The organism is Alteromonas sp. H02 (assembly GCF_059682525.1).
Genome location: NZ_CM185021.1, coordinates 806,128 through 921,470 on the forward strand (window position 1 = coordinate 806,128; position 115,343 = coordinate 921,470).

The 115,343-nt window shown below is 49.8% G+C and carries 102 protein-coding genes, 1 tRNA gene and 5 pseudogenes (2 of these 108 only partly in view); 64 read left to right on the forward strand and 44 right to left on the reverse strand.

Going from position 1 to position 115,343, the window contains the following annotated elements; genetic code table 11:
• Positions 1–87: the 3' end of a DUF4097 family beta strand repeat-containing protein gene (locus tag AC566Q_RS03640; RefSeq protein ID WP_499613814.1), read on the forward strand. It extends 882 nt beyond the left edge of the window; the window shows 87 of its 969 coding nt (coding positions 883–969); the start codon falls outside the window, past its left edge; it ends in the stop codon at positions 85–87.
• Positions 88–387: 300 nt separating this feature from the next.
• Here AC566Q_RS03640 and AC566Q_RS03645 read toward each other — a convergent pair whose 3' ends face one another.
• Positions 388–1,431: an IS110 family RNA-guided transposase gene (locus AC566Q_RS03645; RefSeq protein WP_499613817.1), complete on the reverse strand. Its 1,044-nt coding sequence runs from the start codon at positions 1,429–1,431 to the stop codon at positions 388–390.
• 327 nt (positions 1,432–1,758) lie between these two features.
• On the opposite strand from AC566Q_RS03645, the gene AC566Q_RS03650 reads away from it, so the two are divergent.
• Both AC566Q_RS03650 and AC566Q_RS03655 read left to right on the forward strand, forming a co-directional pair.
• Positions 1,759–2,904 (forward strand): hypothetical protein, encoded by a 1,146-nt coding sequence (locus AC566Q_RS03650; protein ID WP_483309842.1) that lies wholly within the window; start codon positions 1,759–1,761, stop codon positions 2,902–2,904.
• A 245-nt stretch (positions 2,905–3,149) separates the two neighbouring features.
• Positions 3,150–3,401: a hypothetical protein gene (locus tag AC566Q_RS03655; RefSeq protein ID WP_499613820.1), complete on the forward strand. Its 252-nt coding sequence runs from the start codon at positions 3,150–3,152 to the stop codon at positions 3,399–3,401.
• A gap of 22 nt (positions 3,402–3,423) precedes the next feature.
• Here the strand turns inward: AC566Q_RS03655 and AC566Q_RS03660 are convergent, their stop codons facing one another.
• Positions 3,424–4,548: a P1 family peptidase gene (locus AC566Q_RS03660; protein WP_483309841.1), complete on the reverse strand. Its 1,125-nt coding sequence runs from the start codon at positions 4,546–4,548 to the stop codon at positions 3,424–3,426.
• Positions 4,549–4,712: 164 nt separating this feature from the next.
• The gene (locus tag AC566Q_RS03665; RefSeq protein ID WP_499613823.1) at positions 4,713–5,894 is read right to left on the reverse strand and encodes an NHL repeat-containing protein; all 1,182 of its coding nucleotides are present in this window, start codon (positions 5,892–5,894) and stop codon (positions 4,713–4,715) included.
• A gap of 87 nt (positions 5,895–5,981) precedes the next feature.
• Between AC566Q_RS03665 and dnaB the strand changes: the two genes are divergently transcribed.
• A complete protein-coding gene (gene dnaB, locus AC566Q_RS03670; protein WP_499613826.1) occupies positions 5,982–8,921 on the forward strand; it encodes a replicative DNA helicase in 2,940 nt (979 codons plus the stop codon).
• A gap of 21 nt (positions 8,922–8,942) precedes the next feature.
• Here dnaB and AC566Q_RS03675 read toward each other — a convergent pair whose 3' ends face one another.
• Together AC566Q_RS03675 and AC566Q_RS03680 are read right to left on the reverse strand one after the other, a co-directional pair.
• Positions 8,943–9,260, reverse strand: a complete 318-nt coding sequence (locus AC566Q_RS03675; RefSeq protein ID WP_499613828.1) for a helix-turn-helix domain-containing protein — start codon at positions 9,258–9,260, stop codon at positions 8,943–8,945.
• 11 nt (positions 9,261–9,271) lie between these two features.
• Positions 9,272–9,703, reverse strand: a complete 432-nt coding sequence (locus AC566Q_RS03680; protein WP_499613830.1) for a hypothetical protein — start codon at positions 9,701–9,703, stop codon at positions 9,272–9,274.
• A gap of 337 nt (positions 9,704–10,040) precedes the next feature.
• On the opposite strand from AC566Q_RS03680, the gene AC566Q_RS03685 reads away from it, so the two are divergent.
• Both AC566Q_RS03685 and kynU read left to right on the forward strand, forming a co-directional pair.
• Positions 10,041–10,874 (forward strand): alpha/beta hydrolase family protein, encoded by an 834-nt coding sequence (locus AC566Q_RS03685; protein ID WP_499613832.1) that lies wholly within the window; start codon positions 10,041–10,043, stop codon positions 10,872–10,874.
• Positions 10,874–12,106 (forward strand): kynureninase, encoded by a 1,233-nt coding sequence (gene kynU, locus AC566Q_RS03690; protein ID WP_499613834.1) that lies wholly within the window; start codon positions 10,874–10,876, stop codon positions 12,104–12,106. Before AC566Q_RS03685 ends, kynU begins: the two co-directional genes overlap by 1 nt.
• A 20-nt stretch (positions 12,107–12,126) precedes the next feature.
• Here kynU and AC566Q_RS03695 read toward each other — a convergent pair whose 3' ends face one another.
• Together AC566Q_RS03695 and AC566Q_RS03700 are read right to left on the reverse strand one after the other, a co-directional pair.
• Complete coding sequence (locus tag AC566Q_RS03695; protein ID WP_499613837.1) at positions 12,127–13,071, reverse strand: glycosyltransferase; 945 nt, start codon at positions 13,069–13,071, stop codon at positions 12,127–12,129.
• 220 nt (positions 13,072–13,291) lie between these two features.
• Positions 13,292–13,618 (reverse strand): winged helix-turn-helix transcriptional regulator, encoded by a 327-nt coding sequence (locus AC566Q_RS03700; RefSeq protein ID WP_499613840.1) that lies wholly within the window; start codon positions 13,616–13,618, stop codon positions 13,292–13,294.
• Between the two features lie 87 nt (positions 13,619–13,705).
• Here AC566Q_RS03700 and AC566Q_RS03705 point away from each other — a divergent pair, with 87 nt between their 5' ends.
• The gene (locus tag AC566Q_RS03705; protein WP_499613843.1) at positions 13,706–13,951 is read left to right on the forward strand and encodes a hypothetical protein; all 246 of its coding nucleotides are present in this window, start codon (positions 13,706–13,708) and stop codon (positions 13,949–13,951) included.
• Here AC566Q_RS03705 and AC566Q_RS03710 read toward each other — a convergent pair.
• The 5 genes from AC566Q_RS03710 to rsd all read right to left on the reverse strand — a co-directional run bounded on the left by AC566Q_RS03710 (position 13,945) and on the right by rsd (position 17,141).
• Positions 13,945–15,159 carry an OmpA family protein gene (locus tag AC566Q_RS03710; RefSeq protein ID WP_499613845.1) on the reverse strand — a complete coding sequence of 405 codons (1,215 nt, stop codon included), beginning with the start codon at positions 15,157–15,159 and terminating at the stop codon, positions 13,945–13,947. The genes AC566Q_RS03705 and AC566Q_RS03710 overlap by 7 nt on opposite strands.
• Before the next feature lie 81 nt (positions 15,160–15,240).
• Positions 15,241–15,681 carry a secondary thiamine-phosphate synthase enzyme YjbQ gene (locus tag AC566Q_RS03715; protein WP_105935145.1) on the reverse strand — a complete coding sequence of 147 codons (441 nt, stop codon included), beginning with the start codon at positions 15,679–15,681 and terminating at the stop codon, positions 15,241–15,243.
• Positions 15,671–16,135, reverse strand: a complete 465-nt coding sequence (locus tag AC566Q_RS03720; protein WP_105935146.1) for a chemotaxis protein CheX — start codon at positions 16,133–16,135, stop codon at positions 15,671–15,673. The genes AC566Q_RS03715 and AC566Q_RS03720 overlap by 11 nt, the downstream gene beginning before the upstream one ends.
• Complete coding sequence (locus AC566Q_RS03725) at positions 16,125–16,598, reverse strand: transcriptional repressor (RefSeq protein ID WP_499613851.1); 474 nt, start codon at positions 16,596–16,598, stop codon at positions 16,125–16,127. The genes AC566Q_RS03720 and AC566Q_RS03725 overlap by 11 nt, the downstream gene beginning before the upstream one ends.
• Positions 16,599–16,676: 78 nt before the next feature.
• On the reverse strand, positions 16,677–17,141 hold the full coding sequence (rsd, locus tag AC566Q_RS03730) for a sigma D regulator (RefSeq protein WP_499613854.1): 465 nt from the start codon (positions 17,139–17,141) through the stop codon (positions 16,677–16,679).
• Between the two features lie 205 nt (positions 17,142–17,346).
• On the opposite strand from rsd, the gene nudC reads away from it, so the two are divergent.
• A complete protein-coding gene (nudC, locus tag AC566Q_RS03735; RefSeq protein ID WP_499613857.1) occupies positions 17,347–18,171 on the forward strand; it encodes an NAD(+) diphosphatase in 825 nt (274 codons plus the stop codon).
• 243 nt (positions 18,172–18,414) lie between these two features.
• Positions 18,415–19,506 carry a uroporphyrinogen decarboxylase gene (gene hemE / locus AC566Q_RS03740; protein ID WP_105935149.1) on the forward strand — a complete coding sequence of 364 codons (1,092 nt, stop codon included), beginning with the start codon at positions 18,415–18,417 and terminating at the stop codon, positions 19,504–19,506.
• Positions 19,507–19,530: 24 nt separating this feature from the next.
• On the opposite strand, the gene queG is transcribed toward hemE, so the two are convergent.
• Positions 19,531–20,673, reverse strand: a complete 1,143-nt coding sequence (gene queG, locus AC566Q_RS03745) for a tRNA epoxyqueuosine(34) reductase QueG (protein WP_499613860.1) — start codon at positions 20,671–20,673, stop codon at positions 19,531–19,533.
• A 6-nt stretch (positions 20,674–20,679) separates the two neighbouring features.
• Here queG and AC566Q_RS03750 point away from each other — a divergent pair, with 6 nt between their 5' ends.
• The 18 genes from AC566Q_RS03750 (at position 20,680) to AC566Q_RS03835 (ending at position 40,794) form a co-directional block, all read left to right on the forward strand.
• The gene (locus AC566Q_RS03750; RefSeq protein WP_499613862.1) at positions 20,680–22,179 is read left to right on the forward strand and encodes an NAD(P)H-hydrate dehydratase; all 1,500 of its coding nucleotides are present in this window, start codon (positions 20,680–20,682) and stop codon (positions 22,177–22,179) included.
• A 22-nt stretch (positions 22,180–22,201) separates the two neighbouring features.
• Positions 22,202–22,684, forward strand: a complete 483-nt coding sequence (gene tsaE, locus AC566Q_RS03755; RefSeq protein WP_105935152.1) for a tRNA (adenosine(37)-N6)-threonylcarbamoyltransferase complex ATPase subunit type 1 TsaE — start codon at positions 22,202–22,204, stop codon at positions 22,682–22,684.
• Positions 22,685–22,757: 73 nt separating this feature from the next.
• Positions 22,758–24,077 carry an N-acetylmuramoyl-L-alanine amidase gene (locus AC566Q_RS03760; protein WP_499613865.1) on the forward strand — a complete coding sequence of 440 codons (1,320 nt, stop codon included), beginning with the start codon at positions 22,758–22,760 and terminating at the stop codon, positions 24,075–24,077.
• Positions 24,078–24,100: 23 nt separating this feature from the next.
• Entirely contained in the window at positions 24,101–25,849 is a 1,749-nt protein-coding gene (gene mutL / locus AC566Q_RS03765; protein ID WP_499613868.1) for a DNA mismatch repair endonuclease MutL, read from the forward strand.
• Positions 25,842–26,768 carry a tRNA (adenosine(37)-N6)-dimethylallyltransferase MiaA gene (gene miaA / locus AC566Q_RS03770; RefSeq protein WP_105935155.1) on the forward strand — a complete coding sequence of 309 codons (927 nt, stop codon included), beginning with the start codon at positions 25,842–25,844 and terminating at the stop codon, positions 26,766–26,768. The genes mutL and miaA overlap by 8 nt, the downstream gene beginning before the upstream one ends.
• An 84-nt stretch (positions 26,769–26,852) precedes the next feature.
• On the forward strand, positions 26,853–27,101 hold the full coding sequence (gene hfq / locus AC566Q_RS03775; RefSeq protein WP_105935156.1) for an RNA chaperone Hfq: 249 nt from the start codon (positions 26,853–26,855) through the stop codon (positions 27,099–27,101).
• 17 nt (positions 27,102–27,118) lie between these two features.
• Complete coding sequence (hflX, locus tag AC566Q_RS03780) at positions 27,119–28,408, forward strand: ribosome rescue GTPase HflX (protein ID WP_499613871.1); 1,290 nt, start codon at positions 27,119–27,121, stop codon at positions 28,406–28,408.
• 77 nt (positions 28,409–28,485) lie between these two features.
• Positions 28,486–29,655, forward strand: coding sequence for an FtsH protease activity modulator HflK (hflK, locus tag AC566Q_RS03785; RefSeq protein ID WP_499613874.1), 1,170 nt, complete (start codon positions 28,486–28,488; stop codon positions 29,653–29,655).
• 6 nt (positions 29,656–29,661) lie between these two features.
• A complete protein-coding gene (gene hflC, locus AC566Q_RS03790; RefSeq protein WP_105935159.1) occupies positions 29,662–30,546 on the forward strand; it encodes a protease modulator HflC in 885 nt (294 codons plus the stop codon).
• A gap of 234 nt (positions 30,547–30,780) precedes the next feature.
• A complete protein-coding gene (locus AC566Q_RS03795) occupies positions 30,781–32,361 on the forward strand; it encodes an AbgT family transporter (RefSeq protein ID WP_105935160.1) in 1,581 nt (526 codons plus the stop codon).
• Positions 32,362–32,428: 67 nt separating this feature from the next.
• Positions 32,429–33,508, forward strand: a complete 1,080-nt coding sequence (hemH, locus tag AC566Q_RS03800) for a ferrochelatase (RefSeq protein WP_105935161.1) — start codon at positions 32,429–32,431, stop codon at positions 33,506–33,508.
• Positions 33,505–33,918, forward strand: coding sequence for a DUF4112 domain-containing protein (locus AC566Q_RS03805; protein WP_105935162.1), 414 nt, complete (start codon positions 33,505–33,507; stop codon positions 33,916–33,918). Before hemH ends, AC566Q_RS03805 begins: the two co-directional genes overlap by 4 nt.
• Before the next feature lie 83 nt (positions 33,919–34,001).
• Entirely contained in the window at positions 34,002–35,642 is a 1,641-nt protein-coding gene (locus AC566Q_RS03810) for an acetolactate synthase large subunit (RefSeq protein ID WP_105935163.1), read from the forward strand.
• Between the two features lie 13 nt (positions 35,643–35,655).
• The gene (ubiG, locus tag AC566Q_RS03815) at positions 35,656–36,417 is read left to right on the forward strand and encodes a bifunctional 2-polyprenyl-6-hydroxyphenol methylase/3-demethylubiquinol 3-O-methyltransferase UbiG (protein ID WP_105935164.1); all 762 of its coding nucleotides are present in this window, start codon (positions 35,656–35,658) and stop codon (positions 36,415–36,417) included.
• 178 nt (positions 36,418–36,595) lie between these two features.
• Complete coding sequence (locus tag AC566Q_RS03820; protein ID WP_105935165.1) at positions 36,596–37,225, forward strand: biliverdin-producing heme oxygenase; 630 nt, start codon at positions 36,596–36,598, stop codon at positions 37,223–37,225.
• Entirely contained in the window at positions 37,218–39,542 is a 2,325-nt protein-coding gene (locus AC566Q_RS03825) for an ATP-binding protein (RefSeq protein ID WP_499613880.1), read from the forward strand. Before AC566Q_RS03820 ends, AC566Q_RS03825 begins: the two co-directional genes overlap by 8 nt.
• Positions 39,543–39,587: 45 nt before the next feature.
• Complete coding sequence (locus AC566Q_RS03830) at positions 39,588–40,040, forward strand: response regulator (protein WP_499613883.1); 453 nt, start codon at positions 39,588–39,590, stop codon at positions 40,038–40,040.
• A 145-nt stretch (positions 40,041–40,185) separates the two neighbouring features.
• On the forward strand, positions 40,186–40,794 hold the full coding sequence (locus AC566Q_RS03835) for a glutathione S-transferase family protein (RefSeq protein ID WP_499613884.1): 609 nt from the start codon (positions 40,186–40,188) through the stop codon (positions 40,792–40,794).
• A 43-nt stretch (positions 40,795–40,837) separates the two neighbouring features.
• Here the strand turns inward: AC566Q_RS03835 and AC566Q_RS03840 are convergent, their stop codons facing one another.
• The 3 genes from AC566Q_RS03840 to AC566Q_RS03850 are packed head-to-tail and all read right to left on the reverse strand — an operon-like array spanning position 40,838 to position 43,818.
• On the reverse strand, positions 40,838–42,409 hold the full coding sequence (locus tag AC566Q_RS03840) for a cisplatin damage response ATP-dependent DNA ligase (protein ID WP_499613887.1): 1,572 nt from the start codon (positions 42,407–42,409) through the stop codon (positions 40,838–40,840).
• Positions 42,409–43,431 (reverse strand): ligase-associated DNA damage response exonuclease, encoded by a 1,023-nt coding sequence (locus AC566Q_RS03845; protein ID WP_499613889.1) that lies wholly within the window; start codon positions 43,429–43,431, stop codon positions 42,409–42,411. Before AC566Q_RS03845 ends, AC566Q_RS03840 begins: the two co-directional genes overlap by 1 nt.
• Before the next feature lie 57 nt (positions 43,432–43,488).
• On the reverse strand, positions 43,489–43,818 hold the full coding sequence (locus AC566Q_RS03850) for a hypothetical protein (RefSeq protein ID WP_123323962.1): 330 nt from the start codon (positions 43,816–43,818) through the stop codon (positions 43,489–43,491).
• Between the two features lie 121 nt (positions 43,819–43,939).
• On the opposite strand from AC566Q_RS03850, the gene AC566Q_RS03855 reads away from it, so the two are divergent.
• Together AC566Q_RS03855 and pdeM are read left to right on the forward strand one after the other, a co-directional pair.
• Positions 43,940–46,393 (forward strand): ligase-associated DNA damage response DEXH box helicase, encoded by a 2,454-nt coding sequence (locus tag AC566Q_RS03855; RefSeq protein ID WP_499613892.1) that lies wholly within the window; start codon positions 43,940–43,942, stop codon positions 46,391–46,393.
• A 2-nt stretch (positions 46,394–46,395) separates the two neighbouring features.
• Positions 46,396–47,121, forward strand: coding sequence for a ligase-associated DNA damage response endonuclease PdeM (gene pdeM, locus AC566Q_RS03860; RefSeq protein ID WP_499613895.1), 726 nt, complete (start codon positions 46,396–46,398; stop codon positions 47,119–47,121).
• Position 47,122: 1 nt separating this feature from the next.
• Here pdeM and AC566Q_RS03865 read toward each other — a convergent pair whose 3' ends face one another.
• The 3 genes from AC566Q_RS03865 to folM all read right to left on the reverse strand — a co-directional run bounded on the left by AC566Q_RS03865 (position 47,123) and on the right by folM (position 49,851).
• Positions 47,123–48,016 carry a carbon-nitrogen hydrolase gene (locus AC566Q_RS03865; RefSeq protein WP_499613898.1) on the reverse strand — a complete coding sequence of 298 codons (894 nt, stop codon included), beginning with the start codon at positions 48,014–48,016 and terminating at the stop codon, positions 47,123–47,125.
• Complete coding sequence (locus AC566Q_RS03870; protein ID WP_499613901.1) at positions 48,009–49,058, reverse strand: agmatine deiminase family protein; 1,050 nt, start codon at positions 49,056–49,058, stop codon at positions 48,009–48,011. The genes AC566Q_RS03865 and AC566Q_RS03870 overlap by 8 nt, the downstream gene beginning before the upstream one ends.
• An 82-nt stretch (positions 49,059–49,140) precedes the next feature.
• Positions 49,141–49,851: a dihydromonapterin reductase gene (gene folM / locus AC566Q_RS03875; protein WP_499613904.1), complete on the reverse strand. Its 711-nt coding sequence runs from the start codon at positions 49,849–49,851 to the stop codon at positions 49,141–49,143.
• Positions 49,852–49,995: 144 nt separating this feature from the next.
• Between folM and folE the strand changes: the two genes are divergently transcribed.
• On the forward strand, positions 49,996–50,682 hold the full coding sequence (folE, locus tag AC566Q_RS03880) for a GTP cyclohydrolase I FolE (RefSeq protein ID WP_499613907.1): 687 nt from the start codon (positions 49,996–49,998) through the stop codon (positions 50,680–50,682).
• Positions 50,683–50,751: 69 nt separating this feature from the next.
• On the opposite strand, the gene AC566Q_RS03885 is transcribed toward folE, so the two are convergent.
• Both AC566Q_RS03885 and AC566Q_RS03890 read right to left on the reverse strand, forming a co-directional pair.
• A complete protein-coding gene (locus tag AC566Q_RS03885) occupies positions 50,752–50,955 on the reverse strand; it encodes a hypothetical protein (protein WP_499613909.1) in 204 nt (67 codons plus the stop codon).
• A gap of 300 nt (positions 50,956–51,255) precedes the next feature.
• Positions 51,256–53,205, reverse strand: coding sequence for an alpha-amylase family protein (locus AC566Q_RS03890; protein WP_499613912.1), 1,950 nt, complete (start codon positions 53,203–53,205; stop codon positions 51,256–51,258).
• A gap of 397 nt (positions 53,206–53,602) precedes the next feature.
• Here AC566Q_RS03890 and AC566Q_RS03895 point away from each other — a divergent pair, with 397 nt between their 5' ends.
• Positions 53,603–54,487, forward strand: a complete 885-nt coding sequence (locus AC566Q_RS03895) for an ROK family protein (RefSeq protein ID WP_499613915.1) — start codon at positions 53,603–53,605, stop codon at positions 54,485–54,487.
• On the opposite strand, the gene gloA2 is transcribed toward AC566Q_RS03895, so the two are convergent.
• Both gloA2 and AC566Q_RS03905 read right to left on the reverse strand, forming a co-directional pair.
• The gene (gene gloA2, locus AC566Q_RS03900; RefSeq protein ID WP_499613918.1) at positions 54,484–54,867 is read right to left on the reverse strand and encodes an SMU1112c/YaeR family gloxylase I-like metalloprotein; all 384 of its coding nucleotides are present in this window, start codon (positions 54,865–54,867) and stop codon (positions 54,484–54,486) included. The two genes, AC566Q_RS03895 and gloA2, sit on opposite strands and share 4 nt — an antisense overlap.
• A 1-nt stretch (position 54,868) precedes the next feature.
• Positions 54,869–55,813, reverse strand: coding sequence for an aldo/keto reductase (locus AC566Q_RS03905; RefSeq protein ID WP_499613921.1), 945 nt, complete (start codon positions 55,811–55,813; stop codon positions 54,869–54,871).
• 114 nt (positions 55,814–55,927) lie between these two features.
• Between AC566Q_RS03905 and AC566Q_RS03910 the strand changes: the two genes are divergently transcribed.
• The 3 genes from AC566Q_RS03910 (at position 55,928) to AC566Q_RS03920 (ending at position 59,485) form a co-directional block, all read left to right on the forward strand.
• On the forward strand, positions 55,928–56,458 hold the full coding sequence (locus tag AC566Q_RS03910; protein ID WP_499613924.1) for a lipocalin family protein: 531 nt from the start codon (positions 55,928–55,930) through the stop codon (positions 56,456–56,458).
• Between the two features lie 73 nt (positions 56,459–56,531).
• Positions 56,532–57,089 (forward strand): PhnA domain-containing protein, encoded by a 558-nt coding sequence (locus AC566Q_RS03915; RefSeq protein ID WP_499613926.1) that lies wholly within the window; start codon positions 56,532–56,534, stop codon positions 57,087–57,089.
• A 386-nt stretch (positions 57,090–57,475) separates the two neighbouring features.
• Positions 57,476–59,485 (forward strand): GAF domain-containing hybrid sensor histidine kinase/response regulator, encoded by a 2,010-nt coding sequence (locus tag AC566Q_RS03920; protein WP_499613929.1) that lies wholly within the window; start codon positions 57,476–57,478, stop codon positions 59,483–59,485.
• 15 nt (positions 59,486–59,500) lie between these two features.
• On the opposite strand, the gene AC566Q_RS03925 is transcribed toward AC566Q_RS03920, so the two are convergent.
• Positions 59,501–60,670: a sialidase family protein gene (locus AC566Q_RS03925; protein ID WP_499613932.1), complete on the reverse strand. Its 1,170-nt coding sequence runs from the start codon at positions 60,668–60,670 to the stop codon at positions 59,501–59,503.
• Between the two features lie 246 nt (positions 60,671–60,916).
• Here AC566Q_RS03925 and AC566Q_RS03930 point away from each other — a divergent pair, with 246 nt between their 5' ends.
• The 4 genes from AC566Q_RS03930 (at position 60,917) to AC566Q_RS03945 (ending at position 64,497) form a co-directional block, all read left to right on the forward strand.
• Complete coding sequence (locus AC566Q_RS03930) at positions 60,917–61,477, forward strand: DUF7010 family protein (protein ID WP_499613935.1); 561 nt, start codon at positions 60,917–60,919, stop codon at positions 61,475–61,477.
• A 190-nt stretch (positions 61,478–61,667) separates the two neighbouring features.
• Positions 61,668–62,699 carry a dihydroorotase gene (pyrC, locus tag AC566Q_RS03935; protein WP_499613939.1) on the forward strand — a complete coding sequence of 344 codons (1,032 nt, stop codon included), beginning with the start codon at positions 61,668–61,670 and terminating at the stop codon, positions 62,697–62,699.
• A gap of 7 nt (positions 62,700–62,706) precedes the next feature.
• On the forward strand, positions 62,707–64,080 hold the full coding sequence (dbpA, locus tag AC566Q_RS03940) for an ATP-dependent RNA helicase DbpA (protein ID WP_499613942.1): 1,374 nt from the start codon (positions 62,707–62,709) through the stop codon (positions 64,078–64,080).
• Positions 64,081–64,089: 9 nt separating this feature from the next.
• Positions 64,090–64,497: an ACT domain-containing protein gene (locus tag AC566Q_RS03945; protein ID WP_499613944.1), complete on the forward strand. Its 408-nt coding sequence runs from the start codon at positions 64,090–64,092 to the stop codon at positions 64,495–64,497.
• A 2-nt stretch (positions 64,498–64,499) separates the two neighbouring features.
• Here the strand turns inward: AC566Q_RS03945 and AC566Q_RS03950 are convergent, their stop codons facing one another.
• The gene (locus AC566Q_RS03950) at positions 64,500–65,399 is read right to left on the reverse strand and encodes an alpha/beta hydrolase family protein (protein WP_499613946.1); all 900 of its coding nucleotides are present in this window, start codon (positions 65,397–65,399) and stop codon (positions 64,500–64,502) included.
• A gap of 548 nt (positions 65,400–65,947) precedes the next feature.
• Here AC566Q_RS03950 and AC566Q_RS03955 point away from each other — a divergent pair.
• The 3 genes and pseudogenes from AC566Q_RS03955 to AC566Q_RS03965 all read left to right on the forward strand — a co-directional run bounded on the left by AC566Q_RS03955 (position 65,948) and on the right by AC566Q_RS03965 (position 68,416).
• Positions 65,948–67,450, forward strand: a pseudogene (locus AC566Q_RS03955) (flavin monoamine oxidase family protein).
• A gap of 18 nt (positions 67,451–67,468) precedes the next feature.
• Complete coding sequence (locus tag AC566Q_RS03960) at positions 67,469–67,867, forward strand: c-type cytochrome (protein WP_499613948.1); 399 nt, start codon at positions 67,469–67,471, stop codon at positions 67,865–67,867.
• Between the two features lie 27 nt (positions 67,868–67,894).
• Complete coding sequence (locus tag AC566Q_RS03965) at positions 67,895–68,416, forward strand: RidA family protein (RefSeq protein WP_499613951.1); 522 nt, start codon at positions 67,895–67,897, stop codon at positions 68,414–68,416.
• A 13-nt stretch (positions 68,417–68,429) separates the two neighbouring features.
• Here the strand turns inward: AC566Q_RS03965 and AC566Q_RS03970 are convergent, their stop codons facing one another.
• Positions 68,430–69,350, reverse strand: a complete 921-nt coding sequence (locus AC566Q_RS03970) for a CPBP family intramembrane glutamic endopeptidase (protein ID WP_499613954.1) — start codon at positions 69,348–69,350, stop codon at positions 68,430–68,432.
• A gap of 76 nt (positions 69,351–69,426) precedes the next feature.
• Here AC566Q_RS03970 and AC566Q_RS03975 point away from each other — a divergent pair, with 76 nt between their 5' ends.
• Positions 69,427–70,044: an RraA family protein gene (locus AC566Q_RS03975; RefSeq protein WP_105935328.1), complete on the forward strand. Its 618-nt coding sequence runs from the start codon at positions 69,427–69,429 to the stop codon at positions 70,042–70,044.
• A gap of 18 nt (positions 70,045–70,062) precedes the next feature.
• Positions 70,063–71,904 (forward strand): ABC transporter ATP-binding protein, encoded by a 1,842-nt coding sequence (locus AC566Q_RS03980; RefSeq protein ID WP_499613956.1) that lies wholly within the window; start codon positions 70,063–70,065, stop codon positions 71,902–71,904.
• A gap of 857 nt (positions 71,905–72,761) precedes the next feature.
• On the opposite strand, the gene AC566Q_RS03985 is transcribed toward AC566Q_RS03980, so the two are convergent.
• Positions 72,762–73,454, reverse strand: coding sequence for a DUF6174 domain-containing protein (locus AC566Q_RS03985; RefSeq protein WP_499617352.1), 693 nt, complete (start codon positions 73,452–73,454; stop codon positions 72,762–72,764).
• 523 nt (positions 73,455–73,977) lie between these two features.
• Between AC566Q_RS03985 and AC566Q_RS03990 the strand changes: the two genes are divergently transcribed.
• From AC566Q_RS03990 to AC566Q_RS04060, 15 genes are all read left to right on the forward strand, one after another.
• Entirely contained in the window at positions 73,978–75,024 is a 1,047-nt protein-coding gene (locus AC566Q_RS03990; RefSeq protein WP_499613959.1) for an acyl-CoA dehydrogenase family protein, read from the forward strand.
• Positions 75,025–75,199: 175 nt separating this feature from the next.
• A tRNA-Trp gene (locus AC566Q_RS03995) sits at positions 75,200–75,276 on the forward strand.
• 64 nt (positions 75,277–75,340) lie between these two features.
• Positions 75,341–75,718 (forward strand): preprotein translocase subunit SecE, encoded by a 378-nt coding sequence (gene secE, locus AC566Q_RS04000; protein ID WP_499613960.1) that lies wholly within the window; start codon positions 75,341–75,343, stop codon positions 75,716–75,718.
• 3 nt (positions 75,719–75,721) lie between these two features.
• A complete protein-coding gene (nusG, locus tag AC566Q_RS04005) occupies positions 75,722–76,276 on the forward strand; it encodes a transcription termination/antitermination protein NusG (RefSeq protein ID WP_499613962.1) in 555 nt (184 codons plus the stop codon).
• A gap of 212 nt (positions 76,277–76,488) precedes the next feature.
• Positions 76,489–76,917, forward strand: coding sequence for a 50S ribosomal protein L11 (gene rplK / locus AC566Q_RS04010; protein WP_073316563.1), 429 nt, complete (start codon positions 76,489–76,491; stop codon positions 76,915–76,917).
• 4 nt (positions 76,918–76,921) lie between these two features.
• Positions 76,922–77,617, forward strand: coding sequence for a 50S ribosomal protein L1 (gene rplA / locus AC566Q_RS04015; protein ID WP_105935320.1), 696 nt, complete (start codon positions 76,922–76,924; stop codon positions 77,615–77,617).
• Positions 77,618–77,915: 298 nt separating this feature from the next.
• The gene (gene rplJ, locus AC566Q_RS04020) at positions 77,916–78,434 is read left to right on the forward strand and encodes a 50S ribosomal protein L10 (RefSeq protein WP_489808650.1); all 519 of its coding nucleotides are present in this window, start codon (positions 77,916–77,918) and stop codon (positions 78,432–78,434) included.
• Positions 78,435–78,491: 57 nt separating this feature from the next.
• Positions 78,492–78,866: a 50S ribosomal protein L7/L12 gene (gene rplL / locus AC566Q_RS04025; RefSeq protein ID WP_499613966.1), complete on the forward strand. Its 375-nt coding sequence runs from the start codon at positions 78,492–78,494 to the stop codon at positions 78,864–78,866.
• A 283-nt stretch (positions 78,867–79,149) separates the two neighbouring features.
• Positions 79,150–83,178, forward strand: coding sequence for a DNA-directed RNA polymerase subunit beta (gene rpoB, locus AC566Q_RS04030; protein WP_499613969.1), 4,029 nt, complete (start codon positions 79,150–79,152; stop codon positions 83,176–83,178).
• 79 nt (positions 83,179–83,257) lie between these two features.
• Positions 83,258–87,439 (forward strand): DNA-directed RNA polymerase subunit beta', encoded by a 4,182-nt coding sequence (rpoC, locus tag AC566Q_RS04035; protein WP_499613972.1) that lies wholly within the window; start codon positions 83,258–83,260, stop codon positions 87,437–87,439.
• A gap of 305 nt (positions 87,440–87,744) precedes the next feature.
• The gene (gene rpsL / locus AC566Q_RS04040; protein ID WP_071980814.1) at positions 87,745–88,119 is read left to right on the forward strand and encodes a 30S ribosomal protein S12; all 375 of its coding nucleotides are present in this window, start codon (positions 87,745–87,747) and stop codon (positions 88,117–88,119) included.
• A gap of 74 nt (positions 88,120–88,193) precedes the next feature.
• Positions 88,194–88,664: a 30S ribosomal protein S7 gene (gene rpsG / locus AC566Q_RS04045; RefSeq protein ID WP_070178456.1), complete on the forward strand. Its 471-nt coding sequence runs from the start codon at positions 88,194–88,196 to the stop codon at positions 88,662–88,664.
• Between the two features lie 24 nt (positions 88,665–88,688).
• Positions 88,689–90,785, forward strand: coding sequence for an elongation factor G (gene fusA, locus AC566Q_RS04050; RefSeq protein WP_499613978.1), 2,097 nt, complete (start codon positions 88,689–88,691; stop codon positions 90,783–90,785).
• A 63-nt stretch (positions 90,786–90,848) separates the two neighbouring features.
• Positions 90,849–92,033: an elongation factor Tu gene (gene tuf / locus AC566Q_RS04055; protein WP_499613981.1), complete on the forward strand. Its 1,185-nt coding sequence runs from the start codon at positions 90,849–90,851 to the stop codon at positions 92,031–92,033.
• Positions 92,034–92,584: 551 nt separating this feature from the next.
• A protein-coding gene (locus tag AC566Q_RS04060) for an IS630 family transposase (protein WP_499613984.1) occupies positions 92,585–93,614 on the forward strand; the annotation gives its coding sequence in 2 pieces (ribosomal slippage) (positions 92,585–93,039 and positions 93,038–93,614; 1,032 coding nt in all).
• Between the two features lie 16 nt (positions 93,615–93,630).
• Here the strand turns inward: AC566Q_RS04060 and AC566Q_RS04065 are convergent.
• Positions 93,631–93,870, reverse strand: a pseudogene (locus AC566Q_RS04065) (IS982 family transposase); the annotation flags it as partial.
• A gap of 206 nt (positions 93,871–94,076) precedes the next feature.
• Positions 94,077–94,403: pseudogene (locus tag AC566Q_RS04070) on the reverse strand (IS110 family transposase); the annotation flags it as partial.
• 99 nt (positions 94,404–94,502) lie between these two features.
• Here AC566Q_RS04070 and AC566Q_RS04075 point away from each other — a divergent pair.
• Positions 94,503–94,888: pseudogene (locus tag AC566Q_RS04075) on the forward strand (transposase); the annotation flags it as partial.
• 16 nt (positions 94,889–94,904) lie between these two features.
• Here the strand turns inward: AC566Q_RS04075 and dmpG are convergent.
• From dmpG to AC566Q_RS04125, 10 genes are all read right to left on the reverse strand, one after another.
• Entirely contained in the window at positions 94,905–95,942 is a 1,038-nt protein-coding gene (dmpG, locus tag AC566Q_RS04080) for a 4-hydroxy-2-oxovalerate aldolase (protein WP_499613986.1), read from the reverse strand.
• A 13-nt stretch (positions 95,943–95,955) separates the two neighbouring features.
• On the reverse strand, positions 95,956–96,891 hold the full coding sequence (locus AC566Q_RS04085; RefSeq protein ID WP_499613989.1) for an acetaldehyde dehydrogenase (acetylating): 936 nt from the start codon (positions 96,889–96,891) through the stop codon (positions 95,956–95,958).
• A 21-nt stretch (positions 96,892–96,912) separates the two neighbouring features.
• Positions 96,913–97,695: a 2-oxopent-4-enoate hydratase gene (gene dmpE, locus AC566Q_RS04090; protein ID WP_499613992.1), complete on the reverse strand. Its 783-nt coding sequence runs from the start codon at positions 97,693–97,695 to the stop codon at positions 96,913–96,915.
• A 130-nt stretch (positions 97,696–97,825) separates the two neighbouring features.
• Complete coding sequence (locus AC566Q_RS04095; RefSeq protein WP_499613995.1) at positions 97,826–98,653, reverse strand: alpha/beta fold hydrolase; 828 nt, start codon at positions 98,651–98,653, stop codon at positions 97,826–97,828.
• 110 nt (positions 98,654–98,763) lie between these two features.
• A complete protein-coding gene (gene bphC, locus AC566Q_RS04100) occupies positions 98,764–99,699 on the reverse strand; it encodes a biphenyl-2,3-diol 1,2-dioxygenase (RefSeq protein ID WP_499613998.1) in 936 nt (311 codons plus the stop codon).
• A gap of 19 nt (positions 99,700–99,718) precedes the next feature.
• Positions 99,719–100,549, reverse strand: coding sequence for a cis-2,3-dihydrobiphenyl-2,3-diol dehydrogenase (gene bphB, locus AC566Q_RS04105; protein ID WP_499614001.1), 831 nt, complete (start codon positions 100,547–100,549; stop codon positions 99,719–99,721).
• 59 nt (positions 100,550–100,608) lie between these two features.
• Positions 100,609–101,835 carry an NAD(P)/FAD-dependent oxidoreductase gene (locus AC566Q_RS04110; RefSeq protein ID WP_499614004.1) on the reverse strand — a complete coding sequence of 409 codons (1,227 nt, stop codon included), beginning with the start codon at positions 101,833–101,835 and terminating at the stop codon, positions 100,609–100,611.
• Positions 101,832–102,161 carry a bifunctional 3-phenylpropionate/cinnamic acid dioxygenase ferredoxin subunit gene (locus tag AC566Q_RS04115; protein ID WP_491558414.1) on the reverse strand — a complete coding sequence of 110 codons (330 nt, stop codon included), beginning with the start codon at positions 102,159–102,161 and terminating at the stop codon, positions 101,832–101,834. The genes AC566Q_RS04110 and AC566Q_RS04115 overlap by 4 nt, the downstream gene beginning before the upstream one ends.
• Positions 102,162–102,291: 130 nt before the next feature.
• Positions 102,292–102,852: a 3-phenylpropionate/cinnamic acid dioxygenase subunit beta gene (locus AC566Q_RS04120; protein ID WP_499614007.1), complete on the reverse strand. Its 561-nt coding sequence runs from the start codon at positions 102,850–102,852 to the stop codon at positions 102,292–102,294.
• 214 nt (positions 102,853–103,066) lie between these two features.
• Positions 103,067–104,437 carry an aromatic ring-hydroxylating dioxygenase subunit alpha gene (locus AC566Q_RS04125; protein ID WP_499614010.1) on the reverse strand — a complete coding sequence of 457 codons (1,371 nt, stop codon included), beginning with the start codon at positions 104,435–104,437 and terminating at the stop codon, positions 103,067–103,069.
• Positions 104,438–104,871: 434 nt separating this feature from the next.
• Here AC566Q_RS04125 and AC566Q_RS04130 point away from each other — a divergent pair, with 434 nt between their 5' ends.
• Positions 104,872–106,074 (forward strand): ISL3 family transposase, encoded by a 1,203-nt coding sequence (locus AC566Q_RS04130; RefSeq protein ID WP_499614014.1) that lies wholly within the window; start codon positions 104,872–104,874, stop codon positions 106,072–106,074.
• Positions 106,075–106,312: 238 nt separating this feature from the next.
• Positions 106,313–106,430: pseudogene (locus AC566Q_RS04135) on the forward strand (transposase); the annotation flags it as partial.
• Between the two features lie 46 nt (positions 106,431–106,476).
• On the opposite strand, the gene AC566Q_RS04140 reads toward AC566Q_RS04135, so the two are convergent.
• The 5 genes from AC566Q_RS04140 to AC566Q_RS04160 form a co-directional block, all read right to left on the reverse strand.
• Positions 106,477–107,445, reverse strand: a complete 969-nt coding sequence (locus AC566Q_RS04140) for an AraC family transcriptional regulator (protein ID WP_499614017.1) — start codon at positions 107,443–107,445, stop codon at positions 106,477–106,479.
• A 278-nt stretch (positions 107,446–107,723) separates the two neighbouring features.
• A complete protein-coding gene (locus AC566Q_RS04145) occupies positions 107,724–108,860 on the reverse strand; it encodes an ISAs1 family transposase (protein WP_112403874.1) in 1,137 nt (378 codons plus the stop codon).
• A gap of 101 nt (positions 108,861–108,961) precedes the next feature.
• The gene (locus AC566Q_RS04150; protein WP_013755170.1) at positions 108,962–111,940 is read right to left on the reverse strand and encodes a Tn3-like element ISShfr9 family transposase; all 2,979 of its coding nucleotides are present in this window, start codon (positions 111,938–111,940) and stop codon (positions 108,962–108,964) included.
• Positions 111,941–112,069: 129 nt separating this feature from the next.
• A complete protein-coding gene (locus AC566Q_RS04155; RefSeq protein WP_499614021.1) occupies positions 112,070–112,312 on the reverse strand; it encodes a hypothetical protein in 243 nt (80 codons plus the stop codon).
• 3 nt (positions 112,313–112,315) lie between these two features.
• Positions 112,316–113,287 carry a LysR substrate-binding domain-containing protein gene (locus tag AC566Q_RS04160; protein WP_493806001.1) on the reverse strand — a complete coding sequence of 324 codons (972 nt, stop codon included), beginning with the start codon at positions 113,285–113,287 and terminating at the stop codon, positions 112,316–112,318.
• Positions 113,288–113,619: 332 nt separating this feature from the next.
• Here AC566Q_RS04160 and AC566Q_RS04165 point away from each other — a divergent pair, with 332 nt between their 5' ends.
• The 3 genes from AC566Q_RS04165 to AC566Q_RS04175 form a co-directional block, all read left to right on the forward strand.
• Entirely contained in the window at positions 113,620–114,189 is a 570-nt protein-coding gene (locus AC566Q_RS04165; protein ID WP_493806002.1) for an MAPEG family protein, read from the forward strand.
• Positions 114,190–114,200: 11 nt separating this feature from the next.
• Positions 114,201–114,782, forward strand: a complete 582-nt coding sequence (locus tag AC566Q_RS04170) for a TetR/AcrR family transcriptional regulator (protein ID WP_499614026.1) — start codon at positions 114,201–114,203, stop codon at positions 114,780–114,782.
• A 106-nt stretch (positions 114,783–114,888) separates the two neighbouring features.
• Positions 114,889–115,343, forward strand: partial view of an MMPL family transporter gene (locus AC566Q_RS04175; protein WP_493806004.1) — the beginning only. Its footprint extends 1,900 nt past the window's final position; 455 of the gene's 2,355 nt are visible here — the first part of the coding sequence; its start codon is at positions 114,889–114,891; its stop codon lies beyond the right edge, outside the window.

Below are 115,343 nucleotides of genomic sequence, written 5' to 3' on the forward strand. Positions count from 1 at the left end.
GGCCAGTGGATAGATTTCACCGAGGGCAATGGTAACAGCCGGGTACGAGTCTCCACAGTAAACGGCCGCGTAACGGTAAGTAAGTGAATGAGCGACACAGTCGCTCATTCATCCCGGAGATTTCGAAAGAAATCATCCGGGATCTCTTTTTGCCGTCATACCGTATATGGACTCCTCTTGTCATGCAATACCTAATTTGCGATGCTGTCAGGTGTGAGATGCGTGCGTATATTCGGACTCTTATTAGGTAGCTAGCCTGGTCCATTGATGTGCTCGCTCCCCCATGCCTTTTGCGGCTTAAAGGTTTTTCCAACCGCCGGGATGAACAGGCGCTTGGGGGACGGTCTGACCTGATTAACGTCGCATTACGGGTATTGCAGAACCTGGTTAAATGGTAACAGACTCAGGGGCTTGATAGGGCTGTTGGTAGTGCACCATGGCCCAGGCCATCCTGACGGTTTTGTTGGCTAATGCCACGGCGGCTCGCCTTAATCCTCGTCGTTCAATTAATTGTTTCATCCAGACTTCGCGGGTATTTCGTGGCGCTCGTTTGGCGACGACTTTTATTTTAGCCAGCGCGCCCTGAATAAGGTTCGCTCTGAGTTGTTTCTTGGCGATGCGCTGACTGATACCCAGCATGACGACTTTGCCACCGCTGCTATGCTGTTTGGGCGTCAGGCCAATACAGGCTGCCGCCTCCCGACCGTTCTTGAAGGCTTCACCGCGCGTCCCGAGTGCAAGATACAGGTTCAGGGCATTCACCGGCCCCACGCCATCGAGCTTCTGTAATTCGTGACATTGCTCATGTGTTTTCAGTTGAGCGCGGAGCTGCTTTTCAGCCTCCCTGACGTGTTGCTTTAAACTTATCCAGAACTGATATTGTTGATGAAGCGGTGCCCGAAGCATCATGGGTAGCCCATTCTCGGCATCTTCCAGGATATCGGGGATGCGTTCACGGAAGGCTTTCTCTCCTTGTGGTATCACAAGGCCGAACTCAAACACGATAGCGCGGATAAGGTTACTGGTGGCAATCGCGATATCCTGATAATGCTTACGCATCTTCTCCATTGCCTGCAGTGCTAACTGGTCATCACTTTTTATGGCCACCGGTTTTAAGTTTGGTTGTCGCGCCGCGATGCCAATCGCTATCGCATCATTCTTATCTGTTTTATGGCCCTCAACAAACTTTTTCACGAAGCGGGCCGATATGAGTACGGGCAGATGACCTAAAGCCCGTGCCTGCTTCGCCCAGTAATGGGCACTGCCACAGGCTTCCATGGCAACAACAGATGGCGCTTGTTTGGCTAACCAGCCAGGCACCTGCTGACGGCGTAACTCTCGATTGGTTTTAACTTGGTTTTGCTTATCTAAAATACAAACCTGAATAACATTTTTTGCTAAATCCAGGGCAATTACGTTATCTTGATACATGTATGGACTCCGGTTTTTTTGTGCAAGAAATAACCTACCTCCCTCGGGGGGAGGAGTCCATACATCGGAAAGTGCGAAGCACTTATCCGGGATCTCCTGAACAGGCTTACTCATCCAAACAAACATTTGCCGGCAGCTAGGTTGTTACGAAGATACCGGCGCGGTGGCCGGTATGACGATAAGAAATGTCTCCCGGGAGCACCACAGCAAGCCTGAGTAATTTAAACCGACCCTGGCGGTTAACCTGACACTGATGGGGAATTTGATTTAAAAAAACAGCGTGTTATGCTTAAATTTCATCAAATTTACATAAAGGAATATGTTAACATGGTAAAAAAACTCATAACTTTACTGGCTTTCATCCATGCTGTGTTGTATTCCGCAAACACTGCTGCCGAGCAAACTCAGTCATTATCTCAACCACTGGTAAACCAACTCATTGTTTGTAACTCCGTTATTAACGGTGGAGAGAGTGCCTGTTCGATGTATGACGACTCATACATACAAGCGCTTGGTAATATGTTAATCGGCGATACCCAAAATTGGGAATGTGAGCAAAACCCAAATGATCCGAGTTGCGGTTCGAATACGTCACCCTCTTTGCAATCCGCAACAATACTTATAATCGATGTTGAAAGTGGCACATCTGATTACTACCTGGCAAGTAAAGATATGCTCGGCACGGTGACCGTTACCTCGCAGCCAACACCGGCTTCACTGAATAATATCGTTAGTGATTTTATCACCGTTGATGGGCTGCATAGAACGCTTCGGGAAAAGCTGAGTTTTGAGGAAATATCGGAAGCTAATATTGTGAATAGTAACAATATTAATATTGAAAATCTTACACCCGGTCAGAGCAGAATTAATTCAGGATCAGGCTATAGCAGCGTAGATTGCCCTTCTGCCATTGCCTACAAGGTTGCTTCAAGCTGCGAGGCATTGATTAATGGGATTATCGATAGCGTGTATGAATACGACAGCAATGTTGATTATCTAAACCAAATATCGGTTGATTTGTCATTCTCGTTGGCGAATGTTGTTGTTTCTGTCAATTACGAAGATTTAATGACTGTACCATTAGTCATTGAATTTGAAGATGGTTCACTTTTAGTCATAACAATTGTGTTTACAGGTCCTACTCCAGCAAAGTCGGTAGACATGCAGAGAAGTACAACGTCTCAGGGGCGGACATTTGAGGGATATTTTGCAGCCAACGGTGCTTCCGGCATCGCTGATGATGGTTCGACCCGATCGTCTGGCGCTGAAGCCAGAGCCTTGTTTGGACGTTGGTCGCAGTGTCGAACGGTATCACAGCTCATAGGCAGGGATAATGAATATCTGGTGACAACCGGCACCAGAGAAGACGGTACCACTTATGTGATTGCTATTGAAATGATTGGTAGTCGTCCAATCTATGTGAATTCGATTACTTGTGACACTATGCCGGTAATAAACCCACCATCAATGTAGTAATTTGAAAAGTAGAACATTCGGAGCACTGGTAAAAATAGTGCTCCGATGAAGGTTACGGTGCTGCCGTGCGACTGGGCGCTGGCGGCCAGTACTTCCAATTTACAACATATGGGGGAAGTGCTATTAGGCGCATATTTCATAAATAATCAGGTTCAACCAAATGAGTCTTTTTTTTAGCCCCCCCGGACCTCAACGGAAATCTTTGTTACCCTGACCAGCCTTGTTAACCACTTCACAACTTCATGGCAAAACCAAATAAAAAAGGGCCGGTTAAAACCGTCCAGATTTCCTGTTTACAATGCAAGACGCCGCTTTTTAAGTATCGAAAGGGCGGTAAGGGCGCACTGGTAAAGTGCTTCAAGGAACGAATTGTTGAAGATCACACCACAACTCCGTGTCACTGCCCTGGCTGTGGTCAGGAATTTGCCCGGGATACCCTTATTCGGGGCGTGCCCGCCTACAAAATGATAGGCGGCAAAGTGCACATGAAATGAGACGCTTAAAGTCTGCAGCGGGTTACTGACTTAGCACAGCTTTAACTTTATTGATGGGTAACGAATGAGTTTTACCACGATGTCCGTCTACATCTTCGGCCATCAGCAAACTGTTATAAATAGCCTCTTCGGTGGCTTCTATCACTGCCTGAAACAACGGCGATACTTCGTTGTTCGACAAAGACGGAGCAAGATGAGTACTGTCTTTTTCGCTGCGGCGCAGAGCCTCGGCGGTACTGAACGCGATAACGTAATCGCCGGAACCGTTAGTCAGACTGGCGCCGGTTCTCGCCACGCCTCCCATAGCCCGCTTAGCAAGACGATAGAGGTTACGGTCTGACAGCGGCGCATCGGTAGCCACCACAATCATAATCGAGCCGTCTGCTGAGCTATCATTATTGAGCGCATCTGACAGGTAATACTGGCCCAGCTTTTCACCTATCGGCTGACCATCGATTTGCAAAATGCCGCCAAAGTTACTCTGTACCAGTACACCAAGGGTATAGCCACCCAGGCTTGCGGGCAGTTCACGACTACTGGTACCAATGCCGCCTTTAAAACCGAACGCACGGGTACCAGCGCCTGCGCCGACATTGCCTTCTGCAACAATGCCACTATCAGCATTTTCAATGGCCTGAATAACACGTTGTCGGGTAACGTATCTGGCGCGGATATCATTAAGGTAGCCGTCGTTGGTTTCACCCACCACAGCATTCACTGAGCGCACCTGCTCGTTGCCAGGCTGTTGCAGCGTCCATTCCACCACGCCTGCAATGCCCTCGGCTACATTTAAGGTATTGGTGAGCACAATGGGTGTTTCGATTTCACCGAGTTCCTGTATCTGGCTGATGCCGGCCATTTTGCCGTAACCGTTTCCCACAAAAACCGCCGCAGGCACTTTGTTGTGGCGTAAATTGCCACTGGCCGGAATGATCGCGGTCACGCCTGTGTGTTGCGCTTTGCCCTGATGCAAGGTTACGTGTCCTACTTTGACACCGACTACGTCTGTAATGGCGTTGAGTTTACCTGCGGGTAAAACACCGGGCTTGATGTTTAAGTCTCTGGCCCGCAGTTGCTCAGCATGCAAGACACCGGTGGATAAGAGAGCGATACAGGCGAGGAAATGAATGGCCCATGGATACTTCATTGTGTGGTCTCTGATGGATAAGTGAATAAGAAAATACCACCATATCATAAACCTGGGAGAGCTGACTGTCAGGGAAGGGGGAGCGGTTCTTTGTAACGGGGTGGAGACCCAATCAGGCCCGGAAGACAGAACCATAGAGTGACTCCGCCCCCGCGTTTAATGATTTACTGTACGAGCACCAGTTTTTGTACCCGTCTGCCGGTAGAGACTTCAGAGGTATAAAGGTTACCTTTACTGTCGGCCACCACGCTGTGCAGCCAGGTAAACTGACCTGGGTAACGGCCGGGACGGCCAAAGCTGCCAAGTACTTCATAGGTGTCGTGCCAGAGTACCCAGATACGGCCGTTCATCATATCGGCCACATACATGTACTTGTTATCTGGAGAAAACGCTACATCGGTAGCAGTGCCAAGGCCCATGGTGTCACCTGCGATCACTACATCCCGCACGAAAACAGCCTTGCCGCTGGCATCGTTTTTAAACACCTGCAGGCGGTTATTGCGCCTGTCGCACACGTAAATCAGGCCGTTATCAGATTTTGTCACGCAGTGCACAATATCGCCAAAGTTGGGCGCATCGGTGTTGATGTTATCAGCCCCCGCGGTGGCCTGGGATACATCAAAATCGCCCGCGCGTGTGCCGCCACCGGGGATGGCGGCATAGGCGCCCCAGTATTGCGAAAACCCATTGTCGTTGGTGTTAAAACCAATAATGCGCTTATTGATATAGCCGTCGGCGATAACCACTTCATTGGTATGGGTATCGTGATAGATATCTGCCGGGTTGCCCAGCGATTGTTTGCTCTGGTTACCTTCTGTGCTGTTACGCGTACCAAACTGGCGAATGAATTTACCCTCCGCGGTAAAATTCAGTACCACGTGATCGCCTTTGCCGTTGCCGCCCAGCCAAACCGTGTTGTTATCGTCTACAAATAAGCCGTGTACGGTTTGCGGCCATTGGTTAACACCGTCAATCTCCGGCGCGATGGACTCGCCACCCCAGCTGTTTTTCACTCGTCCGGTGGGGGAGATTTGCACCACATGGGGAGCAGCTTCACAACATACGCCGGTTGGCGGCGTTTGCTCCAGGGCCAAATCAAGCGGGCTCAGCGAGTTGGGGCGGTGCAATAACCACAGGTTATCGGCTTTATCCACCGCCAGACCGGGCACCTGACCGATTATCCAGGTATCGGGTAAATCAGGCCAACTGGCATCCACTTTAAATGTTGGCATCGGGCGCGACGCGCCTGGCTCGGGATAACTCTCCAGCGCTACCAGTGTTTCGCTGGCAGTTGCACTGATTGAAATTAGCCCGGAAATTAGCAGTAATAATGACGTTTTCTTCATGACATTCCTGTTTGGCGAACGGCCTTGGTTTTGAACTTTAGTATATAGCCTTCGCCATGATAAAGGATCATTTTCCCCTAACAAACGATGCAAGCAGGCGCTAAATATCGCATAATAACCTCCTTGCAAATTATTCAGGTATATCGTCAGGTGAAAGTTGTTCCGGCCAGTTCCGACAAAAGCGTAGAAAAACTCAAGGTGCCGCCGCACAGCATTGAAGCTGAGCAGGCCGTGCTGGGTAGTATGCTTATCGATCCGGAATCCTGGGATAAGGTGTCTGAGCTGGTTACCGATGCTGAGTTTTATAACCGCTCGCATCAAATTGTGTTTAAGGCAATCCTTGATTTACTGGCGCAAAGTCAGCCGGTCGACCTGATTACTGTGTCGGAATTACTCGAAAATAACGATCAGCTCGAAGACGCTGGTGGCTTTGCCTATTTGGGTGAGCTGGCTCGCAACACGCCAAGTTCTGCCAACGTTACCGCTTACGCCAAAATTATTCGGGAACGGGCGATTACCCGGGAACTGATTGGCGTAGCCAACGAAATCGCCGAAGTGGGCTATAATCCGGAAGGTCGCGACAGCGCCGATATCCTGGATATGGCCGAGAGCAAGGTGTTTGAGATTGCGGAACGGCGCACTGGTGCCTCAGAAGGGCCACAGAGTATTGAGTCGGTGCTGGGTAAAACCATCGACCGTCTTGAAGCGCTGATTAAAGACAACCGGGAAGTCACCGGGGTAACCACCGGGTTTTCCGATCTGGATAAAAAAACCAGTGGTATGCAGCCATCGGATCTGATCATTGTTGCCGCACGGCCCTCAATGGGTAAATGTATTGTGTCTGGTTCCAGGCTTGTCGATCCTTTATCAGGACGCCGTATGACCATAGATGAGATGGTTAAAACACAATATGGCGAGGTAACTTCACTGGATAACAACTTTACGCTGTGTCGCGCCAAAGTAAGTCAGTTCGTTGACGACGGTATTAAACCGGTTTTTGAGGTGCGAACTGCACTGGGAAGAAAAATTCAGACTACGCTTACCCATCCATTCCTCACCGGTACAGGTTGGCGAAAACTGGAAAATATTACGGTTGGTGAACGTATTGGTGTGCCAAGAGAATTAGCGTTATTCGGTGAACAGTCGCTACCAGAACATGAAGTCAAAGCATTGGCCTACTTCGTTGCTGATGGTGGGACAACACAAGGTAACCCGATATTTACCAATGTGAACCGCGCTATCGTGGCAGATTTTACTCATGCGATGGAAAAGTTTAATGGCGCAAAAGTTTCACGCGTTAATTTTGATTATCGAGCGCCCAGCTACCGTGTTTCAGGACGCGCGGAAAAGTCAGTTGAACAGCGTAAACGGTTTGCTAATTGCTTGAAAACGGCAATGCAAAATTTGAACCTGAGTGGAAAAGCACTGGCGGCACGTTTAGGTTTGCAACCATCAACCATTAGCCAGTGGTGCAATGCGGTTGCGATCCCATTGCCCCAAAGGTATGAGGCTCTGTGCTGCGAGTTAGGGGGTAATTTTGGCCAACAGACTCAAATTGTCTATGAAGCGGGCTCTAGTAAAACAAATTCAGTTGTCCGGTTTCTTAAAGAGCATTCGGTTTGGGGTTATCTTGCACCCGAAAAAACCGTGCCTGAAGCCATTTTTTCAGCAACTAAGGGCTCAGTAGCACTTTTCTTAAATCGTTTATTTGCTTGTGATGGCAGTATCTCGGTTTATAAGACAGGGCAGGTCCGGGTTAGTTATGGAACCGCCAGTGAAGCGCTGGCTAATGATGTGCAGCATTTGCTTTTGCGCTTTGGGATTGTTGCCAAGCTCCGGGCGAAAGAGCACCATGCTCGCCGTCAGTTCGAAGTTGAAATTATTTCTCGTGCTGGTATCGAAAGTTTTATCAGGCAAATCGGTATCTTGGGGAAAGAGTCGGAGGTGGAAGAAGCTCGCGGTACACTGGCTGAAAAACGCCCGCATTCAAATGTAGATGCTTTGCCTGAGTCTGCGGTTGATTATATTAAGCAACTAAAAGGCAGCTCCAGCTGGACCGAGATATTTGCCCGAAAAGGATTGCAATGCCCCCAGGGATTTAATCCCCATTTGTCAGGGCAAAGTCGTCGCTTGCTTAGTCGTACCCGAGCCCGTTTTTATGCTGAATTGTTTGATGATTCTTATTTATCTGAGCTGGCAAACTCTGATCTTTACTGGGATGAAGTCCAATCGATAGAGTACGTTGGCAACAAGCAGGTTTACGATCTTACCGTTCCTGAACTGCACAATTTTGTGGCGGAAGATATTTGCGTGCACAACACCACTTTCGCCATGAACCTGGCGGAAAATGCCATGCTGGCAGAGGATAAGCCGGTGCTGGTTTTCAGTCTTGAGATGCCGTCGGAACAGATCATGATGCGTATGCTGGCCTCACTCAGCCGGGTAGATCAAACCAAAATCCGTACCGCACAGCTTGACGATGAAGACTGGGCGCGTATTTCAAACACCATGGCAATGCTCAAAGAAAAAGACAATATCTATGTGGATGACTCTTCGGGTCTTACGCCAATGGACGTGCGTAGCCGCGCCAGAAAGCTGGCCCGTGAACGGGGCGGTCTGAGCATGATCATGGTGGATTACCTGCAGCTTATGCGGGTGCCTTCACTTAGCGATAACCGAACGCTGGAAATTGCCGAGATTTCACGCTCACTCAAAGCGCTAGCTAAAGAGCTCAACATCCCGGTCATTGCGCTTTCACAGCTTAACCGGAGTCTGGAACAACGGGCCGATAAACGCCCGGTCAACTCGGACTTGCGGGAATCGGGCTCGATTGAGCAGGATGCCGACTTGATCATGTTCATTTATCGCGACGAGGTGTATCACGAGAACAGTGAAGATAAAGGCGTGGCCGAAATCATCATCGGTAAGCAGCGGAATGGTCCTATCGGCACCTGTCGATTAACCTTCCAGGGCCAGTTCTCACGCTTTGATAATTACGCTGGCCCCGCCGTACCTGACGAGTACTAGCGCCAGCAACAAAATACGGGGTTATGCGCTAAGTAACCAGTACATTAATGCGCCACCGGTGACGAAACCCACCATCAGAGCGAACAAAATACTCAGTGTTTGCTTACCGATGTTAATAGACTGCCAGGCGGATGAGTCTGCCTCTGGCACTACCTGTAAGGACTGCTGCGGTACTTCAAATACCGCACTCAGACTCATCACCGTTTCCGTGGCGGCATTGCCTTCTTTTTCCACGCGCTGGATGGTGCGCAAACTCACGCCGCACATCTCGGCGAGTTGCTGTTGGGTCCACTGGTGTTGTTGCCGTAGCGCTTTTATTTGCAGCGCGTCGATTTCCACTGCGCTACTCCCTATGCAACCAGGTACTTAATTAGCGCTACCGCGGACAAACCAAAGATAAAGCCGACACCGAACATTTTTACTATATTGAACCAGCTTCGTTTAGACGATGAGACGAAAGCCTTTGATTGAGACGCCATTAACTCGCCGTCCTTAAATACTTCGCACTGTAAATCGCCGCGCATTATGCTGGTGATATGGTAATGCACCCGGTACTGATGGGCGTTGTGAACAAAATTGTGCTCGCTCACCGTTTTTAGCAATTCGCGCTTACTCGACACCGGATTATCATTCACATATACCGTTTCTTTGCCCGACCAGGCGGAACCGTGTACGGCAATATCGGTATCGCCATCGTTAAAATAAAACCAGTAACCATCGATAAAATTAGGTGATGACATTGCTGCGCTTGGATTGTGTTTAGATGATCTTAAGTGTGCCATATTGCGGACTCCATACCTATAAAATAACCAGTAATTTCAGTTCGCCGTATCAAAACACGGTGTGTTGAACCGACGACGCTATTGCAGCAGATTTCGACTATCAGGTGTGACGACACCAGAGTGACCGTAAACCGACTGGCATATGACAAGGGATATGACACTATTATAAATAAAGGCTCTTATTGAGTGTGGGTGCAAACTTACATTAGGGCGTCTTAGATGAGTTTAGCGCTCATATTGCACCGTTATTGATTAGCCGTTACTCTGATTGCCCGCAGAATCCCGCTATTAGGAAATTACAGTGCGAAGAACAACTGGAGCAAAAGAGAAGCCCATAATGATAAGAATAATTAGCCTTCTGATGGCACTGGTCGTTTTGCAGGCTTGTCAGATTAACTCGGAATTTTCAACTGATGAGACCAAGAACGTTGCCTATAGTGAAGTGATTAGTCAGCGCTATCAGATAGCGGCGTCCAATATCGCCTATGCAGACAATCCCCTGCAGCGTATTTACTACTGGCCGGCTCGGGTTAAAACCCAAAGTGCACTCATTTTTATCCACGGTGGTTGCTGGCTGAATGCTTATGATTACACCCATGCCCGGGGCCTTTTTACGGCGCTGGCAACACAGGGGGTGGCTACCTTTGCCATTGAGTATCGCCGAACAGGCGATGCTGGTGGTGGCTGGCCGGGCACGTTAACCGATATTCAACAGGCCTTGCCGGCAGTTAAGCAATGGCTGGATGAAAAAGCTCTGGGTGACGTACCCGTTTATCTGGCTGGTCACTCTGCAGGCGGTCATCTGGCTCTGCTGGCTGCACAGTTTTTAACGTTCCCGGTCGAAAAAGTCATTGGCCTGGCTGCCATTACCGATCCCGCTACCTATGCCAAAGGGGCTAACAGTTGTCAGACAGCGACGCCGCAATTTTTTAACGGTATGCCAGATGAACTCGCCGAGGCATATGCGGCTGCAACGCCGGATGTTGCGAGTATCGAGGCGCCGGTTATTCTGCTTCAGGGTGATGCTGATGCCATCGTACCGGTTCCCCAGAGTCAGCTGGCGGGCAGTGATGCCATTATCAGTGAAGGGGCAGGTCATTTTGACTGGTTACACAGCCAGACTCCGGCTTATCAATTGTTGTTGAATCAATTACTGGAAGGAGCCGAATAATGTTGTCCATTGCACAGAATCTCGATGAGCAAGACATTCTGGCTCCACTACGCGAGCAGTTCCAAATACCACCGAACACCATTTATCTGGATGGTAATTCACTGGGACCTTTACCCGTTGCTGCCAAAGAGCGCGCTATCGACGTCGTAAATCTGCAGTGGGGACAGGACCTTATCACCAGCTGGAACAAGCACGCCTGGATTGATTTGCCCCGTCAGTGTGGTGAGCTGATTGCACCGGTTATTGGCGCCGCGCCCGGGCAGGTTATTTGCTGCGACTCAATTTCCGTTAACTTATTTAAAGTACTCAGCGGTGCCTTACGGATGCAGGCAGGGCGTAACAAAGTGATAACCACTGCAGATAACTTCCCTACTGATATTTATGTGATTGAGGGGCTTAAACAACAATTGGGTGAGGCGTCCTGCGAGCTGGTGCTGTGCGAGGAAGGGGATATCGAAGCACAGCTGGATGAAAGTATCGCCATTCTGTTACTGACCCAGGTGAATTTCAGGAGCGGGCGATTACTGGATATGCAAAAGATCACTGAGTTAGCCCACTCAAGTGGAATTCTGGTGGTCTGGGATCTGGCCCATTCTGCCGGCGCATTGCCAGTAAAGCTCGATGACTGCAAGGTGGATTTTGCCGTAGGATGCACGTACAAATACCTTAACGGCGGCCCTGGCGCACCAGCATTTATTTATGTAGCTGAGCGTCATCAGAGCGCTTTTCAGCAACCGCTTAGCGGCTGGATGGGGCACGCCAAGCCGTTTAGCTTTAACTCAGCTTACACGCCCGTAGCCGGAGTGAAGCAAAATCTCTCCGGTACACCTGCTGTCATTGCTATGAGTGTGCTGGAAGCGGCACTTGAGATTTGGTCAAACGTCGATATGTTGCAAGTAAGACAGAAATCCATGGCCATGGGCGAGTTTTTTCTGGAATGCCTGAAAGCCTGCGGTCTGGATGAGGAGTTTACTTGTGTGTCGCCCGATGCTGCGCTGGACAGGGGCAGTCAGCTGGCCTTTCAGCACGAACATGCCTATGCGATTTGCCAGGCCTGGATTGATGCCGGTGTGATCGCCGATTTCAGGGCACCAGATCTGCTCAGAATCGGTTTTACACCGCTTTATATTAGTTTTGAGGAACTGTGGCACGCCGCCGAAAAACTGCAGAACATTGTCAGCAGACAAACTTATTTAGCACCGGAGTATCAGCAAAAGCTGGCGGTGACTTAGTCAGCTCGGAGTCTGGTTTATTAATATTTGTAGCGAAAGTATAATGCAATAAACAAGCGGCTAGGGCTAAAACTATGCTCTAAGGCATTGCGGGAAACATAACGAAACGAACCTTTCCAAGCCTGATAGTAGGCGGGGGTTTGTTGGATAAAGCTAAGCAAGGGACGCAGGGTTTTTAAATCGCTGATCCGCAGGCTACTCTGCCCTTGGGTAGCAACAAAAAACCAGAAACGTTCAAATGCCTGCTGGTCTATTGCACCGACCAGTCGTTTAACATGCTCGTAGGAGCCGGCTTGTGCGGTTGATAACTGCTTGCCACGGTTTTTACGAGTAATACTTTCAGTATTTATACGATAGTCCACTAAAGGTTCATCCAGCCCGCCAAACTTAAAGCCGGCTTTAAGCGACTTGAGATACAACAAATAATCCTGGGCACTTTTAGTGACAGGGTAACCACCGTTATCCCGGATAGCTTTGGTTCGAAACATAAGACTGGGGTGGCAAAGCCGGCTATTAAGTAATAGTTCAGCTGCTAATACATCACTGTCAGTGCTAACCGGATAGCCACCGATCTTATTACCCTGCATATCAATATGATTAACCGTGGTACAACTTAACACTATTTCTGGATTAGCTTCCATGTAAGCAAATTGTTTGGCCAGCCGAGACGGGTGAGCAACATCGTCTGCATCATGTCTTGCAACATAGCGACCTTCTGCACTTTCAAGGCCTTTATTGAGTGAATTACCTACGCCAATATTGGTTGGATTAGTGATAATGACGATACGTGAATCTTTCGCTGCGTAGTCTGCCAGAAAATTCTTGGTTTCCTGATTACTGCCGTCATCCACAATTAAGAACTCAAAATCTTTGAATGATTGCTCTAGAATACTGTTGATCGCTTCACTAAGGTGGGTGAAGTCACCATTTAACACCGGCATCAAAACAGAAATGGCACAGGACATATAACGTTCTCAACAAATATTGTGTATTGCCAAAGCGTCGTTTAAAACAAACTGAAAAGGGCTTTTGGCAATCCCTGCCAGCTTTTATCATAAAGCTTGATGATTTTACGACTAAGGCTCGTCGCTCGTGATCAGCCTTCATCGAGAATAATAACAAAGTGATTATTATGCAAGTATCGGGGGTAGAAGCAATCGATTGCTGTATAAACCGGCAAGGAACTTAACCTGACTTCAACAGGACATATTCATCTCGCGCACTTAAAATTGGATTGACATTGACTTCGTTCCAGATCACGAGTTCTTCAACCTGCTTTGCCACCTCGCGGCCAGTATCTGTCAGGCTATATTCTTCGAGTGGCGGGATAACCGGATGCGCGGTGCGCAATACAAAGTCGTCTGCTTCCAGAGCGTGAAGGGTCTGAGAAAGCACTTTTTCACTCACCCCGGTAATAGATTTATGAAGTTCGCTGAAGCGGAGGGTTCCCTGGAGTAACTTTAGATTGCTGTGACCGGTGCTACCGGCCAATAATGCCGGCTTATTATTCAATATTTACTGACAGCGCGGGATGCCAGCCACATTGTAGCCATTGATCGCAAACCGGAAAAAGCGAAAGAACTGGAATCGCAGTGAACTATGGTTCGTACCGCTGACTACTCATCTCCTGAAACTTTAAAGACAGCCCTTACCGGAGTAGATAAATTACTGTTAATCTCCTCCAGCGAGGTAGGACAGCGCTTTTCACAGCATCGAAATGTCATTGATGCGGCTCAATTCGCCGGCGTGAATCTGCTTTCCTCTAGCTTTATAAAACGCTTATCAAACAAAAACGCCTGCAACCGCAGGCGTTTTTTGAATATCGAACCCGTTAAATATTATTGAGCGGGAACTTCAATGGTCTCACTCACCTTAACTTCGATACGACGGTTTAAGTGATGGGCTTCCTTGGTGTTAGCGGTATCTAACAAACGCTCTTCACCGTAACCTACCGTATTTAAGCGGCTTGCATCGATATCATATTCGTTAACCAGTACAGACTTTAATTCTTTCGCACGGCGCAGAGATAAGTCTTTGTTGTATGCTGCTGCACCAGGTGCTGACGAATGACCTTCAATGGTAGCTGAAGTGCTACCGTAACGGTTCAGGAACTCAGCCAGGTCAACGATTTGTGGATCACTGGTGTCTTCAATGTCGGCACTATTGTTGGCAAACAGGATACGTACTTCAATTGAGACTTCTTTATCGGTAAACACAGTACAGCCATTAGGGTGTACTTTATCGCCCTTAGGCGTATCCGGGCAGGCGTCCTGACGGTCGATAACACCGTCGTTATCTGAGTCTGGCTCGATTGCACAGCCTACGCCGTCAACGGCTACACCAGCACGGGTGTTCGGGCACTGGTCCTGGCTGTTAATAACGCCGTCGCCATCTTTATCAGCGTTACAGCCCATGCTGTCTACTACAGTGCCTGAAGGCGTACCCGGGCACTTGTCCAGAGAATCCACCACGCCATCGTAGTCGGAGTCAGCCGGTGCGGCTGTAGTCATAGGCGCAGGTGTTGGTTCTGAATAGCTTGAAGAACTGCCAAAAGTGTAAGAGACACCCAGCTTTACGCTGTAGTCGTATAAGTTGTCGCTTAGGTCGCGGTAAGCCGCAATTTCACTGATAACGGCAACTTCGTCATTTACAGCCCAATGTTTACCCATACCGTAACCCAGCATCTGGTAATCATCGCCGACATCCTGATGGTATAAACCACCGAAAACATAGAAAAGGTCGTCCTGGAAGAAGTACATGGCATCAACACCCAACATCGGGCCGCTTTCATCGCTGCCGCCGTTGGTACCATCTAAATCAAGATACGAAGCTGAAATTCTTGCTGCCCAGCTCTCATCGAAACGGAAACCGTATTCAGCACCCAGACCAAAACCATCATCGAGCTGTCCGGTCGGCTCTGGTTTGCCTTCGTCCGTGCTGTAATAGAGCCCATAGATACCAGCCCAGTCTTGCGCTTCTGATTCCTGAGCGAATGACGGAGCAGAAACTAAGCCTGCGGCAATGAGTGCGAGAGTAATAGTTGATTTTTTCATTATTGACTTCCTGTGTTGGCAATAAGTGTGTCCTGTAGCTCTATGCTAAATCTGTGCCAGCATTAAACTATAGTTTAACAATTATACGCCTGACTTACCCTGGAGAGTAGCAATAATTGAGCGCGAGCCGCCGCTGTCACGGTGTTCGCCGAGAATGATGCCCTGCCAGGTACCGAGGGCAAGCCGCCCTTGTTGTACCGGGATAGTTAACTGACATCCCATCAGGCTGCTTTTGATATGAGCGGGCATATCATCAGGCCCTTCGTAGGTATGGATGAAATACGGTGTGTTTTCTTTAACTGTATGATTAAAAAAGGATTCTAAATCCTTTCTTACTGAAGGATCGGCATTCTCATTGATGGTTAAACTGGCGCTGGTATGTTGCAGCATAAGGTGCAGTAAACCCACCTCAACGTCACGAATCTGCGGTAATGCGCCGGTGATTGAATCAGTAACTAAATGAAACCCTCGGGGATGAGGTGGCAGGGTAATTTTTTCAGAGTGCCAGTAATTATTTATCAAAGCAGATTTCCAGATATGCCTTTCCGAGTTCGTGGTTAAACGGCAAAATAATCTTCGGCCCGTCTACCTGATGGCTTATACTGTGTTGCTTTCCGGAGACAACAACTGGCGTAGCCATGCCAAACTCATAACCTTTCTCGGCCAGATCGCGCTTGGCGTTACCACAAATCATGTTGGTAATTTCACCTACCATGTCGGCAACTTCTGCATCAATTTCACTGGACGCTTCGCCCAGCATATTTTGCATAATGCTCAGAATTAATCCTTCATCGAACGTGATGGACATCGAGCCTTTTACATTGGGGCCCACCATGCCAATTAATCCTGATACGTCGCCATGGGCCACGTCATCACTTTTTTTCTTGGGTTTACCAGGGGTTAGCGTGGTCTGCGCCATAGTTTCCAAAACGTTTAGCAGGCCGCCGATAAAAGGGTTTACGAACTCAGCATTCATGTTGTTCCTCTCCCAGTGTAGTTGACTCACTTTCCTGACAGTCTGCACAAAGGCCGTGGGCTTCGATGGTTTGTTTAGAAATTATGAAGCCGTGTTGTTTGGCCTGGTTATCAAGCGTTTCTTTCAATCCTTCCGACTGTATCTCTGAGACGTCACCACAACTGTCGCAAATTAGAAACTGTACTGGGTGGTGGCAACCAAAATGATAACAGGCCACAAACGCATTAGTGGACTCAAGGCGATGAATCAGACCGAAATCGAGTAAAAAATCCAATGCCCGGTATACGGTTGCCGGCTTGGCGCTGGACTCAGTTTCTTTCAGACCGTCGAGCAACTCATAGGCTCCCATGGGGCCGTGCTTCTCCAGCATGAGTTCATACACTTTTTCCCTTAGTGGGGTAAATCGTGCTCCCCGTTGCTCGCAGTAGGCTCTTGCTTTACTTATAATAGTGCTATTTTTCATGCTGAATTTTAATAATTTTGATACGAATTAGTGGCATAAGGAATTATCATAACTGTTTCCATACCGGGACGCTAACTGCTACCCGGTGACAGAGTCATTGACGAGGCCATGCATCCTTTGAATTAACCTGTCTTCCAACTCAAAGCGGTCATCCAGGGCTTCTCCTAACTGAGTAATGGCGACTTCAAACTCCCCGGTGTTCTGTGCGTTAAAGCCTTCGGCAAATTGATCATTAAAGTCCAGCGCCTGGTCGGTAGTCACGCTGATTTTTGGAAATAACTCCTGCTTCAGGGCTTGTCCATCGTTATCGTCGCTGACCAACATTTCGTATACTTCAAAATGGCCTACCGACAGATAATCCATAAGTAGCGCACAAAATTCGTTTACCTCGGCTTCATCAGGCAGAGTATTCGCTGATTGGTAATTGACCCCGGCTAAATGACAATACTGGATCAGCAACTGTCGACGTTCATCCAGCCAGTTATCAATGGTTTTACTCGCTCCGCCCCAGCGTTGCCGGGCTATTTCTACCTGATTTAACACTCTGAACTTCCTCATGAGGTTGTCATCAATCTAATTTGAGTATAACACTGCCTCAGAGTCTCACAAATGACAGTCGGAAATAATTCACCTTAACCACCTAAAGGATAATAGGAATTAACCGTGCAGCAAGGAAAAAGGCAGCGCTTCTTGGCTCAATCAAATGCCACTGTGTTAGGATATACCTAACGTCGTAATGGTAGCTGATATGTTAAAGTTTACAGGAAACTCCTTAGTGCAGCCGGGTCACTGGCTTATCTTCAATCGCGATCAGTTACTGGTGCCTGAAGAAGGTGATCTGCTGCCATTAATGAGTTGGTCAGATTTGCCTTTTTTACATCATTATCAGGATCAGGTTCACCACCTGCATGCCGCTGACTTACCGCTCTCTCATCCGTTATACATTATCGATCTCGGTGCCGAGAATATCAGTGCTGCGGGCTGGCGCAATGCTGGTTTACGCGAATTGATGACCAGTGAGCCGCCGGTAACCTATGAAACCCTCTCCCGCGCCTGGCAATATGTGCATTTTCAGCGCACTCATCGATTCTGTGGTCGCTGTGGTTCACCTACTCAGCCTGTGGACTGGGAAATGGCGGTACAGTGTCACCAGTGCGGACATCGCTGTTATCCAAGGGTGTCGCCATGTACGATTGTGGCGGTTTATCGCGGTAAGGAAATCCTGTTAGCCAGAGGTGTGCGTCATAGTAATCCCAAAATGTATTCGATTATTGCCGGCTTTGTTGAAAGCGGCGAAAGCGTCGAACAGGCTACGCACCGGGAAGTCGGTGAAGAGGTGGGGGTAAAAATAAAAAACCTGGAATACTTTGGCAGTCAGGCCTGGCCTTTCCCTCATTCGCTGATGATGGGCTACCTGGCAGAATATGACAGTGGCGACATCATTATCGATGAGAAAGAAATTGTTGATGCAGACTGGTATCACATTGATAACCTGCCAATGCTGCCACCTAAATTGTCGATTGCCGGCAAGATACTCGAAGCGCTAATCGAGCGTCTTCGTCAGGCGCCTTAAGTAGTCCTTTTACCGGTAAAAACGCGATAAAAAACCCCGCAAAGTGCGGGGTTCGAGTATGTTTAGCTGAGGGCCCGTCGTCGAGCTTCTGTCTTTATGTGTAATAGTAGTAGCAAAACATTTGCGATAAATCAAGTAAATCGCTGCAATTTTCATCAGGCAGTTCATTTATACGCATCATTCGCCAAATCTTGCTATACTCGCCGCCAATTTTTTGTAGTGTAATTGATTCCGGGGATCCCCATGGCACAAACCAATGGCAGCCTTGAGCGCCCAGCTTTAAAAAATGACCGCTATCTGCGTGCGTTGCTCAAGCAACCTGTAGACGTAACGCCGGTATGGATGATGCGTCAGGCTGGTCGTTATTTACCAGAATATAAAGCCACCCGCGCCGTTGCTGGCGACTTTATGTCGTTGTGTAAAAACGCCGAGCTGGCTTGCGAAGTCACTTTGCAACCACTGCGCCGTTTCCCGTTGGACGCTGCCATCCTGTTTTCGGATATTCTAACCATTCCTGATGCAATGGGGCTGGGCTTATATTTTGAAACCGGTGAAGGTCCGCGTTTTGAACGCCCGATTACCTGTAAGGCCGATGTCGACCGTATTGGTGTACCTGATCCTGAAGGCGAGCTCCAGTATGTGATGAACGCCGTGCGTACCATTCGCCGTGAACTTAAAGGCGATGTGCCACTGATCGGTTTTTCCGGCAGTCCGTGGACACTGGCCACCTATATGGTTGAAGGTGGTTCGAGCAAAGCCTTTACTAAGATTAAGAAAATGGCGTTTGCTGAGCCGCAGGTATTGCACGCACTGCTGGGTAAACTGGCAGACTCTGTGACCAGTTACTTAAATGCACAAATTGCCGCCGGTGCACAATCAGTAATGGTGTTTGATACCTGGGGCGGCGTGTTGTCACCACGGGATTACAAAGAATTCTCGTTGCAGTATATGCAGCGTATTGTAGAAGGCTTAACCCGCGAGAGCGAAGGACGCCGCGTTCCGGTTACGCTGTTTACTAAAAACGGCGGTATGTGGCTGGAAGCGATTGCTGCAACCGGCTGTGATGCGGTAGGTCTCGACTGGACCATCGATATTGCCGAGGCAAAAGCCCGGGTCGGCGACAAAGTTGCTCTGCAAGGCAATATGGACCCGTCTATGTTATATGCACCACCGGCGCGAATCGAACAGGAAGTTGGCGATATTCTGGCGGGCTTTGGTGAAGGCACCGGCCACGTATTCAACCTTGGTCACGGTATCCACCTGGATGTGCCGCCTGAGCACGCCGGCGTGTTTGTGGAGGCGGTACACCGCTTAAGTGCCCAGTATCACAAATAAAAAGCGATACTTAGCTGCGTGACCTTAAGCGTCGCGCGGCAATCCTTTCTCAATAGTCCGGGTTAGCCTGGCTAACTGGCGGTTCTCGTCACTGCGGGCCTGTTGTTTACGGTGCTGTTGCGCCAACGCCCATTCTAAGTGGGGCAAAACCAGCTCACAGGCTTCATGTTTTGCTGCATTGAGCGCGGTAATATACTTTTCTGAATAAGGTGCATTGCCAATAGCGACGCACAGATTGCGCCGCCATTTAGCATAACCGATGCGGCGAATGGGCGAGCCTTCGGTGTTTTGCAAAAACGTCTTTTCATCCCAGCCAAATAAGGTGAGTAACGATTGCCCATGCAGCACCTGGCGTGGGTGAAAGTCACTTTCCGCTGTAACCGGGGCAAAGCGATTCCACGGGCACACCAACTGACAATCATCGCAACCGTAAATACGATTACCCATAGCCGGACGCAATGCCTCAGGGATAACGCCGTGGTATTCAATGGTCAGGTAGGAAATACAGCGTCTGGCATCGACCTGATAAGGCGCGACGATGGCCTGGGTGGGGCACATGGTCATACAAGCGGTGCAGGTTCCACAGTTTTCTTCGACCGGCTCATCTACCGGTAGCGGCAGGTTAATGAATAACTCACCAAGGAAAAACCACGAACCCGCTTGTTTATTCAGGGTAAGAGAGTGCTTGCCGGTCCAGCCCAATCCGGCTTTTTCGGCTATGGCATGTTCCAGTACCGGTGCAGAATCCACAAACGGGCGGTACTGGGTACCTGCCAGCCGCTCACTGATCTGCTCGCCAAGCTGCTTGAGTTTTTTACGCAACACCTTGTGATAATCGCGGCCCAGGGCATAGCGGGAAATATAGGCAATGTCGCCGTCTTTGAGATGGCGGGCAAACGACGCGTCAGGAGGGAGGTAGTCCATTCTTACGGATATTACCCGAACAGTGCCCGGCACCAATTCTGCCGGCCGGGCCCGCTTCATTCCATGGCTGACCATGTAATCCATTTCGCCGTGATACTGATTATCCAGCCACTGTTGCAGGGCATATTCATGCTGACTAAGATCAATATCACTGATACCAACCTGCTGAAAGCCTAGCGCAACGGCCCAAGCCTTGATATCGTCTACCAAATTGACTAGATCTATCGATTGTAAAGTGGACATGTACACATGCTAGATACTCAACTGCTCGACAGCTTACCATATAAACTCTATCGCGCCGACCAGGTTCGGGAAAATGAACGTACCGCGGCTGAACAGTCCGGTGTGGAAATGTTTGAGCTAATGCAGCGCGCAGGTAAGGCGGTATTTAAGCAGTGTCAGCTGTTACTGCCCAACACCGATGTGTTTTTAGTGCTGGTAGGCCAGGGCAACAACGCCGGAGACGGTTACATTGCCGCATTACATGCGAAAGAAGCCGGTAAGCAGGTTTTGTTATGTGCCGTTGAACCGCATCGCATCCTTGAGGGCGATGCCGGCACGGCGCAGCAAAAATGGCTCGACGCTGGTGGCAAAATTGAGCCTTTTACCGCTGCCCATCTGGATAAATGTGAACTGATAGTTGATGCGCTGTTAGGCACTGGCATTAATAGTTACATCCGCAATGAGTTTGCCGACATTATCGATGCGGTTAATCAGGCTGATAAGCCGGTAGTGAGTATCGATGTGCCTTCCGGCCTTGATTCCAATACCGGTCAGTCTTTGGGACGCTGCATTGAGGCAGACGTTACCGTCACCTTTGTTGGCATTAAACCCGGTTTAACCACGGGGGCAGGTAAACAATCCTGTGGCCGTTTGGTGTTTGATGACCTTGGTATCGGTAAAGCTTTTGCTGAACTGGCCCGTTCCTCAGCCACACTACTTACTATCGAACAGTTCCAGGGCATGGCCCCGCGTGAAATCCACAGCCATAAAGGCACCTATGGCAGGTTGCTGTGTATCGGCGGTAATCGCGGCACTGCAGGCGCTATTCGACTGGCGAGTGAGGCGGCTTTGCGCTGCGGTACCGGGCTGGTGAAAGTATTCTGCCATGAGGCCTCAACGATTCAGGTGAGCGCCGGCCGCCCAGAGCTGATGGTGTCTCATGAGAACCTGCAGGATGCGCTTAACTGGGCATCCTGCGTGGTAATTGGCCCGGGACTTGGCCAGGACGACTGGGCGCTGGCCGCGTTTGAACAAGCCATGAAACATTGCCAGACTCATCCTAAACCGATGGTGATCGATGCCGATGCATTGAATTTGTTAAGTAAACATGCGCTGTCGTACACCATAACCGATTGCATTATCACGCCCCATGCTGGTGAAGCGGCGCGATTACTCAATACCAGTGTAGATGAGGTGGAGGCGGACCGTTTCAACAGTACCAAACAATGTGCGCAGAAATTCCATGCTACCTGTGTGCTGAAAGGGGCCGGTTCGATTATCGATAACGAAACCCAGACCTGGGTGTGTCAGCACGGCAATCCGGGGATGGCCACAGCTGGTATGGGCGACGTGTTAAGTGGTATTCTTGGGTCATTGCTGGCTCAGGGGCTCAGCAAGGATATTACAACCAAGTACGGTGTTTCCATCCATGCCAAAGCCGGCGATGAGGTAGCACGCCTGTATGGTCAACGTGGGATGCTTGCCAGTGATTTGTTCGAGTCACTGCGAGCGTTAGTTAATCAGTAATCATTGAATAGTAGTAATTGGTATGGCATTAGCGCGAGGGGCGTTTTACGCGGCAACTGAACAAGATACGGCGAAACTGGCCACTGATCTGGCTCAGGCGGTCAAGCAGCAGTTACCACAAGGAATAGTTGTCTATCTGCAAGGCGATCTGGGAGCCGGTAAAACTACGTTCAGCCGCCATTTTATTCAGGCTCTGGGTCATTCAGGTAATGTTAAGAGTCCTACCTATACGCTGGTGGAACCGTATTCGCTGGCGGGCCTTGAAATCTTCCATTTCGACCTGTATCGACTGGCAGATCCTGAAGAACTCGAGTTTATGGGCATTCGCGATTATTTTGGCGATAATCGCGTTTGCCTTATTGAGTGGCCGCAAAATGGAGGTCAAAACTTGGCACCAGCGGATTTAGTGATTAGTATAGAACCAGATAAGTCTGGAAGACGATTCAGCATTGCTGCGATCTCGCTAACAGGGCGAGCTGCCTTGCAGCTGTGTAAAAGGATATAGCCTGGCGCTGGTTCCGATCGTTCTTCGGGAGAATTTACGGCCTGATAAATATAATTCAACACCAGGGCTAAGTATGTTGCGCGACAAATTACTACTATTAATAAGTTTGTGCTTGTTTACCTTTAGTGTGAGAGCTGCAAACGACATAAACAATATGCGTGTATGGCCTTCAGAGGGCAGTACGCGGGTGGTTTTTGATCTCAAAAGTTCCCCTGAATTTACCTATTTTACCCTTCGCAACCCGGACCGACTGGTGATCGATCTGGTCGCAACCAAAAGCGAAACGTCGTTGGATATCGATAAACAGGGCCCGCTGCTTAAACGGGTCAGATACTCCACACCTAAAGACAATTCATCTACCCGTATCGTGCTGGAATTAAACCGCAAGGCTGAAACCGCGTTGTTTGCTATTGGGCCGGCCGAAGATAAAGGCCACCGGCTGGTGGTCGACCTGGTGGATACCGCTCCCACCGGCGAACCAGGGGTCGTGCTGGATATGAATCAATCCAGCCGCGACCGCGATATTATCGTGGCAATTGACGCCGGACATGGCGGTAAGGACCCCGGCTCAATCGGCCCGGCCGGCAGCTTTGAAAAAAATATTACGCTGAGTATCGCTAAAATGCTCGAAAGCCGGATTAACGTTGAAACCGGTATGCGTGCGGTAATGACGCGCAGTGGTGATTATTACATCTCGCCAAATGGTCGTCCGGAAGTGGCCCGTAAGCATAAAGCGGATTTACTTATTTCGATTCACGCCGATGCGTTTAGTCAGCCTCAGCCCCGTGGAGCTTCAGTATGGGTGTTATCTATGCGCCGTGCTGACAGTGAACTGGGTCGTTGGCTGGAAAAAAGCGAACGCCATTCAGAACTGCTCGGCGGCGCGGCAGAAGTTATTTCCGATAATGCCTCGGAGCGTTATCTGGCCGAAACGATCCTGGGTTTATCCATGGACCACTCCATGTCGACCAGCTACGACCTGAGTAAAAAAGTCATCAGTGAATTAAAAGGGATTACCCGGTTACATAAACGAGCGCCGCAGGCCGCGAGTTTCGCGGTACTTACCGCCCCGGATATTCCTTCCATTCTGGTCGAGGTCGGGTTTATTTCGAATCCTCAGGAAGAGAAAAACCTGAATTGGTCAAAATACCGCCAGCAACTGGCTGATGCGCTGTTGTCGGCCACCAAGCGCTATTTTCAGCAAACGCCGCCGGATGGTACGCTCTGGGCCTCGATTAAGTCAGAAAGCCGCACACACAAGGTTCGCAGCGGTGAGTCTTTATCCTTGCTGGCACAGCGCTATAATGTAAAAGTCAGCAGTATAAAAGCCGCCAACAATCTCAATGGTGACATGGTCCGCATCGGTCAGGTGCTCACGATTCCGAGCACCTAAGCAAAACGTTAACAGGATTTTCTTTGCCCATTAAATTATTGCCGCCCAGACTGGCAAACCAGATTGCCGCCGGTGAAGTGGTTGAACGCCCTGCCTCAGTCGTTAAGGAACTGGTGGAAAACAGCCTGGATGCCGCTGCTACGCGTATCGAACTCGATATCGAAAAAGGCGGTCATAAGCGCATTAAATTGCGGGATAACGGCATAGGTATCGCTAAAGACGAGCTGGAGCTGGCTTTGTCGCGCCACGCTACCAGTAAGATAGCGACACTTGATGATCTGGAGAAGATTTTGTCTCTGGGATTTCGGGGTGAGGCGCTGGCCAGTATTTCGTCTGTCAGCCGCCTGTCGCTAACCTCGAAGCCGGCTGGGCAGGAGCAGGCCTGGCAGGCAAACTGTGAAGGCCGTGATATGGCGGTAAGCCTGCAACCCGCGGCCCATCCCGACGGCACCACCATTGATGTGGCGGATATTTTTTACAACACCCCGGCACGGCGCAAGTTCTTGCGCACCGAAAAAACCGAATACCAGCATATTGAAGACGTCATCAAGCGCATTGCGTTGAGTCGCCCGGATGTGGCTTTTATACTGCGTCACAATGGTAAGGTAACCAAGCGGTTCACCGCCGTGGGGGAGGATCAGCTCGCCTCACGAGTAGGGCAGGTTTGTGGTCAGGCGTTTTTACAACATGCTATCCACACCCGCTGTGAGTACGATTCCATCACGCTTGAGGCCTGGTTGGGTGATGCCAGTCAGATGCGCAGCAGTAACGACTGCCAGTATAGCTTTGTTAATGGGCGCGGTATGCGCGATAAGCTTATTCTGCATGCTTTACGGCAGGCCTACGAGTCAGTACTGGCACTGCCTGAGCAACCGGCGTTCGTGGTGTATTTAACCATCGACCCGAAAGAAGTGGACGTCAATGTGCATCCGGCAAAGCACGAAGTAAGGTTTCAACAAAGCCGGCTGGTACATGATTTTATCTGTAAGGCAATCTGCGACGCCTTAAGCAGCAGTGCGGGAGCGCAGGACGCCATGTTGCCGGAGCCTTCACCGCAGCCCAGCCATGACTATATTCGCCCTCTCGTGCAGCGCAGCGACAACGAATACAACACACCCGCCGGAGCGCCCCATCAGGTGCGTTCGGGAGGGGCGGCTAATTCAGCAGGGCACGGTGCACCTTATACACCCGCAGGCAGCGGGGTAAGTGGTCAGTATCAGCAGCATTACCAGCAACTGATGACGCCAACTCCCGAGCAGGCAGATAACCCAGGGAGTGAATTACGCTTTGTAGCGTTAGCAGGGGCGAGGTTATACGTCCAATCCGGCCAATGTGTGTTGCTGGAATTCCAACAGTTAGTTAAACCCTGGTTGGTTGATAAATTCAACCAGGCGAGTGTCGCTCAACCGTTGTTAATGCCGGTGGCCGTAAGTCAGAGTCTGACTGCAGAAAGTTCGGCATTTTTAACTGAGCAGGGCTTTGACATTAGCACTGCGGGCGGTAAATCGCGTCTGCTTAAAGTACCAGGCGGGCTGCGCCAACTCCCTTGGGCAGGCTTATTTCCGGCGCTGGTAGAAGCATCTCCTCAACAGGAAGATGCGCTCCACTCAGCGCTAGCCCGGACGCTGCAATATCAGGAGACTAAACAGTTGCCATTGTGGCTGTGGTTTGATCAGCTGGCGGTTTCGGCGCAAGCTGACATACTTGAACAATACGGCCTTGGTGTGGCGCAGCAAAAGCTTATTCACTGGATAACAACACGCAATGAGTAATCAAACCGGCCCGGTGGTATCAATAATGGGCCCGACCGCATCCGGCAAGACCGGATTGGCGCTGGAATTAGCCAGTCAGGTACCCGCTGAGATAATCAGTGTCGACTCGGCACTGGTGTATAAACACATGAATATTGGTACGGCCAAGCCGACCGCCGAGGAAATGGCGGTTGCGCCGCACTGGCTGGTCGATATTATTGAGCCCACTGAGGCCTACTCTGTGGCGGACTTTGTGGCTGATACCACACGTCTGATCGGTGAAATTCACGGCAGAGGAAAGCTGCCCATTCTGGTGGGCGGCACAATTATGTATTTTAATGCCTTGATAAATGGTATTTCGCCCCTACCTAAGTCTGACTCAGAGATTCGTGAAGCGATTCTCAGAGAAGCGAATGAGCGGGGCTGGCAAGCAATGCATGCTGACCTTGAAAGGGTCGATCCGGTCAGCGCAGGGCGCATTCATCCGAATGATCCGCAACGACTGACCAGGGCGCTGGAAGTGTATCGCAGTTCGGGGAAGTCTCTAACTCACTGGCAGGAAAAAGCAATTTACCGTTGTCCGTACAAGATTGACCAGTTTGCGATTGCGCCGCATGAGCGAGCCGTGTTACATAGTCGAATTGCAGAAAGATTTGATTTGATGTTAGCCCAAGGATTGGTAGAGGAAGTGAAAGCGCTGTACGAACGCGGTGACCTTCACGAGGACATGCCTGCAATCCGGGCTGTAGGATATCGTCAGGTATGGCAGTATCTTAAAGGCGAGTTAAGCTATGCAGATATGCGTGATAAAGGTATCATTGCAACCAGGCAGTTAGCGAAAAGACAATTAACCTGGTTACGAGGGTGGCCTGACTTAACGTGGCTTGACACATTTGCTAAAGATAATTTGACTAAAATTACTGCAAAAGTCACACTTTAGGTTTAACAAGTGTGATATAAATTTAATTAGCGCTGGGACAATTTTTAGAGTTGTCGGTTTAATAATAAAAATTAAGGATCTGAGATGGCTAAAGGGCAATCATTACAAGACCCGTTTTTAAACGCATTACGGAAGGAGCGGATTCCGGTTTCTATTTATTTAGTTAACGGTATTAAACTCCAGGGGCAGGTAGAGTCATTCGACCAGTTTGTTATCCTGCTAAAGAACACAGTGAGTCAGATGGTTTATAAGCATGCTATCTCAACGGTCGTGCCTTCACGAGCTATTACGATGCCAAGCGCGCAAGGGGATTCTGAGAACAAAAGTGAGTAATTACAAAGGTAACCTGCTTGTTTGACCGTTATGAAGCCGGTGAACAGGCTATACTTGTTCATGTAAATTTTGCCGATGAGGACAGTCGTGAAGACTTGGCTGAGCTGGAATTACTGGTTTCATCGGCGGGCGTTAGTGCTGTTGATGTACTAACCACGTCCCGGGGCGCCCCTCATCCAAAATACTTTGTTGGATCGGGGAAAGCCGAAGAAATCGCTGCTGCTGTCAAAGCCCATGAGGCCAATGTGGTGATCTTCAATCATGCCCTGTCTCCTTCACAGGAACGCAACCTCGAAGCAATCAGCAAGTGCCGGGTGATCGATCGAACCGGTTTGATTCTTGATATTTTTGCGCAGCGTGCCCGAACTCACGAGGGTAGGCTTCAGGTTGAACTAGCTCAACTGCGCCATATTTCCACCCGTCTGATTCGAGGCTGGACACACCTTGAGCGTCAAAAAGGCGGGATTGGCTTGCGCGGGCCGGGTGAAACCCAGCTCGAAACTGACCGCCGTTTATTGCGTGGCAGAATCAAGACAATTCTGCGCCGCCTCGAAAAGGTAGCCAAGCAACGGGAACAAGGGCGACGTTCGCGCAAGCGGGCAGAAATTCCCACCATGTCCCTGGTTGGGTATACCAACGCCGGTAAATCCACTCTGTTCAATCATATTACAGATGCCGATGTGTACGCGGCCGACCAGCTGTTTGCCACACTGGATCCGACCCTGCGTAAACTCGATCTTAAAGAAGTTGGCCCGGTAATTCTGGCGGATACGGTTGGTTTTATTCGTCATCTCCCCCATGATCTGGTAGCGGCCTTTAAAGCCACCCTGCAGGAAACCCAGGAAGCGGACCTGTTGCTGCATGTAGTGGATTATTCTGCCAACAATTATCTGGAAACCATGGGTGAGGTGAATACCGTGCTCGATGAAATCGACGCCGGTGAAATTCAGCAGCTGATTATTTGCAATAAAATTGATCAGTTGGAAGAAGTTGAACCAAAAATTGATCGGGATGAGGAAGGCATGCCAATACGTGTATGGTTGTCTGCCAAAACCGGTCAGGGCACTGAGCTGTTGTTCGAGGCAATTAATGATTGCCTGGCGCAGAGCATGGTAAGTTATACCCTGAAAATCCCACCGGCACAGAGCCGTTTGCGCGGTGTTCTGTATGAATTGGATTGTATATCCGAACAATCCTACGATGCGCAGGGGGACTGGGTGGTTGATGTGCGAATGCCGGCAGCCGATTGGAACCGGTTAGAAAAGCGTTTGGATCATGGTTTATCAGAGTTTGTAGTGAAACACTGATTTGACAGTTTCATATAGTTTGAAATCTAAAAACAATAGAATTCAGTATTAAATAATTAAATTTTCGGAGTACTAGCATGGCTTGGAATGAGCCGGGTGATAAAAATAATGACCCGTGGAAAAATCGCGGAGGACGAGATCAAGGTCCCCCGGATTTGGATGATGTGTTTAAGAACCTGTTCGGTAAGCTCGGTAAAATGGGCGGCGGCGGTGATGGCGGCTCAGGCAAAAAGCTGGGCGGCATCGGCGCGGCATTCCTGATTGGCCTGCTGGCAATTATTTACTTTGTCAGTGGTTTCTACACCATCCGTGAAGCAGAATCTGGTGTTGTGCTGCGATTTGGTGAATATAACTCACTGGTAGAGCCGGGTTTGCGTTGGAAACCAACCTTTGTTGACTCGGTTATTCCGGTCGATGTGCAATCCATTCGCTATCAATCATCTTCAGGTTCAATGCTGACCGAAGACGAAAACGTGGTAAGTGTACAAATGGAAGTGCAGTACCGGGTTGTCGACCCGTACCGCTGGACGTTTGCGGTAACCAGTCCGGAAATGAGTCTGAGTCAGGCGCTGGACAGCGCGATTCGTTACGTAGTGGGACATTCCACCATGGATGACGTGCTGACCGACGGTCGTGAAATGACCCGCCAGCGTGTGTGGGAAGAGCTGGAAGCCATTCTTGAACCCTATAACATTGGCGTAGCCATTGTTGATATGAACTTTAAGGATGCTCGTCCGCCAGAGCAGGTGAAAGACGCGTTTGATGACGCCATTGCCGCCCAGGAAGACGAGCAACGCTTTATTCGTGAAGCAGAAGCCTATGCCCGTGAAATCGAGCCTCGCGCCCGTGGTCAGGTTAATCGTATGAACGAAGAAGCCCAGGCTTACAAAGAGCGTGTAACGCTGGAAGCTCAGGGTGAAGTGGCACGCTTCGAAGAGTTATTGCCGCAATATGAAAAAGCGCCGGAAGTTACTCGCCAGCGTATCTACCTGGAAACTATGGAACAGGTGTTCTCGAACACCAGTAAGATCATGGTCGACAGTGGTGACGGCGGCAACAATATAATGTATTTGCCGTTGGACAAGATTTTAGAAAATAAAGGCGCGGAAACAAAATCTTCCCTGGAACGTATGCGCAATACCCTCGAAGGTTTGCAGAATAACGTTACCAACTCGACGAATACCTCGCGTAACTCAACAGTATCCGGGTCGGGCTTGCGTGGCGACAGCAATCGTGGTGGGAGATAAGACAAAATGAAAAACTTTATTATCGCAATTCTTATTACCCTGGTGGTACTGGCTTCTGGTTCATTGTTTGTAGTACGTGAAGGACAGCGGGCCATCGTCATTCAGTTCGGAAAGGTACAGCGTGATGCCGAAACCGGCGATACCAAGGTATTCGAACCGGGTCTGCATTTTAAACTACCGTTTATCGATACAGTTCGTCAGCTTGATGCGCGTATTCAAACGTTGGACGATTCGCCTGATCGCTTTGTAACCTCTGAGAAGAAAGACTTAATTGTTGATTCTTACGTTAAGTGGCGCATCGAAGACTTCGCCCGCTATTATCTGTCGACTAACGGCGGTAATAAACTGCAAGCTGAAGCGCTGTTGAAGCAGAAAGTAAACAACGGTTTGCGTACCGAATTTGGTAGTCGTACGATTGCCCAAATTGTTTCGGGTGAGCGTACCGAATTGATGGAGCAAGCTATGATCCAGGCGTCCAGTTCTTCTGACGAACTGGGTATTGAGATTGTTGATGTTCGCGTAAAGCAAATCAACCTGCCCACCGAAGTGAGCAACTCAATCTTCCAGCGAATGCGCGCCGAACGTGCTGCAGTAGCTCGAGAACATCGCTCACAAGGTCAGGAACAAGCTGAAGTTATTAAAGCTAATATCGAAGCCAAGGTGACAGTTATGCTGGCAGATGCTGAACGTAATGCCCGACAGCTTCGCGGTGAAGGTGATGCGACCGCGGCGCAAATATATGCTGAAACATACTCTAAAAACCCAGAGTTTTATGGTTTCCTGCGCAGTATGGATGCCTACCGTGCCAGCTTCAATAGCAAGAATGACATTCTGGTGGTTGAGCCGGACAGTGACTTCTTCCGTTATATGAATAAGCGCTCAGGTCAGTAAATAAATCGACTAAAGTTAAAAACCGGCTTTTACAGCCGGTTTTTTTATGGGTGAATTTTGCTGCTAAAAGTCGCCAACTCTGCCAAAGGGAATCGATTTAAGGTAAACTGCCGCTATAAAAATAATGGCCTCCAGAGCCAATAACTTCCGGTCACGGACTGCCGGACTGTAGTCGTCGTCCATTGCAAGGTGGGCAACGATTACAGCAATAATAAGAAAGACTGAGGAAACGTTTTGACAGAAAAAAGTATTACCACGACAGACAATAATAAGGGCTGGTTTTCCCGATTTTTAGCAACGGTTGAATGGTTAGGTAACCTGTTACCTCATCCCGTTACGTTGTTTGCCATCTTAACCGTGTTCATTGTGTTGCTGAGCGGCTTCTTAAGCTGGCTCGGTGTATCCGTTGCCGACCCAAGACCAGAAGACGCGCAAACCGCCTCCGGCACTATCGAAGTGGTTTCGTTAATGAGCGTGGAAGGTCTGCACTGGATCATGACACACATAGTGACCAACTTTACCGGCTTTGCTCCGCTAGGGACGGTACTGGTGGCGTTGTTGGGCGTTTCTGTAGCGGAACATTCCGGGCTGTTATCTACTGCCATGCGCGCCCTGGTGCTGAATGCGCCACGCCGGTTGGTTACTTTTATTGTGGTGTTGAGCGGTATTCTCTCCAATACGGCTTCAGAGTTGGGCTACGTCGTACTTATTCCGCTGGCTGCGATGATATTCCACTCTCTTGGGCGCCATCCTCTGGCGGGACTTGCCGCTGCCTTTGCGGGCGTGTCTGCCGGTTACAGTGCCAACCTGTTTTTAGGCACCATCGACCCGTTACTGGCCGGGATAACAACGCCTGCAGCGCAGATGATTGATCCAAACTATGTCGTTGGCGCTGAGTCCAATCACTTCTTTATGATTGCCAGTACTTTTGTTATTGCGGCGCTGGGTTTCTTTGTCACCGACCGGATTGTTGAGCCGCGACTGGGCCATTTTGATGAGTCGAAGTCAACCATGGTGCTCGACGAAAAAGCCATGGCATCGCCTAGCGCACAGGAAATGAAAGCCATGAAAATGGCCGGTCTGGCATTTCTGGGGCTGTGCATAGTAGTCGCACTGGCCGTGGTACCTGAAGATGGTGTACTGCGTAACCCAGAAACCGGCGGATTAAAAGGCTCACCCTTTCTGAAAGGGATTGTGGTATTAATTTTCGTCATGTTTGCTATCCCGGGGTTTGTTTACGGCAAGGTTGCCGGCACGATGAAGAATGACCGCGATGTCATCGAAGGCATGGCGCGCAGCATGAGTAGTATGGGTCTTTATATTGCACTGGTTTTCTTTGCTGCCCAGTTTGTGGCCTTTTTCAAGTACACCAATTTAGGCACAGTGTTAGCTGTTGAAGGTGCTGCACTGCTTATCCAGCTGGATTTGAAAGGCCCGGAAGTCTTCCTGTTATTTATTCTGATGTGTGGACTGGTAAACCTTTCGCTGGGTAGCGCCTCAGCGCAATGGGCCGTCACAGCACCAGTGTTTGTGCCAATGCTAATGCTGCTTGGCTATGCGCCGGAGGTGATTCAGGCCGCTTACCGTATCGGTGACTCGGTAACTAATGTGATTTCACCGATGATGAGCTACTTCGGATTGATCATGGCGATGGCGGCCAAGTACAAGAAAGATGTCGGTATGGGAACACTCATTGCCATGATGCTGCCTTATTCGATGGTGTTTATTGTCGGCTGGACACTGCTGTTTTATCTGTGGGTGTTCGTATTGGGTCTGCCAGTAGGCTGGGAAACCCCCACCTATTATCAGCCATAGCAGTCCAATTTAGTCGTTGCGCCGTATTATTAGCAGTTAACTATTTTACTATTGAGATTAAATATTTATGAAGTACACCGGTAACGCGGGATTCAGCCATCATCAGGCAGATAAAATTGGTGTTTTAATTACCAACCTGGGTACCCCTCAGGCGCCGACGAAAGGTGCACTGAAACCGTACCTCAAAGAGTTTTTATCTGATCCCCGGGTGGTAGAGGTACCACGTCTTATCTGGTGGTTTATTCTCAATGGCATTATTTTAAATATACGTCCAAAACGGTCAGCCGAGGCCTACGCCTCGGTATGGTCTGAGCAGGGTTCTCCATTGATGGTGCATACCAAAGCACAGGCCGAAGCATTGGCTAAACGCTGCGAGCGGGAGTTTGGTGACGATGTGATAGTGGATTTTGCCATGCGTTATGGTGAACCCGCGGTTAGCAAAGTGATTGAGCGTATGCTCAGTACCGGGGTGCGAAAACTGTTGGTGGTCCCGCTTTACCCGCAATATAGCGCCTCAACCGTCGGCTCTACCTTTGATGCTATCGCCGCCGATTTTCAACAGCGCCGGTGGTTGCCGGACTTCCGGTTTGTCAGCCATTATCATGACCGCCCGGGTTATATAAAGGCAGTTGCCGAAACGATACGTCAGCATTGGGAAATAAACGGCCAGGCTGAGAAGCTGATATTGTCCTATCATGGTGTGCCGCGCCGTTATCTGGATAACGGCGATCCTTATCACTGTGAGTGTCTTAAAACCTCCCGTCTGATAGCTGAGGAACTAGGGCTTGAAAATAGCCAGTACATGACGACCTTTCAGTCGCGGTTTGGCCGCGAAGAATGGTTAAAACCCTACACTGATGAAACGCTTAAGGCTCTGCCTGCAGAGGGCGTAAAGTCGGTGCAGGTGGTTTGTCCGGGCTTTTCCGCGGACTGTCTGGAAACCATCGAAGAGATTGGCGAAGAGAACCGCGAATACTTTATGGATGCCGGTGGCGAGCGCTATGAATACATCCCGGCCCTCAACAGTGAACCGGCGCATATCTCAATGCTGTTCGATCTCGTAAAGGAAAACCTGCACGGCTGGCAGGCAGACTCTGACGTTGAACTGCGTGCACAACTGGCCAAAAAGCACGGATGTCCAAGATGAAAGATTACTCCGGTACGGCACCAAAACCGTTACTGAAAGCACAAAAGCTGGCGAACCTGCTGGATACGTCGGTGAAAATTCCACTGATTAATTTCCGCATCGGGTTAGACGCTCTCGTAGGGTTAATTCCCGGTGTGGGCGATGTGTTGATGTTAGTGGTGTCGTTTCGGATCGTGCAGCTTGGTAAGCAGATGGGGCTCCCCAGGGGACTGATTAAAGTGATGATCCGTAATTGTCTGCTCGACTTTGGTTTGGGGTTTATCCCGGTGGTCGGGGATATTGCGGACTTCTTTTATAAAGCCAACCAGGCCAATGTGCGGGTTATGGAAAAATACTGGGTCAGCAATAACAAGGATGCCATCGATAAGCATACCCAGGACATGTTGGAAAATTGGAAAGCCGCTCAGTAAATCGCCCTGATTCATTGTCGAACTAAACTATTTTTCGTGGTCTGCGTAGCAACTAGTATTCTAAGCCAATAAGCAGAAGGAATATGAAAGCAGCAGATTTGTTTGTTCAAGCCCTGGAAGCCGAGGGCGTCGAGTATATCTTCGGCATACCTGGTGAAGAAAACCTGGATTTACTTGAGTCACTTCGCCATTCATCCATTAAGCTGGTACTTACCCGACACGAGCAGGGCGCGGGGTTTATGGCTGCAACCTACGGTCGACTCACCGGTAAGGTGGGCGTCTGCCTGTCCACGCTCGGTCCCGGCGCTACCAACCTGGTAACGCCGGCTGCCTATGCACAGCTTGGCGCTATGCCCATGCTGATGATTACCGGCCAGAAGCCAATCAAAACCAGTAAACAAGGGCGTTTTCAGGTCGTTGACGTAGTCGATATGATGCGGCCCATTACCAAGTACACCACACAAATTGTCAGTGGTGAGCGCATTCCTTCGGTGATTCGAGAAGCCTTCAGACTCGCGGCTGAAGAACGCCCCGGCGCAGCACATATCGAAATTCCCGAAGATATTGCCCGGGAGTCGACTACTGCCCCCCTGCTTAAGCAAAGCCAGTCGCGTCGCCCGGTTGCCGAGGAGAAGGCAGTAGAACGAGCCAAAACCATGATTGAGCAGGCCTCGGCGCCGTTATTGCTGATTGGTGCAGGCGCTAACCGCAAACTCACGGCTAAAATGTTGCGCCGCTTTGTGGATCATACCGGGATCCCGTTCGTGACTACGCAAATGGGTAAGGGCGTATTAAATGAGTCTGACCCCTTGTTCGTTGGTAATACGGCGTTATCTGACGGTGATTTTGTACACAAGGCAATTGAGCGGGCCGACCTGATTATCAATGTGGGTCATGATGTCGTAGAGAAACCGCCTTTCTTTATGCATCAAAACGGTAAGCAGGTTATCCATATTAACTTTGAGCCTGCGGCCGTGGATCCGGTGTATTTTCCACAACTTGAAGTGGTTGGCGATATCGCTAACAGCGTCTGGCAGATTAATGAGCGTATAACACCGCAGAAACACTGGAAACGGGACCTTTATCAGGATGTGCATGATGCGTATGTGGATCATCGTCAGGAGTCAGACAGTGACGACAGATTTCCTGTGCTACCGGAAAGACTGGTTAGTGAAGTTCGCGCCGTTATGCCCGAACATGGTGTGGTAGCGCTTGATAATGGCATCTATAAAATCTGGTTTGCCCGCAATTATCCCGCCTACGCGCCCAACACCCTGTTACTCGACAACGCACTCGCGTCTATGGGCGCTGGCCTGCCATCGGCAATGGCGGCAAAACTGGTCAATCCTGATGAGCCGGTAATGGCGGTTTGTGGAGACGGCGGCTTTATGATGAACAGTCAGGAAATTGAGACCGCAGTAAGGCTCAAGCTGGATTTGGTGGTGCTGATCCTGCGTGACGATGCCTATGGTATGATCAAATGGAAGCAGGCACACATGGAGTTTGATGACTTCGGCTTGGATTACGGCAACCCTGACTTTGTAACGTATGCCCAAAGCTATGGTGCTAAAGGTCACCGGGTAACCGCTACTGAGGAATTAGGGCCACTGATGCGCCAGTGTATCGCCGAGCCTGGTGTGCACATTATCGATTGTCCGGTAGATTATAGCGAGAATGACCGTAAATTAAATCTGGATATCCGCCGTTTGAGTGAGCAGTTGTAAGTGAAGTATCGCCATGCTGGATAAAAGCAAAGTCACAGGTAGCGTTAGCAATGATAACGTTTCGGAACAAGAAATCGCCCGCTTTAATGCGTTGGCCCAGGAATGGTGGGATCCCAACGGGAAATACAAAACCGCCCTGGCATTTAACGCGGCGCGGACCGAATATATGATTGCCCAACTTGCGAGCTGTCACGGGCGCGATCCATCATCACCAGATTGTCTGGAAGGGCTGCGCATTCTCGACGTTGGTTGCGGTGGCGGTCTTATCAGTGAGGCGCTGGCCAAACGGGGCGCAATAGTGACGGGTGTGGATGCCAGTGCCATGAGTATCGAAGTGGCCCGCCGCCATGCACAGCAATCCGGACTTTTAGTGGACTACCGGCATTGTCTGGCGGGCCAGCTTCTGGCCGAGGATGAACGATTCGATGTGGTCATTAATGCTGAGGTGGTAGAGCATGTACCGGATCAGGCTGCGCTGATAAACGACTGTGCCAGGCTGGTAAAACCGTCGGGCAGTCTGGTACTTGCTACTTTAAACCGCACCGTAAAGTCGTGGATCATTGCTATCCTGGGTGCAGAGTACGTTATGCGCTATCTGCCGATAGGCACACACGACTGGAAAATGTTTGTGAAACCCGAAGAACTGGCTGGCTGGGTAGCCCCCGAACACTTTAAACTGGTTAACGAAACCGGCATGAAGCTGAACCCTATTACCGGTGTCTGGCGGTTATCATACTCGCTGGCTGTCAATTACATTCAGATTTACCGGCGTTAGGCCTTTCGGCCGGCCGCCGGACAATCAGGCCCGCATACCATTTTGTAGTGACCTGTGATGCTAATCTTATTGATTCTTAATAGTAATTCAAGGATTCTGTTGACAAAGACAGGGGGCGAGTATATTGATTGAGGTGACCGGACTGTTTCGATAACAGCTTTTCCAACCAGGGTAAACCATGACGGATAATGTAACAGCTTGCAAGGTAGCAAAACCCGACATCGCGACACGGTTGCGGCGGGAAACCCGCGACGCACATTGCCAGATCGAAGCAGTGATGAGCGACCTGCTGTTTGCAACACCGCTGGATCTGCAGGCCTATCAACACATGCTCAAACTGCATCGCTCTTATTATGAGTTGGTTGAGGCAAAGCTCGGACAATTCCACACTACCGCAGCCATGATGAGAGAGCGCTGCAAACTTAGCTGGCTCGATAGCGATATCAGGTACCTGAAAAAAGACTGCGGACAGAGTGTTTCTGACCACGGATCTTATGCAAGTGAAGCACTTGAGTTGCCAGAAAACGAGGCCCAGGCATGGGGGTTTTTGTACGTGTTTGAGGGCGCTACCCTCGGCGGCGGACATATCCTCGACAGGTTACGTCACCAGCCGCATTTTAAGGGGCGTTCAGGGTTACGTTTTTTCCACAGTTACGGGCCGAAAACACCAGCCATGTGGCGGGAATTTCAATTATCCCTGCAGCAGTTTGTGGCCGCCAATCCAGGCAGTGAAAAGCAGATCATTAACGGCGCCAACCTGTCATTTTCAAATATGTATGCGCTGATGAAAGGAGTTCGGGTTGACTGATAACTTTGAAGTAACGCTGGATAACTGCCACAAGGAGCCAATTCATATCCCCGGTTCGATACAGCCCCATGGTTATTTGCTGGTGGTTGAGCCGGCAACTATGACGCTGAGTTGTGTTAGTGAGAATGTCACCGAGTTGTGCGGTGCAGATCTGTCAGAATGCATTGGCAAAAGCCTGTCTGAAGTCGTTGATGCAGACTACTGCGCTATCATTAGTAAACAATGGCAAAGCGAGAAGTTACAGCTGTTTAATCCTACATCGGTGCAAATTAAGCACGTTGACTCCACACTGCGCAAGATGACCGCTATTGCCACCTATAACGGTTCGGTGATTCTGATTGCGCTGGAGCCGGACAGTAAGGTTAGTGATAAAGCCTATGAGTCGGTGCTTAAAATGCTCAAGAACTCCGTTCAGTCACTGATGGGCGTGCACAAACTCGACCTGATTTACCAGACCGTAGTGGAAGAGGTTAAACGGTTCTCTGGTTTTGACCGGGTGATGCTGTATCAGTTTGACCATGAATATAATGGAGAGGTGATTGCCGAGGCCAAAGAGCCTCACCTTAATGCGTTTTTAAAGCAGCATTTTCCTGAGTCGGATATTCCCAAACAAGCCCGCGAGCTGTACGTCAAAAATCCTATCAGGCTGTTGTGTGATGTAGAGGCAGAGGTGTCCCGCTTGTACCCTGTTCAACCTCACGTTGATTTAAGTTATTGCTCGCTGCGCAGCGTCTCACCGATTCATATACAGTATTTGCGTAATATGGGCGTCAAAGCCTCCATGTCCATCAGTATCATTATTAATGGTAAATTATGGGGGCTTATCGCTTGCCATCATTATTCACGTAACTTCGTGCCTTTTGAGGTGCGTGAAATTGCCCAGTACATCTCTGTTATGCTGTCACAGCTGATATCAGTCAAAATTCAGGAAGAAGATACCCAACGTAATGCCCGCCAACTGGCTATGCTTGGCCAGATCTCAGCGGCCATGGCTGAGGAGCAGGAATATCAGAATGCGCTGAGGATAAAAGCTGATCAACTGCTCGCGTTGGTGGACGCCAGCGGCGCAGTATGGTGCCTTGACGGCTCGCTACAAACTGCGGGGGATGTGCCTGAACAGAATGTCATAAATCCATTACACCAGTGGCTGGCTGAGCAGGTAACTGAGCAGGAAGAAGCCTATTTTACGCACCAGCTTGGCATCGATAACCCACAATTTGCTGAACTTGCCGACATAGCCAGTGGGGTGATGATGGTGTCGCTTTCGGCGGATAACAGTTCGTATATTCTGTGGTTTCGCAAAGAAATTATTCAGGCGAAAAACTGGGGCGGCAAACCAGAAAAAGTGATTGAGTTTACTGATGATGGCAGTCATCGGTTAATGCCGAGAAGTTCATTTGAACTCTGGAAACAAAATGTTTATAAAAAATCCGCACCCTGGCAGGAAGCCGAGCGGGAAGGTGCGTTAAAGCTGCGCAGTATGATCCAGAGTAAAATGATTATCGAATCTGAGAAAGTATTGCAGATGAATAATAAGCTCGAAGAGTTGGTAACCCATCGTACTGCCGAGTTAAATCTGGAAATCAAGCAGCGCAAAGCCGCCGAGTTACATCTGCTGGAGGCGCTGGAGACTGCGGAAACGTCCAACCGTGAATTAGAACGCTTTGCCTTTATTGCCTCCCATGACTTACAGGAACCGCTGCGAAAGATTCAAACTTTTGGTGACCGGATCCAACGCTCCGGCGACACTTTCTCAGAGAAGAACCAATCTTATTTAGAAAGAATGCGGGCGTCTGCCGAGCGGATGCAAACGTTGATTAAGAATACCCTGAGCTTTTCACGGCTGAGCAGTGACGCCATGAAATTCCGTTCCATTAACGCTAACAGTGCCATTCAAACGGTGCTCGACGATATATCGTTACTGGTGAACGAGAAGCAGGCGGATATCAGGGTAGATAAAATTGGTGTCATTCTTGCTGACAAAGGGCATATAATGCGGGTTTTCCAGAATTTACTGCAGAATTCCCTTAAATTTGTTGCTCCAGAGCGACACCCTGTCATCGAAATTACGGTGGTGGACCGAACGGAGGAACATATTACCCTGGCATTTAAAGACAATGGTATTGGCTTTGACAATCAGTATGCCACAAGAATTTTTAACTTATTTGAACGCCTGCATGGCAAAAGTGAGTTTGAAGGAACCGGAATGGGCCTCGCAATTTGTAGAAAAATTGTAGAAAAACACAATGGAAGTATCTGGGCCGAAGGCCGTGAGAACGAAGGTAGCGTTTTTTACATGCAACTACCGGTGAAGTAAGCCGTCAGTGAGGTTGTTGAGATAAAATGTTATAATGTACGAGCTATGAACAGTTTAGAAATTAATCAAAAGAAGATCAGTGAGTTAAATTTCATCTACATTGTCGATGACGATGAAGATGATCGCGAGCTGATTACCGATGCCTTAATCGACAGCAACTTAATGCAAACCCAGATCAAGACCGCCGTAGATGGCGCGGATTTGATGGAGCAGCTAACCAATGGTGGTTCTCTGCCGTCATTCATTATTCTTGACCTGAACATGCCAAGAATGGGCGGCCGCGAGGTGCTATCTGCGATCCGGGAAAATACCGATTTGAAACATATTCCGGTAATAATGTTCTCGACGTCAGATACCGATGTGGACGTAAAAGACTGTTACGATTTAGGCTGTAACACTTATATGACCAAACCCTGCGACTATTTGAGTCTGACCGACGCGATGCAGTTAATCCTCCTTTACTGGACCGGCAATTCAACGCTGTTAACCGTTCAGTAATCCACTCTTCACCGGTTTTACGGGCATGGTTTGCCCGTGAAGCACGGTTTACTCTCCAATCATTCATCTTAACCTACACAATTGTGAGTTGATTTGGTCACCAAATCCATTAGTCTGATTGTTCTTCACTGAACAGGAGCTCGCGATGAAAATCTACGATACGCAAACAGCACCGAACCCGCGCCGGGTCAGAATGTTTCTGGCCGAAAAGGGGGTTAGTGCCGAATACATACAAGTAGACCTGAAGGGCGGCGAAAACCTCTCCCCGCAAATGCTAAGCAAAAATCCTATGGGTAAGTTGCCTATTCTCGAGCTCGACAATGGCACCTGTATCAGTGAAAGCGACGCTATCTGTGCCTACATCGAAGCCGCTTTTCCAAATCCGCCCCTATGTGGCGAAAGTGCCATTGAAAAAGGCATTATTGCCATGTGGCAGCGGCGGGTCGATTTATGTCTGATGTTGCCTGTGGTGCACTGCTTTCAGCATACCACCGGGTACTTCAGCGACCGTATGACGCCCGTTGGCGATTATGGCGTGGTAGCGGGAAAAGACGCGGTAAAGTTTCTTGACGTGCTGGATAAACAGCTGGCTGACTCTACCTATATTGCCGGAGATAACTTCTCCATCGCTGATATTGTCGCGTTATGTGCCATCGACTTTGCCCGGGTGGTGAAGATTCGAATTGGTGAGGAACAAACGCACTTGCAACGCTGGTATAAGCTGGTGAGTGGCCGCCAGAGCGCTAATGCTTAATTGGACTGCACAGATAGGGCGCTAACCTTCAACTGGCATCAAGTTATTCGATGATAAGCGCCCGGGCATTGGCCAGGGTATCGGCTTCGCTGGCAGGCTTATCCCAGCGGATGCGATGAAAGCGGGGGAAGCGCAGAGCGACACCGGATTTATGCCGGGAGGAAGGATGAATAGCATCAAATGCGACTTCCACTACCAGTTCCTTTTTTACTTCCCGGACCGGACCAAAGCGACCCACGGCATTGCGTCGCACCCAGTTATCGAGCTTTTTTAATTCCTCGTCGGTAAAGCCTGAGTAGGCTTTGCCGATGGGGAGAAGCGTGTCGTCCTGCCATACGCCAAAGGTGAAATCCGAATAAAAACTCGAGCGTTTACCATGCCCTCGCTGGGCGTACATGATAACGGCATCAAGATGCAGTGCCTCACGTTTCCACTTATACCATTGGCCGCTCGGGCGGCCGGGTTGATAAGGACTATCTTTGCGTTTGAGCATCAGGCCTTCAACACCTGGATCTTCTGCTGCTTTGGCATAGGTCTGCTGTAGTTGTTCACTGCTAGCTACAGACAATAAAGGCGAGATAAGCAGATGGTTGGAAGCAGCCCGGGAGAGCCAGTTGATCAGTCGCTGACGCCGCAGCGTTAGCGGCAGCGGCGTGATGTTTTCGTGGTTGTCGGTCAACAGATCGTAAACCACAATGCCGGCGGGACGCTCGGCAATGAGCTTCTTTGACGGTTTCTTGCGATTAAGCCGTTGTTGTAAAGCGTTAAAGGATTCAATTTTACCGTTGTTTATCACCAGCAGTTCACCATCAATAACGCCGTGCTCGTCTATACCTGCCAGTACATCGGGAAAGGACTCACTGATGTCGTCTCCTGTGCGACTGAAAAGCGCTTTGCCTTGCTCAGTCATCACCAGTTGGACACGGATACCATCGTACTTGTACTCAACCTGCCAGTCTTCAACGGATAGTTGCGTGGCTTTATCGTCAGGTAGCGGGTGCGACAGCATAACCGGATGGAAGGTGACTGCGCCGGAAATATCGGGTTTCTCTGCACGGCCTTCCAGCCAGTCAAATAATTCGCGGTAAGGGGGCTTAAGCGCGTGCCATAGGGTTTCAATTTCACTAACCGGTACATCGCCGTATTCAGCGAGAATACGTTTCACACTGCGAGCCGACAGACCCACCCTGAGGCCTCGGGTACCGAGCTTAAGTAATGACCAGCGCTGCTCGGCTGTCATGCCGGATAAGTAATGTACCAGCAGTGCTTTTACCTGTTCGCGATTAGCCTGGCGAAACTGGTCGATGAGTTCTGCCAGCCCGGGTAACTCAATGCTGGTGGTCGCGTCGGGCCACAAATGAGCTACCGTTTCACTCATTTCACCTACATAGTCATAACTCATGGCGAAGAGGTCGGGGTCTACCCGCTCCAGCATAAGATTTTTTACCGCATTGCGTTTAAAAAACTCAAACTTTAAGGTGCCGGCCAGTGCCGCAATCGCCCAGCCGCGATCTGGGTCTGCCGTGTGCGCCAGGTAATGGCGGAGCAGTCTGCTTTTCTCATTATTACTGCTGGTAAAATACAGCTGCTGAAGGAGTTGCGAAAAAGCTTCCATTAGTCTGTGGCATCCTCGTCATAGCCAATCAGCGATAACGCCCGGGCTTTTACACCCTTAGTAGTGAGCTGATGCAGCAAAGCGTCCTCCCGGCCATGGGTGATCCACACTTCCCCCGGATTGACTTCGGCGATGGTATCCAGCAAGGCCTGCCAGTCGCTGTGATCAGACACTATCAGTGGGAGTTCCACCTGGCGCTGGTGAGCCCGGGCACGAATTTGCATCCAGCCGGATGCCATGGCTTTGCGTACCTCGGGTAACGAGCGTGACCAGCGGTCGCTGAGGGCTGACGGCGGCGCCAGCACTATCTCACCGGCAAGTTCCGATTTATCAGCTACATCCGTCACATCAATTAGCTGGCCCAGGTTGATGCCGTGTTCTTCATACAAATCACAAAGCCGTCGTTGGGCGCCGTGCAGATAAATTGGCTGGTTGTAGCCCAGGGCCCGCAGGCCAAGGATCATCCGTTGGCATTTTCCCAGCGCATAAACGCCTACCAGATGGCAGCGTTCAGGAAACAGAGCAAGTGATTGCAGCAGTTTTTTACACTCCTGCTCAATAGGCGGGTGCTTAAACACCGGCAGGGCGAAGGTCGCCTCGGTAATAAAAACATCGCAGTCTATGGCGGTAAAGGGCGGACAGGTTGGATCCGGCTGACGTTTATAATCGCCGGAAATCACCACCCGGGTGCCGCGGTAACTTAGCAGAATTTGGGCGGAGCCGAGGATATGCCCGGCGGGGTAAAACGTGCAGCTGACCGGATCGTCCGGATCGCCCAACTCAATGGTGTGGCCATAGTCGAGCGCCTCAACGGTTTCCGCCATATCCTCACCGTAACGGGTACGCATAATAGCAATGGTAGGCGCTGTAGCCACTACGCTGTGATGCCCGCTAATAGCATGGTCGGCGTGCCCATGGGTGATGAGGGCGCGATTTACCGGTGCGGTAGGATCGATGTAACAATCAGCGGCAACGCAATAAAGGCCGTTATCCCGTGGTTGTAGCCACTTGTCTGCTTGCAAAAACACTCCGTTAAATTAGCCATTTGGCTTCTTTTACGCGGTGTTAGTCAGAAAAGCTCAATAGCCGCCTTTAACGATGTAATATTCGCCGTCAGAGGTCAATGAAACATGCAATTCAGCCACTTCGTCGATGGTTTTACGGCCGATTTTTTTCCCTGTATTCAGGCAGGTGAATTGCTGATAGGCCATACCGTCGGCAAACGGGGCTTCAAAAGACACATTTTCTAAAAAACGATAGCATTTTTGCTGGCTGTCAAAAGTAATTAATCGGCTCATGGGCACATCACCATGGGTCCGGCCGATGGTCGGTAATGGCCCCTCACTGCAGGCAGTGATGAGTCCGGCAAGGCCAATAAGTAAGCAACGTCGTGCGGTAAATAAATTCATTCAGATGAACACATTAACAAAATGAACCGGCAGTATAGCGAATGTTGCGAAGGGTATTAAACCGCTTTGTGTCAGGACACGTATACTCTTAACACATAACTAATTGGATTTGTTGCTGCTTTTGAGTTTGCCGTTACCCGCCGAATTTACCGCATGGTTTACCCGTCAGGGCTGGTCATTGCGAGCCTATCAACAGGACATGCTTAACCGTGCCGAAACGGAGCAGTCGACGCTGCTGATAGCGCCTACTGGTGCCGGTAAAACGTTGTCGGGTTTCCTGCCGTCACTGGTAGATCTGCAGCATGAAACCGCTGAATATCTGCATACGCTGTACATTTCACCGTTAAAAGCATTAACCCAGGATATTCATCGTAACCTGTTGCGCCCCATAGAAGAAATGGAGCTGCCCGTTACGGTGGAGACACGCACTGGCGATACGCCGTCGCACAAACGTCAGCGCCAGCGTAAACGGCCTCCGCATATTCTGCTTACGACTCCTGAATCGTTAATGCTGATGTTGTCTTATACCGACGCGCCAAAAATATTCGGTAGGCTAAAAAACGTTGTTATCGACGAAGTTCACAGCCTGATTGGTAATAAACGTGGTGATTTTACTACTCTTGCCCTGGCCCGACTGGAATCGCTGGCACCCGGTTTCAAGCGTATCGGTTTATCGGCGACGGTGGCTAATCCCATGTTGGTGGCCGACTGGCTGGGGCCTACCGGAGAACCCGCCGCGTTGCTCGAGGTTGAAGATACGGCCAAACCCGCCATCAGCATTTTACGTTCAGAGCAGCGCATGCCTTTTGGCGGCTTCATGGCCAAATACGCTATTGGGGATATTTATCAGGCCATCGTTAATGCCGGGACTACCCTGGTGTTTGTGAACACGCGGGCACAGGCTGAGTTATTGTTTCAGTTGTTGTGGTCAGAGAATTCTCAGGTTCTGCCTATCGCCCTTTACCATGGTTCACTGAGTAAAGAGCAGCGGCGCAAAACCGAAGAAATGATGGCCTCTGGTAAGCTCCGTGCCATCGTCACCACCTCGGCCCTGGAACTGGGCATTGACTGGGGTGATGTGGATTTAGTGATTCAGGTTGGCGCCCCGAAAGGCGTTAGTCGCCTGCTACAACGCATTGGACGGGCTAATCACCGGTTTGAGGAAGCCAGTGAAGCCTTGCTGGTACCCGCCAACCGCTTTGAGGCACTGGAGTGTCAGGCCGCCATTGAGGCCATTAGTATGGGCGCGCGTGATGGCGCGTTGGTACAGCCTGGTGCCATGGATATTATCCCGCAGTTTATTATTAATTGCGCCTGCTCCGGAGCGGTGACGCCTGAAGCTTTGTATCAGCAAATACTTAATGCTGCCCCATATCAGGGGCTGGCAGCGGCTGAGTTTAATCAATTGTGGCAGTTTAGTGTGGACGGTGGTTATGCGCTTAAAGGTTATGAGCGTTATCAGCGCCTGACACAACAACCAGACGGCACCTTTAAACCGGCCAGTCAGCGGGTTGTCCAGCGTCACCGGCAGAATATCGGCACCATTGTTGAGGCGGGTAAGCTTAAAGTGAAGCGGATCCGGCGCGGCAATCAGGGCAAAATTATCGGTGAAGTGGAAGAGTATTTTGCGCAGCAACTTACGCCAGGCGATACGTTTTTATTCGCCGGTGAAATGCTGCGTTTTGAGGCCATTCGGGATATGCAGTTACACGCCAGGCCAGACAAAGTCAAGGAGCCGAAAATTCCCAGCTATGTAGGCGGTCAGTTACCTCTGTCTACTTACCTGGCCGATGGGGTTCGCGCTTTATTGAATAACCCCACTCAATGGCGGCAGTTGCCGGAACAGGTTCAGGAGTGGTTGGGGTTACAAAAAGAATTTTCTAGTATACCGGCAACCGATAAGGTGTTAATTGAACAGTTTCCTTACCGGCGGGCCTTCTATTCCCTGTATTACACTTTTGAAGGGCGTAAGGTTAATCAAACGTTAGGTATGCTGCTAACCCGGCGGATGGAAAAGCTTGGCCTGAAGCCGTTAAGTTTCAGCGTAACAGACTATGGGTTGTCGGTATGTGCGCTAAAGCCGCTGGATGAAGGTCATATCGCTACGTTATTCCAGCCGGATATTCTTGGCGATGAGCTGGAAGACTGGATGCTTAACGCGCCTATGCTTAAACGCTCATTCCGCCAGGTTGCTATCGTCAGCGGGCTTACCGAACAGCGCTATCACAGTACACACAAAACCATGAAGCAGGTGACCTTTTCCACCGATTTAATTTACGATACGCTGCGTGAATACGAGCCCGACCATATTCTGCTAAAGGTGGCACGTGAGGATGCCGAGCGTGAGTTGCTTGATCTCCGGCGACTGGCGGATACTTTGATTCGATTTGTCGGGAAAACGCAATTTGTAAATCTACCCAAGGTTTCTCCCATGGCGATCCCCATTGTGCTGGATGTACGCAGTGAACAGGTTAAAGGCGCCGGCGAGCAGGCGCTCCTTGATCAGGCGGCACTCTATGCTGAAGCCGAATCCATGCTTGATGAGGTCAGGGCACTACTTTCGGGTGACGGCTAAACATGCTCTCAACTCCTCAGTTACAACAGTTAATCGATACGAAACAGGTATTCCCCATCCGATTCGGTGGCAGCCTATGGCTACTCGATAGCCGCGCGGCGCTGTACTGGCCAGAACAGGACTGTCTGCTACTGGCCGACCTGCATTTCGAAAAAGGCAGTTACCTTTCCCAATATGCCTCGCCGGTGCCGCGCTATGATTCCCGTGCAACGTTGAGAAGCATTGCGGCTCTGCTGGCTTGCTATCAACCAAACCGGGTGCTCTGCCTGGGCGATAGTTTCCATGATGTCCATGCATTTGACCGCTTTTTAGCCGAAGATGTAGCGCAACTTAAGACGTTAGTGCTGAGTGTGAAGGAATGGATCTGGCTGGAAGGGAACCATGATCCTCAGGTACCTGAAGCGCTTGACGGTTTGCGTGCTGAGAGTTATCCACTACACACTCAGCAGGGCAGCGTGATCCATTGCCGGCATATTCCACAGGATAACGACGGCTTGCAGATTGTCGGTCACTTCCATCCCAAAGCCCGGTTTGCTTCAGGCAAGCGGCGTTTTCGCGGAAAAAGCCTGGTGGTTACTGACAAACTGATGCTGATGCCGGCACTCGGTCAGTATACCGGTGGGTTGAATATAGAGGATGAAGTACTAACGGCACTGGCGCCTAAATCGCAACGCCAGTGCTATGTATTATGTGAACAGCGTGTTATTGCGCTGCCTGGGGGAAACTAGGCTAGTCGCGCCAGCGCTTAACCAGATCGTCGTAGGCGTCGATGCGGCGGTCACGGAAGTAAGGCCAGATCCGCTTGACCTGTTCGGTGCGGGTCATATCCAGATCAACCAGTAAGGTTTCTTCCTTATCGCTGCTGGCCTGGGCAAGGATCTCACCCTGTGGACCGGCAACAAAGCTCTGCCCCCAAAACTGAATACCCGGATCGCCCTCGGTAGGCGATGTTTCAAAGCCAGTGCGGTTAGCCACGATTACCGGTACCGAATTGGCTACTGCATGGGCCCGCTGAATGGTGTGCCAGGCATCATGCTGACGCTTGCGCTCATCATCGGTGTCGGTCATATCCCATCCAATTGCGGTGGGGTAAAACAGAATTTCAGCGCCGGCCATGGCCATCAGGCGGGCGGCTTCCGGATACCATTGATCCCAGCACACCAATACGCCCAGCTTACCCACACTGGTTTTAATCGGCTCAAACCCCATATCGCCTGGCGTAAAATAAAACTTTTCGTAAAAGCCCGGGTCATCCGGGATGTGCATCTTGCGATATTTCCCGGCGATCTCACGGCTGCGGTCGAACACCACGGCGGTGTTGTGATAAAGCCCTGAACCGCGTTTCTCAAACAATGAGGTTACCAGCACGATATTGTGCTGCTCGGCGATTTTGCCAAAAAAGTCGGTTGCCGGGCCGGGAATAGGTTCGGCCAGGTCAAAGGCATCGGTATCTTCGTTCTGGCAGAAGTACAAGGTGCTGTGCAGCTCTTGCAGTAAAATCAGCTCGGCGCCTTGTGCAGCCAGCTCGGCAATTCGGGCCGCGCTTTTATTCCAGTTGGTGGCTTTATCGTTGTCGGCGACAGACTGTTGTACCAGTCCAACCTTTAAAGTGCGCTCAGACATAACGGGTCACTCCTGAGTTTAATTGGTGAATGACATCGGTTTTTAAGGTGTTACAGGGTACCTGCATGGAAATGCAGTGCAGGCTGCCAAACTGTTGAACCAGAGTGGCACAATTAACCGGCACAATTTCGTGATGCGGGAAAGCCTGCTGCATCACCGCTACTGCCTCACTGTCTTCAGGCTGACCGTAAACCGGTAATAAAACGGTATGATTACAAATTAGATAATTAGCATAAGATGCCGGTAACCTGTCGCCTTCGTCGTTAAACATGGCAGGTAAGGGCAATAAATAGCGGGTATGATCAGGCAAGGCTTCCGCGCATTCCTGTACCAGCGCAGATAAGCCCTGATAATGGCTGTCTTCGGGGCGATTGTCGGCCGCCTGGATCACCAGGCCGCTGGTGGGCGTGAAACGCACCAGCGTGTCGATGTGACCATCAGTATCGTCGCCTTCCAGGTGCCCGTGGGAAAATATCGACAGCTGTGTACAACCCAGATAAGCGGTAAATTCCTCACGGTAAGCGTCGCCGCCCATGTTACCGTTACGGGCTGGGTTATAAAGGCAGGAGGCGGTGGATAACAGGTGACCGTTATCGTCTATTTCTAACGCGCCACCTTCAGCTACAATCGCCGACGTACGCAGCTTTTCGCGGCACAAAGGTGCCAGATAGTGCTGATTAACCAGATTGTCCTTGCTGGCGTCAAACTTATTACCCCAACCATTAAAGGTAAATTCTACCGGGTAGGGGCTTTCAGGGTTGCCGCAGCTTAAAAAAGCAAAATCTCGAGCCCAGGTATCGTTGTAATCTGCTTTGATTAGCATGACCCGGGCATCGGCTGCCAGTCGGCTTTCCACATCGTCCATATCTTCTTCACGGCACAACAATAGTACGCCGGCCTGATTGGCGTTGATAATGCGAATAACAGACATATAAGTTTGACGAGCATCTTCCAGCCACGGCGCCCAGTCAGTGTCCTGATGAGGCCAGGCAAGAATAACCGCTTCGCTGGCTTTCCATTCTGGAATAAGTGAGGTGGTCACAGTGTTTCCTGATTAAGTGATTGACGGGGCAATTATACGCTGTCGGCCCTTATGGGCCAACAACTTAGGCGCAGGATGTTGGCTACTTTAAGTTTCTGCCGCCATTTAAATGTAAGGTCTGACCGGTGACATATTCAGCGGTGAGCAGATAGTTTACCGCTTTGACCGCTTCCTGCGCGCCGGGAACAAGACCCAACAGGTTTTTGTTGAGGGCCTTCTCGCGATATTCCTGAGTGTCGTCGTCGTTAAACATCACCAGTGACGGCGCAATGCTATTTACCTTTACGTACGGCGCATAAACCCGGGCAAACGACAGAGTAAGATTATGCAGCGCAGCTTTGCTCGCTGCATAAGCAATATGGTTTTCGCTGCCGGTGTCCTGCACATAGTCTGTCATGTGGATGATGTCTGCCAGCGTACCGTTTTCAGACTGCAAAGCGTCTTTCAGGGCAAGGTTTAGTTGATAAGGTGCATTGGCATGTACCATCATCATGTCATGCATCAAATCGCCGGGCGCGGTTTCAGGATTTTCCGGCACCCAGTCAGACGCGTTGTGGATTATGCCGCGTAACTTTGGCGCAGTGCGTTTTATTTCTTCTATTGCTCGCGAAATACCCGCCTGAGTGCTAAAATCCGCCTCCAACACCATTGCACCGGCATTTTTCAGTTCGTCAACAGACGGCTTGTGTCGTCGGTATGTGATGATAACCGGTTGGTCGTTGGCCAGCAGATCCTGCGCAATTGCTAGTCCGAGACGCTGACTTCCACCGGTGATGAGTATAGGTAAAGACAAAAAAATACCTCCGATAATTTTGGTACTAATTACGACTTTACACGGATTGCAGATCGTTTTAATGACAAATTAACAGGTTATTTTAATCCTAATCTGCGGTCTGGTTAGTATAAGCAGGGTTAGTCGTTGTTACGGAATGAGTGAATGTTAGAAAAAGAAGCGGTAGTTGTGCGCGATGCGGTAAAACTGGGTATATCCAAAGAGGCATTGCTGGTGCATGAAGCACTGGTAGCAAAAGGCTTGGAAACACCTATGTTAGAAAATGGTCTGAGCGACGAAGCGAAGCGCCAGCGGATAGAGCACGCCATGCGGGACGTGATGGAAACGCTCGGCCTGGATTTGTCTGATGACAGCCTGTCGGAGACGCCAGAGCGCATCGCTAAAATGTATGTTGATGAAATATTTTCCGGCCTGGATTATCGTAAGTTCCCTAAGATCACCCAGATCGAAAACAAGATGCAGGTGGGTCAGCCGGTTCAGGTAAGTGATATCAGCCTTACCAGCACCTGTGAACACCATTTTGTCACTATCGATGGGACAGCCACGGTCGCCTACATTCCAAAGGATACCGTGATTGGTTTGTCCAAAATTAATCGTCTGGTAGGATTTTTTGCCCAACGGCCCCAGGTGCAGGAACGCCTGACTCAGCAAGTACTGGTGGCCTTGCAGGCACTAACCGGCACTGAAGATGTGGCGGTAGTAATTAACGCCACGCATTACTGTGTAAAGGCGAGAGGCATACGCGATAGCCTTTCTTACACTAAAACATCGGCATTGGGCGGTCAATTTCTGACTGATATGCAGTTGCGTCGGGAGTTCTTCAGCGGCTAGTCACATAAGACTGAATTAAAAACAAAAAGGGGACGCTGTTACAGCATCCCCTTTTTTGATTTTTGATACTTACTTCGCGCTGTCTTCCTGCTCTGAAACGATAAGATTGATTTGATCGTTAATACCATTGGCAGCAATGATCTCGAGCTTTTGCTGACAATGCTGACACGCATCAGATTGTTCCTTATACATGTCTATAACAGTTTCTCTGGCTATGGCATTAATATATCCACAGCGAGGACAGCGGTATTCTAAATAAGCCTGGCTTAGCATTTTCCGTTTGCTCCTTGTTTTAGCGAAACAGCGATTCCTTCTTAAACAACCAATAGCTGATTGCCCTGTTTCTTACTGTACCTGGGTATATAGGTGATACCCGACGACTCATTATCTCAGTAATGAGCTCATTAATGTGAGCCGCAACATCACATAACCTAAGTATAGCAGTTATGTGAAAAGTCACCGGCGAATCGGCAATTTAACTGGTGATAATTACTGTGTAATGGGCGGGATCGATCAGTACGAGGCAGAAAATAGCTGAAGAGGAGGCGCGGTGCCTCCCTTTTTCTGCTCTTTTTAGCCAAGTAACCAGCATTGTTGGTAAGGCGCCAGGTGAATATCTGAGGACCTATCGATACTATTGTTGCTAAGCAAATCTGTTGCGGGTTTACCAGCAAAAACTTCCAGAACGTTGCTTTGTAGAGTTTGTGGGTGTTCACTGAAGTTACACAGAACCAACAATTTCTGTCCCTCGTCCGCCACCCGGCAGTACACAAAGCAATGTTGATTGAAGGTTTGTAAAATATGGGTGCGGGCCCGACCAAAAACGGCGTGTTCTTTACGCAAATTAATAAGTTGTTTCAGACCGGCAAAAATCGCTTTTTGGGTTTTTCTTTCGAGCGAATCAGTGGTTGCCGGCGGCGCTTCAATGTCGCTGATTAGTGCTGAAGTAACGGCAATTCTGTTTACCCAACGATCATCATGGGCTTTGGCGGGGTCGTCCCGGTAACTGTAGTCATTAAGTAATCCCATCTCATCACCGGAATAAAGCAATGGAATGCCACCGATACTCATAATTACTCCGTGCACCAGCATAATGCGGCGCATGGCGGTGTCGATGGCCTGTTGATCCTTGGCTTGTAATGCACCTTCCAAACCGCATAACGAAGCCAGCGAGCCGCATACACGACAATCACCGTTTGATGGATTTTCTGCAAACGGCACACCGTCAGCATAGGAGCCCTCGAAGCGACCGGTAAAGAACTGATTCAGGAAATAGCGATGATCGTAGGGGTTAATGCCCAGTTGATGGGCCACGGCATCATCAAAAGTCCAGCCAATATCATCATGGCAACGCACATAGTTTACCCAACTGCAATCGTGATCAATGGCAAAGCTCTTTTGCATTGAGCTGGTGAGCAAGCGCGTCTTGCGCGTTGCCAGACTGTTCCAGATAAGAGCCATCAACAGTGGGTTATAGGAAAGCTGACACTCATCCTGGCGAATATACTTAAGGACTTCGTCGGGGTGAACTATGGCTTCCGACTTAAACACCACCGCCGGCGCTGTGATTTGCAGACAGCAGTTAAACGCCTGGATAAGTTTGTGTGCATTAGGCTGGTTTTCACAGTTGGTGCCCATCTGCTTCCAGATGAAAGCCAGCGCATCCAGGCGTAAGGCCGCGCAGCCAATGTTTGCCAGGAACAGCATTTCTTCAGTAATGGCGTTAAACACTGCCGGGTTACTGTAGTTCAGATCCCATTGAAAGCTGTTAAACGTCGTCCATACCCATTTGTGCATGGTCTCGTTCCAGGTAAAGCTGCCACGGCGAACCTGCGGAAAGATTTCTCGCAGGCTTTGTTCGTACTGGTCGGGGATGGTGCGGTCATCAAACAGATAATAGTAGTTTTGATAGTTTTCATCGCCGGCCAGGGCGGCTTTGGCCCAGCGGTGTTCGTCGGAGGTGTGGTTGAACACAAAATCCAGCACCAGATTAATCCCGGCTTCGCGTAACGCTTTGGACAGCGCCTCGAGCTCTTTCATGTTGCCCAGCACCGGGTTGACCTTGCGATAGTCAGACACAGCATAACCACCGTCGCTGTCACCTTCCGGCGAGGCATAAAGTGGCATAAGGTGCAGGTAAGTCAGCCCGAGTGACTTAAAATAAGGAATTTTGGCCTGCAGTTCGGTAAGGGTAGGGCCCATCAGATCAACATAGCATGCCATACCAACCTGATTTTCCTGCTGGTGCCACAGCTTGTCATCGCTGCTTCTGGCTTTATCCTGACGTTTTAGATCGGCCTTACGGTTTTTAAGCCCCATGGCCAGCGACAGAACCAACTGTGACAAATGATAATAACAGTCATATTGATGTCCGTAGACATCTACATAGCGGGTGAACAATTCGTGAAAATGGCTGGTAAGACGATTAGTGAAGAGCTTGAGATCGCGCTGTGATAAAAACGATAAGTCTAACCCTGCCAGTATTCTGTTCAGGCATTGTTCACTCGACGCCGCGTAATTCATCAGTATTCTCCAGCCAACTGACTTGCTTCAGGTGGTTTTACAAAAGTTTCACAAATTTATTTACAGCAAAACTAAGCTTTGCTAGTTTTAATCTTAAACGATTAAGTTAATTTATCAAGAAATTTACAAGTAAATGTTTATCGAAAGTCATGGTTTACTGGTAAAGACTTTATTTGATTACTAATTTCTTAATTTAAGCTAAAAGATTAAGTTTTTGCGTTTGTGTTATTTTTGTTAATTATCGGCTTCTGGGTTGTGCAGGCGAAATCTCTGCCCTGATACTTAACATTACAGCAAAAACAGCGGATATAAATTCAACCGCAACGATGTCATGATAATCCGTAGCATAATTGTGGGTTAATTGAACAACGCTTGCAGAACTTTGAGGCAATAGCAGATGGCGTTAACTGAACCTTATTACGCGGTGATTGAAGCCGGTGGTACCAAATTTAACTGTGCAGTGGTGACTCCAGGGCGGGATATCGTGGCGGAAATTCGTATTCCAACCACAACCCCCGAAGAGACCTTAGCTAAAACGGTTGCGTTTTTTCAGCAACAGCGTGAAGCCGGCTATGCTTTCACCCGGATGGGGATTGCCAGTTTTGGCCCCCTGGATCTGAATCCTGCCTCGGCTACCTATGGTTACATTACAAAAACACCCAAGCCAGACTGGAGCCATACTAATTTAGCTGGTCACCTGGCTGCTCAACTAGGATGTGAAGTGACCATTGATACCGATGTTAACGGTGCGGCACTGGGCGAATATCGCTGGGGTGCTGCTCAGAATACCAACGTGGCGGTATATGTAACGGTAGGCACCGGTGTGGGCGGCGGCGTGGTAATCAACGGCAAACCTTTGCACGGACTGGTACATCCGGAAATTGGCCATATGCTGGTAAAGCCTCCGTCTGGCATTCAGGGCGTGTGCCCCTTTCACCAAAACTGTGTGGAAGGATTAGCTTCAGGTACCGCGCTCGGTAAAATCTGGTCGCAGCCTTCTGATACTTTTGCTGATGACCACCCGGCCTGGGATGGTCTTAGTGAAGTATTGGGGGATATGTGCCATAACCTGATGGTGACGTTAAGTGCTGAAAAAATCATTCTGGGCGGCGGTGTAATGCAAAAACATGGCCTGGTTGAAAAAGTGATTGCGTCTGCCCGTGGCAAACTGAATGACTATATCGTTATGCCCGAAGGGATAAACCTGGAAGACATCGTTTGTTTACCAGGCCTGGACACCCGCTCCGGGCTGTGTGGTGCATTGGCGTTACTGGACAGCTAAATTTCGTAAAGTTCCAGTGGTAAGCCATCAGGATCGTTAAAGAATGTGAAGCGGCGTTGGGTGTAAGGATCTACCCTTACCGGTTCACATTCAATCTGATGTTCGCCCAGGTGTTGAATGGCTGCATCGATATCCGTGACTTTAAACGCCAGGTGTCTAAGCCCCTGAGCTTCTGGCCGGCTTGGTCTGGCTGGCGCGCCGGGAAAAGAGAACAGCTCAATCTGTGTGCCATCGGCTAACGCCAGGTCACATTTATAGGAGTCGCGCTCAGCCCGGTAATTCTCAGCCACTACCTGAAACCCCAGCACCTGTTGATAAAACGCTTTGGATGTAGGGTAATCACTACAAATGATGGCAACGTGGTGAATAGCGTTAAACATATCAGGGCACTTCCTGACCGCGGGCAGATTCGAACAGCTGATACCAGTGTTCACGGGATAGGGTTAGCGTTTCTGCTTCTGCGCAGGCCGCTATACGCTGCGGATTAGTGGTACCAATAACCGGTTGGATACCGGCCGGGTGGCGCATTAGCCAGCCCAACACAATCGCTTCTCTGCTCACGCCATAACTGGCGGCCAATTCGCTTACCAGTTTGCTGGTGGGGCAGGTTGCATCGCCATTGCCAGAATACTTGCCCTGTGCCAAAGGTGCCCAGGCTTGTAACTGCACGCCCTGTTGCTGACAATATTCCAGCGTACCCGGTGTATAACCGTTCTGGCTATTATGCGGACTGTTGGTGCAGATCCCTTCTTCTACCCAATCTCGGTAACCGAGGCTCATTTCCAACTGATTAGCAATTACCGGAAACGGCAGTAGCCTATTAAGGGCATCAATCTGATACCAGTGCATATTAGACACGCCCAGATAGCCAAATTTACCTTCCTGGTGTAATCGTGTGAGGCACTCGGCCACAGCGGGTAAATCGGCCAGTGGATCAGGGCGGTGCAGCAATAATACATCCAGATGCTCTATATTGAGTCTGCTCAGAACCCCCTCAAGCGAAGCTGAAATCCATTCTGGAGAAAAGTCGTAGCGCTTTGGCCCCTGATTGTCTTCAAAGCGGATCCCGCATTTAGACTGGATGATCATATTATCGCGCCAGTCCGGCTGATTGTTCAGCACGTCGGCAAAGACCTTTTCAGCGTTGCCATGAGTATAAATATCGGCGTGATCAAACACTGTAATACCAGACGATAACGCTTGTTCAACGGCTTTGCTTGCCAGGTTCAAATCGGCTTTGGTATAGGGTTGATGAGACCAGTTCCCGCCCAGCCCCATACAACCGAAGATAACTCTAGAAGCATGTGGAAATTGTGTTTTTAGCATAATGATTTTCGATTTTTTGCGTTGTTCACACCCTATCTTAAACCTTTAAGTGATACAAACATAGTTGACGCTCGTATTGAGGGCTGACATCAGTTTTCGTTACAAGGAATTATTATGTTTCGTTTTTTAATGGTCCTTTCCACGGTGTGGTTAGTGGTCGGGTGTACGTCGGTGCCAGAAGGCGTTAAACCGGTGCAGGGTTTTGAGGCCGATCGGTACCTGGGAACCTGGTACGAAATTGCCCGTTTTGACCATAGTTTCGAGCGTGGCCTTTCGCAAATTACGGCCAACTACTCAATGCGCGATGACGGTGGTATTCGTGTGCTTAACCGCGGCTACAACGCCGGGGAAGGTGAGTGGAATGAGGCTGAGGGTAAGGCTTATTTTGTGGAGGATGAGCAAACGGGGCATTTAAAGGTGTCTTTTTTCGGTCCGTTTTATGCAAGTTATGTAGTGGCTGAACTCGACAAGGAAAATTATCGCTATTCGCTGGTGACCGGCCCGGATAAGACATACCTGTGGATACTGGCGCGAACGCCGGAACTGCCACAAGATGTACTGGACAGTTTACTCGGTAAAGCAAAAGCGCTGGGGTTTGATACATCCAAACTTATCTGGGTTGAGCACAAGGATAGCTCAAGCTAAATGAATGTATTGCTTATTATAAAATGTCTGGCCTGTGCTATACTCGCGTTTTTTTTACTTTCGGGCATAGACCATGGCAAACGAACAAGCAGTATTTAAACGTGCAAATGACGCGTGTGAGGTATGTGGTAACAGTGAAGGGCTGAGCCTTTATATGGTGCCAGAATCACCCAACGACTCAGATAATTGCGCAATAGCAGTTTGTTCAACTTGTTTACCGCAGTTAAACGACGAGAGTGAGGTGGATGTGAATCACTGGCGCTGCCTGAATGATGCCATGTGGTCTCAGGTGCCGGCAGTGCAGGTGGTTTCATGGCGGATGTTAAAACAGCTGGAAAGCGAAACCTGGGCTCAGGATTTACTCGATATGTTGTACCTCGACGACGACACACTGGAATGGGCCAAAGCGGGGATTGACGACAGAGAACCCACGCTGGACAGCAACGGCGATGTGCTCAAAGCGGGGGATTCAGTACACCTGATCAAAGATCTCACCGTTAAAGGCGCCAATTTTACAGCCAAGCGTGGCACCCCGGTTCGTAATATCCGCCTGACTAACAACCCATTGCACATCGAAGGCAAAGTAAACGGCCAGACCATAGTAATCATAGCGGCTTATACGAAGAAGTAAAAACAGGCGTAGCCTGTTTTTACCCCGGAATCACCGTGAGGTGATATCCGGGGTCCCCCAGGGCATCCTTGTGAGTTGAGCGTAGCCTGTTTTTACCCCGGAATCACCGTGAGGTGATATCCGGGGTCCCCCAGGGCATCCTTGTGAGTTGAGCGTAGCCTGTTTTTACCCCGGAATCACCGTGAGGTGATATCCGGGGTCTCCCAGGGCATCCTTGTAAGTTGAGCGTAGCCTTTTTTTCCCGGAATCACCGTGAGGTGGTATCCGGGGTCTCCTGATGTGTGAATTCCGACCCTATTAAAACCCTGATTGCCCATAAAACGTTCAGCACCGTTTTGGTTTTTCTTGTAGAGTATCGGGTTAATACAGGGGCTAATCAGGTAAATATGGCAAATTCAGTCAATCCGTTACGGGCGTTTCATAATATTGTTGCAAATCAGGCAATATCTTTTGACGCTAAAGTCGGACAACTACTCGGCTTCGGCCGTGAGTTATTCGGGCTGGAGATTGGTATTGTCAGTAAAGTCGTTAACCAGACTTACCTTATTCTGTATGTCGAAAGTCCAATACCCGAGCTTACGCCCGGCATGACCTTTCCCCTGGAAGAAACCTATTGCATCCATACCCTCAAAGCGCAGCAGGCGACAGGCTTTCATCATGCCGGGAAATCAGAAATAGCCAGTCACCCTTGTTATCACACTCAGGGGCTTGAGGCGTATCTGGGCGCTCCGATACACCTGAACGATGAAGTATATGGCACGGTTAATTTTTCGTCTCCTGACCCTGTCGCGCCATTTCCCCCTGAGGCTTATGATTACGTAGAACTTATTGCCCAATGGCTGGGCGCAGAGATTGCGCGTAACGAAGCGATGGCAAGGTTAACAGCGCAGGCAGCTACGCTGGATAAACTGGAAAAGGTCGGCAAAATTGGCACTTGGTCTGTAGATCTGCTGAGCGGACATATTGATTGGAGCGACCAGACCAAGCTGATCCACGGTGTGGAAGATGACTATGTACCCTCTATTGAAGCTGCGCTGGCTTTTTATCCCGAAGGTGAGCAGCGCGAAAAGGTTCTGCAGGCAGTGACCAATGCTATTGAAAAAGGGCGGCCATGGAATATCGGGGCACAAATGATCACCGCTCAGGGCAAAGCGCGTTGGGTGGTGTCGAGGGGCGAAGTAGAAATGCAGGACGGGCAATGCATTAAACTATTCGGCACTTTTCAGGATGTTACCCTCAACGTTGAGCGGGCCAGAGAATTGCAGCTGGCAAAAGAAAAAGCCGAGCAGGCTACCAAAGCCAAAAGTGTTTTTCTGGCCAATATGAGTCATGAGATCCGCACACCTATGAACAGTATTCTGGGCACCTTACAGTTGTTATCCCAGGCCAGCCTGGAACCAACAATGCAAAACCTGGTCAGTAAAGCCGGGTATTCCGCTAAAACCCTGTTGACCATTGTTAATGATGTGCTCGACTATTCAAAAATAGAAGCCAATCAGCTGACGCTGGAAAATGCGCCTTTCTCAGCGCTTCAAATCAGTGAGTCGGTGATAAGCGATTTATTGCCAGAGGCTGAGGCAAGACAAATCTCCCTTTCTCTGGAGAGCGCGGATAATTTTACCGATGGTTGGGCAGGGGATGCCACAAGGATCCGCCAGATACTACTGAATCTGGTGTCGAATGCCGTTAAGTTTACTCACGAGGGCGGGGTCAGAGTGGAGTTGCTCTCTAGTCCTCCAACAGAAAAACCGTGGTTACAGCTTAACGTGTCGGACACCGGAATAGGCATGAGTGAGGATGTTCAGCAACTTATTTTCGAACGATTTGCGCAGGCTGATTCATCTACTACCCGTAAATATGGTGGTACCGGTTTAGGCATGTCAATCACTATCAGTCTGGTCAATCTGATGGGCGGAGACTTAAAGGTGAATAGTCAGCCCGGGTTAGGAACCCATATATCGGTGCAGTTACCGCTTAAACCTACGTCGCTTAGCACAGCGCCTGCTTCTCAGCAAGCCGCCGAACCGCCACAACTACGAGGGCGTCGGATCCTGGTTGCTGAAGATAATGACATTAACCAAATGGTACTGGCCTCGATGTTGGAGCCAACCGAGGCGGTAGTTGAATTTGTTACCAACGGGCGGGAAGCACTTGCCGCTGTTGGCAGGGCCAGTTTTGACCTGGTATTAATGGATATTCAGATGCCGGAAATGGATGGCATCGAAGCATTTAAACTGATCAATAAAAAACACAAAAATTTACCCATAGTTGCTCTTACGGCGAACGTATCGCCCCGCGATGTCGGTGCGTATTTAAACACGGGATTTACGTCGCATATTGGTAAACCCATCGATCTGCCATTGCTTTACAGCTGTTTAAGCCGGTTACTGGCTTAACACTGGCCTCAAGAGCTAAGGTGTTGCCGCCAGCGCCAGCCGGGTGACGGCAATGTCTTCCTTGTTAACGGCGTAACTCACCCAGAGCGCATCGTTCCAGACATAACTTTTCGGGTAGCTGTAACCCACTCGTTTATATTTGCCAGCAAAACGCATAGTCGGCAGTTGCTCCTGACCCCGCAGTACCATGGCTTGATCAAACTCCTCACCATTACGACTTAGCAGAATAACCAGCGGCAGCCGGGTTTTATTACCGGTAGGGTTATTTACAATAAAAGCGGTACCGTCGGGCAGATTGCCGGCACTTTGTTTTGCTCTGGAGTCGGGCACATTGGTGATTTGAACTGATGTCCAGCTGGCACCGTCATCTTTGCTTTCAGCGGCAAGTACTTTAAAACTGCCAGCCTGATCGCGAAAGGTCATTACAATTTCGCCGCCGGGTTTTTGATACCAGGAGGGTTCCAGCTCGCGGCTAATACTGCCTTTATGAGGCAGGTTACTGAATTTACCTGCGATCCAGCCAGAAATGGCCAGGGGGTCGTCGGTAAAGTAGGGTGTTGCAATGAGTCCCGGCTGGCGGTGAAAAGCGGTTAGAATGCGGCCCGACGGCAGGAGGGCTTTAAGGTCTTGTTCAATGATGCCGAGCAGCGGTTTACCGGTTGCATCCAGCACCGGTTCAAATGAAGACCAGTTCAGGCCGTCGCGACTTATGGCATATTCTGTATGCCCGGCTTTGGGCGACAGCTGTTTCGGCCACACGTTAACAAAAGCCACAAGCTGAGTGCCATCAGACCACCAACCGCCACTGGTCACAATGGCATCATCGCGGATTGCCGCCAGCGTGCGGGGAGTCTGCCATTGCCGGCCATCATCGCTGATACTGTAAAGGACATGCGTGTCCGGGCCGTCTTCATCGCGCCTGGAGGTTTGCCACTGGCAAAAAAGCTGACCATTAAAGTGAAAGAGTACTGCGCCGTGGTTATATTGTGCTTTGTTTTCGATGGCCTTAAAAACACGGTAGTGGCTAGCCTTTTCTGTTTGAGGGAGTGTGGCCAGTTGGTCATTATCCAGCGGGAGCAGACCCGGTTGCATGTGTAGGATGGACAGTGCAGCTTCTTCAGGCCCACTTGAACCCGGTGTCAGTGAAAGCCACACCATCAGGTAAATCAAAAACAGTGACCGCATAAGCATTCCGGTATTTAGCTCAGGTTGCTAAAAGTAGGCGGCCAGCGTCAGTGTTGCAATACCAGCACTGTGATGCCGCTTAAAAGTTTAATATATGAAACACGAATGTGGAAATCGCAGATTGGCAGTTAACTAGTCAGGACGATAAGGTAATCAAAGAACTGCCGGTGTTCTATACTTTCTTACATATTAGTCAGGCACTTACTATCAATAAACGTTATGCTGGCAGAAAATAAGGAGAACATTATGTCACCACATCGTAGCCTGGAGGAGCAGCGCGCTGAGTTTGCCAGCCGACGCCTTATTGCCACCCCTATTGCCGGATTAATCGCCTGGCTGATTATTGCTGTTGGCTCATTATTTTTGGGGCCGGTTGCGATCAGTTTACTGACATTCGCCGCCACCGGATCGATTGTCTACCTCGGGCTGTTTATCTCAAAACTTACCGGCGAAGACTTTATGGATAAATCGCGGCCCAAAAATACTTTTGATGCGCTGTTTATGTACTCGGTTGGCATGGCTGTATTGGTTTATGCCATTGCTATCCCATTCTTTATGGCTGATTACACTTCACTGCCATTAATCATCGGCGTGCTTACGGGGTTGATGTGGCTGCCTATCAGCTGGATCATTCAGCACTGGATAGGTGTAGCGCACGGTGTATTAAGAACGGTACTTGTGGTAGGGGCGTGGTATGTTTTTCCGGAGCAGCGTTTTCTGGCTGTCTCGCTGGTAATTATTGTGCTTTATATCGTTGCCATCGCTATTCTGGAAGTCAGGTGGCGCAACCTTCACCGTCAGGGTTGAGCAGGTAACTAGCAGACGACCTGAGCTGCTTTCGATGCGGCCTGAACGCCCGATAACCGGGTAAGCTGACGGTAACCGCTGCTTAGCGCAGGCGAAACTAACAGTTTTACCTTCAATTACACTATTGCCCGTTAAAGTTGCTATAATGCCCGACTGATCTTAACCATGCGTTTATTATTCGGGGCCTTCCATGCAGTCAATTACTATCCGCCAGCCAGACGACTGGCACCTCCATTTTCGCGATAATGAAATGTTAGCTGAAACCGTGCCGGCAACGGCCCGCTGCTTTGCCCGCGCAATTGTGATGCCAAACCTGGTGCCGCCGGTAACGAATGCATCGCTCGCCATGGCTTACAAAGAGCGGATCCTGGCAGCACGGCCTGAAGGGAGTCAGTTTGAGCCCTTAATGACGCTGTATCTGACTAACGAAACTACCCCTGCGGATATTACCGAAGCCAAAGCGGCCGGTGTTACGGCGTGTAAGCTCTATCCTGCAGGTGCAACAACCAACTCTGATGCGGCGGTTAAAGGTATCAATGCGCTGTATCCGGTGTTTGAACAAATGCAGAAAGACGGCATGTTACTGCTGGTGCATGGTGAAGTGACCGAAAATCATGTGGATATTTTCGACCGTGAAAAAGTATTTATTGACGAATACATGGTGAAGATCGTTAAGGATTTCCCGGCGCTGAAAGTGGTCTTCGAACACATCACCACGGCTGATGCAGCCGATTTTGTACTGGCCCATGGTGATAATGTTGGTGCTACCATTACGCCACAACATTTATTACTTAACCGCAATGATTTGCTGGTAGGCGGGGTTCGTCCGCACAATTACTGTTTACCGGTATTAAAACGTAATACTCACCAGGCGCGTTTGCGCGAGGTGGTTGCCGAAGGTTCGAAAAAATTCTTCTTAGGCACCGACTCTGCGCCGCATGCTAAGCATCGCAAAGAAAATGCCTGTGGCTGTGCGGGTTGTTACAGCGCGTGGAGTGCCATTGAACTCTACGCCGAAGTGTTCGAACAACTGGGCGCCATGGACAAGTTTGAAGACTTTGCCAGCAATAATGGCCCGGATTTCTACGGACTATCGCGCAACGAAGGTACCATTACTCTGGTGAAAGAAAGCTGGCAGGTACCTGAACTGGTCACTCTGGCCGATGGCACTGAAATGGTGCCGTTTTTTGCCGGACAAACCCTCAACTGGAAACTGGCTTAATTTATTTATGAGCGAACTGTTTAGCGACTACAATCTGCGCCCCGAACTCATCTCGGCAATTGCTCGTGCAGGCTATACTGCGCCTCGTCCTGTGCAGCAGGCGAGTATGCCGGCTATCCTGGCAGGGCGGGATGTGTTAGCCCAGGCTCAGACGGGCTCCGGCAAAACCCTGGCATTTGCAGTAGGTTGCTTGCAGCAACTCAACTTCAACAAAAACGCCATGCAGGCCATTGTGCTGTGCCCTACCCGGGAGTTAGCTGAGCAGGTGGCAGAGCAGTGTCGAGTGCTCGCCAAGGATATGCCCAATGCCAAAGTGCTGACGCTGTGTGGTGGCCAGCCCATGGGGCCGCAAATTAATTCGCTTCGGCATGGTTGCCATATTATTGTCGGCACGCCAGGGCGGGTAATGGACCACGTTCAGAAAAAACGCATCACGCTTAAACATTTAAAAGTACGCGTGTTCGACGAAGCCGACCGTATGCTGGATATGGGCTTTACCGACGACCTGGCGGTGATTTTTGCCGGTTTACGCGGGCCGGTGCAAACTTTATTCTTTTCAGCCACGTTTACCGAGGCAACCACGGCGTTGGCGCAGGCCTATTTAAGAGACCCGGAATCCATTAAAGTGGATTCTGAGCAGCGCGCTAACGTCAGTGAGCTGGTCTACACCGTGGAAGAAGGGCAGCGGTTTAATGCCTTAAAAGCTTTACTCACCACAGAGCAGCCAAACAGTGCCATGGTGTTCTGCCGAACTAAACGAACTACTCAGGAAGTTGCCGATATGCTGGCGCAGGAAGGGTTTGTCGTCGCAGCCATTCAGGGCGATATGGAACAGGTTGATCGCAACCGGGTGCTGATGCGCTTTGCCAGTGACTGCTTGAATGTGCTGGTGGCTACTGATGTGGCTGCCCGTGGTTTGGATATCGCGGGTGTGGATTGTGTGGTGAATTATGAAGTCAGCGAAAACCCGGATGCGCATATTCACCGCATCGGTCGCGCTGGCCGGGCCCAGCAGCCGGGTATGGCTTTTACGCTGATGAGTGAGAATGACGGCGCGGCGCTGGCGGCGATTGAAATTCACACTAAACAGGATTTAAAAAAGAAAGGCGCACAGAGTCTGCGTTTTCATGCCAATCGGATTATTGAGCCGGAGTTTGTCTGTCTGAATCTCAACGAAGGTAAGAAAGCGAAATTGCGACCCGGTGATATTCTGGGCGCGCTCACTAAAGATGCCGATGTACCGGGCGAGGACATTGGTAAAATTAAAGTGCAGGCCAACGAGAGTTTTGTGGCAGTTAAGCGGCGCAGCGTGAAGCGCGCATTAAAGCTATTTCGGGAAGGTAAAATCAAAGGTAAACGGGTTAGAGCGTTTAAACTGTAAGGGGAAGTTATGACAGGGGAAACAGATTTAGATACGCTGCTTGGTGGGCTTAATCCGGTACTACAGCCAGAATCCTGGGTATTTGTCAGCATCCTGGTGCTGGACCCGGAAGTGTTTGTGAGACTCGACCCTAAGGTGATGTTCCGCGAAAAAGAGGGCGTGACCCTGGTTTTGTTACAGTCGGTGGCCGACGCCGAAGGCTTTGCCTATGAGACGGTGTTTAATTGTATTACCTGCGAAATCCACTCCAGCCTGGAGGCGGTAGGGTTAACTGCGGCAATGTCTAAGGCACTCACTGAGCAGGGGATTAGCTCTAACGTAATAGCCGCTTTTTATCATGATCATATTTTTGTCCCGCAGGCCGATGCTGAGCGGGCGATCACAGCCCTCAAAGCACTGACCGCCGAACATAACTAGTTTTATTTCATATATTCATCGAGCCAGGCAATCACTTCCTGTTGCATGGTCTGACGGTTTTTAACCAGGCTATGATTGTCGCCTTCATAAATAACCAGTTTGTTTGTGTGCTCAGCGTTGTCCAGGGCAGCGGCCAGTAAACGGGATTGCTCCGGGTTGACCCGCTTATCTTCGCTGCCATGGAGAAGTAACACCGGTGCATCAGGCAGTTTGTCCAGCCAGTTTATTACCGAGCGCTCAGCGAGCGCGGTGGATTTAGTCTGGTCGTAGCCGGGGATCCTTTCGCGGTACACGTTCTCCATTTTCGGGCGCCAGTTAAGCTCTTTTTCAAGGTCGCCTACACCGGCAATGCCAACAATCGCGTGCACATTATCCAACTCTCTGGCCGCAAGGTAAGATTGCATCGCGCCGCGACTCCAGCCTACCAGTGCAATATTGTTGGTGTCTGCCATAGGAATATCGGCAGCTACATCAACCAGCGTAGTCACATCCTTTACATCTGCGCCACCGAATTCATCGGCCCCATTGTTTTTAATAAAGCGTGCACTAGCGCCGCGATACTGACTGCCAATCACCACATACCCAGCTTGGGCAAGCTCTGCCTGAAGCAATAATTTCTTGGCAAACATAACATAACCAAACTGAGCATTGCCGCCGCGATTATAGATGACTACCGGGGTCTTCTCATCGCGCTGTTTAGGAGCCAGATAATAGCCTTCCACGGTTAACCCATCTACTTCATAGGTAAAATCGAAGCAATCCAGGGATTGTTTGATGTGGTTGTATTTTTCTTCAGGAAACGCCCAATTGAAGGCCTTTTCATTAAAGTTTGGCTTTTTACTGGCGAGGGCATTTTTCCAGGATTCGTAGCTGCTAAATGAGCCACGGAAACAATTCTTCATCGGGGAGCCGATCGGCGATCCAATTGGCGAGCCAATTGGCGAGCCTTTATTGGTGGCCTGAGCGCAGCTACTGATAAGGCAACAGAAAAGTAATAGTAATCTGGATAACATCACGTTACGTCCTTTTAATGTGAAGCGTTAGGTTTAAGCGCCATAGCTTAACCAATGACCGCAGGAGTTCTACCCGTCATTTGTGACTAAGTGTAAAAGAATATGTAGCCACTCGTTCCTTGCAGATGAATAACCTTGCTCTTAATAGGTGCATTACATTGCATCGTATTGGGCCATCAAAGGTTAACCATTGGATTATTTTTGCCCGATTTGTGCGTAAAGTTCAAACATTCGTCTATTATTAGTAGTTAATCGTATATTTTATAAGTTTAACCCTGTCTGTTAACAAGCTGGCACCGGCGGTGCATCCGAATGCGCATCCATCAGTTTTTACTTCAACACAAGGGGCGATTTCGTTGAATAACCACACTATGAGCCGCCGGGCATTACTGGGCTGGATAGGTAAAACAGCGGGCGCAGGTGCAATGTATCAGGCCATGACGTCCTTGGGCTTTGCGGCAGAGTCATCACACCCGGATAAGTTAAATCTGGGCGGGGCAAAAAAAGGCGCCACGGTGTTGGTGCTGGGGGCGGGACTGGCCGGAATGACATCGGCTTACGAGCTAAGGAAAGCAGGCTACAAGGTAAAAGTACTCGAATTTAATGGCCGTGCCGGTGGGCGCTGCTGGACGCTGCGTGGCGGCGATACCTATACCGAACTAGGCGGCGAGACCCAACAATGCCAGTTTGCCGAGGGTAATTATATTAACCCGGGGCCATGGCGAGTGCCCTATCACCATCATCATGTGATGTCATACATCAATGAGTTCAATATCGCCATAGAGCCTTTTGTCCAGGTTAATTACAACGCCCTGGTGCATTCTACTAAGGCGTTTGGGGGGAAACCACAGCGGTATCGTGAAGTACAGGCCGACTATCAGGGCTATGCCGCTGAACTGCTTGGGAAAGCATTAAATCAAAATGCGTTGGATGAAGCGTTGACCCATGAGGATCGGGAAAAGCTTTTTGAATCGTTGCGCCACTGGGGGGCTCTGGATGCTAAGGGGGATTATAAGAAATCCTATGAAGTCAGTTTGCGTCGTGGCTTTGCCATTCCCCCGGGCGGCGGGTTATCACCGAAGCCAGAACCCAGTGAGCCTTTTGATCAAAGCACCCTAATACAATCTGAGTTATGGAAATACATCGTTAACGGTCAGGATATTGAGTTTCAAAGCAGTATTTTTCAGCCCGTTGGCGGCATGGACAATATCGCCAAAGCGTTTGAGAAGCGCGTGGGCGAGCTGATTGAATACAATGCCAAAGTCACCAAAATTGCTCAGAGCGACACCGGTGTAACGGTAAATTACGAACAACAGGGCGTAGCAAAAACCGCCCAGGCAGACTGGTGTGTGTGTACCATTCCTTTATCCATCCTTAGCCAGATTCCGGTGCAGACCAGCAGCGGTATGCAGGCCGCTATTCGCTCTTTACCCTATGCCGCCTCAGTAAAAGTGGGCCTGGAATTTAAGCGCCGTTTCTAGGAACAGGATGAAGCCATTTACGGTGGCGTGAGCTACACCAACCTGCCGATCACCAATATCAGTTACCCCAGCACCAAATTCTGCGACAAGGGCAAAGGCGTACTGCTGGGGGCCTATGTGTGGGGCGCTAATGCTTTTGAATTTACTTCCCTGTCACCTAAGGAACGAGTAAAGAAAGCGGTGGAATATGGCAAGCAAATTCATCCGCAGTATGCCGAGGAATTTGATAACGGTATCTCCGTGGGTTGGCACCGTGTGCCATGGACCCAGGGCTGCTATGGCCTGTGGACGGAAGAAAAGCGCGCAGAGCATTACGAGAATCTTTGTCAGGTTGACGGCCGCCTGGTGCTGGCAGGAGAGCACGCTTCTAATTTACCAGCCTGGCAGGAGGGCGCTATCTCTTCGGCCCACGACGCAATTAAACGACTTCACCAGAAAGCCCTGAGTACGATGGCTTAATAATTTGAGGATACACTCATGAATAAAACTATAAAATTATTAATATCAGTGTTTTTATTGTTTGTAAGCACTTGCTTATATGCTACTGATGATGCCGGGTTTTCCGAAGGCGCTAACTTCGAGGAAGTCACCGGTGAAGCCCTTTATCATGCCATTTGTCAGGGCTGTCATATGACCAATGCCGAAGGCGCACAAGGTGCCGGAATGTATCCGGCATTAGCCAAAAATCCCAAGCTGGCGGCCGGTGCTTATGTGATTTATATGGTCAGCAACGGCATGGGCGGCATGCCACCGCTTAAACAATACCTGTCTGATGAACAAATTGCCGAAGTGGTGAATTACACCCGCAGCCATTTTGGTAATCACTTTACCGACGTGGTCGACGCCGACGACGTTAAAACCATTGCACAACGATAAACACTAACCAGAATACAGGAACACAACATGAAAAAATTATTCCTTGCTCCACTGCTGCTAAGTGCAGTATTTGCCACTACCGGATGTAATGATGCCGATGCCACTTCGCCGGCCAAAGAAACGGTTATTCGCCACGGCCTGATTGGGTCTGACTTCCCCATCCTGCGCGCTTCGGAAGTACCGGCTACCAGTACCATTGTCTTTTTAAGTGGTTCAGTGCCTGGGATCAGCAATCCTGATGCGCCAAAGGGCAGTATGGAAGCTTACGGCGATACCGAAATGCAAACCGTCAGCGTGCTTAACCGCATTGAGGAAAATCTGAAAAGCCTGGATCTGACCATGGGTGATGTCATGAAGATGCAGGTGTTTTTAGTAGGCGACCCGGCAATGGAAGGTAAAATGGACTTCGCTGGTTTTATGCGTGGCTATAAACAGTTTTTCGGTACGGAGGAGCAGCCTAATCTGCCATCCCGTTCGGCTTTTCAGGTGGCTGGCCTGGCTAACCCCAACTACCTGGTAGAAATTGAAGTGACCGCTGTTCGACCTTAATAAACAGGGATGACTATCCGGCCTGCACCACAGGCCAGGTAAACAGCAACAGGTGGGTGGTATTGAGTCCCCAGTGGCATAGTACCGCCCACAGCAACCGGCCGGTTAGCAGGTAAACCAGGCCGTATAGCAATCCGGCTAATGTGGCCAGCAGCATATACCAACCGCCACCGGCGAAGTGAGCAAGGCCAAACAGGCCACTGGCAATAACCAGCCCGCCTAACATCCCCAGTTTTTTATGCAGGTAATTTTGCAGCGCACCACGAAACAATAGCTCTTCGGTAAAACAGGTATTAAGCAGGTTGGATAAGATGATGACTGCCAGCAATCCGGAAAACCCCGGTTGCCATTGCAGTAAGCCAAGCTGAACCGCTAACAACATAATTAACGGTATTGCCATCAATGGTGATGCTAGCATCACCCATGCTGACACGTGCGGGGCTGTGCAGGAATTTTTTTGCCATACCGGTATCCACTGTAATAACGCCCAGGCGATAAGAACCTTATCGGTGTTCAGGTAAACGCTGGCCGCAAGGCTATTGGCTTTTACCTGGGTATTATCGGTTAATAGCAATCCCTGGTAACCCGGCAGCAGGTGAGTGAGCAATCCAACGCTAAAAACGCCCCACAGGACCCAGGCTATTATCTTCGGCCACCGGCCTGACAGGCGTTGTTGATGCAGCAAATAAGTAAGGCCGATATAGGCCGTCGCCTGCACGGCAAAAAGCAGGCTTCCAGCAAAACTTAACGATAACCACACGGCCGCCACTGGTATACCGAAACGGATAGCGGCTTTTGTTGAGCCGGTACAAAGTAGTAATAAGGCTGAATAAAGCAGTGCGGCCAACAGGTGATAATCAGGCAGGGTCATGAGCTGGTTGGTTAATTGTCCTTTTAGGCCAAGATAACACAGGCAGTGATAATGAAAATACATGCTATCTACTCCTCAATCGGAGCAGGGTTGTTATAGTGGTGATTCTTTAATCTGTTCTGTTATCAGGGAAAACGTAATGACCATCGATTTTTCATCTGTTTCAACTTGCGAATATGCCGATGCACTGCCGCGCGAGCAATTTATGGATTATGCCATTCATTCGCTGTGGCAACCGGTGCCTAAAATTTCGGGGCCTGCGTTTACCGTAAAATGCCAGCCGGGCGATCACCTGATGTTACACGCGGCCATTTACCGGGCTAACCCGGGCGACATTATTGTGGTGGAAGCTGACGATCAGTTTGCGGTATCCGGTGGTAACGTTTGTGCGATTGCCCAGAGACGGGGAATAGCTGGGTTTGTGGTAGATGGTGTGATCCGGGATTTAGCGGAAGTTCGGGAAATGGGCTTTCCGGTGTTTGCCCGTGGCGTGGTCCCCAAGCCCGGTGCGAAGAAATGCGTCGACCCACTCAACCAACCGGTTAACTGTGGTGGTGTGACAGTGCATCCCGGTGATATCATTGTCGCCGACGAAGAGGGTATTGCCGTCGTCCCGCAAGCCTCTGCTGCCGAAGCCTTTGATATAGCTAAAAAACGCGCCGACAAAGACAGCAGTATGACTCTGGATGAATGGCAAGCCAAACACCACGACAATGTGGAAGCTATCCTCAGCAAACTGGGGTTCAGCGACACCTGATAATAAGCAAAAGGCCTGATGTTTTCTTTTTTTGAGCGATTAACCAACCCATTTCCAGCCGAAACTCCAACCCAGCCACCAACCGGTATGGTGGCTTTTTGTAAGCATTATACCAAGGGAATGTGGGCGGTATTGCTTACGGTTTCATTGCTCAGCGCTATTGTAGCGATACTCGAAGTGACATTATTTGGTTTTATGGGCAAGCTGGTGGACTGGTTTGCCGAAAGAGATCGCGCCACCTTTGTTGAGCAGGAGAGCAGCACGCTTATTTTGATGGGCATTGTAGTGGTAGTGCTCATTCCGGGCTTTATCTTGCTGCGCTCATTGTTTTCCCGCCAGTCGCTTTTGGGGAACTATCCCATGCGAATTCGCTGGCAGGCCCACCGTTATCTGCTTGGTCAGAGCTTATCGTTTTTCCACAACGAATTTGCCGGCCGGGTAGCCACCAAGGTAATGCAAACCGCCCTGTCGGTGCGCGAAACGGTAATGAAACTGCTCGATTTAATGGTGTATATCGGCGTTTACTTTATTTCCATGGTGGTACTGATTTTTACCGCAGACTGGCGTCTGGCGTTACCGCTGGTGGTGTGGCTTGGCGTGTACATCGGCATTTTGCGGGTACTGGTCCCCAAGTTAAAGCAAGTGTCACAATATCAGGCCGATGCCCGCTCTTTGATGACCGGCAGAATTGTAGATAGTTACACTAATATTTCCACGGTAAAACTATTCTCTCACAGCCAGCGCGAAGCCAGTTATGCTCAGGAGAGCATGGATAAATTCCTGTATACCGTGTATCCGCAAATGCGCCTGGTGACGATCCTTGAGTTCTGCGTGGAGCTGAGTAATGCATTACTGATCTTTAGTGTCGGCGCGTTGTCGGTATATTTATGGTTACAGCAACTCGTCACGCCTGGTGAAATCGCGCTGGCAGTGAGTTTATGTTTACGTTTAAACGGCATGTCGCACTGGGTGATGTGGGAAGTGGCGTCATTATTTGAAAACCTGGGTACCGTACAGGACGGGATTAATACACTGGCCCAACCCATTGCAGTGAAAAATGTAGACCAAGCCCCGGCGCTAAACGTGAGTGGCGGGCAAATTCACTTTAAGAATATGAGTTTCAGCTATCCCGGAGCCAATGACCAGCCGGTGCCGGTATTTAAAAACCTCGACTTAAATATTAAACCGGGTGAGAAAGTCGGCCTGGTCGGGCGCTCCGGCGCGGGTAAGTCAACTTTGGTGAATTTACTACTGCGCTTTTACGATACCACTGATGGGCAAATACTGATCGATGGGCAGGATATCAGCCGGGTTGATCAGGAGTCATTGCGGGCGCAGATCAGCATGGTGACTCAGGATACCTCACTTATGCACCGCTCGGTGCGGGATAATATTATCTACGGCCGTAATGATGCCGATGACGCCGCAATGATCAAAGCGGCGGAGCAAGCCGAAGCCTTTGAATTTATTCAGCAGCTGTCTGACAAAGATGGTCGCACAGGGTTTGATGCGCAGGTTGGCGAGCGTGGTGTAAAACTGTCCGGTGGACAGCGTCAGCGCATTGCGATTGCCCGTGTGCTACTTAAAGATGCGCCGGTGCTCATCCTTGATGAGGCCACCTCAGCCCTCGATTCAGAAGTGGAATCGGCCATTCAGGAATGCCTGAATACAGTAATGGAAAACAAAACGGTACTGGCCATCGCTCACCGTTTATCCACCATTGCACAAATGGACCGCTTACTGGTGCTCGACAATGGCGAAATAGTAGAGCAGGGCACCCACCAGGAACTGCTCGAAAAAGGTGGCATCTACGCCAAGCTATGGGCTCACCAGACAGGTGGATTTCTCGGTCTCGAATAAGCACGCATGCGTGCTTATTCAGACCTTAGAAATCCCCTGTCCCGGAATGCGCGCTGCGCATATCCGGGACCCCCTTAGAAGGTTGGATAATCGAATGAGACCCAGAAGCCTCCCGTCCCGTAAAATCAACATCGTCGTCCCGGAAAGTGCGAAGTACTTATCCGGGATCTCCTGAGCAGGCTGATTCACCTGACTCAACCATTCTCAATTTGTCATACCGGCCTCCGAGCCGGTATCTCCCAAAAAGACTGACTCACTTTAACCGCCATTTCGGCAACTGGAATTTAAACACTACGATATCATGCAAGGGGGTCCCCGATATTTGCTGCGCAAATTCGGGGATGACGTGAAGGATGTATTGGTTTCTGCACAGATGTTGTTTCACTACCACATGAACATGCAAGGAGATCCCCGCTCAAAAGCGTGCGGGGATGACGGAGGTTTTTTAGTGCGGGGGGAACGGATATCTGTAATCAACACCGTCGTCCCGGAAAGTGCAGGGCACTTATCCGGGATCTCCTGAAAAGGTTGGCTCACCCACAACTACCTTTCTGCAAAGGTCGATTAAACACTACGATATCATGCAAGGGGGTCCCCGATATTTGCTGCGCAAATTCGGGGATGACGTGAAGGATGTATTGGTTTCTGCACAGATGTTGTTTCACTACCACATGAACATGCAAGGAGATCCCCGCTCAAAAGCATGCGGGGATGACGGTTGTTTTATAGTGTAGGGATGACTGGTTTTTGGAATCAACATCGTCTTCCCGGAAAGTGCGAAGTACTTATCCGGGATCTCCTGAACAGCCTGGCTCAAATAAAATCCCCTTTATGCTAAGTCACGGAGTCTTACAGACCTATTGCGGGCTCAATGTAAAATATTGATCTCGTGTTCTGGTGCCACACACTCCTCTACCGATGCCAAAGTCTTCGATAACTAACGTGTCGTAACCTGCTTTTTCAATGGTCAGTTGATAAAAGCCGGTGCGGTCGCCGAGCATGGCAATTTTTTCATCGTCTTCACATGATGGGTCGTCATTAACAAACGTCTCAGTGAAGCCTACTTCATCTGATACGGTTACCGTTGTTCCATAGCCTATTGGGTCGTACGTGCCCTCATCGACAATGGTTAACTTCAGCGAGTTGTCTACTACCCACGCAGCACAGCTTAACTGGTCTGCCGGGATGACAACGTCTACTGTGATTGTATATTCGTCATCTGCAATTTGTTCATTACGGTCGACACTTATGAGAGTGGGATAACCGAGCCCCTCGGTGTATTCAACTTCCAAAAAATCAGCGCGACTTTCTTCTAATGCGATCAGGTCGAATAATTCATCTACTGTCCAGACCGTTACCAGCTCTGGCCTTAGCGCTTTATTGTTGTTGCTATCAACACCTAATCCTTCTGTGCCAATGGATAGGGATGGCCCAAAACGGGTCGCTACCTGCGAAACCACTGCATTATTTTCAACCAGCGCTATGCGAGGTGCCGTCACTTCATCCAGGCAATTACAGTTATGGGTAAACTGCATTTCATAGTCTGAAATGTTGTGGCTTTCTCAAATTTGCCGATGTTTATTCAGCTCTTCAAGGGTACTTTCGGAGTCGTTGTTACAGCCAGTTAGGGTGGCTGAAATGAAAATAGCAGATATCACTTTGCTGTATCGAGGCATATACGTCCTTTTACATTACTTGGTCCTGAATGATGCAAGCGTTCACCTTGCAACGTGATTTTTATGATACTAACTTGCAAGGTAAAGTTCATTATCTTTGATAAATAAAAAACGATTAACAAGTTCATTAATGAGCCAACCTTATGAAATCGCAAGTCTGCCTACGAGTTAAAAGGCATGAGTGGATGACAGATATTTTGTAGTGCAGGGATAACGGGGTATTTGTAACCAACAACGTCGCCCTGGAAAGTGCGAAGCACTTATCCGGGCTCTCCTGAACAGGCTTGCTCACCTGAAATAAGTTCTGCGCAAAGGTCGATTAGACTCTACGAAAACAGGCTAGGGGGTCCCCGATATTTGCTGCGCAAATTCGGGGATGACGTTTCGTGATTTTCTTATGAGCCATTATAATGGCGCGAAAATGAATTACCGGGACTGTTATAAAGCTATGCGTTTATCAGCGCCACCTGACATCGAAGAAAATAACCAGTTGTCTGCAGCCACGCTTGATTGGATTGCCCGCCACAATTTGTGGAATTTGTGGGTACCACGTGACTTCGGCGGGCTCGAAGCAGATCTGCTGGACGGCCTCAGGACCTTGCAATCCTTAGCCAGAACAGACGGAAGTCTGGGCTGGACAGTCACTTTGTGCGCAGGGGCTAATTACTTTATTGGGAACCTAAAACCAGAGTTTGCTGCAGAACTATTTATCGGTCATCGCGTTATTCTGGGTGGCAGCGGCGGATTATTTGGTGATGCCAGTAAAACGGCATCAGGCTATCGTCTGAATGGACAGTGGCGTTATGCCACGGGAGCTCCCTACTTAACCCATTTTACGCTAAATGCGCGCTTGCTGGATGATGGTAAGATGCTTAAAAATCACCAGGGTCAGGAGCACTATTCCTCCTTTGTGGTGCCGGCAGAGCAGGTGGAGGTTATAGACGACTGGCAAACCATGGGGCTGGTGGCAACCGCTACCCATAGCTTTAAAGTGCAGAACGCAGAAATAACAGAGCAACAAGGTTTTCACTATGAAACAGTTTTTTTGCCTCAGGCCATTTACCAGCTGAACTTTAGCGTATTTGCCGACCTTACCCTGTGGGTAAATTACATTGGTATGGGAGAGCATTTTCTGGCACTGAGCAGTAACTCCGTGTCGCCCAGCCACTTGTATACACTGCAGGATACGCTTACCCATGCCAATCTACGAGTGGAAAACCTGGCCGAAGAGTGCTTACAAGTTGTTAGAGAAAAAGTGGATTTTACTGAGCAGCTGGTCAATAAAGTACACCGTGAGGCAAGCATGTCGGTTGTGAACATTTCTAAGGCTATCACGGCAATTTATCCTTACACCAGGATTAAAGGCGCCAGCCAGAATACCGCGCTCAACCGGGTGTTTCGTGATTATTTCACGGCTACGCAGCATCATATTTTTACTGCCTAAGCGGATGCCCGTAAGGGCAAACAAAGCGCTTGTATCTGCGAGTGTGTTGAGTATAATACGCGTCCCTCCCTTGCGAAGCCGCACTTTTTCTCTAAAAGACGTCATAACTTCACAAGGTGAGTGTAAGTAAAATCAGCTCTTAAGCTGATTGTTATTCTTCGAATAAGAAGAGTATAGGGGTGTAGTTCGAATTGGTAGAACAGCGGTCTCCAAAACCGATGGTTGGGGGTTCGAGTCCCTCCACCCCTGCCAAATTAGATTGACTGTGCGCGTAAAAGTGTGTGGTTTAAATATGCCGTATTGCTAGGGTCGTGAAATGAGCGAAAAAACGGAAAATGCATCCAATCCAATGGACTTACTAAAGTGGCTGATCGTGTTTGCCTTGCTGGCAGGTGTGATTACAGCTAACTATGTGTATGGTGAGTTGTCAGTATTATATCGCGCCATTGGCGCCGTGGCCGGTGTGGCGATTGCAGGCTTTATTGCTGCAAGCACTGCAAAAGGCAGCGCATTTCTGACATTCGCTAAAGATTCACGCATGGAAGTACGCAAAGTAGTATGGCCATCGCGTCAGGAATTGAACCAAACAACCCTCATCGTGCTAGCCGCGACAGTAATTGCCGCACTTATCCTGTGGGGCCTTGATGGGATTCTGGTTTGGGTCGTTGGATTTATTACTGGTATTGGAGCATAAGTCATGACTGAAGCAGAAAACAAACCAAAGAAACGTTGGTACGTTGTACAAGCTTATTCTCAGTACGAGTCGCGTGTTAAGAAAACCCTGCTTGAATATATCAAGATGCACGGCATGGAAGATTATTTCGGTCAGGTGTTAGTACCAACCGAAGAAGTAGTAGAGATGCGTGCCGGCCAGAAGCGTAAATCTGAGCGTAAATTTTACCCGGGTTACGTGCTGGTTGAGATGGAAATGAACGAAGACTCATGGCACTTAGTTAAAAGTGTGCCACGTGTATTAGGTTTCATTGGCGGCACATCAGACCGTCCTATGCCGATTTCTCAACGTGAAGCAGATGCGATCCTTAACCGTCTGGAAGAGTCTGTGGATAAGCCGAAGCCGAAAACGCTGTTCGAGCCAGGCGAAGTGGTACGTGTTATCGATGGCCCATTTGCCGATTTCAACGGTGTGGTAGAAGAAGTCGACTACGAAAAGAGCCGCGTAAAAGTATCGGTTCTTATCTTTGGTCGTTCCACTCCTGTCGAGCTGGAATTCAGCCAGGTCGAAAAAGGCTAATTACCCGCAATACCCATTTAAAGCCTTATTGCCAATTGGCGATAAGGCTTTTTGCTTTGTGTGAGCAAGTCTGAAAGTATTTTGTATAAGAGGTTGCATCAGGCTATTTGTTAGCCTATAATTCGCGCCCCTTTTATTGGAACCGGGAAGCCGATTGAGCAAATAATCTCGATATTTGCGAGGCGTTATACCCAACAACGAGAGCATTTAAAATGGCTAAAAAAGTAACAGGCTTAATTAAGCTTCAGGTTGCAGCCGGTGCTGCTAACCCGTCACCACCAGTTGGTCCAGCACTTGGTCAACATGGTGTAAACATCATGGAATTCTGTAAGGCTTTCAACGCAAAAACTGAAAGTCTTGAGAAAGGCGCTCCAGTACCAGTAGAAATTACTGTATACGAAGACCGCTCTTTCACATTCGAAACCAAAACGCCTCCTGCTTCTTACCTGCTGAAAAAAGCGGCTGGTATCAAGAGCGGTTCTGGTCGTCCTAACACTGAAAAAGTGGGTACTGTTACCCGTGCTCAACTGGAAGAAATTGCCAAAACCAAAGAGCCGGATCTGACAGCTGCTGACCTGGACGCTGCAGTACGTACAATTGCGGGTTCTGCTCGCTCAATGGGCTTGAAGGTAGAGGGTTAATCGAATGGCTAAATTAACTAAACGCGCACGTTTAATCCGTGACAAGGTTGATGCAACTAAAGAATACGATATCGCAGAAGCGGTAGCACTGCTGAAAGAACTGGCTACGGCCAACTTTGCAGAAAGCGTAGACGTTGCTATCAATCTGGGTATCGATGCTAAGAAATCTGACCAAAACGTTCGTGGTGCAACTGTACTGCCAAACGGAACTGGTAAAGAGGTTCGCGTTGCTGTATTTACTCAGGGTGCAAACGCTGAAGCGGCTAAAGAAGCCGGTGCTGACATCGTTGGCATGGATGACCTGGCTGACCAGGTTAAGAAAGGCGAAATGAACTTTGACGTAGTAGTGGCCAGCCCGGACGCAATGCGCGTTGTTGGTCAGTTAGGTCAAATCTTAGGTCCACGTGGCCTGATGCCTAACCCTAAGACTGGTACTGTAACGCCAGACGTTGCTACTGCAGTTAAAAACGCTAAAGCGGGTCAGGTTCGCTACCGTAACGATAAGAACGGTATCATCCACGCCAGCATTGGTAAGATTGCTTTTGAAGCCAATCAAATCCAGGAAAACTTAGAAGCATTACTGGAAGCTCTGAAGAAAGCCAAGCCTTCTTCTGCTAAAGGTACTTACATCAAGAAAGTTAGTCTGAGCACCACTATGGGCGCCGGCGTTTCTGTTGATAAGGCGACCGTAGGTCAGTAATGCCCCTTGCTGGTTACTTTAACCGGCATTCTCTTCGGTTTTGGGTTGGAGCCATTATATCGCTAAGCGAATACTGGCTCCCGTCCTAGACCGCAGGCGTGACGCAGTAAAAGAGGTAAGAGAACTTTTACGTTAATGCGTTACTTAATCAACCAGCCTGCGCAGACGGTGGTTTGAACTCAGACTCTCTGGGATAACAAACACCGTAGAGCGGTGGCTTCAATTGGTGAAGTCATCAATCTGTGAACCCTGATTAGGTAGTTGCTTTTACTTGATCAGATTTTAAGAGGTGAACTCAGTGGCACTAGGTTTAGCAGCAAAAAAAGAGATCGTAGCAGAGGTTTCCGAAGTTGCATCTCGCGCTCTATCCGTAGCCGTTGCTGAATACCGTGGGATGGAAGTTGCAGATCTGACTGACCTGCGCGTTAAAGCCCGTGAGCAAGGCGTATACCTGAAGGTTGTACGTAATACTCTGGCAAAACGTGCGTTAGCAGATAGCAAATTTTCAGATTTAGAAAGCGCCTTAACTGGCCCGCTTATCTATGGTTTCTCTATCGATGCACCTGGCGGTGCAGCACGTCTTTTTAAAGACTTCGGTAAAACCAACGAGAAGCTGAAAGTTACTGCACTTTCAATTGGTAGTGGTCTGCTTGGTCCAGAAAAACTGGATGCAGTGGCGTCTCTGCCTACCCGCGACGAAGCGCTTGCAAAACTACTTGCAACCTTCAAAGCACCAGCCGAGAAATTCGTTCGTACTATCAACGAAGTTCCTGGCAAGTTTGTGCGCGTATTGGCGGCGGTCAAAGACACCAAGTAATTGGCGTTTTTGGCATATTGATTTTTTTAACATTTTAATCCCAGGAGTTTAGAGAAAATGGCTCTAACTAAAGAAGATATCTTAAACGCGATCGCTGAAATGCCAGTAATGGAACTGGTTGAACTGATCGAAGCAGCCGAAGAAAAATTCAACGTTTCTGCTGCTGCTGTTGCTGTTGCTGGTCCTGCTGTAGCGGGTGAAGCTGCTGCTGCAGAAGAGAAAACTGAATTTGACGTTGTTATGACTTCATTCGGTGGCAACAAAGTTGCAGTAATCAAAGCAGTTCGCGGCGCGACTGGCTTAGGTCTGAAAGAAGCGAAAGAAGTAGTTGAATCTGCTCCTAAAGCTATCAAAGAAGGCGTAAGCAAAGAAGAAGCTGAAGAACTGAAGAAGCAGCTTGAAGAAGCTGGCGCTGAAGTTGAAATCAAGTAATCTGCACTAGCAGATTGCTTGCCAGAAATGGCACAGGCTGGTGGTTTTTTTGACCACCAGCCTTTTTGCGCTGTAGGGTGTACGGTTTATTACCCTTGTCTGTACACATCAAGCGCCACCACCGAGAATAATTTATTTAGCAATAAACCAACGAGTTAACTAAAAATTGGCTAATTTTTGGTGTATGCTATCTGATTGTTCCCTGTGAAAGGGTACTGGAAGTTTGTTGTCGACGTGTATTACGGCAACAGGTTGGGTCTAAAATCAGCAGGCTGAGGAACCCATGGTTTACTCTTATAGCGAAAAGAAACGTATCCGTAAGGATTTTGGCAAACGCCCACAGGTATTGGAAATTCCATACCTTCTTTCAATCCAGCTAGATTCTTTCAAGAAATTTATTGATATCGATGTAGATGGTCAATATGGTTTGGAAGCAGCATTCCGCTCTGTGTTTCCAATTAAAAGTTACTCTGGCAATTCAGAATTACAATATGTAAGTTATCGCCTTGGCGAGCCGGTATTTGATGTTAAAGAATGTCAAATCCGAGGCGTAACCTTCTCCGCGCCGTTAAGAGTGAAACTGCGCCTGGTATTATTCGATAAAGAAGCAGCACCTGGTACTGTAAAAGACATTAAAGAACAAGAAGTGTACATGGGTGAGATCCCGTTAATGACAGAGAACGGTACGTTCGTCATTAATGGTACCGAGCGAGTTATCGTTTCTCAGCTGCACCGTTCTCCTGGCGTGTTCTATGACCACGATAAAGGTAAAACGCACTCTTCAGGTAAAGTTCTCTACAACGCACGGGTAATCCCTTACCGTGGTTCGTGGTTAGACTTCGAGTTTGACCCGAAAGATAACCTGTTTGTACGTATCGACCGTCGCCGTAAGCTGCCTGCAACGATTATCTTACGCGCACTGGAAATGACCACTGAAGAGATCCTTGATACCTTCTTCGACAAAATCCAGGTGCGTATTGCCGATAACAAGATGCTGATGGAAGTCGTTCCTGATCGCCTGCGCGGTGAAACGGCACAATTCGACATTCTTGATGGCGAAGGCAATGTGCTGGTTGAAACCGGCCGTCGTATCTCTGCCCGTCACACCCGTGCTTTAGAAAAAGCCGGTGTTACTGAGCTGGAAGTGCCGGTTGAATACCTGGCTGGCCGCGTGTATGGCGAGACTTACATTAACGAAGAAACCGGCGAAGTGCTGGTTAACGCTAATGATGAAGTTACACTCGAAACACTGGCAGCGTTAAGTCAGGCCGGTATTAAAGAGTTCACCACGCTGTACATTAACGAACTGGATCACGGTTCATACATCTCTGATACACTGCGTATTGACAGCTCAACAAATCGCCTGGAAGCGCTGGTAGAAATCTACCGCATGATGCGTCCTGGTGAACCACCTACAAAAGATGCTGCTGAAACGCTGTTCGATAACCTGTTCTTCTCTGATGAACGTTACGATCTGTCATCAGTTGGACGCATGAAGTTTAATCGTCGTTTAGGTCGTGAAGAGCTGGTAGGGTCAGGTACTCTGGATAAGCAAGACATCATCGATGTAATGAAGCAGCTTATCCTGATCCGTGACGGTAAAGACGAAGTGGACGATATCGACCACTTAGGTAACCGTCGTATCCGTTCTGTTGGCGAAATGGCCGAAAACCAGTTCCGTGTAGGTCTGGTGCGTGTTGAACGTGCTGTAAAAGAACGTCTGTCTCTGGGTGACCTGGACAACGTTATGCCACAGGATCTGATCAACGCCAAGCCTATCTCAGCAGCGGTTAAAGAATTCTTCGGTTCTTCACAGCTGTCGCAGTTTATGGATCAGAACAACCCGCTGTCAGAAGTAACGCACAAGCGTCGTATTTCTGCCTTAGGTCCGGGTGGTCTGACTCGTGAGCGTGCAGGCTTTGAGGTTCGTGACGTACACCCGACGCACTATGGTCGTCTGTGTCCAATCGAAACCCCTGAAGGTCCGAACATCGGTCTGATTAACTCATTGGCGAGCTTTGCCCGTACCAATGACTTTGGTTTCCTCGAAACGCCTTTCCGTCGCATTGTAGACGGTGTGGTGAGTGATGAAATCGATTACTTATCTGCGATTGAAGAAGGTCAGTTCGCCATTGCCCAGGCAAACGTAGCGCTGACTGAGAACATGGAACTGCTCGACGACCTGATCCCATGTCGTCACCGTGGTGAAACTACCCTGATGCCTAAAGAAGACATCAAGTACATGGACGTTTCGCCACAACAAATCGTATCGATTGCTGCGAGCATTATCCCGTTCCTGGAACACGATGATGCTAACCGTGCATTAATGGGTGCAAACATGCAACGTCAGGCAGTACCTACACTACGTGCTGATAAGCCGTTAGTTGGTACCGGTATGGAAAAAACCATTGCTGTTGACTCAGGTGTAACTGTAGTCGCCAAGCGTGGTGGTGTTATCGATTATGTTGATGCCAGCCGTATCGTGGTGAAGGTTGATGAAGATGAGATGTTTGCTGGTGAAGCGGGTATCGATATCTACAACCTGAACAAATACACCCGTTCAAACCAGAACACCTGTATTAACCAGCGTCCAACCTGTAGCGTCGGTGACCCGATTGTGGCAGGCGATGTACTGGCTGATGGTCCGTCAACGGACTTAGGTGACCTGGCTCTTGGTCAGAACATGCGTATCGCGTTCATGCCTTGGAACGGTTACAACTTTGAAGACTCGATCCTGATCTCTGAGCGTGTTGCTCAGGAAGACCGTTTTACAACGATCCACATTCAGGAACTGAGCTGTATCGCTCGTGACACCAAGTTGGGGCCAGAAGAAATTTCTTCTGATATTCCAAACGTTGGTGAGTCTGCGCTGAGCAAGCTGGATGAATCCGGCGTTGTATACATCGGTGCAGAAGTGAAGGGCGGTGACATTCTGGTAGGTAAAGTAACGCCTAAAGGCGAAACCCAGCTGACACCAGAAGAAAAACTGTTACGTGCTATCTTTGGTGAAAAAGCCTCTGACGTTAAAGATACCTCATTACGTGTACCTAACTCTGTGCACGGAACCGTTATCGACGTTCAGGTATTCACTCGTGATGGCGTAGAAAAAGACAAGCGTGCCCTGGAAATTGAAGACATGCAGTTACGTCAGGTTAAGAAAGACCTGTCTGACGAGTTCAATATCCTGGCCGACGGCATCTTCGCACGTGCTGCCAACCTGTTGCTTAAAGCAGGCGTAGACCAGGGTAAACTGGACAGCATGCCGCGCGAGAAATGGTTCGATATCCCACTGTCAGATGCTGATCTGCAGAGCGATTTAGACCAAATCGGTGCCCAGCACGACGAAATCAAAGCTGATTTCGACAAGAAATTTGAAGTTAAGCGTCGCAAGATCACTCAAGGCGATGACCTGGCTCCGGGCGTACTCAAGATCGTTAAGGTCTACCTGGCTGTTAAGCGTCATATCCAGCCTGGTGACAAGATGGCTGGTCGTCACGGTAACAAAGGTGTTATCTCTACCGTAATCCCGGTAGAAGATATGCCATACGATGAAAACGGTACGCCGGTAGACATCGTACTTAACCCTCTGGGTGTACCGTCGCGGATGAACATCGGTCAGATCCTTGAAACGCACTTAGGTATGGCTGCGCACGGTCTGGGCGTTAAAATCGACCGTATGCTCAAAGAGCAAGAAGAAATGCAGAAACTGCGTGGCTTCCTGCAAGAAGTGTACGATTTGGGTGATAACCCGAAACAGGTTGATATCAGCACCTTTACTGACCACGAAGTACTGCGTTTAGCCGATAACCTGCGTAAGGGTGTACCGGTAGCAACACCAGTATTCGACGGCGCACGTGAAGCTGAAATCAAAGAGATGTTAAAACTGGCGGATATTCCAGAGAGCGGGCAGATTACCCTGTTTGATGGTCGTACGGGTCGTGAATTCGAACGTCCGGTTACCGTTGGTTACATGTACATGCTGAAACTGAACCACCTTGTTGACGACAAGATGCATGCGCGTTCAACTGGTTCTTACAGCCTGGTTACTCAGCAGCCGCTGGGTGGTAAAGCACAATTCGGTGGTCAGCGCTTCGGTGAGATGGAAGTGTGGGCACTGGAAGCATACGGTGCCGCTTACACTCTGCAGGAAATGCTGACGGTTAAGTCGGATGACGTTAACGGCCGTACCAAAATGTACAAGAACATCGTTGATGGCGATCACAGAATGGAACCAGGTATGCCTGAGTCCTTCAACGTACTGCTTAAAGAAATCCGTTCACTCGGTATTAATATCGAGCTGGAAGAAAACTAAGCAGGCCGTTTGTTGCCATAATTGATTGAGTTGGCCCGGGTAACCGGGCCATAGAGACTGACTCCGCCGGGAGAGTATTGTGAAAGACTTATTAAAGTTTCTAAAACAACAAAACAAGACTGAAGAATTCGATAATATTCGCATTGGTCTTGCCTCACCAGACATGATCCGTTCATGGTCTTTTGGTGAAGTGAAGAAACCAGAAACCATCAACTATCGTACGTTCAAGCCAGAGCGTGATGGTCTGTTCTGTGCGCGTATCTTTGGTCCTGTAAAAGACTACGAGTGTTTGTGCGGTAAGTACAAGCGCCTGAAGCACCGTGGTGTTATCTGTGAAAAGTGTGGCGTAGAAGTTACCCTGACTAAAGTACGTCGTGAGCGTATGGGTCACATCGAACTGGCGAGCCCGGTTGCCCACATCTGGTTCCTGAAATCTCTGCCGTCTCGTATCGGTCTGATGCTGGATATGACGTTGCGTGATATCGAGCGTGTGCTGTACTTCGAGTCATTCGTTGTAACAGAACCAGGCATGACGACGCTTGAGCGCAGCCAACTGCTGGGCGAAGAAGAGTACCTGGATGCGTTAGAAGAGCATGGTGACGAGTTTGAAGCCAAGATGGGTGCCGAAGCCGTATTCGATCTGCTTAAGCATCTGGATGTTGATGCTGATGTTGCTGCAATGCGTGAAGAGCTGCCGTCAATCAACTCAGAAACCAAGCGTAAGAAGATCACCAAACGTTTAAAACTGCTTGAATCATTCCAACAGTCTGGCAACAAACCAGAGTGGATGATCATGACCGTACTGCCAGTTCTGCCACCGGATTTACGTCCTCTGGTACCCCTGGACGGTGGTCGTTTTGCAACGTCTGATCTGAACGATTTATACCGTCGTGTTATCAACCGTAACAACCGTCTGAAGCGTCTGTTAGACCTGGCAGCACCTGACATCATCGTACGTAACGAAAAACGTATGCTGCAGGAAGCGGTCGATGCACTGCTGGATAACGGACGTCGTGGCCGCGCTATCACCGGTTCTAACAAGCGTCCTCTGAAATCACTTGCCGATATGATCAAAGGTAAGCAGGGTCGCTTCCGTCAGAACCTGCTGGGTAAGCGTGTTGACTACTCAGGCCGTTCTGTAATTACCGTTGGTCCTACACTGCGTCTGCACCAGTGTGGTCTACCTAAGAAGATGGCGCTTGAGCTGTTCAAGCCGTTTATCTACGGTAAGTTAGAAGGTCGTGGTTTAGCCACTACCATTAAAGCGGCTAAGAAGCTGGTAGAGCGCGAAGCGCCGGAAGTGTGGGACGTTCTGGATGAAGTTATCCGCGAACACCCGGTACTGCTTAACCGTGCGCCAACGCTTCACCGTCTGGGTATCCAGGCGTTTGAACCGACCCTTATCGAAGGTAAAGCGATCCAATTGCACCCTCTGGTGTGTGCGGCTTACAACGCTGACTTCGACGGTGACCAAATGGCGGTCCACGTACCACTGACCATTGAAGCCCAGTTAGAAGCCCGTTCACTGATGATGTCGACAAATAACATTCTGTCGCCAGCCAACGGTGAGCCAATCATCGTACCTTCACAGGACGTTGTATTAGGTCTGTACTACCTGACCCGTGACAAAGTAAACGGTCAGGGCGAAGGCATGGTATTTACCAGCCCACACGAAGCAGAAAAAGCCTACCGTACCGGTAATGCGGAACTGCATTCGCGCGTTAAAGTACGTATCACTGAATACGACGTAGCGGAAGACGGCGCGAAAACTGAGAAAGTTACCCTGACCGACACTACGGTGGGTCGTGCTATTTTCTCTTTGATCCTGCCAAAAGGTTTGCCTTTTGAACTGATCAATCAGGCAATGGGTAAAAAGCAAATCTCTGGTCTGCTTAACGCTTGTTACCGTCGTCTTGGTCTGAAAGATACCGTTATTGCGGCTGACCAAATCATGTATACCGGTTTTCACTACGCGATGATCGCGGGTGCATCTGTTGGTATCGACGATATGGTTATCCCGGATGCCAAGAAAGAAATCATCGACGCTGCTGAAGCGGAAGTTATCGAGATCCAGGAACAGTTCCAAAGCGGTCTTGTAACAGCTGGTGAGCGCTACAACAAAGTTATTGATATCTGGTCAAATGCCAACGAAAAAGTTGCCAAGGCCATGATGGATAACCTGAAAACTGACGTGGTTATCAACGCCAAAGGCGAAGAAGAAGAGCAGGCCTCATTTAACTCTGTTTACATGATGGCCGACTCCGGTGCACGGGGTAGTGCGGCACAGATTCGTCAGTTAGCGGGTATGCGTGGTCTGATGGCGAAGCCGGATGGCTCAATTATCGAAACGCCAATCACGGCTAACTTCCGTGAAGGTCTGAACGTACTACAGTACTTCATCTCAACCCACGGTGCGCGTAAAGGTCTTGCCGATACTGCACTTAAGACTGCGAACTCGGGTTATCTGACTCGCCGTCTGGTAGACGTGGCACAGGATCTGGTTATCACTAACTCAGATTGTGGCACTTACGAAGGTGTTCTGATGACGCCACTGATTGAAGGTGGTGATGTTGTTGAGCCTCTGCGTGAGCGTGTACTGGGTCGTGTTGTGGCCGAGGATGTTTATGTACCAGGTACAGATGAGGTTATCCTTGAACGTAATACACTGCTCGACGAAGCGCTGGTAGATCTGCTTGAGGCGAACTCAGTAGACCAGGTAATGGTTCGCTCGGTAATCACCTGTGACAACGACTTTGGCGTGTGTGCGAACTGTTACGGTCGTGACCTGGCTCGCGGTCATATGGTTGGTAAAGGTGAGTCTGTTGGTGTTATCGCTGCGCAGTCAATCGGTGAGCCGGGTACCCAGCTTACCATGCGTACCTTCCACATTGGTGGTGCGGCATCGAGAGCGTCTGCAGAAAACAGCGTACAGGTCAAAACAGCCGGTAACCTGAAACTGCATAATGCCAAGTACGTTCGTAACACCGACGGCAAACTGGTTATTGTTTCACGTTCAACCGAACTGACAATGACCGATGAGCAAGGTCGTGAGAAAGAACGTTATAAAGTACCTTACGGTGCAACCTTAACCGTTGATGACGGTGCGGCAGTACAGGCTGGCGACGTAGTGGCTAACTGGGATCCGCACAGTCACCCCATCATCGTTGAGCGTGCATCGAAGATTTCATTTGCTGATATCGATGACTCAAACACTGAGATGCAGCAGGATGAACTGACCGGTCTGACCCGTGTGGTTGTTAAAGACTTGTCAAAGGTTAATGCTAAAGAGCCTAAGCTGATCCTTGAAAGCGATGAGTTTGGTTTGCAGGAAATTCGCCTGCCAAGCTTTACTACTATCGAAGCAGCTGACGGTAAAGTGGCTAACGAAGGTGACGTGCTGGCCCGTATTCCTCAGGAAAGCTCGAAGACACGGGATATCACCGGTGGTCTGCCGCGCGTTGCTGACTTGTTCGAAGCGCGTAAGCCGAAAGAGCCTGCTATCCTGGCAGAAGTTTCAGGTACTATTGGTTTCGGTAAAGAGACCAAAGGTAAGAAACGTCTGGTTATCACGCCGAAAGATGGCGACCCATACGAGGAAATGATTCCGAAGTGGCGTCAGCTTAACGTGTTCGAAGGTGAAAACGTTGAAAAAGGCGAAGTTATCGCTGACGGTCCAGAGTCACCACATGACATCTTACGTCTGCGTGGCGTGAGCGCGGTATCTAACTACATCGTGAACGAAGTTCAGGAAGTTTACCGTCTGCAGGGTGTAAAAATTAACGATAAGCACATCGAGGTGGTTATCCGCCAGATGCTGCGTAAGTGTTTGATCACCGCGCCGGGCGATACCCAATTCCTGGAAGGCGAGCAGGTTGAAGTCGCTGCGGTTAAAATCGCAAACCGTGAAATGGAAAAACAAGGCAAACTGCCTGCGCTTTACGAAATCCAGTTACTGGGTATCACCAAAGCGTCGCTGTCTACAGAGTCTTTCATCTCTGCAGCATCGTTCCAGGAAACCACCCGCGTACTGACCGAAGCAGCGGTTCAGGGCAAAGAAGACGATCTACGTGGTCTGAAAGAAAACGTTATCGTTGGCCGTCTGATCCCAGCTGGTACCGGCTTCGCTTATCACGAAAAACGTGCTCAGCGTCGCCATGAAGAAATCGCTGAAATGTCGGTGTCTGCTGCTGAAGCAGAACAGGCACTGACCGAAGCGTTAAACGCTGAAGTATCGTCAGACGAGTCATCGTCAGACGAATAAGCGCTTAAGCAAGAGATTGGGGCACTACCGCAAGGTAGTGCCCCATTTTGTCATCTGTACAGGCTAAATACCGGTTTATTCTGTGGTTAACCTTTGTACATCTTGACAGCACAGGCATTGATCTTTAATATTCCGCGACCCAAAAATGGTAGCAGGCTTTTTAGCCGCCCACGCAGGGCACGGTTTTTAGATTCAAAGTCATTAGGATCGTAACGAGCATACGGTTTGACAACGATGTGAAAGTCGTAATTAATCGACCCGGACAAAGGCCCGGGTTTTTGTAGTTTTTAATCAGGAGCTAGTTAATGGCAACAGTTAACCAGTTAGTGCGCAAGCCACGCAGAAAGCCCGTTGAGAAAAGCAACGTTGCTGCCCTGCAAGCTTGTCCGCAAAGACGTGGTGTATGTACTCGTGTATATACTACTACGCCTAAGAAACCAAACTCAGCACTACGTAAAGTATGTCGTGTGCGTTTAACCAACGGTTTTGAAGTTTCTTCATACATCGGTGGTGAAGGCCACAACCTGCAGGAGCACAGTGTTGTTCTTATTCGTGGCGGTCGTGTAAAAGATCTGCCAGGTGTTCGTTATCACACTGTTCGCGGTACTCTTGACTGCGCCGGCGTAAACGATCGTAAACAGGCCCGTTCTAAGTACGGCGCCAAGCGGCCCAAGTCTTAACGGTTCTCCGTTAGTAAGGCCAAACTGAATTAATTGAGTTTTGGGTTATCCCTGAATTCCACGGAGAATAGAAGATGCCAAGAAGAAGAGTCGTAGGTCAACGTAAAATCCTACCAGAACCAAAATTTGGTTCACAGCTGCTTGCTAAATTCATGAATGTCGTAATGCTCGACGGCAAGAAATCGATTGCAGAAAAAATCGTTTACGGTGCGCTTGATATTGTTGCTGAAAAAACCGGCAAAGCACACTTAGATGTATTCGAAGAAGCTCTGGACAACATTCGTCCTACTGTTGAGGTTAAGTCTCGCCGCGTTGGTGGTTCAACTTACCAGGTTCCAGTAGAAGTTCGTCCTGTTCGTCGTAATGCACTGGGTATGCGTTGGATGGTAGAAGCGGCACGTAAACGTGGCGAGAAGTCAATGGCTCAACGCCTTGCAGCCGAAATGTTAGATGCAGCTGACAATAAAGGTTCAGCGGTTAAGAAACGTGAAGACGTTCACCGTATGGCCGAAGCGAACAAAGCGTTCGCACACTATCGTTGGTAATCAACGTTTAACTGAGAGAGATGTATGTCGCGTAAGACCCCAATTGATCGCTATCGGAATATAGGCATTGTTGCACACGTTGATGCGGGTAAAACCACAACAACAGAGCGCGTGCTGTTCTATACCGGGTTATCGCATAAAATTGGTGAAGTGCATGATGGTGCTGCAACCATGGACTGGATGGAACAGGAACAAGAGCGCGGAATTACTATCACTTCCGCAGCGACCACCTGTTTTTGGGCCGGGATGCAGCAACAGTTTGATCAGCATCGTATCAATATTATCGACACCCCCGGACACGTAGACTTTACCATTGAGGTAGAGCGTTCATTACGTGTTCTGGACGGTGCGGTAGTCGTATTTTGTGGGTCTTCTGGCGTAGAGCCTCAATCAGAAACCGTTTGGCGACAAGCGGATAAATATCACGTTCCGCGCATGGTCTTCGTCAACAAGATGGACCGTGCCGGGGCGGATTTCGAACGGGTTGTTGGTCAGATCCGTAAGCGTCTGGGTGCTAACTGTGTACCTATTCAGCTTAACATCGGTGCTGAGGAAGAGTTCAGCGGCGTTATTGACCTGATTAAAATGAAATCCATTAACTGGAATGCAGAAGACAAAGGCATGACCTTTACCTACGAAGACATTCCGGCTGATCTGTTGGACAAAGCGGAGCAATACCGCAGCGAGATGATCGAAGCGGCCGCCGAAGCTACCGACGAGTTAATGGACAAGTATTTAGAAGGCGCAGAACTGACTGAAGATGAAATTCACGAGGGTCTGCGCATTCGTACGCTAAACAATGAAATTGTGTTAGCAACCTGTGGTAGTGCATTTAAAAATAAAGGCGTTCAGGCAGTGCTTGATGCAGTGGTACGCTACTTACCAGCACCAATCGATGTGCCAGCCATTAAGGGTATTTTACCTGATGAGAGCGAAGGTGAGCGTCATGCAGATGATGAAGAGCCGTTCTCTGCGCTGGCGTTTAAGATTGCCACCGACCCATTCGTGGGCACGTTGACGTTCTTCCGCTGTTACTCTGGTGTGGTAAACACAGGTGATACGGTGTTTAACCCGGTTAAAGGTAAGCGGGAACGCTTTGGTCGAATCGTGCAGATGCACTCGAAAGACCGTGAAGAATTAAAAGAAGTACGCGCAGGTGACATTGCGGCCGCTATCGGCATGAAAGATGTTACTACGGGCGATACGCTGTGTGATCCAAACAACGTGATCACACTGGAACGAATGGAATTCCCTGATCCTGTAATTTCGATTGCGGTAGAACCGAAATCAACCGCCGATCAGGAGAAAATGGGCATTGCCCTGAGTAAGCTGGCTGCTGAAGATCCGTCGTTCCGGGTTAAAACCGACGATGAAACCGGACAAACCATCATTTCCGGTATGGGTGAGCTACACTTAGATATCATTGTCGACCGCATGAAGCGGGAGTTTAAAGTTGAATGTAACGTTGGTAACCCACAAGTGGCTTACCGCGAGACTATCCGCAAGCAAGTGGAAGTCGAAGGCAAGTTTGTCCGTCAGTCGGGCGGTCGTGGCCAGTTTGGTCACGTCTGGCTGCGCATAGAGCCGAATGAAGAAGGCGCTGGATACGAGTTCGTTAACGAGATTGTTGGCGGCGTAATCCCGAAAGAGTTTATTCCTTCGGTGGACAAAGGCATTCAGGAGCAAATGCAAAATGGTGTGCTGGCAGGTTACCCGGTTCTCGATGTAAAGGTAACTTTGTTCGACGGTTCTTACCATGATGTTGACTCTTCTGAAATGGCGTTTAAGATCGCCGGTTCAATGGGCTTTAAGAAAGGGGCCGCTGAGGCGAATCCGGTATTGCTTGAGCCCACAATGAACGTTGAAGTAACCACTCCGGAAGACTGGATGGGTGACGTCGTTGGCGACCTGAATCGCCGCCGTGGTATGATTGAAGGTATGGAAGACGGTGTGGCCGGTATAAAAATTGTACGGGCAAAGGTGCCACTTTCCGAGATGTTCGGTTATGCTACTGACCTGCGTTCTGCTACGCAGGGGCGCGCCTCCTATTCAATGGAGTTCTTCAACTATGCTGAAGCGCCTAATAACGTGGCGAAAGCAATCATTGAATCACGAAGCTAATAAATTTGAAGGTTCGGTCCGGTCTGCTATTGGAGCGGACTTTTAACTTAGGAAACGAGAAAAATGGCAAAAGAAAAGTTTGAACGGTCGAAACCCCACGTAAACGTGGGTACTATCGGCCACGTTGACCACGGTAAAACCACTCTGACTGCAGCAATCACTACTGTTCTTGCAAAGACTTACGGTGGTGCGGCTCAGGCGTTTGATCAAATCGATAACGCGCCTGAAGAAAAAGCACGTGGTATCACCATCTCTACTTCACACGTAGAGTATGACACTCCAACTCGTCACTACGCACACGTAGACTGTCCTGGACACGCTGACTATGTTAAAAACATGATCACTGGTGCTGCTCAGATGGACGGCGCGATCCTGGTAGTTGCTGCAACTGACGGCCCTATGCCTCAGACTCGTGAGCACATCCTGCTTGGTCGTCAGGTAGGCGTACCTTACATCATCGTATTCATGAACAAGTGTGACATGGTTGATGATGAAGAGCTCCTTGAGCTGGTCGAAATGGAAGTTCGTGAACTGTTATCAGAGTACGATTTCCCAGGTGATGACCTGCCAGTAATCCAGGGTTCTGCACTGAAAGCCCTTGAAGGCGATGCAGCTTGGGAAGCGAAAATTGTTGAGTTAGGTGAAGCCCTGGATTCATACATCCCAGAGCCAGAGCGTGACATCGATAAGCCGTTCATCCTGCCAATCGAAGACGTATTCTCAATCTCAGGCCGTGGTACTGTTGTAACCGGTCGTGTTGAGCAAGGTATCGTTAAAGTAGGTGAAGAAGTAGAAATCGTTGGTATCAAAGATACTACCAAGACGACTTGTACTGGTGTTGAAATGTTCCGTAAGCTGCTTGACGAAGGTCGTGCAGGTGAGAACGTTGGTGTTCTGTTACGTGGTACTAAGCGTGACGACGTAGAGCGGGGACAAGTACTGGCTAAGCCTGGTTCAATCACTCCACACACCAAGTTTGAAGCGGAAGTATACGTACTGTCTAAAGATGAAGGCGGTCGTCACACTCCATTCTTCAAAGGTTACCGTCCACAGTTCTACTTCCGTACAACTGACGTAACTGGTGCTGTTCAACTGCCAGAAGGCGTTGAAATGGTAATGCCTGGTGACAACCTGAAGTTCGAAGTTGAACTGATTGCTCCAATCGCGATGGACGAAGGTCTGCGCTTCGCAATCCGTGAAGGTGGCAGAACTGTAGGTGCAGGCGTAGTTTCTAAGATTATTGAATAATAGAAACTAGCAGCATTCCAAAAAGGTCACTTCGGTGGCCTTTTTTTGTGGTGGTGCGCCGGGCATGGCGCGTAGTGCTTTAGCACTGTTCGACTCACTGTGGTGGTGAGTTGATGACTTGGAGGTGGAAGTCCTCTGCACACCCGGCAAGGGGAAGTGCTAGCCGAACGGCAAGGGTGTTCATCGTGAGGTGAAATCTGAAGGAAGCCGAAGGCAAAATGCTGGCCTGACGAACAGGAAGCGGTTTAGGCGTTGTTGCAGGGTGAGGTGGCCATTATCACTAAAGCCCAATACTTGCACGGAATGCAGCAACGTAGAGCCGACAGGCATAAGCAGGAAGTTCGCGCGAATTACCCCGGGAGGTCTGATATTCTGCTATAGAGCTACTGACATCGCGAGGTGTCGGGATGGAATATCAGAAGTCAGCAGACGCCGTAGTAGTGCTATGAAACCGATAGCACGAAGGGCTGAACCTGTCACGAGCGGCAAGTCATACCAATTGCCTTAAAAGTTTGATCTAATGGCAGTATTCATATTCGAGTGATTTTCATATGCATACCGCCGACGACTTTAAACAATTAGCAAAGCAGACATCCAACGGCCAATTACGGACCCGCTATTTAGCTTTGTATCATTTCAAGAAAGGAGAAACACGTACTCAGATAGCCGCTTACCTTGGGGTTGCCAGAGGCAGTGTTAATACATGGGTATCCAACTATCTGGCTCACGGACTTGAAGGCCTGCAATCCAAACCTAGTCCGGGTAGACCCTGCCAGCTCTCCGTCTCTCAGCGAGAACAGGTCGCACATTTTATTGAAGAAAACGCGGTTAAAAAGGAGGGAGGTCGTTTGATTGCACAGGATGTACGACAATACATTAGCGACACCTTCCAAATCGACTATCAGTTGCGAAACGTATACCGCATCATGGATACGCTCGGTTTCAGTTGGATAACCAGCCGCTCTAAACACCCTAAACAATCACAGCAAACCCAAGATACTTTTAAAAAACTTCCAGTTGGAAACGATCCTTCACACTCCAGGTCATCTCCCTCTGGATCGCGTTGACGTCTGGTTCCAAGACGAAGCACGATTCGGTCAGCAAAATCAGACGTCCAGAATATGGGCTGCGAAGGGCAGCAGACCAAGAGTGGTAAAGCAACAGCAATTCGATTATGGCTATATCTTTGGTGCGGTGTGTCCGAGCAATGGCAGTACCCAGGCGCTTATCAGCCCTCTTGTCAATAAAGAGGTGATGAAGCAGCATCTGAAATTGATCAGCGAAGCGACAGAGCCTGGGCGTCATGCCGTTGTTGTGATGGATGGCGCTGGCTGGCATACATTCGACACGGCCAGCCCATTTACCAACGTCAGTCTCGTAAAACTCCCAGCCTATTCTCCGGAGCTGAACCCGATGGAACAGGTATGGCAATGGCTACGGCAGCGTTGCTTATCAAACCGGGTATTTCGAGGTTACGAAGAAATAGTAGAACAGGTCTCTCGTGCCTGGAATACATTCATTGCGGATGTTGAGCGAGTCAAAAATCTCTGTTGGAGAGAGTGGACAAATTTGGTCAATTAATTAATGCAATTGGTATTAATAACTCTGGAAAATAGGGTTTGAGCTGGCGACAAACATAGTGGAGATAGTAATTCTTGAAATCTCGGTAATGCGACTGGTGGAAATGGATAATGATGGTCATCACCTCGGCGGGAGATAAGCGGCAGGCTCTGCGACGCTTGATATCTCCATTCTCTAACAACATACATTGCCAGTGCTTGATAAATAACTGACAGAAATCATCGACATCGCAGTAGGTTTCAACTAACTTATTCACGCTCGTTCCTTCTTTTTGGTCCAATTACTCTTGGTCGAATGATCGGATCAGGGAACGAGCGTTTAGTTCCTTCGATTTCTTAATTTCTTATCCGAAGCTCAGGTTAATTAAGTTTTTAAGCTGAGAATAAAAATTAAGGTGCCTCTGGAGGGCTTGTCAGCGATGGGCTACAGCGATAAGTGTCACATTAGGCGGGAATGTCCCCAGAACCCCATGTTCGGACGACTCATTGCTTCGCAGATCGCTTCCGCGTCTACCCGATCGTTCTTATTGCTCTTGACGTAGGGTTTGACAAATTGGGCGGCAATCAACCGAACATGATACCCCCGCTTCTGGAGTTCCCAAGCCCAGTGGTGTGATGACGCGCAAGCCTCCATGCCGATCTCGGCACCGGCGGGTACTTTGCGGCTGAGGGCATCAAGCCACTTGCTGCGAGAACACTTGCCTTGCCACCGAGTTTGGCCGTGACGGTCTACGCCGTGCACGTAAAACACTGACTTGGCAATATCAACTCCGACGCGGATAGTATTCATTTGGGCTTTTCCTCATCTTTATGATGGTTGACTAATCACTCACCATTTTGGCACGTAGATGCCGGTTAGGTGAGGAGGAGTCCATCCCATTGCTTACGTTTTACCCTGACCGGGATCCGTCGCATGCCCGACATGCCGTTGTGCCTGGCAGTCAGGTGAGCAGCGACGGACTCGGGAGCTTCCGGGCCTTCGATGCGTCTACCTACCCTCATGTGCGCCATATCACCGGCGGTGGGCGTGCCAGCGTGGCGAACCCGGAGTTCAACTCGGTCAACACGCTGCTCGGTAACCTCAAGAACCCGATCACCGGTACCTATCATGCTATATGCGGGCAGCACGCCCCGCGCTACCTGGCCGCCGAGCTCGAGTATCGCTTCAATCGGCGCTATGACCTCAAGGCCATGATCCCGCGCTTTCTCACGGCCGCCGCCCGAACGCCGCCGATGCCGTACCGGTTCCTGAGGATGGCTGAGTTTTATGCGTAATCAGGTAATGTCTTGCTCATGCATTCCGCTTCTTTTGGGCGGCCAGCAGATCCAGCGCCACATCCACGATCATGTCTTCCTGGCCACCCACCATGCGGCGTTTGCCCAGTTCCACCAGAATATCCACGGTCTTCAGCCCATACTTCTGCGCCGCCACTTCGGAATGGCGCAGGAAGCTGGAATAGACACCGGCGTAGCCCAGGGCCAGGGTTTCCCGGTCGACACGCACCGGACGGTCCTGCAGCGGGCGCACGATGTCGTCAGCGGCATCCATCAGGGCGTACAGGTCGGTGCCGTGATCCCAGCCCTGTTTATCGAAGGCGGCAATGCACACTTCCAGCGGCGCGTTACCGGCGCCGGCACCCATACCAGCCAGGCTGGCGTCAACACGGTCACAGCCTTCTTCCACCGCCACCATCGAGTTGGCCACACCCAGCGCCAGGTTATGGTGGGCGTGGATGCCGGTTTCGGTTTCCGGCTTGAGCACATCTTTCAGGGCCCGGAAGCGGTCGCGGATGTCGTTCATGTTCATGGCACCGCCGGAGTCAACGACATAGAGGCAGGTGGCGCCGTAGTCTTCCATCAGCTTGGCCTGTTCCGCCAACCCTTGTGGGGTCTGCATGTGGCTCATCATCAGGAAGCCCACGGTGTCCATGCCCAGCTTTCTGGCATGCTCGATGTGCTGCCTGGAGACATCCGCCTCGGTGCAGTGGGTGGCCACTCGTACGATGCGTGCGCCAGCGCTGTAGGCATTGTCCAGGTCGTGGACGGTGCCGATGCCGGGCAGCAGCAGGGTGGCGATTTTGGCGTGTTCGGTGACTTCGGCGACCGCTTCGATCCACTCCAGGTCGGTGTGGGCGCCGAAGCCGTAGTTGAAGCTGGAGCCCTGCAGGCCATCGCCGTGGGCCACTTCAATACTGTCGACCTTGGCCTTGTCCAGGGCCCGTGCAATGTCCTGCACGTTCTTGATGGAGTACTGGTGGCGGATGGCGTGGCTGCCGTCGCGCAGTGTCACGTCGGAGATGTAGAGTTTCTTGCCGGGATTAAAGGTCATGATTTGTTCCTCCTCAGTTGACCAGCGATTCAGCGATGCGCTCGGCGGTACCGAGTGCCGCGGAGGTCATGATGTCCAGATTGCCGGCGTAGGCCGGCAGGTAATGGGCGGCGCCTTCCACTTCCAGGAAGATGGAGGTCTTCAGGCCGCTGAAGCGGCCCAGGCCCGGGACGTTCATGGGCTGATCTTCGGGGATGTCGTCGAACTGCACCTTCTGTTTCAGGCGGTAGCCCGGCACGTAGGACGACACGGCCTGGACCATCTCCTCGACTGAGGCTTCCACTTCCACCTTGTCAGCGGCGTCGGAGAGCACGTAGACAGTGTCGCGCATCAGCAGGGGCGGCTCGGCCGGGTTCAGGATGATGATGGCCTTGCCCTTCTGGGCACCGCCGACCATCTCGATGGCCTTGGAGGTGGTTTCGGTAAACTCATCGATGTTGGCGCGGGTACCGGGGCCGGCGGATTTACTGGAGATCGACGCCACGATTTCGGCGTAATGCACCTTGGCGACCCGGGAGACCGCCGCTACCATCGGGATGGTGGCCTGGCCACCGCAAGTGACCATGTTGACGTTGCCTTCCTGAAGGTTCTGTTCCAGGTTCACCACCGGCACGCAGTAAGGACCGATGGCCGCCGGGGTCAGGTCGATGATCTTGATGTTTTCCTTGTGGCCCCGCAGGAACACTTCGTTGTGGCGGTGGGCGCCGGCGGAGGTGGCATCAAACACGATATCGATGTCGGCAAACTCCGGCATTTTCACCAGGCCATCCACACCTTCGTGGGTAGTGGCGACGCCCATGCGGTTGGCGCGGGCCAGGCCGTCGGATTCCGGGTCGATACCGACCATGGCACCCATTTCAATATGTTTACCGTTGCGCAGGATTTTGATCATCAGATCGGTGCCGATGTTGCCCGAGCCGATGATGGCTGCTTTGATTTTCTTACTCATGACTCTTTCCTGTTGCTTATATCAATCGAACCGCACGGAGCAGCTTCCAATACCCGCCAGCGTCATCCGCAAATTGTCACCCGCATTGACCGGCACCATGGCGGACAAAGCGCCGGACAAAATGACTTCACCGGCCTTTAGCGACATTCCAAGCTGGCCAAGGGTGTTGGCCAACCAGGCAACCGCAATCGCCGGGGACCCCATGGAGGCTGCACCTGCCCCCGTACCCACGATCCGGCCGTTTTTTTCCAGCACCATACCGGTTGTGAACAGGTCCAGATTACGGGGGTCCACCAGGCGATCCCCGAGTACAAACACGCCACAAGACGCGTTATCCGCGACCGTGTCCTGAATCCGGATATTCCAGTCGCGAATTCGTGAATCGACAATCTCAAAACACGCCATCACACCTTCGGTGGCTCTGTGCACATCAGCGACGGTGACACCGGGGCCGTTCAGATCCCGCTTCAGGACAAAGGCAATTTCACCTTCCGCTTTCGGTTGGATCAGGGATTTCATGGCAATCGACTCGCCCTGGTTGATCACCATGCGGTCCGTCAGCTGGCCAAAATCGGGTTGGTTCACACCCAGCATGTCCATGACAGCCTGACTGGTAACGCCTATTTTTTTTCCAATAACTCGCTCACCTAGCGCTAACCTCTTAGCAAGAAATAGTTTCTGTATTTGGTATGCATCTTGGACGGTTAGCTCTGGATATCGATCCGTAATACTCTGTATCGGCGTAGAGCTCTGGTACGCAGAAAAAAGTTCCTTTGCAATCCTGTCACTGGTACTAGTACACATATTTATTCCTCACCTGAAAAAATTTGATTTCAAATCGGCGCCTTCAATAACTGCATCAATACAAATCCGAATTATTATTAACGCTTGCATTAAAGGCACCCGATTCTATCTACCCACAAAATTCAGCATACTACTCGTTGATCTCATTAAAGAAGTCAACTACGAGACGGTTGAATCGATCTGTATGTTCAATTTGTGTCCAATGCCCACAGCGACCGAAAACATGCAACTGCGCACGATCTATGACTTCAGCCAAGTGCAAGCTGCTGGATATCGGGACAACCCTATCCTCTCTTCCATGAATAATCAATGTCTCATTGGAAAGACTTTTAAGCTCTTCGTCAGAGCTGGCTAACGAGTCTAGCCACTGCTGGCGTGGGGCAGGGAACATACTTGCGAATGACTCCTGAACCCCAGGGCGAATACTTGCTTTATATCGCACCTCTGCTAATTCATCGCTCACCAGGGAACGGTCATAAGCGAAGAGATCGAGAAGCTTACGCATATTCTCTATAGACGGTTGGTAACCCCAGACTGCATCCAGGCCCTCTGTGAGCTTGAACTTAGTGCCAGCTGCGCCCATCAGGACCAAACGACCCACTCGCTCCGGATACCTCAGAGCGGTAGCAATCGCGAGCCCCCCCCCAAAAGAATTACCTACGATGTGAGCCTTTTGAATATTCAAAGCGTCCATAACACCGATGATGTGCTGGACCCAATTATCCAGGGAAAACTCATAGCCCTCAGGTTGTTCGGTATAGCCGAATCCAACCATATCCGGCGCAATAACACGATAGAACTGGCTTAGATATGGAATATTAGAGCGCCAATTAGCGTAGGCAGTCACACCCGGTCCAGAGCCGTGAACCAGTATTACCGGGTATCCTTCTCCAACGTCGTGGTAATTGGTTTGGATACCTGCCGCTACAACGCTCTTACCGATTTCAGGGTTCGTCATCTCTCATTCCTCATTTTTCGAAATATTGGGTCACTAGGTTTCAGAAGGCGCACATAGATTCTTACAACCATTATTATTTTATCTCTACCAATTCCCGTTAGTAGAAGCTGTTATTTTCTTCGTACCGATTTATGCCCCCACATGGCAGTTCGGTTGTGTCTTGTCACCACCCAGGAACAATCATCGACGTCACGAGCACCCCAGCCAAATTCAAGTTCAAACCCGGATGGTGTTTCAGCATAAAATGAGACCATGTGGTCGTTAACGTGACGTCCGATCGTCGCAGTGATCATGCTAGATGTATTGTTGTCACTTTCCTCAGCCCGAAGGTTAGAGTCGGTTAATTTGTCTGACGACCCATCGAGCCGGTCGTAGGCATAACCTACATCATCAAGCGTCAAGGCTTGCAGCAAGAAATGGTGAACCCTCTTAGGTAACGGAGCCTCGGCGATAGCCAGGGTGTGGTGGCGACCATTGCAATGAAGGAAATAACCTCGCACAGTAATATCCGGGCCCATCGCGATGTCGATTACGTCGGATAACTGAAAGCCTAACAGTTCCGTGTAAAACGACAGGCCTTTCTCAATATCTGGAACCGCATAAAAATAATGTCCCGCTCCTTGCTCTCCGGTAACGAACCCGCTGACACCAGCGCTAGAGATAAAAGGCTGCTCAAATAACTCTGTGGCCCCATAGTAAAGCTCCAGGGACATCCCAAATGGATCATTGAATGAGATCAAATCCATCACGCCACGTTTTTCTGCCAGTTCAGTGTCGCCCGTCTTGACCTCAACCCCGGCTTCACGTAGACGTTCCGTCATCAGCCTCAACGCCTTGGGATTGGCCACTTCATAGCCTGCAAATTCGAGGTCGTCAGAGTCACCTTTTTCTATCGCTATTCGCCACTCCCTTGAATCCATACGATATAAGGCTTTCTCATCAGAGCCATTAACCTCCATCAATCCGATTTTCTTGGTGAGATAGGAGCGCCACGCTTGCACATCGCTTACAGAGAACCCCATGTAGCCCAGACTTTTGATACCCATTTATATCTCCTTATTCGATTTATTCGATATTGAGCTTGTCAAGGAGGTCATTACCTCCAGCCACAGAAAAGAGCCCACGGACACCCATCCCACCGTCATAGTTTAACAGTGCACCAGTAGCGGGTGCGGAATCCCCTCTTGTGGCGAAAAACACATAAGCCCCTGTGTACTCATCAACATCGGGCATACGACCGATTGGTAGTATGCTTTTCAACATTTCCCCCAACGGGATTTCAGATATGGACTTATCGCTCATACCCAATGAACCTGGTCCTGAGAGGCTTGTATTCATTCCGCCAACACCGATACCATTAACACGTACATACGGAGCCAGTTCGTATGCAAGCTCACGCACCAAACCAACGACTGCATGTTTTGTTGCCGTATAGAGAGGTCCACCGCCGTTGGGATAAAAGCCGGCATTTGAAATCGTGCATATAATGCTTCCACGGCTGGCAACGAGAGCCGGCAAGCAAGCCTTTGCAGCGAGAATATAGCCCTTTACATTAATCTGAAATAATTCATCAAACGCCTTGTCGATATTATCTTCCGGTAAATCGACAAGAGACATGTTGTAATCCCATATACCCGCATTGGGTATTAACACATCGATTTTTCCAAACGTGTCAACACATTGGGTGGCCGCTCTTTTCAGATCCTCCAAAGAACACACATCACCGGCAATCGATACCACTGCTTTACCGTGCTCTTGCTCCAGCTGGCGAACTCGATCCGGAGATTTATCGAAAACTGCGACCTTGGCACCTTCCTTAACGAATCTATCTACCAGGGCACGACCCAACCCTGACGCACCCCCGGTAATAAAGACTACTTCATCTTGTAATTTCATAAATAAGCTTCCTAATTGTAAATAGTGTGGACCTTCAAAATTAATCTCGCTCGGCGTCGCTATGCCTTAGCCTTCAAAAAGTCCCTCAGACTGAATTGAGGATCAGCCAACTCTGGCGTGGAAACAGGAACACCTCGCGTCACCAGACGGCTTGCAATCGAAAAATCTCGCGGATCATCAATGGCTATGGCCGCTTCCATGCGGTTATCCAGGACCCTGAACAACAGACGGGATCTACTCTGTTCGTTATTGCGCACAACAATTTCGCCTGGGCCGTTAATATCACCTGCCATCTGGAGTCTGTGCCCTGCAATTTCAGTCCAGGAGGATGGGACCTGAGGGGAAGGCTGTGGCTTACCCAGCATGGCACGAGCAGCGATTTCAGCCTCTACCTGACTGTTCTGGTAGGTTTCAAGTGAGCGCTGCCCACCCGATCTCAGTGGCCATGCAGCTACATCCCCTGCCGCGAACACTCTGGGGTCTGAGCTTTTCCCAGTGGCATCGACGAGTACACCACCACCCGGTTGGCACTCAATACCGGCTGCGCGAGCGAGATCATCGGCCGGCTCGGCCCCGATGCTTACCAGGACGGTCTCAGCTTCAATTCGTCGACCATCAGTGCACACAACCGCACGCACGCGTTCGTCGCCTTCGAAACGCAAGGCATGCGCACTTCTTTCAACCTGAACGCCAATACGTTCCAATTCGTTACGACACCACTTGCCGGTATCACGGCCCAGAACACGTAACAGTAGTTCGTCCCCAGACTCCAGAATGGTGACGCTGGCACCAAGACCACTAGCGGTGGTTGCCACTTCACATCCGATCAGGCCGCCACCAATGATTACCAGGGACTTGGCCGTTGCCAGTGAATCCTTCAGCCTGTTGGCATCTTCGTATGTTCGCAGTGTATGGATGCCCGGCAGATTGCTGCCCTCAGCCTGGATGCGCCTTGCGCGTGACCCCGTTGCCAAGAGTACATAGTCGTAGGGAATGTGACCGTCGGACTGCAAGCGAACCTGCCGGTTTGCGATATCAATTCCAGTCACACGCTCCGCCAGATGGAGCGTTATGTTAGCTGACTTACTCCAGTCAGGCCCCAGGATCGCCGCCGGCTCGTTCACTTTTCCCGCCAGGAGCTCCTTGGACAGACACGGTCGATCATAGGCAATACAAGGTTCTTCTCCTATTAGGTGAATCGTCCCCTGATACCCTTCAGTGCGCAGACAGCGAGCCGCAGTTACCCCGGCAAGCCCGGCGCCAATAATAACAATTGATTTACTCATGGCGCATAATACCCGGCGTCAAAATCAACGAGGACATCATCGCCCTCGATTTTTAATGGAAACATTTTGAGCGGATCACATGGAGGTGCCGCTTTTACCTTGCCCGTGCGTACACAGAACTTACCCATATGCAGAGAGCATTCGACGATGTCACCTTCGAGGTAGCCCCCTTCAGATAAGGACCAATCTCCATGAGTACATCTATCCTGTGTCGCGAACAGCTCACCATCGACGTTGAAAATCGCGATAGCTCCCTCGCTACCTTCAACCTTCAGGGCCTCACCAACGGGAATATCAGATACGTTACATACTACGGAAAATTTCATTATTTTGTTGTCTCCTAACACTTGATTTGGTTCGCGACTCAACTTTCAAACAGCAATTGATAAGGTTCACTAATAAAGCTTTCTCCATATATGAGACCTTTATAAGTGAACGACAGGAGCTTTGTACCAATCAGAAAAACTGGCTGAGATTATTAGCAGTAATCGTGCTCTGATCGAGTATTATGGTTCGCTGGGCAATCTTGAACCCGAGTCCATTGGTCACACGGTGCAAAATATCTCTGCGCTCACCAACATATATGTCCGTCATACGCTCCAGTCGGTTTCTGTAACAAAGGAACGCGGAACTAACCTCCAACGCGGCAGAATCCTCTGTTTGACGGACGATCACGTTACTGACAATGTGTCGGCTGCGGGAAGGCGGATCCTCGGTCCAGTTTAGGCCTGACAGTCTCCCACGAATTCTCGCCCGTAAACTCTCATAGTCTTCGTCAAAGTGGGCGTTACCTCCCGGGGGAATGTACTCCAGGGCCTTATCCCGGGCGATATGGCTGGTTCGAATCGGCATCCAGTACCGAACGTCTTCGGTCATCAAAGCCAGCCAGTCCTCGTATTTCTGATAATCAAGCAACTGGGCCTCGCGGTAATAGAATTGTTCCACGGCGTGTTGAAGCTCATGATCAATGGGCTTCAGTGGCCATTCGATTGGTTTAGTAAGATCACTAGATGTCATTTTTTATTCCTTCTATCTACATTAGGCGCTGGCATAAGATTGATCGTTTAAACAAAGCCAACTCCAGACCTAGGACCAATGCCTTTGGAATTCGGCCAGATTAATAGCCACCAAGACTGAGTTGATTTTGTTTCGCCGGCTCAGCCAACTTTCGCGTTCCCCAGCCGCAGTAGACACAGGGAATGCGATTACTTTCTTCGATGCTCTCAATCGCTCATGGCCGCAGCGTTTCCCAGCTTGGCTCGGACATCATGCGAGCCCAGTGATGGTACATTCCGCGCGCGGCTTCCTCGCTATAGACGTAGCTGGTCTTTCCAGGAAATTCTGGATTGTTTTTATTCGGGACACCGACACCCATCTGAGCACAGAGGGATCGACTTCTCGCCTTATGACCCAGCAACCCTCGTTGAATCTCTACCCAGTTTTCGCCGTCGTCCTGCTCATAGGTTCCACCCTGGTTGAAGGTGAAAATGTTCTTCCTGCGATACTCTTCCTTAATTTCCTCCGGTGCATCGGCATCCACTACAATGAAGGACCATACCTCGACCTCATGGGGCCCGCGCGGATGCCAAGTACGGACTGTATTGATTCCTGGGAGAAACGAACACGTCGGGAAAATTGTCATGTGCTGTGCGACCATTCGGTTAGCGGGAAGTTTTTGCCCCAAACGGCTCTGAGCGCGCTCAGCTGCAGGCCCTTTGGTCCAGTAATCAACCACCTTAGGCCCCATAATGGCTTGAAGGAGCGAGAAGTCATCATTGTACCAACCGGTTCCGTGCCCGCCCCACTTGGCTCGGAACTGATTACCGGTTGACGGCAGTTTCACCTGAGACAGATCCACGTCGGGCGGAAGGCTGGACAGCACGCCCGCCAGATGCGACATCGTGCCTGCGTGGTACATATCACTACAGAACTGCTCGGCGGCAAATTTCCAGTTACATGGGATTACCGTTTTCTGCATGCCACTAATAACCTCGGTACCCGCCTCGGTCCGATCGAGCATTACATCCATATAGGGGGTTGCGTCGCTCAAATAGGTGAGCAGATCCGGGGCCTTTTCATCCCAGTTGGCGAAAATCAAACCTTTATAGGTATCCACACGCGCTTGCAGCGGACCCCAATCGGCCTTGTCGAACCCGCAGTCACCCTCTTTCTTGTCACAAAAGGCTTCTTTCTCGAAGGGGACGTTGACTAGATTTCCGGCGGTATCGTAGGCCCAGCCGTGATATGTACAGGTGAATGATTTTGCGTTTCCGAAATCCGAACGCTCAATTCGCATACCACGATGCCGACACTGGTTCAGGAAGACCTTGATGCTCCCATCTTTCTGCCGAACGACGATGACAGGATCTTCAGCCATATAGGTTGTGATATAGTCGCCCGCCTTGGGAATATGTCCCTCGTGCCCAAGAAGCAGCCAGGAACGAGCAAAGACTCTCTCAAGCTCAATTTCATACAGGTCCTGATCTGAATAAATACGGGGATCAATCAGCCCTATCTCCTGATCCACGAGCTTTTTGATTTCTTCATCAGACCATTTTTTCACCCATTTTATAGGCGTTTCGGTTACTTCACTCTTGTTCATTATTGAGCTCCTATGCTTTGTATTCTTTCAAGATGCTCCAACGAAAGCATCTACCAGGCTTCTTGTTTTTGCATCGCAAGTAAACCCTACGATGCCGACATCAATCTGAACTGAAATGTACCTAGCCATATCTAATCCAGATCCCGCGAAACCTGCCCGATTGAACTTGGCTCGACGCATACTCCAGAACTAAGCATTGGCTAGCGCAAAGCTGTTAACCCTTAAGGCGCGTGACTTAATCTGATCCAGCCCTGTTTATTTCAAATCGCGTGTATTATGTCGCGCTGGCCGGCACGGGGATATCCCGTTTCTTTAATTCGCTATCCGTTTTTTAAGGCTCATCGCGGTATCGTGGGAAAAATGAGGTGGACAGACAGAGAAGTAGGTAAATTGGTAGTCGCCAAACACACCAAGCCTTCAGCTCTGCTGTCACTATGCATACTATTCTGTTCGACTCATTCTGGCCAGGTTTTCAACCCAGCACTCACGCTACGCTAGATGAACATTCTCTGATTATTCACCTGGAACCTTGCCCGAAGACGACTCCCCGTTGCAGCCGGTGTCACCAGCCAAGCCCCCTTATTCATGACCGGCGTATCCGCAAAATTCGTGATCGTGACCTGTTCGATAAGCGTGTCGAACTGCACCTATTGGTCCGGCGTGTTGATTGCCTTAACTGTGGTCGTGTCAGCGAGCATATCGATTGGCTACGGCCTGGCGCAAGGCTGACACTGCGGATGATCGCCTGGGTTGAAACGCTGCTGCCACTACTGCCGATCAGTCACATCAGTCAACTCACGGGGCTGCACTGGCATACGATTAAAACCCTTGATAAGCTGCGCTTGGAGGCCTCTGTTGGTGGCTTTGATCCGGGCGATGTTCGTCGCTTGGTCATGGATGAATTTGCGCTTCATAAGGGGCACCGATATGCCACCGTCATCATGGATGCCGAACGTACTCGAGTGCTCTGGGTGGGTGAAGGTAATAGCCGAAAGGCGATCCGCCCGTTCTTCGAGCAGCTGGGCGAGCGCTGCCAGCAGATTGAAGCGGTCGCCATGGATATGAATACCGCCTTTGACTCTGAAGTCCGCCAGCACTGTCCGCAAGCCGAAGTTGTGTTCGATCTGTTCCATGTAGTGGCCTTGTATGGGCGCAAGGTGATGGATCGCATACGAGTCGATCAGGCCAATGCGTTAAAGGCAGACAAACCCGCCCGGCAGGTGATCAAACAGAGTCGTTGGTTGTTGCTGAGAAATAAGGAAAACCTGAAGGAAGAGCAAAGCGTTCGGTTGCAGGAGATCCTTGATGCAAACCAGTCACTGGCGACCGTCTACGTGCTCAAAGACGCCTTGAAAGAGGTTTGGTATGCGCCAACAGTCTGGGAGGCAGGGTGTCGCTGGAGAGCTTGGCTAAGGTATGCCAAAGAAAGCGGCTTGGAGCCATTACAGCGCTTTGCCCGTAATCTAAAACGATACACGCAAGGCATCCTCGCCAGCGCAAAGTTTCCGATGCACACCAGCCTGCTGGAAGGGGTGAACAACAAGATTAAGGTGATCAAGCGCATGGCATATGGTTACCGGGACAAGGCTTACTTCTTCCTCAAAATCAAGGCAGCCTTCCCCGGTAAAGTGCGATGAACCTTATTTAAGGTACACGCCCGGTCATCACTCCTTGTCAGGGGTAGCGGGCGTCCAGTTTTGGGACAATAATTCGTCGATGATGTTGGCCTTCTGCATTGGCAGGCGGGTCAGCGCATCCTTTAGACAGGCATACGGATTATTCTCGTAGCCTGGCGGACTGAATCAGGGCATCGTCTTGTTTTTGAGTTCCAGATGGACAGCCGGGAAGACCGGCTCAAAGAAGCGCAACCAGTGAGAAAAGCTTCCTGGACGCATTGAGATGGATGACGCCTATCTGGGCGGTGAACGGTCGGGAAAGCGCGGGCGCGGCGCACAAGCTCCCGTTTGTCGCCGCAGTGCAAACCAATGAAGAACGCCGTACCGGTTCCTGAAGATCGCTGAGCCTTATGCGTAATCAGGTTAGTCGATGAGGTTGGCTTCTGCACGCGTACGGCGCAGAGTCTCCGATGGCAGCTCCCCGAAAGTGTACTTATAGCTATCGGCAAAGCGTCCAAGATGTAGGAATCCGTAGTCAATAGCCGCTTCCGTGACACTTCTCGATGCAGCGTCCGGGTTACTCAAGTGAGTATAAACGGCTTCCAATTTGCGCTGGCGTATGAATCGTATGGGTGTCGTACCAGTATGCTTCTTAAATAGCTCATTTAAAGAGGGAGCACTCATACCTGCCAGCTCGACCAATTGCTCCAGACAGATAATTTGCTTGATATTGTTCGAGATGAACTCTTCCAGATGTTCGAACGAATCGCCTACACAACTCATCGGCTCGCGGCTAATATTACCGCCAGGTATGGCGAGCAACTTACTTATTAAAAGCTTGGCATAGCGTTCCCCCACCTGAAGATGAGACTCGTCATTTTCCGCTTCCTGACATACCAAGTTAATCAAACTAATTAAGCCATCCTGCTTTGCGTGACGATAAAGCGGGGCGAGGCGCGCCCTCGAGTCCGAGTAACTCCACCTATTTTCGCTGCAAACCGAGTAAATTAAACGAGCGGGAATCTTGACGACAAGCTTCTCGTAGTTGTCTGAGTAGGTAAGGTCTAAAGCGTTGTCAGGGTTTAGTAACAATAATTCGCCGGGGGCTAATGTATGCTCTTCACCACCCGCTCTCAATGAACAGAGCCCTTTAAGCACGAAGTGCACATGGTAAAGACCTTCGCGTTCATGCGGCGACGACGAGACTGCCGCTCTGTCACCGTAGCACATTTGGAACAGACCCAAGCCGCCAATCTCGATGTGTTTCAGATTAACCTTTAGATTTTTAATGCGGTTTTGGACAACACTATGGGAGCCTGCATGCTCGTTGGAATAACTGACAGCATCGCTAAGGCAGCATCTGCTTAAAATTTGGCTTTTTTCACTTAGCATTACCATTAATCCTTCATTGTAATTATTATTGGTTGGCGATTTGCACGATCGAATCGTGACCCGATGCTGCGAAAACCAAAACACCAAACCTCAATTTAGGTCAATGTCAATATTAATTTATCACTGAATCCTTGCCCTCCCAAAGCCTGCTATAGCGGGCTTTGGGAGGATATAAGAGCATCGCACACCCAGTCAGTGCTTTCGGCTCACGCGCACTCTACAACAATCCCGAACCGAAGTCTATACTTACACCCCACAGCGGCCTGGCCCCGGCACGGCTAGCGCATTTTAATCCCAGATTCTAAAAGGGTTGAGCGGTAATCATCATCCAGCGCAGCCATTTTCCTTTTGGCTTTCATACTCGCTGTTTTTGTTTCATCTTGTTTAAATAAGGCCATGGCTATTTTTCGCATGACATTGAAGACCAGTGCGCCGTGTCCTTTACGGATCCTTGACTCGTCTTCTCTGAACGTCATATCCAACACCCAATGCATACTCTCGACTTGCCAATGGCTGCGTACACAATTTAAAGCTTGCTCTGCATTTAAACCCAGAGAGCTCACGTACCAGCGTGTTTCAACGCTATCAGTGTTTGTCGATTTTTCATGTATTTTTGATGTCACTTGAATAACGCTTTTTAGGCCGCTCCATTGATACTGTTTAGTTAGCCAGTTTTTCTGGATGAGTAGTTGCTGACAGGTTCTGGTTTCAATGCGCCCATGGCCTGCATTGATTTCTGTATGCGTCGAGTACACCTCGTCTGATAAGCCCTCCCGCACACTTTTATGCCACCACGCCGCCAGCTCTGCCTGCATACCTGAGTGATTGCCTTTAAGTGCCAAAATGTAATCGGCTTTTTGCTTCACAATTTGCAAGGCTATTTCACGCTGACATCCCATGGCATCCAAGGTAATAATACTGTTTTCTATTTCCAACATGCTCAGCAATTCAGGAATGGCAGTGATTTCATTGGTTTTGTTATCGACGGCCACTTGCCCGAGCACGAGTTGATGCTGACAACTCCAGGCGCTGACCGCATGCAGCGCGTTGTTTCTCTCTTTGGTGGAAAACGAACGACGGGCGGTTTTACCGTCAATCGCAATCACACCACACCCTGTTTCTTCAATAAGCGAGGATATCCACGCTTGAAAGGCTTTCTCGATTTCAGCGGGTTTTAATCGGCAAATCACCCGTGCAATGGTATCGTGACGTGGGATCCCTGCTTCAAAGGGCCGGTATTTGCGTAGCCAGTCAAGCTTGATATGACCAAACTGCTCAATGTCTTCCCAGCCTTCACTGCCTGACATTACCGCACTTATCGCCAGTAACAAGATGTCGAGTAAGTTATGTTTTTTACAGCGTTCAATACGCGGATCAGAAATGGGGGCAAAATGTTTCAGGAAAGTCGGGCTCATCAAAGTGACCAAGTAAGTGATTAGACCTCGATCTGATCGTCACTTAGGCTAAAAGTTCAATTTATAATGATCTTGCCGTGGGGTTACATTTTGTTCGAAGCTCAATCATCCACTATCGGCCTTGTTATTTCGCCAATATTGGGCAATTTCCCAGTATTAGTGAAGTTATACGTTCCGCTTAAGTTGATATTTTGCCACGCAACGGGCGAAACAGCACGAGTGATACCCGCTTTCTCTTCATCTCCTCTCGCTTCAAAGTGTCCCAGCAGATGACTCAGTATCGCGGAGTTGAAGTAGATGATCGCGTTGGCAAGCAATCTTGCACATTCATTCCAGATAGCGATTTCACTCTCGTTTTTGCCTCGGAACTGATCGCCATTCACCGACGCAATAGCCCGTCTCAGGAAGTGCCACGCTTCTCCCCGGTTAAGGGCACGCTGAACGTACTGCCGCAAACTGGCATTGTCTATGTAATCCAGTAAATATTGCGCTTTGACCAGTCGATTATACTCCGTCAGCGCCTGTAATGTCGGGTGCCCCGAAGGATAACCAGACAACTTTCTTACCAGCATTGCCTGTGTCGTTCGCTTTGTCTGAAGTGACAGAACAATGCGCCTAATATCCTGCCATCCCGTTTCGATGACATTCGTCCTGATGGGCTTTTTCAGGGCAAGGTTGGTGCCGCCGTGTTCATTTTCAGTTACGTCAAACAGATCATTGATGACACTACTGAACTGCGCGTATCGCGGTGCAAAACTGTAACCGCATAGATCCAGTAAGGCGAAGTTAACATGATTGACACCGTGTGTATCTGTCGAGAGTACGTCAGGTTTGATTTCACTGCTGTTGGATTGTAACAGGTCATAAATATAGTGTGATTCGTGCTCGTTGGAACCGATGATCCGAGCATTGAGGGCGCTGTGGTTGGCCACCAGTGTCATGGCCGTGATCCCTTTGTTGGTGCCGAAATACTTAGAGGAGTACCGGGTTTTAAAGGTTTCCAGATGGGTTTCGAATTTCTGACCATCCGCACTGGCGTGCAGCTGGTCCTCCTGAATATGGTAGTGGCGGAAGATGGGTAGCGCTGCAACCGCATTATTGATCACGTCGCTGGCGTCATGCAGCGTTTCAGGCCGGATATAGTTGGCCTGCACCGTACTCAGGTGTTCATAGCTTCGATCGGAGATCTGCGCCATGCCATACACACCACGGTGAGTGGCGTTGGCAATCAGAATGGCCAGTAAATCATCCTGATGAGTGAACCCTTGTTTTTGTATCGGAAGTACATGAGTCAGACATTTCATGAACCCGGTTTCGCGCTCTACATACCGCAGTACATCCGCGATACCGACCGGTTGCATTCGCTTAAAAAAGGGATTGTTGACCAGAGATGTAGCGCTTTTGGTCGGCAGACGCCAGCGGGTACCGGTACGATTTTTCATGATCACATTTCGATTGTCTCCCTCATCAATATGGAGAGCAACGTCTTTGAGTGCACTTTCCAGCCGGTGTTGTTTCTCCTGTAACAATAACTCTGCGGGCTGTTTTAGTCTGTCCAGTGTTGATGAGGCCAGCAAGGTATCCTGCGATGTCTGGGGGATCAGGTCGTCTTCCAGTGCGCGGTATTTGGTAACATTTGGCAAATAAATGCGTCCATTCAGTCGTGAGGTTAACTGCCGGTAGAGCAGCCATTCGTAACGTTGCGGGTTAACGTTATCCTGTTTAACCAACCATGGGAGGTGCTTTTTCGGGATGAGCGACGTATCCATCGTCTTCAGTGGTCCACCGAATGCGATTTCCGTCTGCATCTGTTGAAGTTGGGCGACGACGGCTTCTGAGCCTTTACCGGCCTCACATTCAAGGCACAAGAACACCTGCCTTAACAGTTGCTCCAGGAGATTGCATTGTTCATCGTAATGTTGCCACTGGTACTCTTCCACGGTCCGTTTCTGTTTTTTCAGGTAAAGGCAGAGGGTCTGGATATCCCTGTCATTCATGACCTTCAATGCCTGTTGTCTGACTACTGAGAAGGGTTGATTATCATCAATGTTCTCATCCACAAACAGATGCAGTAACTCTGCCGCTTTCGTGACATTGTCCGCGGCTGACTGCCAGGACAGGAACACTGCTTGTTGTGCAAAGGTGTTGGCAGCTTCTTGTTGCTTGCGGATATGGTAAATGAACCCATCAGTTAACCGTTCCAGTGCCAGTTGTATCCGCTCTGTCAGGTGACATAGCAACCATAGATGCTGCTGTGCGCGTTTGAATCGTTTGAGTTTACTACCGTAATAGTTGATGAGCTCACCGAAGTGTTGTCGATTTTTAAGAGACAGATTAAGCCCATCGATAACGCCATTGATTTGCGTGCGCCATGGCGCTAACTGATGATAAAGGGCAAGCTCTTTTTTAAGTTCAGGTACGGTCAGACTTTTTGCACCGCCTCTGAGCTGGTTCAGGCTTAGTCCGTCATCAATGGCTGTTATGCTGTCCAGAAAGACGTGAAGTTCAGGACTGGTGAGTTGATTAAGTTGGTGCGCCAGGTCTTTTCTGACCTGCTGCATCGCTCTGCTTATCAGTCTCTGGAGTACGGTGTACCTAGGGATAGCAATGCTGTGACTGGTTAGGAATTCAATAGCAGTATCAAAGAGGTAACGCGGCTCCAGCCAGGCATTGCCCACCTGAACAAGGTGGTCGAAAAGAGAATTGAAGTGCTGACTTTCGTCCCATTTGTGATAACCAGCAAGGTCTAATACTTTTGCGTAGAGTCGATCTTTTTGTTTTTGTGAGGGAGTGAATGGTCTGAGCCCCTTGCCGCCAAGCAGCTCTTTACTGATGAACATTAAATCCTTAGAAACCTGCGAGTAAGCGATATCTAGGATGACGGGCTTTGATTTGAAGTATCCCAAAATCGCGACAAAGTAACATCTATGAGCTCTGAGACGAATTGACCGAAAAACTGCCAATTCCGCATCGTTCAGAGAAAAGTACAGACGTTGTTCTTCGATTGAAAAAATGGGTGGGGAATAAAGATCTGCCTGTTCTGCTCTCGTGAGAATAGTAATTTCGTTTTTGATGGCCATATCAGGGCTGTTCCGTATTAAATGTACGATATTTACCTAATTTGCCACACTTATAAGTAGTAACCCACCTCCGCAGCCATTTATTGGTGTGGTCTACAGAGGATTAAGTCTTTTTAGAGGGGAAAATCCCTAGAACCCCAGATTGTGGAACGCCTTCGAGCCCTCCTCGGTAATATGGAATGTCGTGCCTCCGGGCTCTTTTTTCGCCTGTACCCAGCCCAGTTTGGACATTTCACTCATCAACCTATGGGCATTGGCTTTTGTAATACCTAGCCCGATCCGTGACGTACCCTCCAACTCATTGCTCATCAGGTAAGGACAAAACCCCCCTTCACTTTCCAGCATTCCGAGCAGTAGTAGTTTCTTCTCCATAAATCACGTCCTGTTGGCTAACTGCTTAACGTCGGCCTCCAAAAGCGCGGCATGGCTGGAGGATAACAATGGTTCCTTGCTAAATTCGTCGGTGATGAAGCTTATAAAAGCCTGCGTTCTTGCCGGCAGCGGACGCCGTGCGGGATACACAAGACTAATCGGCATCGGTGCAGCCTCATATCGCTCTAACAAGCGTACGACCTTACCTTCATCGAGCAATTCCGGTATAGACCAGCTTGGCAATATCGCGATTCCGTTACCCTCAAACGCTGTCATCCCGACAACATCAGCAGAGTTGGAGCTAATGCGCCCCGATACTTTGACGCGAATAGTTTCCCCCGACTCATTATCTGCGAACTGCCACACATTCGGTGACGACAGCCCATTGAAAATAATGCAGTTATGAGACTTCAAATCTTCCGGGTGTTGCGGAAAACCGTGCTTTTCAACATAGTCCGGGGTGGCGACAGCCATGCGTCGCATATTACCCACGCGCACAACAATCAGGTTTTCATCTACGACGTGGCCGAGTCGGATGGCGACATCGATGTTTTCTTCCACGATGTCTGTAACCAGGTCGCTAAGCTCGAAATTGACATTCACTTCCGGCCATTTTGCTAGGAATCGCTTCATCCGTGGGATCACCTGAATGCGGGTAAAGGCTGTGGTTCCTGAGACCCGGATAGTGCCAAACGCTTTTCCCTGGGCTGCGGCAACAGAAGCCGTTGCTTGCGCAGCAGCGGCCACCAAGCCGATAGCGTGGTGATAGAAAACACGCCCCTCCTCCGTCAGTTCCAACGACCGGGTTGTCCGGTTTAGGAGCCGCGCACCTACATGTGCTTCAAGCGCTCCGATCTGTCGGCTGACGGTTGGTTGCGTTGATTTCATCTCTTCCGCCACAGCGGTAAAGCTCCCAACCTCAACAGTTCGGACAAAGATATTAACGAGTTCGAGTATTCCTGATTGCATGCGCATAATGTATCAATAGATGGGAATGGCGTCTAATAAATTCAACATCTTCAACGTGAGTATATGGCAAAAATAATGCCCACTGCGTGAATTATCTCGCTAAAACCAATAAAAATGCTAGTAAAAACAACAAAAATTTAAGCTCTATGCCACAGCGCTATCCCGCACCATTACTAGCATTACATGATACTAATACGCTGAGTGTATGAATGATATACGTGCTCGCTAAGTTATCATCCGGCTTTTTCTCCGTATATTTCACCTAACAAATTTGATTCGCGGCGGTGTGTCCGAAAAGGAACCGGTCGTTAAACAACTAAAACTCAACAGGTGAAAAAGTGAGCAAACTACTCGAAGCTGATGTGTCTACCGAAGCCGGCGCCAAGACGGTGCTGTCGCGTTTCCAACTCTATGCGCTTATCAATCTGATCCTTATTGGCGGTTTTCTGTATCTCGGAATGACCGGTAATTGGTTCGCCGACCAAAGCGTTACGACGACAGCAGACAAGTTTGCATACGTCTTTCAGAACTTCGCTTTTATCGGCCTGGTATTGTGGATCTCGGTTTTCTGGGTCTCAAATGTCAGGCAAGTGCCTAACGAGGAACGTTGGCAGGAAGCACATCGCCCATCACCGGGTAGTGCCCTCGATTTGGCTCAACGAATAACGCTCAACACGTTAGAGCAGGCCGTCATTATCGTACTAGCGCAACTGGCGCTCGCCTCGGTGCTCACACCCGAAACCATCAATGCTACCCGTCTGTTGGCGATTGTCTGGGTCTTGGGACGGCTGTTGTTCACCGTCGGCTACCGTATTCACCCGTTCCACCGATCGTTCGGCATGTCCATGACCTTGTTACCGCCGGTCATAACGTTTGGCTACGCCATCTACCAGATCCTCTTTGCATAGGAGCCGCAAATATGGCCAGGGCAAGAGAATTTTCTGAAGATGACGTATTGGAAGCCAGCATGAACGCATTCTGGCGACGCGGTTATGAGGCTACGTCGATTACCGACCTTGAGAATGCTACGGGCATTGCACGAGGTAGCATATACAAAGCGTTCGGCGATAAACGGCAGCTGTTCCTGCTGTCGTTAAATCGCTACCTCTCTGGCACTAAGAAACAGTTTAAGAAAATACTCGACAGCGACGGCGACACTATAGCCGCTTTGTTAAATTCTTTTGAGGCAGCCCAAGCCGCCGACGCGGCGAGTGGGTCGCGAGGCTGTTTTGCAATGAACAGCGGCATCGAGCTTGCCTGTGAAGACGAAGACGTCGGCAAGCTTCTGCACTTCCACCAAAGTTACCTGCTGCGGCATATGACCGATCGTATCCGGCGCGGTCAGGCCGATGGAGAAGTGCGAACAGATGTCGATCCACAAACGGCGACACTGATGTTGCTGATCTTCCATACCGGCATATCCGCTTCAGCCTGGCAGGCCGTCGATCCGGCTGCCATCAGCGAGACGACGAGCAAACTATTGGCATTGCTATCGCCCTAAAAAAATTTGCCCGATTGGGAAACAACCGTTCCCCAACTGCAATACGGCAGCCCGAAAAACAAGAACACGCGGACATTAATGTCCTGAATTATTTGGAGACTAACAAATGACTACACAAGAAAAGGAGAACCAGTTCGGCGCACGCTTTGGCCGCTTTGTTGTCCAGTGGCGCTGGCCCATTCTTATCCTGACACTATTGCTCGGTATTACTGCCGCTAGCGGCGTCCGCTTCCTGGGGTTTGATCAGGATTACCGCGCGTTTTTCAGCGACGAGAACCCGCAGCTGACAGAGTTCGAGAAGGTGCAGCGCACCTACACAAAATCCGACACCGTCTTATTCGCCATTCTGCCAACCGAAGGCGATACGGTTTTCAGTAAACCGGTCATCGAGGCCGTGAGCGAGCTCACTGAGCAAAGCTGGTTATTGCCATACACATTGCGCGTCGATTCCATGACCAATTTTCAGCACACTGTCGCTGAAGCTGACGACCTGATCGTGGCTAACCTGGTTGAGGACGCAACAAGCCTAACCCCGGCCGACATTGAATATATTCGGGGCGT

Coding starts and splice junctions, on each gene's coding strand:
- tuf (WP_499613981.1), top strand. CDS start 90,849: ATGGCAAAAGAAAAGTTTGAACGGTCGAAACCCCACGTAAACGTGGGT.
- AC566Q_RS03660 (WP_483309841.1), bottom strand. CDS start 4,548: ATGAAGTATCCATGGGCCATTCATTTCCTCGCCTGTATCGCTCTCTTA.
- pyrC (WP_499613939.1), top strand. CDS start 61,668: ATGCAGTCAATTACTATCCGCCAGCCAGACGACTGGCACCTCCATTTT.
- rpsG (WP_070178456.1), top strand. CDS start 88,194: ATGCCAAGAAGAAGAGTCGTAGGTCAACGTAAAATCCTACCAGAACCA.
- bphB (WP_499614001.1), bottom strand. CDS start 100,549: ATGAAATTACAAGATGAAGTAGTCTTTATTACCGGGGGTGCGTCAGGG.
- AC566Q_RS04170 (WP_499614026.1), top strand. CDS start 114,201: ATGGCCAGGGCAAGAGAATTTTCTGAAGATGACGTATTGGAAGCCAGC.
- AC566Q_RS03910 (WP_499613924.1), top strand. CDS start 55,928: ATGTTTCGTTTTTTAATGGTCCTTTCCACGGTGTGGTTAGTGGTCGGG.
- rplK (WP_073316563.1), top strand. CDS start 76,489: ATGGCTAAAAAAGTAACAGGCTTAATTAAGCTTCAGGTTGCAGCCGGT.
- nusG (WP_499613962.1), top strand. CDS start 75,722: ATGACTGAAGCAGAAAACAAACCAAAGAAACGTTGGTACGTTGTACAA.
- AC566Q_RS04110 (WP_499614004.1), bottom strand. CDS start 101,835: ATGAGTAAATCAATTGTTATTATTGGCGCCGGGCTTGCCGGGGTAACT.
- AC566Q_RS04130 (WP_499614014.1), top strand. CDS start 104,872: ATGCATACTATTCTGTTCGACTCATTCTGGCCAGGTTTTCAACCCAGC.
- AC566Q_RS03760 (WP_499613865.1), top strand. CDS start 22,758: ATGTTGCGCGACAAATTACTACTATTAATAAGTTTGTGCTTGTTTACC.
- gloA2 (WP_499613918.1), bottom strand. CDS start 54,867: ATGTTTAACGCTATTCACCACGTTGCCATCATTTGTAGTGATTACCCT.
- AC566Q_RS04115 (WP_491558414.1), bottom strand. CDS start 102,161: ATGAAATTTTCCGTAGTATGTAACGTATCTGATATTCCCGTTGGTGAG.
- dmpE (WP_499613992.1), bottom strand. CDS start 97,695: ATGTGTACTAGTACCAGTGACAGGATTGCAAAGGAACTTTTTTCTGCG.
- hflK (WP_499613874.1), top strand. CDS start 28,486: ATGGCTTGGAATGAGCCGGGTGATAAAAATAATGACCCGTGGAAAAAT.
- AC566Q_RS04150 (WP_013755170.1), bottom strand. CDS start 111,940: ATGGCCATCAAAAACGAAATTACTATTCTCACGAGAGCAGAACAGGCA.
- hemE (WP_105935149.1), top strand. CDS start 18,415: ATGGCACAAACCAATGGCAGCCTTGAGCGCCCAGCTTTAAAAAATGAC.
- AC566Q_RS03750 (WP_499613862.1), top strand. CDS start 20,680: ATGCTAGATACTCAACTGCTCGACAGCTTACCATATAAACTCTATCGC.
- AC566Q_RS03890 (WP_499613912.1), bottom strand. CDS start 53,205: ATGAATTACGCGGCGTCGAGTGAACAATGCCTGAACAGAATACTGGCA.
- AC566Q_RS03655 (WP_499613820.1), top strand. CDS start 3,150: ATGGCAAAACCAAATAAAAAAGGGCCGGTTAAAACCGTCCAGATTTCC.
- AC566Q_RS03930 (WP_499613935.1), top strand. CDS start 60,917: ATGTCACCACATCGTAGCCTGGAGGAGCAGCGCGCTGAGTTTGCCAGC.
- folE (WP_499613907.1), top strand. CDS start 49,996: ATGTTAGAAAAAGAAGCGGTAGTTGTGCGCGATGCGGTAAAACTGGGT.
- AC566Q_RS03805 (WP_105935162.1), top strand. CDS start 33,505: ATGAAAGATTACTCCGGTACGGCACCAAAACCGTTACTGAAAGCACAA.
- AC566Q_RS03960 (WP_499613948.1), top strand. CDS start 67,469: ATGAATAAAACTATAAAATTATTAATATCAGTGTTTTTATTGTTTGTA.
- hemH (WP_105935161.1), top strand. CDS start 32,429: ATGAAGTACACCGGTAACGCGGGATTCAGCCATCATCAGGCAGATAAA.
- AC566Q_RS03885 (WP_499613909.1), bottom strand. CDS start 50,955: ATGCTAAGCCAGGCTTATTTAGAATACCGCTGTCCTCGCTGTGGATAT.
- AC566Q_RS03945 (WP_499613944.1), top strand. CDS start 64,090: ATGACAGGGGAAACAGATTTAGATACGCTGCTTGGTGGGCTTAATCCG.
- hflC (WP_105935159.1), top strand. CDS start 29,662: ATGAAAAACTTTATTATCGCAATTCTTATTACCCTGGTGGTACTGGCT.
- AC566Q_RS03820 (WP_105935165.1), top strand. CDS start 36,596: ATGACGGATAATGTAACAGCTTGCAAGGTAGCAAAACCCGACATCGCG.
- AC566Q_RS03990 (WP_499613959.1), top strand. CDS start 73,978: ATGAGCCATTATAATGGCGCGAAAATGAATTACCGGGACTGTTATAAA.
- rpsL (WP_071980814.1), top strand. CDS start 87,745: ATGGCAACAGTTAACCAGTTAGTGCGCAAGCCACGCAGAAAGCCCGTT.
- queG (WP_499613860.1), bottom strand. CDS start 20,673: ATGTCCACTTTACAATCGATAGATCTAGTCAATTTGGTAGACGATATC.
- fusA (WP_499613978.1), top strand. CDS start 88,689: ATGTCGCGTAAGACCCCAATTGATCGCTATCGGAATATAGGCATTGTT.
- bphC (WP_499613998.1), bottom strand. CDS start 99,699: ATGGGTATCAAAAGTCTGGGCTACATGGGGTTCTCTGTAAGCGATGTG.
- AC566Q_RS03830 (WP_499613883.1), top strand. CDS start 39,588: ATGAACAGTTTAGAAATTAATCAAAAGAAGATCAGTGAGTTAAATTTC.
- dnaB (WP_499613826.1), top strand. CDS start 5,982: ATGCAAGCAGGCGCTAAATATCGCATAATAACCTCCTTGCAAATTATT.
- tsaE (WP_105935152.1), top strand. CDS start 22,202: ATGGCATTAGCGCGAGGGGCGTTTTACGCGGCAACTGAACAAGATACG.
- AC566Q_RS03725 (WP_499613851.1), bottom strand. CDS start 16,598: ATGAAAAATAGCACTATTATAAGTAAAGCAAGAGCCTACTGCGAGCAA.
- AC566Q_RS03965 (WP_499613951.1), top strand. CDS start 67,895: ATGAAAAAATTATTCCTTGCTCCACTGCTGCTAAGTGCAGTATTTGCC.
- AC566Q_RS03950 (WP_499613946.1), bottom strand. CDS start 65,399: ATGAAGAATTGTTTCCGTGGCTCATTTAGCAGCTACGAATCCTGGAAA.
- AC566Q_RS03810 (WP_105935163.1), top strand. CDS start 34,002: ATGAAAGCAGCAGATTTGTTTGTTCAAGCCCTGGAAGCCGAGGGCGTC.
- AC566Q_RS04095 (WP_499613995.1), bottom strand. CDS start 98,653: ATGACGAACCCTGAAATCGGTAAGAGCGTTGTAGCGGCAGGTATCCAA.
- AC566Q_RS03925 (WP_499613932.1), bottom strand. CDS start 60,670: ATGCGGTCACTGTTTTTGATTTACCTGATGGTGTGGCTTTCACTGACA.
- miaA (WP_105935155.1), top strand. CDS start 25,842: ATGAGTAATCAAACCGGCCCGGTGGTATCAATAATGGGCCCGACCGCA.
- AC566Q_RS03685 (WP_499613832.1), top strand. CDS start 10,041: ATGATAAGAATAATTAGCCTTCTGATGGCACTGGTCGTTTTGCAGGCT.
- dmpG (WP_499613986.1), bottom strand. CDS start 95,942: ATGACCTTTAATCCCGGCAAGAAACTCTACATCTCCGACGTGACACTG.
- AC566Q_RS03695 (WP_499613837.1), bottom strand. CDS start 13,071: ATGTCCTGTGCCATTTCTGTTTTGATGCCGGTGTTAAATGGTGACTTC.
- kynU (WP_499613834.1), top strand. CDS start 10,874: ATGTTGTCCATTGCACAGAATCTCGATGAGCAAGACATTCTGGCTCCA.
- pdeM (WP_499613895.1), top strand. CDS start 46,396: ATGCTCTCAACTCCTCAGTTACAACAGTTAATCGATACGAAACAGGTA.
- AC566Q_RS03980 (WP_499613956.1), top strand. CDS start 70,063: ATGTTTTCTTTTTTTGAGCGATTAACCAACCCATTTCCAGCCGAAACT.
- AC566Q_RS04120 (WP_499614007.1), bottom strand. CDS start 102,852: ATGACATCTAGTGATCTTACTAAACCAATCGAATGGCCACTGAAGCCC.
- rplA (WP_105935320.1), top strand. CDS start 76,922: ATGGCTAAATTAACTAAACGCGCACGTTTAATCCGTGACAAGGTTGAT.
- AC566Q_RS03920 (WP_499613929.1), top strand. CDS start 57,476: ATGGCAAATTCAGTCAATCCGTTACGGGCGTTTCATAATATTGTTGCA.
- dbpA (WP_499613942.1), top strand. CDS start 62,707: ATGAGCGAACTGTTTAGCGACTACAATCTGCGCCCCGAACTCATCTCG.
- AC566Q_RS03905 (WP_499613921.1), bottom strand. CDS start 55,813: ATGCTAAAAACACAATTTCCACATGCTTCTAGAGTTATCTTCGGTTGT.
- hfq (WP_105935156.1), top strand. CDS start 26,853: ATGGCTAAAGGGCAATCATTACAAGACCCGTTTTTAAACGCATTACGG.
- AC566Q_RS03840 (WP_499613887.1), bottom strand. CDS start 42,409: ATGGAAGCTTTTTCGCAACTCCTTCAGCAGCTGTATTTTACCAGCAGT.
- AC566Q_RS03835 (WP_499613884.1), top strand. CDS start 40,186: ATGAAAATCTACGATACGCAAACAGCACCGAACCCGCGCCGGGTCAGA.
- AC566Q_RS03865 (WP_499613898.1), bottom strand. CDS start 48,016: ATGTCTGAGCGCACTTTAAAGGTTGGACTGGTACAACAGTCTGTCGCC.
- AC566Q_RS03650 (WP_483309842.1), top strand. CDS start 1,759: ATGGTAAAAAAACTCATAACTTTACTGGCTTTCATCCATGCTGTGTTG.
- AC566Q_RS04125 (WP_499614010.1), bottom strand. CDS start 104,437: ATGAACAAGAGTGAAGTAACCGAAACGCCTATAAAATGGGTGAAAAAA.
- AC566Q_RS04155 (WP_499614021.1), bottom strand. CDS start 112,312: ATGGAGAAGAAACTACTACTGCTCGGAATGCTGGAAAGTGAAGGGGGG.
- AC566Q_RS03850 (WP_123323962.1), bottom strand. CDS start 43,818: ATGAATTTATTTACCGCACGACGTTGCTTACTTATTGGCCTTGCCGGA.
- AC566Q_RS03710 (WP_499613845.1), bottom strand. CDS start 15,159: ATGAAAAAATCAACTATTACTCTCGCACTCATTGCCGCAGGCTTAGTT.
- AC566Q_RS03915 (WP_499613926.1), top strand. CDS start 56,532: ATGGCAAACGAACAAGCAGTATTTAAACGTGCAAATGACGCGTGTGAG.
- AC566Q_RS04145 (WP_112403874.1), bottom strand. CDS start 108,860: ATGAGCCCGACTTTCCTGAAACATTTTGCCCCCATTTCTGATCCGCGT.
- AC566Q_RS03720 (WP_105935146.1), bottom strand. CDS start 16,135: ATGAATGCTGAGTTCGTAAACCCTTTTATCGGCGGCCTGCTAAACGTT.
- secE (WP_499613960.1), top strand. CDS start 75,341: ATGAGCGAAAAAACGGAAAATGCATCCAATCCAATGGACTTACTAAAG.
- AC566Q_RS03895 (WP_499613915.1), top strand. CDS start 53,603: ATGGCGTTAACTGAACCTTATTACGCGGTGATTGAAGCCGGTGGTACC.
- rpoB (WP_499613969.1), top strand. CDS start 79,150: ATGGTTTACTCTTATAGCGAAAAGAAACGTATCCGTAAGGATTTTGGC.
- nudC (WP_499613857.1), top strand. CDS start 17,347: ATGTTAAAGTTTACAGGAAACTCCTTAGTGCAGCCGGGTCACTGGCTT.
- AC566Q_RS04085 (WP_499613989.1), bottom strand. CDS start 96,891: ATGAGTAAGAAAATCAAAGCAGCCATCATCGGCTCGGGCAACATCGGC.
- AC566Q_RS03680 (WP_499613830.1), bottom strand. CDS start 9,703: ATGGCACACTTAAGATCATCTAAACACAATCCAAGCGCAGCAATGTCA.
- AC566Q_RS03975 (WP_105935328.1), top strand. CDS start 69,427: ATGACCATCGATTTTTCATCTGTTTCAACTTGCGAATATGCCGATGCA.
- AC566Q_RS03970 (WP_499613954.1), bottom strand. CDS start 69,350: ATGTATTTTCATTATCACTGCCTGTGTTATCTTGGCCTAAAAGGACAA.
- AC566Q_RS03705 (WP_499613843.1), top strand. CDS start 13,706: ATGGTTCGTACCGCTGACTACTCATCTCCTGAAACTTTAAAGACAGCC.
- AC566Q_RS04140 (WP_499614017.1), bottom strand. CDS start 107,445: ATGCTAAGTGAAAAAAGCCAAATTTTAAGCAGATGCTGCCTTAGCGAT.
- rplL (WP_499613966.1), top strand. CDS start 78,492: ATGGCTCTAACTAAAGAAGATATCTTAAACGCGATCGCTGAAATGCCA.
- AC566Q_RS04160 (WP_493806001.1), bottom strand. CDS start 113,287: ATGCGCATGCAATCAGGAATACTCGAACTCGTTAATATCTTTGTCCGA.
- AC566Q_RS03665 (WP_499613823.1), bottom strand. CDS start 5,894: ATGAAGAAAACGTCATTATTACTGCTAATTTCCGGGCTAATTTCAATC.
- AC566Q_RS03645 (WP_499613817.1), bottom strand. CDS start 1,431: ATGTATCAAGATAACGTAATTGCCCTGGATTTAGCAAAAAATGTTATT.
- ubiG (WP_105935164.1), top strand. CDS start 35,656: ATGCTGGATAAAAGCAAAGTCACAGGTAGCGTTAGCAATGATAACGTT.